At 56.7% G+C, this 114085-nt stretch carries 111 protein-coding genes and 4 tRNA genes (2 of these 115 only partly in view); 71 read left to right on the top strand and 44 right to left on the bottom strand.

Annotated elements, in window-relative coordinates; translation table 11 throughout:
• Window positions 1-984 carry the end of a glycosyltransferase gene (locus Electrica_RS23285; RefSeq protein WP_100686287.1) on the top strand. It extends 1239 nt beyond the left edge of the window, so 984 of the gene's 2223 nt are visible here — the last part of the coding sequence; its start codon lies off the left edge, out of view; its stop codon occupies window positions 982-984.
• Between the two features lie 1257 nt (window positions 985-2241).
• Here Electrica_RS23285 and Electrica_RS23280 read toward each other — a convergent pair.
• From Electrica_RS23280 to aspA, 7 genes are all read right to left on the bottom strand, one after another.
• A tRNA-Phe gene (locus Electrica_RS23280) sits at window positions 2242-2317 on the bottom strand.
• Window positions 2318-2432: 115 nt separating this feature from the next.
• A complete protein-coding gene (locus Electrica_RS23275; protein ID WP_141965534.1) occupies window positions 2433-4520 on the bottom strand; it encodes a DUF1176 domain-containing protein in 2088 nt (695 codons plus the stop codon).
• Between the two features lie 179 nt (window positions 4521-4699).
• The gene (locus Electrica_RS23270) at window positions 4700-5275 is read right to left on the bottom strand and encodes a transcriptional regulator (protein WP_100685799.1); all 576 of its coding nucleotides are present in this window, start codon (window positions 5273-5275) and stop codon (window positions 4700-4702) included.
• Between the two features lie 35 nt (window positions 5276-5310).
• The gene (locus tag Electrica_RS23265; protein WP_141965532.1) at window positions 5311-7125 is read right to left on the bottom strand and encodes a protein-disulfide reductase DsbD; all 1815 of its coding nucleotides are present in this window, start codon (window positions 7123-7125) and stop codon (window positions 5311-5313) included.
• On the bottom strand, window positions 7101-7424 hold the full coding sequence (cutA, locus tag Electrica_RS23260; protein ID WP_141965530.1) for a divalent cation tolerance protein CutA: 324 nt from the start codon (window positions 7422-7424) through the stop codon (window positions 7101-7103). The genes Electrica_RS23265 and cutA overlap by 25 nt, the downstream gene beginning before the upstream one ends.
• Window positions 7425-7517: 93 nt before the next feature.
• Window positions 7518-8819: an anaerobic C4-dicarboxylate transporter gene (locus tag Electrica_RS23255; RefSeq protein ID WP_131049375.1), complete on the bottom strand. Its 1302-nt coding sequence runs from the start codon at window positions 8817-8819 to the stop codon at window positions 7518-7520.
• Window positions 8820-8936: 117 nt separating this feature from the next.
• Window positions 8937-10373, bottom strand: coding sequence for an aspartate ammonia-lyase (gene aspA / locus Electrica_RS23250; RefSeq protein WP_131049376.1), 1437 nt, complete (start codon window positions 10371-10373; stop codon window positions 8937-8939).
• Between the two features lie 339 nt (window positions 10374-10712).
• Here aspA and Electrica_RS23245 point away from each other — a divergent pair, with 339 nt between their 5' ends.
• Complete coding sequence (locus tag Electrica_RS23245) at window positions 10713-11183, top strand: FxsA family protein (RefSeq protein WP_131049377.1); 471 nt, start codon at window positions 10713-10715, stop codon at window positions 11181-11183.
• 80 nt (window positions 11184-11263) lie between these two features.
• On the opposite strand, the gene yjeH is transcribed toward Electrica_RS23245, so the two are convergent.
• On the bottom strand, window positions 11264-12526 hold the full coding sequence (yjeH, locus tag Electrica_RS23240) for an L-methionine/branched-chain amino acid transporter (RefSeq protein ID WP_131049378.1): 1263 nt from the start codon (window positions 12524-12526) through the stop codon (window positions 11264-11266).
• A 230-nt stretch (window positions 12527-12756) separates the two neighbouring features.
• Between yjeH and Electrica_RS23235 the strand changes: the two genes are divergently transcribed.
• The 3 genes from Electrica_RS23235 to Electrica_RS23220 all read left to right on the top strand — a co-directional run bounded on the left by Electrica_RS23235 (window position 12757) and on the right by Electrica_RS23220 (window position 15342).
• Window positions 12757-13050, top strand: coding sequence for a co-chaperone GroES (locus Electrica_RS23235; RefSeq protein WP_003855929.1), 294 nt, complete (start codon window positions 12757-12759; stop codon window positions 13048-13050).
• A 39-nt stretch (window positions 13051-13089) separates the two neighbouring features.
• A complete protein-coding gene (gene groL, locus Electrica_RS23230; RefSeq protein ID WP_100685757.1) occupies window positions 13090-14736 on the top strand; it encodes a chaperonin GroEL in 1647 nt (548 codons plus the stop codon).
• A 252-nt stretch (window positions 14737-14988) separates the two neighbouring features.
• Window positions 14989-15342: a DUF4156 domain-containing protein gene (locus tag Electrica_RS23220; RefSeq protein WP_100685756.1), complete on the top strand. Its 354-nt coding sequence runs from the start codon at window positions 14989-14991 to the stop codon at window positions 15340-15342.
• 107 nt (window positions 15343-15449) lie between these two features.
• On the opposite strand, the gene epmB is transcribed toward Electrica_RS23220, so the two are convergent.
• On the bottom strand, window positions 15450-16481 hold the full coding sequence (epmB, locus tag Electrica_RS23215) for an EF-P beta-lysylation protein EpmB (protein WP_141965528.1): 1032 nt from the start codon (window positions 16479-16481) through the stop codon (window positions 15450-15452).
• Between the two features lie 40 nt (window positions 16482-16521).
• Here epmB and efp point away from each other — a divergent pair, with 40 nt between their 5' ends.
• From efp to sugE, 4 genes are all read left to right on the top strand, one after another.
• On the top strand, window positions 16522-17088 hold the full coding sequence (gene efp, locus Electrica_RS23210) for an elongation factor P (protein WP_100685754.1): 567 nt from the start codon (window positions 16522-16524) through the stop codon (window positions 17086-17088).
• A gap of 75 nt (window positions 17089-17163) precedes the next feature.
• On the top strand, window positions 17164-17295 hold the full coding sequence (locus Electrica_RS23205; RefSeq protein WP_100685753.1) for an entericidin A/B family lipoprotein: 132 nt from the start codon (window positions 17164-17166) through the stop codon (window positions 17293-17295).
• A gap of 174 nt (window positions 17296-17469) precedes the next feature.
• The gene (ecnB, locus tag Electrica_RS23200) at window positions 17470-17616 is read left to right on the top strand and encodes a lipoprotein toxin entericidin B (RefSeq protein WP_004097935.1); all 147 of its coding nucleotides are present in this window, start codon (window positions 17470-17472) and stop codon (window positions 17614-17616) included.
• 140 nt (window positions 17617-17756) lie between these two features.
• A complete protein-coding gene (gene sugE / locus Electrica_RS23195; protein WP_100685752.1) occupies window positions 17757-18074 on the top strand; it encodes a quaternary ammonium compound efflux SMR transporter SugE in 318 nt (105 codons plus the stop codon).
• On the opposite strand, the gene Electrica_RS23190 is transcribed toward sugE, so the two are convergent.
• The 5 genes from Electrica_RS23190 to frdA form a co-directional block, all read right to left on the bottom strand.
• On the bottom strand, window positions 18075-18605 hold the full coding sequence (locus Electrica_RS23190; protein ID WP_141965526.1) for a lipocalin family protein: 531 nt from the start codon (window positions 18603-18605) through the stop codon (window positions 18075-18077). It abuts the gene before it with no gap.
• Window positions 18606-18718: 113 nt separating this feature from the next.
• Window positions 18719-19078, bottom strand: a complete 360-nt coding sequence (gene frdD, locus Electrica_RS23185; RefSeq protein WP_100685750.1) for a fumarate reductase subunit FrdD — start codon at window positions 19076-19078, stop codon at window positions 18719-18721.
• 10 nt (window positions 19079-19088) lie between these two features.
• Window positions 19089-19484: a fumarate reductase subunit FrdC gene (frdC, locus tag Electrica_RS23180; protein WP_100685749.1), complete on the bottom strand. Its 396-nt coding sequence runs from the start codon at window positions 19482-19484 to the stop codon at window positions 19089-19091.
• Window positions 19485-19494: 10 nt separating this feature from the next.
• Window positions 19495-20229, bottom strand: coding sequence for a fumarate reductase iron-sulfur protein (frdB, locus tag Electrica_RS23175; RefSeq protein ID WP_131049381.1), 735 nt, complete (start codon window positions 20227-20229; stop codon window positions 19495-19497).
• On the bottom strand, window positions 20222-22012 hold the full coding sequence (frdA, locus tag Electrica_RS23170; RefSeq protein WP_131049382.1) for a fumarate reductase (quinol) flavoprotein subunit: 1791 nt from the start codon (window positions 22010-22012) through the stop codon (window positions 20222-20224). Before frdA ends, frdB begins: the two co-directional genes overlap by 8 nt.
• 276 nt (window positions 22013-22288) lie before the next feature.
• Between frdA and epmA the strand changes: the two genes are divergently transcribed.
• Window positions 22289-23266 (top strand): elongation factor P--(R)-beta-lysine ligase, encoded by a 978-nt coding sequence (epmA, locus tag Electrica_RS23165; protein ID WP_131049383.1) that lies wholly within the window; start codon window positions 22289-22291, stop codon window positions 23264-23266.
• A gap of 87 nt (window positions 23267-23353) precedes the next feature.
• Here the strand turns inward: epmA and mscM are convergent, their stop codons facing one another.
• The 3 genes from mscM to rsgA form a co-directional block, all read right to left on the bottom strand.
• Window positions 23354-26680, bottom strand: coding sequence for a miniconductance mechanosensitive channel MscM (gene mscM / locus Electrica_RS23160; protein ID WP_131049384.1), 3327 nt, complete (start codon window positions 26678-26680; stop codon window positions 23354-23356).
• A gap of 24 nt (window positions 26681-26704) precedes the next feature.
• A complete protein-coding gene (gene asd, locus Electrica_RS23155) occupies window positions 26705-27631 on the bottom strand; it encodes an archaetidylserine decarboxylase (protein ID WP_131049385.1) in 927 nt (308 codons plus the stop codon).
• A 94-nt stretch (window positions 27632-27725) separates the two neighbouring features.
• The gene (gene rsgA, locus Electrica_RS23150) at window positions 27726-28787 is read right to left on the bottom strand and encodes a small ribosomal subunit biogenesis GTPase RsgA (RefSeq protein WP_141965523.1); all 1062 of its coding nucleotides are present in this window, start codon (window positions 28785-28787) and stop codon (window positions 27726-27728) included.
• Window positions 28788-28947: 160 nt separating this feature from the next.
• Here rsgA and orn point away from each other — a divergent pair, with 160 nt between their 5' ends.
• Complete coding sequence (orn, locus tag Electrica_RS23145) at window positions 28948-29493, top strand: oligoribonuclease (protein WP_100685744.1); 546 nt, start codon at window positions 28948-28950, stop codon at window positions 29491-29493.
• A gap of 38 nt (window positions 29494-29531) precedes the next feature.
• On the opposite strand, the gene Electrica_RS23140 is transcribed toward orn, so the two are convergent.
• A complete protein-coding gene (locus Electrica_RS23140) occupies window positions 29532-30266 on the bottom strand; it encodes a transporter substrate-binding domain-containing protein (protein WP_131049386.1) in 735 nt (244 codons plus the stop codon).
• Between the two features lie 285 nt (window positions 30267-30551).
• Here Electrica_RS23140 and Electrica_RS23135 point away from each other — a divergent pair.
• The 3 genes from Electrica_RS23135 to Electrica_RS23125 all read left to right on the top strand — a co-directional run bounded on the left by Electrica_RS23135 (window position 30552) and on the right by Electrica_RS23125 (window position 30826).
• Window positions 30552-30627, top strand: a tRNA-Gly gene (locus tag Electrica_RS23135).
• 23 nt (window positions 30628-30650) lie between these two features.
• Window positions 30651-30726: transfer RNA gene (locus Electrica_RS23130), tRNA-Gly, on the top strand.
• A 24-nt stretch (window positions 30727-30750) separates the two neighbouring features.
• Window positions 30751-30826 (top strand) — tRNA-Gly (locus Electrica_RS23125).
• Window positions 30827-30955: 129 nt separating this feature from the next.
• Here the strand turns inward: Electrica_RS23125 and Electrica_RS23120 are convergent.
• The 7 genes from Electrica_RS23120 to queG form a co-directional block, all read right to left on the bottom strand.
• Entirely contained in the window at window positions 30956-32089 is a 1134-nt protein-coding gene (locus Electrica_RS23120) for an NAD(P)-dependent alcohol dehydrogenase (protein ID WP_141965521.1), read from the bottom strand.
• Window positions 32090-32110: 21 nt separating this feature from the next.
• The gene (locus Electrica_RS23115) at window positions 32111-33583 is read right to left on the bottom strand and encodes a benzaldehyde dehydrogenase (protein WP_141965519.1); all 1473 of its coding nucleotides are present in this window, start codon (window positions 33581-33583) and stop codon (window positions 32111-32113) included.
• Window positions 33584-33690: 107 nt separating this feature from the next.
• Window positions 33691-34704, bottom strand: a complete 1014-nt coding sequence (locus Electrica_RS23110) for a SphA family protein (RefSeq protein ID WP_131049388.1) — start codon at window positions 34702-34704, stop codon at window positions 33691-33693.
• 43 nt (window positions 34705-34747) lie between these two features.
• Window positions 34748-36232, bottom strand: coding sequence for an AMP-binding protein (locus tag Electrica_RS23105; protein WP_141965517.1), 1485 nt, complete (start codon window positions 36230-36232; stop codon window positions 34748-34750).
• 98 nt (window positions 36233-36330) lie between these two features.
• The gene (locus Electrica_RS23100) at window positions 36331-37161 is read right to left on the bottom strand and encodes a p-hydroxycinnamoyl CoA hydratase/lyase (RefSeq protein ID WP_100685549.1); all 831 of its coding nucleotides are present in this window, start codon (window positions 37159-37161) and stop codon (window positions 36331-36333) included.
• Between the two features lie 14 nt (window positions 37162-37175).
• Complete coding sequence (locus tag Electrica_RS23095; RefSeq protein ID WP_131049390.1) at window positions 37176-37661, bottom strand: MarR family winged helix-turn-helix transcriptional regulator; 486 nt, start codon at window positions 37659-37661, stop codon at window positions 37176-37178.
• 577 nt (window positions 37662-38238) lie between these two features.
• The gene (gene queG, locus Electrica_RS23090) at window positions 38239-39378 is read right to left on the bottom strand and encodes a tRNA epoxyqueuosine(34) reductase QueG (RefSeq protein ID WP_141965515.1); all 1140 of its coding nucleotides are present in this window, start codon (window positions 39376-39378) and stop codon (window positions 38239-38241) included.
• A 13-nt stretch (window positions 39379-39391) separates the two neighbouring features.
• Between queG and nnr the strand changes: the two genes are divergently transcribed.
• The 19 genes from nnr (at window position 39392) to rlmB (ending at window position 60268) form a co-directional block, all read left to right on the top strand.
• A complete protein-coding gene (gene nnr, locus Electrica_RS23085; protein ID WP_167686257.1) occupies window positions 39392-40903 on the top strand; it encodes a bifunctional ADP-dependent NAD(P)H-hydrate dehydratase/NAD(P)H-hydrate epimerase in 1512 nt (503 codons plus the stop codon).
• Entirely contained in the window at window positions 40896-41354 is a 459-nt protein-coding gene (gene tsaE, locus Electrica_RS23080; protein WP_131049392.1) for a tRNA (adenosine(37)-N6)-threonylcarbamoyltransferase complex ATPase subunit type 1 TsaE, read from the top strand. Before nnr ends, tsaE begins: the two co-directional genes overlap by 8 nt.
• 11 nt (window positions 41355-41365) lie before the next feature.
• A complete protein-coding gene (amiB, locus tag Electrica_RS23075; protein ID WP_131049393.1) occupies window positions 41366-42697 on the top strand; it encodes an N-acetylmuramoyl-L-alanine amidase AmiB in 1332 nt (443 codons plus the stop codon).
• Window positions 42698-42707: 10 nt separating this feature from the next.
• Window positions 42708-44573 carry a DNA mismatch repair endonuclease MutL gene (gene mutL, locus Electrica_RS23070; RefSeq protein WP_141965511.1) on the top strand — a complete coding sequence of 622 codons (1866 nt, stop codon included), beginning with the start codon at window positions 42708-42710 and terminating at the stop codon, window positions 44571-44573.
• Window positions 44566-45516 carry a tRNA (adenosine(37)-N6)-dimethylallyltransferase MiaA gene (gene miaA / locus Electrica_RS23065; protein ID WP_141965509.1) on the top strand — a complete coding sequence of 317 codons (951 nt, stop codon included), beginning with the start codon at window positions 44566-44568 and terminating at the stop codon, window positions 45514-45516. The genes mutL and miaA overlap by 8 nt, the downstream gene beginning before the upstream one ends.
• A 92-nt stretch (window positions 45517-45608) precedes the next feature.
• Complete coding sequence (hfq, locus tag Electrica_RS23060) at window positions 45609-45917, top strand: RNA chaperone Hfq (RefSeq protein ID WP_100685556.1); 309 nt, start codon at window positions 45609-45611, stop codon at window positions 45915-45917.
• A 254-nt stretch (window positions 45918-46171) separates the two neighbouring features.
• Window positions 46172-47452 (top strand): ribosome rescue GTPase HflX, encoded by a 1281-nt coding sequence (gene hflX / locus Electrica_RS23055; protein WP_100685557.1) that lies wholly within the window; start codon window positions 46172-46174, stop codon window positions 47450-47452.
• Between the two features lie 65 nt (window positions 47453-47517).
• On the top strand, window positions 47518-48771 hold the full coding sequence (gene hflK / locus Electrica_RS23050) for an FtsH protease activity modulator HflK (RefSeq protein WP_141965508.1): 1254 nt from the start codon (window positions 47518-47520) through the stop codon (window positions 48769-48771).
• Window positions 48772-48773: 2 nt separating this feature from the next.
• The gene (gene hflC / locus Electrica_RS23045) at window positions 48774-49778 is read left to right on the top strand and encodes a protease modulator HflC (protein WP_131049396.1); all 1005 of its coding nucleotides are present in this window, start codon (window positions 48774-48776) and stop codon (window positions 49776-49778) included.
• Window positions 49779-49998: 220 nt separating this feature from the next.
• Entirely contained in the window at window positions 49999-50196 is a 198-nt protein-coding gene (locus Electrica_RS23040; RefSeq protein ID WP_004857046.1) for a DUF2065 domain-containing protein, read from the top strand.
• Window positions 50197-50298: 102 nt separating this feature from the next.
• A complete protein-coding gene (locus Electrica_RS23035) occupies window positions 50299-51597 on the top strand; it encodes an adenylosuccinate synthase (RefSeq protein ID WP_131049398.1) in 1299 nt (432 codons plus the stop codon).
• A 228-nt stretch (window positions 51598-51825) separates the two neighbouring features.
• The gene (gene nsrR / locus Electrica_RS23030) at window positions 51826-52251 is read left to right on the top strand and encodes a nitric oxide-sensing transcriptional repressor NsrR (RefSeq protein WP_141965506.1); all 426 of its coding nucleotides are present in this window, start codon (window positions 51826-51828) and stop codon (window positions 52249-52251) included.
• 38 nt (window positions 52252-52289) lie between these two features.
• Window positions 52290-54746, top strand: a complete 2457-nt coding sequence (gene rnr / locus Electrica_RS23025; protein WP_131049399.1) for a ribonuclease R — start codon at window positions 52290-52292, stop codon at window positions 54744-54746.
• A 316-nt stretch (window positions 54747-55062) separates the two neighbouring features.
• Window positions 55063-56079: a D-cysteate sulfo-lyase gene (gene cuyA / locus Electrica_RS23020; RefSeq protein ID WP_141965505.1), complete on the top strand. Its 1017-nt coding sequence runs from the start codon at window positions 55063-55065 to the stop codon at window positions 56077-56079.
• Window positions 56072-56779, top strand: a complete 708-nt coding sequence (gene cuyB, locus Electrica_RS23015; protein WP_141965503.1) for a cysteate racemase — start codon at window positions 56072-56074, stop codon at window positions 56777-56779. Before cuyA ends, cuyB begins: the two co-directional genes overlap by 8 nt.
• 73 nt (window positions 56780-56852) lie before the next feature.
• Window positions 56853-57860 (top strand): taurine ABC transporter substrate-binding protein, encoded by a 1008-nt coding sequence (locus Electrica_RS23010; RefSeq protein WP_141965501.1) that lies wholly within the window; start codon window positions 56853-56855, stop codon window positions 57858-57860.
• Window positions 57857-58627: an ABC transporter permease gene (locus tag Electrica_RS23005; RefSeq protein ID WP_100685565.1), complete on the top strand. Its 771-nt coding sequence runs from the start codon at window positions 57857-57859 to the stop codon at window positions 58625-58627. Before Electrica_RS23010 ends, Electrica_RS23005 begins: the two co-directional genes overlap by 4 nt.
• Entirely contained in the window at window positions 58627-59403 is a 777-nt protein-coding gene (locus Electrica_RS23000) for an ABC transporter ATP-binding protein (protein WP_141965499.1), read from the top strand. Before Electrica_RS23005 ends, Electrica_RS23000 begins: the two co-directional genes overlap by 1 nt.
• A gap of 133 nt (window positions 59404-59536) precedes the next feature.
• Complete coding sequence (rlmB, locus tag Electrica_RS22995; protein ID WP_100685567.1) at window positions 59537-60268, top strand: 23S rRNA (guanosine(2251)-2'-O)-methyltransferase RlmB; 732 nt, start codon at window positions 59537-59539, stop codon at window positions 60266-60268.
• 81 nt (window positions 60269-60349) lie between these two features.
• Here the strand turns inward: rlmB and Electrica_RS22990 are convergent, their stop codons facing one another.
• Window positions 60350-61648, bottom strand: a complete 1299-nt coding sequence (locus Electrica_RS22990; RefSeq protein WP_141965497.1) for an MFS transporter — start codon at window positions 61646-61648, stop codon at window positions 60350-60352.
• Window positions 61649-61845: 197 nt separating this feature from the next.
• On the opposite strand from Electrica_RS22990, the gene Electrica_RS22985 reads away from it, so the two are divergent.
• Complete coding sequence (locus Electrica_RS22985; RefSeq protein ID WP_141965495.1) at window positions 61846-63483, top strand: isovaleryl-CoA dehydrogenase; 1638 nt, start codon at window positions 61846-61848, stop codon at window positions 63481-63483.
• On the opposite strand, the gene yjfN is transcribed toward Electrica_RS22985, so the two are convergent.
• Window positions 63474-63749, bottom strand: a complete 276-nt coding sequence (gene yjfN / locus Electrica_RS22980) for a DUF1471 family protease activator YjfN (protein ID WP_160702485.1) — start codon at window positions 63747-63749, stop codon at window positions 63474-63476. The genes Electrica_RS22985 and yjfN overlap by 10 nt on opposite strands.
• Before the next feature lie 138 nt (window positions 63750-63887).
• Complete coding sequence (gene bsmA / locus Electrica_RS22975) at window positions 63888-64196, bottom strand: biofilm peroxide resistance protein BsmA (RefSeq protein WP_032689819.1); 309 nt, start codon at window positions 64194-64196, stop codon at window positions 63888-63890.
• Between the two features lie 209 nt (window positions 64197-64405).
• Between bsmA and yjfP the strand changes: the two genes are divergently transcribed.
• On the top strand, window positions 64406-65122 hold the full coding sequence (gene yjfP, locus Electrica_RS22970; RefSeq protein ID WP_141965493.1) for an esterase: 717 nt from the start codon (window positions 64406-64408) through the stop codon (window positions 65120-65122).
• On the opposite strand, the gene ulaR is transcribed toward yjfP, so the two are convergent.
• Entirely contained in the window at window positions 65119-65874 is a 756-nt protein-coding gene (gene ulaR, locus Electrica_RS22965) for an HTH-type transcriptional regulator UlaR (protein ID WP_141965490.1), read from the bottom strand. The two genes, yjfP and ulaR, sit on opposite strands and share 4 nt — an antisense overlap.
• A 118-nt stretch (window positions 65875-65992) precedes the next feature.
• A complete protein-coding gene (ulaG, locus tag Electrica_RS22960) occupies window positions 65993-67057 on the bottom strand; it encodes an L-ascorbate 6-phosphate lactonase (RefSeq protein ID WP_141965488.1) in 1065 nt (354 codons plus the stop codon).
• 367 nt (window positions 67058-67424) lie between these two features.
• Between ulaG and ulaA the strand changes: the two genes are divergently transcribed.
• From ulaA to Electrica_RS22930, 6 genes are read left to right on the top strand one after another with little or no spacing between them, the layout of a single operon-like run.
• On the top strand, window positions 67425-68825 hold the full coding sequence (gene ulaA / locus Electrica_RS22955) for a PTS ascorbate transporter subunit IIC (RefSeq protein ID WP_100685574.1): 1401 nt from the start codon (window positions 67425-67427) through the stop codon (window positions 68823-68825).
• A 12-nt stretch (window positions 68826-68837) separates the two neighbouring features.
• Window positions 68838-69143 (top strand): PTS ascorbate transporter subunit IIB, encoded by a 306-nt coding sequence (gene ulaB / locus Electrica_RS22950; RefSeq protein WP_100685575.1) that lies wholly within the window; start codon window positions 68838-68840, stop codon window positions 69141-69143.
• A 9-nt stretch (window positions 69144-69152) separates the two neighbouring features.
• On the top strand, window positions 69153-69620 hold the full coding sequence (ulaC, locus tag Electrica_RS22945) for a PTS ascorbate transporter subunit IIA (RefSeq protein ID WP_100685576.1): 468 nt from the start codon (window positions 69153-69155) through the stop codon (window positions 69618-69620).
• Window positions 69621-69633: 13 nt separating this feature from the next.
• On the top strand, window positions 69634-70284 hold the full coding sequence (locus Electrica_RS22940) for a 3-keto-L-gulonate-6-phosphate decarboxylase UlaD (protein WP_100685577.1): 651 nt from the start codon (window positions 69634-69636) through the stop codon (window positions 70282-70284).
• Between the two features lie 9 nt (window positions 70285-70293).
• Window positions 70294-71148 carry an L-ribulose-5-phosphate 3-epimerase gene (locus Electrica_RS22935; RefSeq protein WP_141965486.1) on the top strand — a complete coding sequence of 285 codons (855 nt, stop codon included), beginning with the start codon at window positions 70294-70296 and terminating at the stop codon, window positions 71146-71148.
• Window positions 71148-71849 (top strand): L-ribulose-5-phosphate 4-epimerase, encoded by a 702-nt coding sequence (locus Electrica_RS22930; protein WP_141965484.1) that lies wholly within the window; start codon window positions 71148-71150, stop codon window positions 71847-71849. The genes Electrica_RS22935 and Electrica_RS22930 overlap by 1 nt, the downstream gene beginning before the upstream one ends.
• 111 nt (window positions 71850-71960) lie before the next feature.
• Here the strand turns inward: Electrica_RS22930 and Electrica_RS22925 are convergent, their stop codons facing one another.
• Entirely contained in the window at window positions 71961-72236 is a 276-nt protein-coding gene (locus Electrica_RS22925; protein ID WP_131049412.1) for a YdgH/BhsA/McbA family protein, read from the bottom strand.
• 348 nt (window positions 72237-72584) lie between these two features.
• Between Electrica_RS22925 and rpsF the strand changes: the two genes are divergently transcribed.
• Genes rpsF through rplI form a run of 4 tightly spaced genes read left to right on the top strand, consistent with a single transcriptional unit; the run spans window position 72585 to window position 74023 of the window.
• Complete coding sequence (gene rpsF, locus Electrica_RS22920) at window positions 72585-72980, top strand: 30S ribosomal protein S6 (RefSeq protein ID WP_004098001.1); 396 nt, start codon at window positions 72585-72587, stop codon at window positions 72978-72980.
• A gap of 5 nt (window positions 72981-72985) precedes the next feature.
• A complete protein-coding gene (gene priB / locus Electrica_RS22915; protein ID WP_004857121.1) occupies window positions 72986-73300 on the top strand; it encodes a primosomal replication protein N in 315 nt (104 codons plus the stop codon).
• Window positions 73301-73304: 4 nt separating this feature from the next.
• Entirely contained in the window at window positions 73305-73532 is a 228-nt protein-coding gene (gene rpsR / locus Electrica_RS22910) for a 30S ribosomal protein S18 (protein ID WP_000135199.1), read from the top strand.
• A gap of 41 nt (window positions 73533-73573) precedes the next feature.
• Window positions 73574-74023: a 50S ribosomal protein L9 gene (gene rplI / locus Electrica_RS22905; RefSeq protein WP_141965482.1), complete on the top strand. Its 450-nt coding sequence runs from the start codon at window positions 73574-73576 to the stop codon at window positions 74021-74023.
• A gap of 256 nt (window positions 74024-74279) precedes the next feature.
• Here the strand turns inward: rplI and Electrica_RS22900 are convergent, their stop codons facing one another.
• Complete coding sequence (locus Electrica_RS22900) at window positions 74280-74957, bottom strand: LysM-like peptidoglycan-binding domain-containing protein (RefSeq protein ID WP_100685581.1); 678 nt, start codon at window positions 74955-74957, stop codon at window positions 74280-74282.
• Window positions 74958-75309: 352 nt separating this feature from the next.
• Between Electrica_RS22900 and fklB the strand changes: the two genes are divergently transcribed.
• Together fklB and cycA are read left to right on the top strand one after the other, a co-directional pair.
• On the top strand, window positions 75310-75930 hold the full coding sequence (gene fklB / locus Electrica_RS22890) for an FKBP-type peptidyl-prolyl cis-trans isomerase (RefSeq protein ID WP_015585317.1): 621 nt from the start codon (window positions 75310-75312) through the stop codon (window positions 75928-75930).
• A gap of 307 nt (window positions 75931-76237) precedes the next feature.
• On the top strand, window positions 76238-77641 hold the full coding sequence (cycA, locus tag Electrica_RS22885; RefSeq protein WP_141965480.1) for a D-serine/D-alanine/glycine transporter: 1404 nt from the start codon (window positions 76238-76240) through the stop codon (window positions 77639-77641).
• A gap of 111 nt (window positions 77642-77752) precedes the next feature.
• Here the strand turns inward: cycA and ytfE are convergent, their stop codons facing one another.
• The 4 genes from ytfE to Electrica_RS22865 all read right to left on the bottom strand — a co-directional run bounded on the left by ytfE (window position 77753) and on the right by Electrica_RS22865 (window position 81301).
• The gene (gene ytfE / locus Electrica_RS22880) at window positions 77753-78415 is read right to left on the bottom strand and encodes an iron-sulfur cluster repair protein YtfE (RefSeq protein WP_141965478.1); all 663 of its coding nucleotides are present in this window, start codon (window positions 78413-78415) and stop codon (window positions 77753-77755) included.
• 82 nt (window positions 78416-78497) lie between these two features.
• Complete coding sequence (locus Electrica_RS22875; protein ID WP_141965476.1) at window positions 78498-79472, bottom strand: DMT family transporter; 975 nt, start codon at window positions 79470-79472, stop codon at window positions 78498-78500.
• 75 nt (window positions 79473-79547) lie between these two features.
• Window positions 79548-80372, bottom strand: coding sequence for an AraC family transcriptional regulator (locus Electrica_RS22870; protein ID WP_141965474.1), 825 nt, complete (start codon window positions 80370-80372; stop codon window positions 79548-79550).
• 80 nt (window positions 80373-80452) lie between these two features.
• Complete coding sequence (locus Electrica_RS22865; protein WP_141965473.1) at window positions 80453-81301, bottom strand: SDR family oxidoreductase; 849 nt, start codon at window positions 81299-81301, stop codon at window positions 80453-80455.
• 90 nt (window positions 81302-81391) lie between these two features.
• On the opposite strand from Electrica_RS22865, the gene Electrica_RS22860 reads away from it, so the two are divergent.
• The gene (locus Electrica_RS22860) at window positions 81392-81772 is read left to right on the top strand and encodes a winged helix-turn-helix transcriptional regulator (protein ID WP_100685587.1); all 381 of its coding nucleotides are present in this window, start codon (window positions 81392-81394) and stop codon (window positions 81770-81772) included.
• Window positions 81773-81878: 106 nt separating this feature from the next.
• Here the strand turns inward: Electrica_RS22860 and Electrica_RS22855 are convergent, their stop codons facing one another.
• Window positions 81879-83822 carry a bifunctional 2',3'-cyclic-nucleotide 2'-phosphodiesterase/3'-nucleotidase gene (locus Electrica_RS22855; RefSeq protein WP_141965472.1) on the bottom strand — a complete coding sequence of 648 codons (1944 nt, stop codon included), beginning with the start codon at window positions 83820-83822 and terminating at the stop codon, window positions 81879-81881.
• Between the two features lie 188 nt (window positions 83823-84010).
• Here Electrica_RS22855 and cysQ point away from each other — a divergent pair, with 188 nt between their 5' ends.
• Window positions 84011-84754 (top strand): 3'(2'),5'-bisphosphate nucleotidase CysQ, encoded by a 744-nt coding sequence (gene cysQ, locus Electrica_RS22850; RefSeq protein WP_100685589.1) that lies wholly within the window; start codon window positions 84011-84013, stop codon window positions 84752-84754.
• Here the strand turns inward: cysQ and Electrica_RS22845 are convergent.
• Entirely contained in the window at window positions 84744-85301 is a 558-nt protein-coding gene (locus Electrica_RS22845) for a YtfJ family protein (RefSeq protein ID WP_141965471.1), read from the bottom strand. The genes cysQ and Electrica_RS22845 overlap by 11 nt on opposite strands.
• Before the next feature lie 319 nt (window positions 85302-85620).
• Here Electrica_RS22845 and Electrica_RS22840 point away from each other — a divergent pair, with 319 nt between their 5' ends.
• Window positions 85621-85827, top strand: coding sequence for a DUF1107 domain-containing protein (locus tag Electrica_RS22840; protein WP_004857160.1), 207 nt, complete (start codon window positions 85621-85623; stop codon window positions 85825-85827).
• 74 nt (window positions 85828-85901) lie between these two features.
• Here the strand turns inward: Electrica_RS22840 and Electrica_RS22835 are convergent, their stop codons facing one another.
• Window positions 85902-87245, bottom strand: coding sequence for a hemolysin family protein (locus tag Electrica_RS22835; RefSeq protein WP_100685591.1), 1344 nt, complete (start codon window positions 87243-87245; stop codon window positions 85902-85904).
• Window positions 87246-87417: 172 nt separating this feature from the next.
• Window positions 87418-88056, bottom strand: a complete 639-nt coding sequence (gene msrA / locus Electrica_RS22830; protein ID WP_141965470.1) for a peptide-methionine (S)-S-oxide reductase MsrA — start codon at window positions 88054-88056, stop codon at window positions 87418-87420.
• Between the two features lie 209 nt (window positions 88057-88265).
• Here msrA and tamA point away from each other — a divergent pair, with 209 nt between their 5' ends.
• The 5 genes from tamA to Electrica_RS22805 all read left to right on the top strand — a co-directional run bounded on the left by tamA (window position 88266) and on the right by Electrica_RS22805 (window position 95259).
• Window positions 88266-89999: an autotransporter assembly complex protein TamA gene (tamA, locus tag Electrica_RS22825; RefSeq protein WP_100685593.1), complete on the top strand. Its 1734-nt coding sequence runs from the start codon at window positions 88266-88268 to the stop codon at window positions 89997-89999.
• On the top strand, window positions 89996-93772 hold the full coding sequence (gene tamB, locus Electrica_RS22820; RefSeq protein WP_141965469.1) for an autotransporter assembly complex protein TamB: 3777 nt from the start codon (window positions 89996-89998) through the stop codon (window positions 93770-93772). The genes tamA and tamB overlap by 4 nt, the downstream gene beginning before the upstream one ends.
• A 2-nt stretch (window positions 93773-93774) precedes the next feature.
• On the top strand, window positions 93775-94119 hold the full coding sequence (locus Electrica_RS22815; protein ID WP_004857174.1) for a gamma-glutamylcyclotransferase family protein: 345 nt from the start codon (window positions 93775-93777) through the stop codon (window positions 94117-94119).
• A gap of 85 nt (window positions 94120-94204) precedes the next feature.
• Window positions 94205-94510: a hypothetical protein gene (locus Electrica_RS22810; RefSeq protein WP_141965468.1), complete on the top strand. Its 306-nt coding sequence runs from the start codon at window positions 94205-94207 to the stop codon at window positions 94508-94510.
• The gene (locus tag Electrica_RS22805) at window positions 94498-95259 is read left to right on the top strand and encodes a hypothetical protein (protein WP_141965467.1); all 762 of its coding nucleotides are present in this window, start codon (window positions 94498-94500) and stop codon (window positions 95257-95259) included. Before Electrica_RS22810 ends, Electrica_RS22805 begins: the two co-directional genes overlap by 13 nt.
• A 99-nt stretch (window positions 95260-95358) precedes the next feature.
• Here Electrica_RS22805 and ppa read toward each other — a convergent pair whose 3' ends face one another.
• Window positions 95359-95886, bottom strand: a complete 528-nt coding sequence (gene ppa / locus Electrica_RS22800; RefSeq protein ID WP_004857176.1) for an inorganic diphosphatase — start codon at window positions 95884-95886, stop codon at window positions 95359-95361.
• Between the two features lie 404 nt (window positions 95887-96290).
• Here ppa and ytfQ point away from each other — a divergent pair, with 404 nt between their 5' ends.
• The 4 genes from ytfQ (at window position 96291) to yjfF (ending at window position 100867) form a co-directional block, all read left to right on the top strand.
• Window positions 96291-97247 carry a galactofuranose ABC transporter, galactofuranose-binding protein YtfQ gene (ytfQ, locus tag Electrica_RS22795; protein WP_131049422.1) on the top strand — a complete coding sequence of 319 codons (957 nt, stop codon included), beginning with the start codon at window positions 96291-96293 and terminating at the stop codon, window positions 97245-97247.
• A gap of 96 nt (window positions 97248-97343) precedes the next feature.
• Window positions 97344-98846: a galactofuranose ABC transporter, ATP-binding protein YtfR gene (gene ytfR / locus Electrica_RS22790; protein ID WP_100685393.1), complete on the top strand. Its 1503-nt coding sequence runs from the start codon at window positions 97344-97346 to the stop codon at window positions 98844-98846.
• Between the two features lie 10 nt (window positions 98847-98856).
• Window positions 98857-99882: a galactofuranose ABC transporter, ATP-binding protein YtfT gene (gene ytfT, locus Electrica_RS22785; protein WP_100685392.1), complete on the top strand. Its 1026-nt coding sequence runs from the start codon at window positions 98857-98859 to the stop codon at window positions 99880-99882.
• Complete coding sequence (gene yjfF / locus Electrica_RS22780) at window positions 99869-100867, top strand: galactofuranose ABC transporter, permease protein YjfF (protein ID WP_141965466.1); 999 nt, start codon at window positions 99869-99871, stop codon at window positions 100865-100867. The genes ytfT and yjfF overlap by 14 nt, the downstream gene beginning before the upstream one ends.
• 39 nt (window positions 100868-100906) lie before the next feature.
• Here yjfF and fbp read toward each other — a convergent pair whose 3' ends face one another.
• Window positions 100907-101905, bottom strand: a complete 999-nt coding sequence (gene fbp / locus Electrica_RS22775; RefSeq protein WP_131049424.1) for a class 1 fructose-bisphosphatase — start codon at window positions 101903-101905, stop codon at window positions 100907-100909.
• 174 nt (window positions 101906-102079) lie between these two features.
• Between fbp and mpl the strand changes: the two genes are divergently transcribed.
• The gene (mpl, locus tag Electrica_RS22770; RefSeq protein ID WP_100685389.1) at window positions 102080-103453 is read left to right on the top strand and encodes a UDP-N-acetylmuramate:L-alanyl-gamma-D-glutamyl-meso-diaminopimelate ligase; all 1374 of its coding nucleotides are present in this window, start codon (window positions 102080-102082) and stop codon (window positions 103451-103453) included.
• A gap of 108 nt (window positions 103454-103561) precedes the next feature.
• Here mpl and Electrica_RS22765 read toward each other — a convergent pair whose 3' ends face one another.
• Together Electrica_RS22765 and yjgA are read right to left on the bottom strand one after the other, a co-directional pair.
• On the bottom strand, window positions 103562-104770 hold the full coding sequence (locus tag Electrica_RS22765) for an aldose 1-epimerase family protein (protein ID WP_141965465.1): 1209 nt from the start codon (window positions 104768-104770) through the stop codon (window positions 103562-103564).
• 417 nt (window positions 104771-105187) lie between these two features.
• The gene (gene yjgA / locus Electrica_RS22760) at window positions 105188-105739 is read right to left on the bottom strand and encodes a ribosome biogenesis factor YjgA (RefSeq protein ID WP_004857200.1); all 552 of its coding nucleotides are present in this window, start codon (window positions 105737-105739) and stop codon (window positions 105188-105190) included.
• Between the two features lie 95 nt (window positions 105740-105834).
• On the opposite strand from yjgA, the gene pmbA reads away from it, so the two are divergent.
• The 11 genes from pmbA to Electrica_RS22705 all read left to right on the top strand — a co-directional run.
• The gene (gene pmbA, locus Electrica_RS22755) at window positions 105835-107187 is read left to right on the top strand and encodes a metalloprotease PmbA (RefSeq protein WP_100685386.1); all 1353 of its coding nucleotides are present in this window, start codon (window positions 105835-105837) and stop codon (window positions 107185-107187) included.
• Between the two features lie 106 nt (window positions 107188-107293).
• A complete protein-coding gene (gene cybC / locus Electrica_RS22750; RefSeq protein WP_100685385.1) occupies window positions 107294-107683 on the top strand; it encodes a cytochrome b562 in 390 nt (129 codons plus the stop codon).
• Window positions 107684-107994: 311 nt separating this feature from the next.
• The gene (locus tag Electrica_RS22745; protein WP_100685384.1) at window positions 107995-108333 is read left to right on the top strand and encodes a glycine dehydrogenase; all 339 of its coding nucleotides are present in this window, start codon (window positions 107995-107997) and stop codon (window positions 108331-108333) included.
• 11 nt (window positions 108334-108344) lie between these two features.
• Entirely contained in the window at window positions 108345-108707 is a 363-nt protein-coding gene (locus Electrica_RS22740; protein WP_141965464.1) for an SFCGS family glycine-rich protein, read from the top strand.
• A gap of 2 nt (window positions 108708-108709) precedes the next feature.
• Window positions 108710-109009 (top strand): DUF4312 family protein, encoded by a 300-nt coding sequence (locus tag Electrica_RS22735; RefSeq protein ID WP_131049426.1) that lies wholly within the window; start codon window positions 108710-108712, stop codon window positions 109007-109009.
• A gap of 21 nt (window positions 109010-109030) precedes the next feature.
• Window positions 109031-109807: a DUF4311 domain-containing protein gene (locus Electrica_RS22730; RefSeq protein ID WP_100685382.1), complete on the top strand. Its 777-nt coding sequence runs from the start codon at window positions 109031-109033 to the stop codon at window positions 109805-109807.
• Window positions 109808-109820: 13 nt separating this feature from the next.
• Window positions 109821-110462 (top strand): DUF4310 family protein, encoded by a 642-nt coding sequence (locus tag Electrica_RS22725; protein WP_100685381.1) that lies wholly within the window; start codon window positions 109821-109823, stop codon window positions 110460-110462.
• Between the two features lie 42 nt (window positions 110463-110504).
• Window positions 110505-111638 carry an amidohydrolase/deacetylase family metallohydrolase gene (locus tag Electrica_RS22720; RefSeq protein WP_131049427.1) on the top strand — a complete coding sequence of 378 codons (1134 nt, stop codon included), beginning with the start codon at window positions 110505-110507 and terminating at the stop codon, window positions 111636-111638.
• Window positions 111622-112740, top strand: a complete 1119-nt coding sequence (locus Electrica_RS22715) for a DgaE family pyridoxal phosphate-dependent ammonia lyase (protein ID WP_100685379.1) — start codon at window positions 111622-111624, stop codon at window positions 112738-112740. Before Electrica_RS22720 ends, Electrica_RS22715 begins: the two co-directional genes overlap by 17 nt.
• Window positions 112737-113477: a 2-dehydro-3-deoxy-phosphogluconate aldolase gene (dagF, locus tag Electrica_RS22710; RefSeq protein WP_141965463.1), complete on the top strand. Its 741-nt coding sequence runs from the start codon at window positions 112737-112739 to the stop codon at window positions 113475-113477. Before Electrica_RS22715 ends, dagF begins: the two co-directional genes overlap by 4 nt.
• Window positions 113478-113550: 73 nt before the next feature.
• On the top strand, window positions 113551-114085 hold the start of the coding sequence (locus tag Electrica_RS22705) for a lactonase family protein (RefSeq protein WP_141965462.1). Its footprint extends 617 nt past the window's final position; the window shows 535 of its 1152 coding nt (coding positions 1-535); its start codon is at window positions 113551-113553; the stop codon falls past the right edge of the window.

Below are 114085 nucleotides of genomic sequence, written 5' to 3'. Positions count from 1 at the left end.
GTTAGCGTGTGTATCACTCACTTCGAACGTCACCATTTGCTCCAGCAAGCACTCGCCTCAATAAAATCTCAGACGTACCAAAATATTGAGGTTATCCTGGTCGATGATGGAAGTACGACAGAAGAGTCTCATCGTTATTTGAATCTCATCGAGAATGACTTTAACTCACGAGGCTGGAAAATCGTCCGTAGTTCTAATAACTATCTGGGCGCTGCAAGGAATTTGGCTGCGCGACACGCCTCCGGCGAATATCTGATGTTTATGGATGATGATAATGTCGCTAAGCCTTTTGAGGTGGAAACGTTTGTTACGGCAGCATTAAACTCCGGGGCCGATGTGTTAACCACACCAAGCGATCTTATTTTTGGTGAGGAGTTCCCTTCTCCGTTCCGTAAAATGACGCACTGCTGGCTTCCGTTAGGACCTGATTTAAATATCGCCAGCTTTAGTAACTGCTTTGGCGATGCTAATGCGCTGATCAGAAAAGAAGTTTTCGAAAAAGTGGGTGGATTTACTGAGGATTACGGTTTAGGTCATGAAGACTGGGAGTTTTTTGCCAAAGTATCGTTACAGGGATATAAATTGCAAGTCGTCCCGGAGCCTCTATTTTGGTATAGAGTTGCAAACTCCGGCATGTTGTTAAGTGGAAATAAGAGTAAAAACAACTACCGTAGTTTCCGTCCATTTATGGATGAGAATGTTAAATATAACTATGCAATGGGGTTGATGCCTTCCTACCTCGAAAAGATTCATGAGCTTGAGAGCGAAGTGAGTCGGTTGCGCAGCATTAATGGCAGTCATTCAGTCAGTAATGAGTTACAGCTTTTAAATAATAAGGTTGATGGTCTTATTTCTCAGCAGAGAGATGGTTGGGCCCATGACCGCTTTAATGCTCTGTATGAAGCAATTCATGTCCAGGGCGCAAGACGAGGCACCAGTCTGGTTCGCCGGGTGGCCCGGAAAGTGAAGTCAATGTTAAAATAAAATAATTCGCGGGGCCTGAAAGGGCTCCGCGAAAATAATGTTAACTTTCAGCGAATTTTAATTATTCAGGAGCAATAGATTCACCTCCTGATATCAGAATGTTTTTTATCCCGTCATTTATGTTGGATTGCCAACAAGCAGAATATTTATTCTGGCGTTGAAACGCTGCTTTCAGACTGTGCTACCCGTCATCAGTGAGAGTGGGACCTCAGAGAGTAAGGTTTAAACTCTAAAATGAAAGCTATCGCTACGGTGACGAACTCTATCAGGTGTCGCTTATCATATGCCGCAGTCGCGGATTTCTAAGCGGGACCTGCGGCTATAACGGGGGCTAAGCGGGAACTGGCGATAAGAGGGCGCTCTGACGCTACGGGCAGTGTGAAGGGAGGTAGTCTGAGATGGTAACGTGCTGATTGCCGGCAATGGCGAGATAGCGCAACTTTGTACGCCGTGCAAAAAGTGGGAAAAGTCTGTGGAAGAGTTCTGTATCGCGCGCTGGCCCCGAAGGGGTGAGCGGCCTGCCGCGAATAATCGAACGAAGTTCGATGGAGAGTCCGTACTGTAGAAAGCAAAAAACCAGCCCGTAGGCTGGTTTCTTTAAATAGTGGTGCCCGGACTCGGACTAACGCCGCAGGCGTTGAACAGCGCGCTTGTCGCGCTGGCCCCGAAGGGGTGAGCGGCTTGCCGCGAATAATCGAACGAAGTTCGATGGAGAGTCCGTACTGTAGAAAGCAAAAAACCAGCCCGTAGGCTGGTTTCTTTAAATAGTGGTGCCCGGACTCGGACTAACGCCGCAGGCGTTGAACAGCGCGCTTGTCGCGCTGGCCCCGAAGGGGTGAGCGGCTTGCCGCGAATAATCGAACGAAGTTCGATGGAGAGTCCGTATTGTAGAAGGCAAAAAACCAGCCGTTAAGCTGGTTTCTTTAAATAGTGGTGCCCGGACTCGGACTAACGCCGCAGGCGTTGAACAGCGCGCTTGTCGCGCTGGCCCCGAAGGGGTGAGCGGCTTGCCGCGAATAATCGAACGAAGTTCGATGGAGAGTCCGTATTGTAGAAAGCAAAAAACCAGCCCGTAGGCTGGTTTCTTTAAATAGTGGTGCCCGGACTCGGACTAACGCCGCAGGCGTTGAACAGCGCGCTTGTCGCGCTGGCCCCAAAGGGGTGAGCGGCTTGCCGCGAATAATCGAACGAAGTTCGATGGAGAGTCCGTACTGTAGAAAGCAAAAAACCAGCCCGTAGGCTGGTTTCTTTAAATAGTGGTGCCCGGACTCGGAATCGAACCAAGGACACGGGGATTTTCAATCCCCTGCTCTACCGACTGAGCTATCCGGGCAACGGGGCGCATTAAACCGTAATCCATCATGCGCGTCAACCACATTTCTTGATTTCCCTGCTGATTGCTTAACTTTGCGGCAATTTTGCCGCGAAAGGGGCGTTTTGCTGGTTCATCACATCATCCCGTTGTCGCCCTCGCGGGTTCTCCAGCCGCTGACGGCAGAAATTACGTGGCGCAATCCGGATATGGAGTAGCCGCCGATGAGGTCTTCGTCTTCCCGCGGCGAGCTTATCATAATCTCCGCATCGACGCCGTGGCGGTAGGCGCCATGATGGCTGATGACGGTGCCAATAAAGCATTTGCCAGCGAGCCAGACGGGGATATAGGCCACCGTTTCATAGACGTAGTAAGAGGTGACGCCGCTGTAGTAGTTATCTGCTTCATCTGATGACGTACCGGGTGGGATAGGGCAGATGGGCCCCTCTTCCGCGTGACCTTTTTTATCTTTCAGCAGGTTGCTTTGCATCAGTTCCAGCGATTTGAGTAAATCGTCGCGATCCTGTGCGCTGAGCGCCGGTGTCAGCGGCTGACCTTGTTCCGGTGAACTTAGCGTCTCCAGCTTGTAGCGATAGCGAATCGTTACGGCAGGACTCCTGTCCGTCGGGCTGAAGGGGCGCAGCAGATACAGGTTATCTTCGCCGAACTGGCCGTTGTACCACAGCGCATACACCTGGCCGTTGATTCTGACCCACTGGTTCCACTGATTGGCGCCGCGCCCGTTGAGCGAAAACAGCGCTCCGGGGACGCCAGCGTCAAAATCATCGTCGTCATCGGTATCGCTGTGATCGACGGTATCAAAGGTGTTCTCTCCCCGTCTCAGCACGCCGGTGTAGCTAAAGAGCCCGGTCCCGCCGATATAGCTGTCGATGATTAAATCGCGCTTACCGTCATTATCAAGATCGACCAGCGTGAAGCTGACCTTACCGTTTTCTGAGTCAGCGCTGATATCGGAATGAAGAAAAGCCTGCCACTCATCGTCGCTGATATCGAGCGCGGGTTTGTTGGTCGATACCAGAGTGTCATCCGCGTAGGTCAGCGTAAAGTTCGTGACATGCCCGGTGAGCGGGAACTGTTCGGCAACCTTTTTCAACGCCAGTTCCGGGTTGCTCTTTTGCTCTTTCAGCACGGCGTTATACAGCGCCTTGAGCGCCAGATTATCGGCATCCTTCTGCTGTTTTGGCCGCACCTGACTGACGAACGTGGGCAGCATCCAGGTGCCGCCAGGCGTGATTTCACGACACATACCGGTCGTGTATTTCAGACTCTGCACGAAGGTTTTGCCGTCCCAGACCCGCTCCTCGCCGTTGACGCAGTCGGCGATGCCACGCCCCTTATTGAAAAAGGTGATCGTGCCATCGGCATAGCTGGATGCATCGGTGGTAATGAGCTGTGGTTTGGCGAGCGGAGTATTCTCCACTACCCACATGGCGTACCCGTCGTTATAGGCGGCACGCCAGCACAGTGCTTCGATGAGCGAATGGGTTTTATCGAGAGGGGTTGTGGTTATCTGCCGCTCCTGAGACGGAATATCTTTATTTTGCCAGTCATCACAATGGCTGTTCAGCAACGGGATCAGCTCCGGTAGCAGCTTCTGCCGCTGCTTTGCCGTCAGCGGTTCGCTCTGGGCGTTGCGGATCGTCGGGGCGGCGATAATTTCCGGCGCCGCAACGGCGCTGAGCGTGTTGTCATCGTCGGCATTGCCTTTTCGCACCAGCGCATCTGCGGTGCCCAGACGCTGCTGGAACTCATCAATCTTCAGAAACACCGCGCTGCTCCCCGCGCTGGAGAGCGGTTTACGCTGGCCGTTAAGGGCGATCTCGATGTTACTGTCATGCTCCAGCGCCTGAATCAGGGCGGCCGTTTGACTGCTATCGAAGCGGAAATGGCTGTCGTCTTTGGCCTCAAGCGTACCGCGATCCTGATCGTCGATCAGCAGGGTAACCGTGGCGTCCTGGGGAATATCATGATCGGTCTGGGCGAAGGTCATCTGAGCGCTTACGCGCTGCCCGGCGCCCGCGTTACGGGTCAACAGGACGCTGATTTCTCCCGTGTTGACGCCATAACCTGCGGCCCGACAGGTGCCGGTGTTATCGCAGGCGACCTCCCAGTCTTTATGCGCGAAAGAAAAACCTTGAACAGGCGCGGCCTGGAGCGATGCAGAGCATAGCCCCATGATGGCAGCCCATAGGAGAGGACGCATATAAATCCCTGTAGACATATCGGTGTAGGGGGAATTATACCCTTCGCACTTCAAGTTGCATCTCTGTTGACAATCCGTGCGGCTTTCGACGACCTACGGCCCGATTATTCGGGACGCGGCTACTCTGACGCGTCCTCTTCCGGGGAGATGTATGCGGCGTATCGCCGGTCAATGCGCAATCAGGTTAATGCGCCACCCGCGCGACATTGGGCAAAGCGCAGAATATCTTCCGCCAGACGTTGGGCGGTATCGACATCGGTCTGACTGCGTTTTATCAGCAGACGGCTCAGGCAGCCTTCAATGATAAGCTCCATCTGTTTCGCCACCATCGCCGGGTCGTCAATTTCCAGCTGCGTCAGTAACTCGTGGGTGTAGGCCAGAGAAGCCTGCTTTTGTTGCTCCGCCAGCTGATGAACAGGGTGCCGGGGATCCGGATAAAAGGTGCAGGCGGCAATAAACAGGCAGCCGGGATAGCGATGGTTGCTCACGCATTGGGTTAATGCGCCGTAGCGCGCCAGCAGCTTTTGCTCCGGCGTGAGCGTATCGTCGAGCAGCAGCTGACGGCGCCAGACATCAACCTGATGACTGAGGTAACGTAGCGCATCGTACAGCAACGCTTCACGATCGGGCCAGAAGCGTTTGAGGTCAGCGAGCGGGTAAGAGACGCGTTCGGCGACCATTTCCAGCGTGGTGTTGGCAATACCTTCAATTTCGAGAATGCGTATGGCTTCACCCAGGACATCTTCACGTTGCACGGTCTTCTCCTCCATTTTTCCTCCTAAAGTGTCGTTCACGGTTGCCAATCGTGCAAATGGGCGCTGAATGTCGCCGCATCCATAAACCCAGTCACGCGCTGCGCAGGCTGTTCTTCGCCCTGTGTATTAAAGAACAGAATGGTCGGCAAGCCGAGCACCTTCAGGTGTTTCAGCAGGGCCACATCTTCGGCGCTGTTGTTCGTCACATCTGTCTGCAGCAGAACGGTCCCTTTCAGGGCCTGTTGTACTTCGGTGGTGCTAAAGGTGTATTTTTCGAACTCTTTGCAGGCGACGCACCAGTCGGCGTACAGGTCGAGCATCACCGGTTTACCCCTGGCCTGCGCCAGTGCCTGATCGAGCTCCGCGACGTTACTGATGCGCGTAAAAGCCAGCGGTGACTGCTGCCGGGCGACCGGCTCGCCAAAAGCCCAGTCCTGCAGCGGACGCGCGCTGACCAGCGCCGCAGCGAACAGAATGATTTGCACGATGCGCAGCCAGGCACGGGAGGCGCCGAGTGCGGTAATAAAAGCCCAGCTAAAGAAGGCGACGCCCAGCAGCGACCACAGACGCAAACCCCAGAGTTCGCCGACGATACGCTCCAGCAAAAAGACCGGAAGCGCAAGGATCACAAAACCGAACGCGGTCTTCACATGGCTCATCCACGGGCCGCTCTTCGGCAGCAGGCGGTTGCCAAATACGGTGACCAGGATCAGCGGCAGCCCCATGCCCAGCGCATACAAATACAGCGTGCCGCCGCCGAGCCACAGATTGCCGCTCTGGGCAATATACAGCAGGATGGCGCTCAGCGGCGCGGTGGTGCAAGGCGAACAGATCAGACCGGCAATGGCTCCCATCGCAAAAACGCCGCCGGGTGAACCGCCCTGGCGCGTGTTGCTCATCAACGTCAGGCGGGTTTGCAGCGATGAGGGCAGCTGCAGCGTGAACAGACCAAACATCGACAGCGCCAGCAGGATAAAGACCGCTGACAGGCCAATCAGTACATACGGATGCTGCAACGCCGCCTGAAACTGCAAACCGGCGGCGGCGACCACCAGCCCCAGCGCGGTATAGGTAAGCGCCATCCCCTGCACGTAGATAAATGCCAGCAGCAGCGCGCGCCCGGTTGAGAGCCGCTGCTTGCCGCCGAGGACAATCCCCGAGATCAGCGGATACATCGGCAGCACGCACGGGGTAAAGGCGATACCAATACCAATCAGCAGTGCCCATAGCGCGGAGAAGGGCAGGCTGGCAGGCGCATTATCGCCTGCGCCGCGCTTCTCTTGCCGAGGAGACTGCGGGGCTGGCGGCTCGCTTTTTGTTGCCAGCTCAGGACGCTTTTCAACCGGCAGCGGCGGATTAAATTTGGGTTGTCCGGATGAGGGGAACGTCGGATGGGCGGGGACCGATTCGCTGCCGGATACGGCCAGCACCGTGCGAAGCGGCACCACTTTCGTCTCCGGCGGATAACAGAAACCCGCGTCGGCGCAGCCCTGCCAGGTCACGGTGAGCGTGGCGCCTTTTTCCGCCTGGCTCAGTGTGACCGGGACGGTCAGCCGCTGGCGGTAAATCTCACTTTTGCCGTAAAACTCATCCTCATGCCACGTACCGGGCGGCAGCTCCATTGCGGCGAGCGTGGCATTCGCCGGCGTCAGTTTGATCTGCTGGCGATAAAGATAGTAACCCTCTTTGATTTGCCAGGTCAGGTTGACGTCCCGCTGGCTCTGCTGGAAATCAAAGGCAAAAGCCTGCTCTGCGGGAACAAAGTCAGAGCGTCCGGGGGCGTCAAATAAGCCGGCGAAAGCGGATGTGCTGCACAGCAGCAAAATCAGCGTAATGATGCGTTGAGCCATGAGAGATAATCAGTGTCTCCGTGAGTGACGGGTAAAACCAGTAATTCGGGGGGTTGATACGGGTGATGGGACTTCAGGCAATCCAGTAACGCCTGCTGGTGAGCCTGGTCGGTTTTCAGCAGCATTTGCACTTCATACTCCTGCTCCAGCTTGCCTTCCCAGTAGTAGAGAGAGGTCGCTCCAGGCAGGAGGGTGGCACAGGCGGCGAGCTTTTCGGCCAGCACTTTGGCCGCCAGATCCTGGGCGGTGGCTTCATCCGGCGCGGTACAGAGAACAACAACAGCATCAGGCGTAGTCATCGTGAACCTCGTATCAGCGAAAAGAGGCACTATAGCACGCACGGTGAGGGGAATAATGCAACGGGCCAGAAACTGGCCCGAATTTAAGCAGATTTACAGCATGATGCCGCCGATAATAAAGCCCAGGATGACGCACAGGGTAATGGCAATCACCCCGGGGATCAGGAACGCATGGTTAAAGACATACTTGCCGATGCGCGTTGATCCGGTATCGTCCATTTCTACCGCCGCCAGCAGCGTAGGGTAGGTCGGCAGCACGAACAGCGCGGAGACGGCAGCAAACGAGGCGATGGCGGTCAGCGGGGTGACGCCAAGCAGCAGCGCCGCCGGCATCAGCGCTTTGGTGGTTGCGGCCTGGGAATAGAGCAGGGTCGCGGCGAAAAACAGCACCACCGCCAGCAGCCACGGATAGTTGTGCAGCAGATCGCCGGCCACGGTCTGGATGTCGGAGATATGCGCTTTGACGAAGGTATCGCCGAGCCAGGCGACGCCCAGCACGCAGACGCAGGCGCTCATCCCGGATTTAAAGGTGCTGGCGTTGAGCACTTCGCTGGTGTCGATTTTACAGGTGACGCTAATCAGCGTGGCGATGGTCAGCATGAACACCACGATCGCTTCGTTACGCGGCAGCACCGGGTTCTGAATCAGCCCGACGGTATCGCTGATGGCGGTGGCGTAGAACATGACCGCCACGATGCCGATCAGGAACAGCAGGACGGAACGTTTGGCATGCGGCTTCAGCTCAAATACCTGGCTCCCGCGCAGCTTCACTTCACCTTTTGCCAGGCGCTCCTGATAAATCGGGTCGTCTTTCAGTTCGCAGCCGAGGAAGTTACACACTACCGCCGTGATCATCACCGCAATCAGCGTCACCGGAATACAGATGGCCAGCAGCGTCAGATAGCTCACGCCCAGCGGTTCGAGGATCCCGGCAAAAAAGACCACCGCAGCGGAAATCGGCGAGGCGGTAATGGCAATCTGCGAGGCGACGACGGCGATAGAGAGCGGACGAGACGGGCGAATGCCCTGCTCCTTCGCGACCTCGGTAATCACCGGTAGGGTAGAGAACGCGGTATGGCCGGTTCCCGCGAGAACGGTCATAAACCAGGTGACCAGCGGAGCAAGGAAGGTAATGTATTTCGGATGGCGTCTGAGCATACGTTCGGCAAGGCTGACCAGATAATCCATGCCGCCGGCCACCTGCATGGCGGCAATAGCGGCGATCACCGCCATGATGATTTCGATGACGTCGAAGGGGATCGCGCCAGGCTTGATTTGAAAGAGGAGCGTCAGGACGAGAACGCCCAGACCACCGGCAAAGCCGATGCCGATACCGCCGAGCCTGGCCCCAAGGTAAATCGCCAGCAGGACAATCACGAGTTCTGCACCAAACATATACGCCTTCCTTGTTTTTTAACAAGTTGATATTGAATTGTTGTGATTTGGTAAATCTAAAAAAGCAAAAAAGGCATGTCATCGCTGACATGCCTTTGGGTCGTTTAACCTGAAAGATTACTGTTCGCTTTCATCGGTATAACGCTTCGCTTTATAGGCCGGATGCATCAGGTTTTGCGGAGAGAAAATATCGTCCAGCTCCGCTTCGGTCAGCAATCCACGCTCCAGAACCACTTCCCTTACGCTCTTGCCGGTTTCGGCGCAAATTTTGCCGACGATATCGCCATTGTGGTGGCCGATAAACGGGTTGAGGTAGGTGACGATACCGATGGAGTTATACACATAGCCTTCGCACACCGCTTTGTTGGCGGTGATGCCGTTAACGCATTTTTCCAGCAGGTTGTAGCAGGCGTTGGTCAGAATGTGGATGGATTCAAACATCGCCTGGCCGATCACCGGCTCCATCACGTTAAGCTGCAGCTGACCGGCTTCCGACGCCATGGTCACCGTGGTGTCGTTGCCGATAACTTTAAAGCAAACCTGGTTGACCACTTCCGGCACCACCGGGTTCACTTTGGCTGGCATGATGGAGGAACCTGCCTGCAGCTCCGGCAGGTTGATTTCATTCAGACCGGCGCGCGGGCCGGAAGAGAGCAGGCGCAGGTCGTTACAGATTTTGGACAGTTTCACCGCCAGACGTTTCAGCGAGCTATGTACCATCACATAGGCGCCGCAATCGGAGGTGGCTTCAATCAGGTCTTCCGCCGGAATCACCGGCAGGCCGCTGACTTCCGCCAGTTTTTGTACCGCCAGCTGCTGGTAGCCATCCGGCGTATTCAGGCGCGTACCGATGGCGGTGGCGCCGAGGTTAACTTCGAGCAGCAGCTCTCCGGTGCGCAGAATGCTTTTGATTTCTTCATTCAGCAGAACATTAAATGCGTGGAACTCCTGGCCGAGCGTCATCGGCACGGCGTCCTGCAGCTGGGTGCGACCCATTTTCAGGATATCCTGGAATTCGACGGCTTTATTCTGGAAGCCGTCGCCCAGCTGGTTGATGGCGTCGGTTAATTTCAGCAGGGAGGCATAAACCGCAATACGGAAACCGGTCGGGTAGGCATCGTTGGTGGACTGGCATTTGTTAACGTGGTCGTTCGGGTTCAGATACTGGTATTCGCCTTTCTGATGGCCCATCAGCTCAAGGCCAATGTTGGCCAGCACTTCGTTGGTGTTCATGTTGACGGAAGTCCCTGCGCCGCCCTGGAACACATCAACCGGGAACTGGTCCATGCATTTACCGTTATTCAGCACTTCATCACAGGCGGCAATAATGGTCTTCGCGACGCTTTTAGGGATGGTTTGCAGTTCCATGTTGGCCATCGCGGCGGCCTTTTTGACCATCACCATGCCGCGCACGAACTCCGGGATATCGCTGATTTTGCTATTGCTGATGTAGAAGTTTTCAATCGCTCTCAGAGTATGAACACCATAGTAGGCGTCAGCTGGAACTTCCCTGGTACCCAACAGATCTTCTTCGATACGAATGTTGTTTAACATGTGAACCTTCTTTTTCAAGCTGCCAATGAATTCACCAAACACGCAGAATTTATGGGGTTTTGCGCATTTTCTTGCCGAAGATTATTTCCTTAATCGGCCCGGTGCCCACGATCATATGCTGATGATAGCGAATGTCAGCAACCTTGATCACTTATTATGTCGAGAAGAGTATAAGAATTATTAATCTGTGAAATGAGTCACCGCTTTGCCGTTCGTGGAAAAAAATAAGCGTTTCTGCCGATTGAAATGTGCCGTTTTAGCCCAATATTAATGTGATGCGAAAAGCACACCGATGACTGCGGGGGCCGATAGTGAACCCCGCTAATGAAGGAGACGCCAGTGCGTTGGATTCCGTTAATTGCCATTTTTTTATACGTTTACATTGAGATATCGATCTTTATCCAGGTGGCTCACGTGCTCGGCGTTCTGTTGACGCTGATTCTGGTTATCTTCAGCTCGGTGGTCGGTATGTCGCTGGTGCGCAACCAGGGCTTTAAAAACTTTATGCTGATGCAGCAGAAAATGGCGGCGGGTGAAAGCCCGGCGGCAGAAATGATTAAAAGCGTATCGCTGATTATCGCTGGCCTGCTGCTCTTGCTGCCGGGGTTCTTTACCGATTTCCTCGGCCTGCTGCTCCTGCTGCCGCCGGTGCAAAAACACCTGACCCTGAAGCTGATGCCGCACCTGCGCTTTAGCCGGATGCCAGGCGGTGGTTTTAGCGCGGGAACCGGAGGCGGTGAGACCTTTGACGGGGAGTATCAGCGCAAAGATGAAGAGCGCGACCGTCTGGATCACAAAGACGACCGCTAAGCCTGCGGGCCGCGCTGACGCGGCGCTAATAATGATGAGCCGGATTGCGTTGCGCTGTCCGGCTTTTTTTATGGCATGTTTTAGTGGCGATGATGGTGGGAAAGCGCCGTCGTATGGCGCTTTGGCAGCCATAGCCACAGCGCCGCCATAACCAGCAGGGCGTAGAGGCTTTTCCAGCCGACCATCGCCAGCAACAGCAGACAGAGCAGGCTCCCGATGAGCGCCAGCACCCGATAGCGTCCCCGCAGCAACCGGCAGCCCGCCAGCATACACAGCAGATAAATCATAATGAAGATGCCGTTGGCATAGACGATCAGCGCATCAAGGTTGATATCCAGCCAGTAGATGCCGAGCGTGCTGATGACACAGCAGCCCAGCACGACGTTGAGCGCATTGCGTGGGATTTGCTGCGGCGAAAGGCGGGCGAGGTAGCTTTCCGGTTTGTACTGCGCCTGCGACCAGACCAGGCGGGCAAAGCTCTGGATATAGATATTGAGGCTGGCGAAGCAGGCGAGATAGCCAATGACGCAGGCGATCCACAGCGCCTGCACACCAAACAGGCGCACCACGATATTGGGCAGCGATGCGGCGGCGGCCATATTGTCGCCGAAGGCGTGAAAATGCAGGACCAGTACGGTACAGGCCCAGTAAACGGAGCCCGCCAGCAGCAGGCCTATCAACAATGCGCGGGGGAAATCGCGCTCCGGGCGTTTAAATTCCGCTGCCAGATGGGCAAAGGCTTCAAGACCGACAAAACACCAGAACATCACCGACAGGGCGGAGAAAAGCTGTGAACTATCGATGTCTTCCGGCGCCGGAAAAGGGATTTGCGCCGGGCTAATCCCGCCGCGCCACCAGATAGCGACGATCAGCGCGACGATGAGGGCCGCGACCAGCGTTTGTAGATTGGCGCTGGAGCTTGCGCCGCGCGACCCGACCCACCAGACGATGGCCAGCGTACCCAGCTCCGCAAGCAGCAGCTGGCTGTCGTGCCAGCCAAATAGCGCCTGGCCGAAGCCAGTAGCGATGTGCAGGGCGGCGGGTAACCCTACCGGGATAACCGACAAAAATAGCCAGCCGGTAACGCGTTCCATACGTGAACCAAACGCCATATTGACGAAGTGCGCCACGCCGCCCGCGCTGGGGAAATGGCGGCCAAGTACGGCAAAGACGATGGCGATCGGGAAGACCAGCAGAATGAGCGCGGGCCAGGCCCACAGACTGTTATCTCCCGCCACCAGCGCGGCAAGAGCGGGAACGGCGAAGACGCCGGTGCCGAGCAGCGACGTAGAAAGCAGCCCCACTCCCTGAGCCAGACCTAACTCCTGTTTTAAACCACTCATAATGCCATCCTGCCCTGACAAAAAAGCAATGGTATCACAATCGTTTTTGCTTATGACGGTGGGCAGACCCGCAGCTGTTTCTGTGCGTCAGCACACAAGGAAAAATTTTTTTTAACTTTCCCCCTTGAAGCGCGAAAACCCACCCCCATCTCTCAGGCACTAGCCGGAAAACCGTATACGGGCCGGTGTCACCCATAACTGATAATGACTTTCTCAAAGGAGAGCTATCAATGAGTATTCGTCCGTTACATGATCGTGTGATCGTCAAACGTAAAGAAGTTGAAACCAAATCTGCAGGCGGCATCGTTCTGACCGGTTCTGCGGCAGCCAAATCAACTCGTGGCGAAATCATCGCTGTCGGTAAGGGCCGCATCCTGGAAAACGGCACTGTGCAGCCGCTGGACGTTAAAGTTGGCGACATCGTTATTTTCAACGACGGCTACGGTGTGAAATCTGAAAAAATCGACAATGAAGAAGTGCTGATCATGTCTGAAAGCGACATTCTGGCAATTGTTGAAGCGTAATTCGCGCGCGAAACTGAACGAATTTGAGGAATAGAAAAAATGGCAGCTAAAGACGTAAAATTCGGTAATGACGCTCGTGTAAAAATGCTGCGCGGCGTGAACGTACTGGCAGATGCAGTGAAAGTGACCCTGGGCCCGAAAGGCCGTAACGTGGTTCTGGATAAATCTTTCGGTGCACCGACCATCACCAAAGATGGTGTTTCCGTAGCGCGTGAAATCGAGCTGGAAGACAAGTTCGAAAACATGGGTGCGCAGATGGTGAAAGAAGTTGCCTCTAAAGCGAACGACGCTGCAGGCGACGGTACCACCACTGCAACCGTACTGGCTCAGGCTATCATCGCAGAAGGTCTGAAAGCCGTTGCTGCTGGCATGAACCCGATGGATCTGAAACGCGGTATCGACAAAGCTGTCGTGGCTGCCGTTGAAGAACTGAAAACTCTGTCCGTACCGTGCTCCGACTCTAAAGCGATTGCCCAGGTGGGTACCATCTCCGCTAACTCCGATGAAACCGTAGGTAAACTGATCGCGGAAGCGATGGACAAAGTCGGTAAAGAAGGCGTGATCACCGTTGAAGACGGTACCGGTCTGGAAGACGAACTGGACGTGGTTGAAGGTATGCAGTTCGACCGCGGCTACCTGTCCCCGTACTTCATCAACAAGCCGGAAACTGGCGCTGTTGAACTGGAAAGCCCGTTCATCCTGCTGGCTGACAAAAAAGTCTCCAACATCCGCGAAATGCTGCCGGTTCTGGAAGCCGTTGCGAAAGCAGGCAAACCGCTGGTTATCATCGCTGAAGACGTTGAAGGCGAAGCGCTGGCAACTCTGGTGGTCAACACCATGCGCGGTATCGTGAAAGTCGCTGCTGTTAAAGCACCGGGCTTTGGCGACCGTCGTAAAGCGATGCTGCAGGATATCGCGACCCTGACCGGCGGTACCGTTATCTCTGAAGAGATCGGTATGGAGCTGGAAAAAGCGACTCTGGAAGACCTGGGTCAGGCGAAACGCGTTGTCATCAACAAAGACACCACCACCATCATCGATGGCGTGGGTGAAGAAGGCGCAATTCAGGGCCGCGTTGCTCAGATCCGTAAGCAGATCGAAGAAGCGACTTCTGACTACGACCGTGAAAAACTGCAGGAGCGCGTAGCGAAACTGGCTGGCGGTGTTGCGGTAATCAAAGTCGGTGCAGCGACCGAAGTTGAAATGAAAGAGAAAAAAGCGCGCGTTGACGATGCCCTGCACGCAACCCGTGCTGCGGTAGAAGAAGGCGTGGTTGCTGGTGGTGGCGTAGCGCTGGTTCGCGTTGCCGCTAAACTGGCTGGCCTGACCGCTCAGAACGAAGATCAGAACGTCGGTATCAAAGTTGCGCTGCGCGCAATGGAAGCTCCGCTGCGTCAGATCGTGTCCAACGCCGGCGAAGAACCGTCTGTAGTTGCTAACAACGTGAAAGCGGGTGAAGGCAACTACGGTTATAACGCGGCAACTGAAGAATACGGCAACATGATCGACTTCGGTATCCTCGACCCGACTAAAGTGACCCGTTCTGCTCTGCAGTACGCCGCATCCGTTGCTGGTCTGATGATCACCACCGAGTGCATGGTTACTGACCTGCCGAAAAGCGACGCCCCTGACTTAGGCGCTGCTGGCGGTATGGGCGGCATGGGTGGTATGGGCGGCATGATGTAATTTAATCTTCATACTTCAAGCCGCAGGTGCGTTGGCTGCGTTTATTCACCCGGTCACTTACTCATGTAAGCTCCCGGGGAATCATAGACTTGCCGTTTGCCTGCGACCTGAATTATTCGATTAAATCAGCATCTCGCGAAAAATGAGAAACCCCCGGGCAGAAATGCTCGGGGGTTTTTCTTTTTCTCAGCTTTTTAGTATAAGGTGTACATCCGGGCCAGCGCGTCCAGCTCATTGATCATGGGGAATAACATGCAGGTAAGATATTTAGCAGGGATTGTCGGCGCAGCATTATTGTTAGCGGGTTGCAGTTCCAGCAACGAACTGAGCTCAGGCGGACAGAGCGTACGCTTTGTTGAAGATAAGCCGGGTGCGGATTGCCAGCTGTTGGGGACCGCGACGGGCAAGCAGAGCAACTGGCTGTCCGGGCATAACGGTGACGAAGGCGGCTCCATGCGTGGCGCGGCAAACGCGCTGCGCAACCAGGCTGCGGCGATGGGCGGCAACGTGATTTATGGCGTGAGCAGCCCGACGCAGAACCTGCTGTCGAGCTTTGTGCCGACCGACAGCGAAATGAACGGCCAGGTCTATAAGTGCCCGAACTGATTTGATTCCGGGCCTCTCCCGTCGAGGGTAAAAGGGACCCGGGCTATCTCCGCGCGTTCAGTCAGTCTGTGAATCGAAGGTCTGCCAGCTTTCCCCGGCAGACCTTTTCACGCATGTTGCTTTAAGCCCAAATCCAGCGGCGTCTTACTTGGCTCACCGCCAATTTCCCGCGCCAGTCTTGGCACCATATAACCTGAAACCAGAGTCAGCAGTTCGCGCATAATCGCCCGGGCCTCTTCGTCTTCGACCATAAAATGGGCCGCGCCCTGGACTTTATCCAGCACATGCAGGTAATAGGGCATGACGCCCGCATCGAACAGGGCATTGCTCAGCGCGGCCAGCGTGTGTGCATTGTCGTTGACGCCGCGCAGCAGAACGCTTTGATTCAACAGCGTGATGCCGGCCTGGCGCAAACTCGCCATCGCGGCGCGGAAATCAGCGTCGATCTCATTGGCGTGGTTGATATGATTGACCAGCAGCACCTGCAGCGAGGAGCTGGCAAAGCGAGCGGCCAGCGCATCGGTAATCCGCGCCGGGATGACCACAGGCAGGCGACTGTGAATGCGCAGACGCTTAATGTGCGGGATCGCTTCCAGCTGGGTGAGCAGCCAGTCCAGCTCATGATCTTTTGCCATCAGCGGATCGCCGCCGGAAAAAATGATCTCATCGAGCTGCGGATGTTCGGCAATGTACGCCAGCGCCGCCTGCCAGTTACGCTTATTGCCTTGATTTTCGGCATAAGGGAAGTGTCTGCGGAAGCAATAGCGGCAATTTACCGCGCAGCCGCCCTTGACCAGCAGCAGCGCCCGGTTGCGGTATTTATGCAGCAGACCGGGTACGACGCTGTGCTGTTCCTCCAGCGGATCGGTGGAAAACCCCGGCGCTGAAATAAACTCATCTTGCGAGGTAAGTACCTGACGAAGCAGGGGATCGTTGGGGTTTCCCGGCTCCATGCGGGCGATAAATGCCCGCGGCACGCGCAGGGCGAAGAGGCGCTTTGCCTCGCGTCCCGCCAGCAAGTTCGCGTCAGCGTCTACATTTAAAAGATGCAGCAGTTCATCGGGACTGGTCACAACATCTGCAAGTTGCGTTAACCAATCTTCTCTGGATGGGGTATTTAGGGTTACAATATGCGCCATTTTGTGGCTTAGCTACCAATTAACAAATTTAGAGGGCCTTATGGCGACTTACTATAGCAACGATTTTCGTGCCGGTCTTAAAATCATGATGGACGGCGAACCTTATGCCGTTGAAGCCAGTGAATTCGTGAAACCAGGCAAAGGCCAGGCTTTTGCGCGCGTTAAGCTGCGCCGTCTGCTGACCGGAACTCGCGTAGAGAAAACCTTCAAATCTACCGATTCCGCCGAAGGCGCAGACGTTGTGGATATGAACCTGACCTACCTGTACAACGACGGTGAGTTCTATCACTTCATGAATAACTCCACTTTCGAGCAGCTGGCTGCCGATGGGAAAGCCGTAGGCGATAACGCAAAATGGCTGCTGGATCAGGCTGAGTGCATCGTGACCCTGTGGAACGGTCAGCCTATCTCCGTCACCCCGCCGAACTTCGTTGAGCTGGAAATCGTGGAAACCGATCCAGGCCTGAAAGGTGATACCGCAGGTACCGGCGGTAAACCGGCGACGCTGTCTACTGGCGCAGTGGTTAAAGTTCCGCTGTTCGTGCAGATTGGCGAAGTCATCAAAGTGGATACCCGCTCTGGCGAATACGTATCCCGCGTGAAGTAATTCATGCCATACAGGGTTGGCGCAGCACGCTGCTGCGCCTGCTATAAGCCGTTAAGCAAACCGCAGGCAGGGAAGATGAACAACGCGATAAAACTGCTGCTGCTGCTCTCTCTGAGCGCAATGTTGCTCACCGGATGCAATACCGCGCGCGGCGTTGGTGAAGACATCCAGGGGCTGGGACATGCGATTTCGCGTGCGGTCAGCTAAGCGCCTTTTTACCCGTTCTTTTTGCTACATGGCCACCTCACTGTACCGTTTCGCTTACACCTGCCGTGTCATCTTCTCTTTTTCTCTTAAAAAACGCTGAGATTCCGTCATCCTGGGTCAGGTTGTCTATGCTTATAGGGCACGATAACTAAAACTGGTAATAAGGATGACATTATGGTGAAAAAAGCAATTGCAGCGTTCTTTACGGTTTTGGCCCTCTCTTCTGTGCTGACCGCATGTAATACAACACGTGGTGTGGGCCAGGATATTTCAGAAGGCGGCAGTGCCATTTCTGGGGCTGCGACAAAAGCTCAGCAATAGACCCTGACGGTACGGTGACTGGCCGTACCGTTCTTTTCATCGTTCGTTCTGCTGGCTATAATCTCTGTGCTTTCATCCACACCTTACGGGACGACCTGTAAGCGTATCGCATTCGGGGACGGCCCCATCGAGGGAGTCCTGTGTCCTGGTTTATTTTGTTTATCGCCGGTCTGCTGGAAGTGGTCTGGGCGGTTGGTCTGAAATACACCCACGGTTTTAGCCGCCTGCTGCCAGGCGTGATCACCATTGTGGCTATGGTACTTAGCATGGCGCTGCTGTCATGGGCGATGAAAACGCTGCCTGTCGGCACCGCCTATGCGGTGTGGACGGGAATTGGCGCGGTAGGCGCGGCGCTCGCCGGCATTGTCCTGCTGGGCGAATCCGCCAGCGCCATGCGTATTGCCAGCCTGGCGTGCATCGTTGTCGGTATTATCGGGCTGAAAATCAGCGCGCACTGACTAATAGCGCTGGTTAACCCAGATAAGTTTGCTGACGTCGAAGCCCTGTCGGGTGGCAATGTCCAGCATCTGCTGTTTCACTTCCGGTGCTATTTTCGGCGTGCGCGCCAGCAGCCAGAGATAATCGCGGTCTGGCCCGCAGACCAGCGCATAGCGATAATCTTTATCCAGGGCTATCACGTTGTAGCCGCCGTAGAACGGGCCGAAAAAGGAGACTTTCAGCGCTGCGCGGGTCGGCTGGCCGGTGAAGTAGGCCACGCCATCGGTTTTCTGCCACACACCCCGGTCGGGGTTATAGCCTTTATTCACCACGTCCAGTCCGCCATCGCCGCGCAGGCTGTAGGTGGCGGTCACTTTTTCAAGGCCGCTTTCAAAGTGATGGTCGAAGCGGGCTATTTCATACCAGGTGCCAAGATAGCGCTGGGTATCAAATGGACTGACTACCGTCACGCCTGGCGGCGGCGTTGGCGTGCTACAGGCAACAACCAGAAACGAGGCGGCAACAACCGCAATCATGGGCAGCACACGCATAGCATTTTCCTTGCTGGTTTTTTAGCTAAGTGTAGATTCTGTCGGGAGAAAAGCGGGGGATATTTTCTGCAAAAGAGAGCCCGATAACAGAATGCTATCGGGCTTCAGGGAGGTCAAATAAATAACACGCCAATCAGCGTCACCACGGTCAGGATCGCGGCCAGGCCGTAGAAGACCCACTTACCATTCGGAACGTGAATTTTCAGGTCGTGCATGGCGTGATGGATGCGGTGTAGCCCACACCACAGCGGCAGGACGATCATCAGAAAGATAAACGCGCGGCCCACCAGGCTCTGGGCAAAGCCCAGCACGCGCTCGTAGCTGAATGCATCGCCTGGCGCCAGGCCTAGCGGCAGCAGAATGCCGACCAGCAGCACCATGACCGGCGCGACAATCGCGCCCCACATACCGCCTGCGCCAAACAGCCCCCAGAATACCGGTTCATCGGAACGTTTCGGGTTGGGATTGATCATTTCAGCCTCCTTACCACAACAGGGCAACAAACAGGATCACCACGGTCACCAGCGCGGTCACCACCCAAAGCCCTTTAATCACCGGCTCTGGCCCCATTTTTTCACCCTTAATAATGATACTGGCGGCTTTCGGCGCCAGCTCAAACCAGGTTTTCGTGTGCAGCAGCGCGGCGCCAAGAGTGATCAGATTCAGGATCACCACCACCGGGTTTTGCAGGAAACCGACATAGCCAGCCCAGCTTTCTGCGCCATTTTTCAGGGCAAACAGACCGTAAATCAGCACGATACTGAACCATACCGTTGGCACTGCGGTTCCTTCACGCACCATGTAGAAGCGATAAAACGGCAGTTTTTTCCACCAGGTGGACGTCATCGGCCGCACGTAGGGTTTGCGTTTAGTCGTCATCATGCACTCCTTAGCGTGGTTTCAGGGTCGCGATAAGAAAGTCTTTCGAGCTTTCTACCTTGCCCTGCTGAATGGCGGCTGCCGGATCGACATGCTTCGGACAGACTTCCGAGCAATAGCCTACGAAGGTACAGGTCCAGACGCCGTTCTGACCGTTAAGCTGCGCCATACGCTCCTTCTTGCCATGGTCGCGACTGTCTTCGTTGTAGCGATGGGCGAGGGTGATGGCCGCCGGGCCGATAAACTCCGGATTAAGACCAAACTGCGGGCAGGCGGCGTAGCACAGGCCGCAGTTGATACAGCCAGAAAACTGATGGTATTTGGCCATCTGCGCCGGGGTTTGTTTGTTTGGCCCCTGATCCGGTGTGCGCGGGTTGCCAATAATATAGGGCTTAATGGCCTCCAGACTCTCGATAAAGTGGGTCATATCGACCACCAGATCGCGTTCAATCGGGAAGTTGCCCAGCGCCTCAACCTTAATGCCCCTGGTGTATTCGCGCAGGAAGGTTTTACAGGCCAGCTTCGGCACTTTATTGACCATCATCCCACAGGAACCGCAGATAGCCATGCGGCAGGACCAGCGATAGCTGAGGTCCGGCGCGAGGTTATCTTTGATATAACCCAGTGCGTCGAGCAACGAGGTTTGTTCATCATAAGGCACTTCATAGAACGCGCTGTGCGGTGCGGTGTCCACTTCCGGGTTGTAGCGCACCACTTCAATTTTGAGGTTTTTCATCTCAGCCATTTGCCGTCTCCTTCTTCTCGGCTGCTTCCGCTTCTGCGCCATATACGCGTTTCGCCGGCGGCAGAGAGGTGATTTTCACCTCGCCGTATTGCAGGCGCGTAGTGCCATCCGCATCGCGGAAGGCCAGCGTATGTTTGAGGAAATTGACATCATCACGTTCAGTGCAGCCTTCATCCAGACGCTGGTGCGCACCGCGTGACTCTTTACGTGCAATCGCGGAGTGCGCCATACATTCAGCGACGTTCAGGCCATGGCCCAGTTCGATGGTGTAGAGCAGGTCGGTGTTGAAGACGCTGGAGTTGTCGGTAATGCGCACGCGCTTAAAGCGCTCCTGCAGTTCCGCCAGCTTATCGATGGTTTTCTGCATCAGCTCCGGCGTGCGATAGATACCGCAGCCTTCTTCCATCGACAGTCCCATTTCATCGCGAATTTTCGCCCAGTTTTCGTTACCTTCCTGATTGACGAGATGGTTAAGACGTTTTTCTACATCGGCAGCCTGCGCGTCCAGCGCATTGACGTTGGCTTCCCCGGCTTCTGCTGCACGTTTTATGGCTTGTTCACCGGCGAGGCGACCAAAGACCACCAGTTCCGCCAGCGAGTTGGAGCCGAGGCGGTTGGCGCCATGCAGGCCGACGGAAGAACATTCTCCAACCGCGAACAGGCCTTTAATCCGCGTTTCGCACTGCTGGTCGGTTTCAATGCCGCCCATGGTGTAGTGGGCGGTCGGGCGGACCGGAATCGGCTCTTTCACCGGGTCAACGCCGACATAGGCTTTAGCCAGCTCGCAGATAAACGGCAGGCGTTCAAGCAGTTTTTTCTCACCGAGATGACGCAGGTCGAGATAGACCACGTCGCCGCGCGGCGTCGGGATGGTGTTACCTTTACGCCATTCGTGCCAGAAGGCCTGGGAGACTTTGTCGCGCGGACCGAGCTCCATATATTTGTTTTTAGGCTCGCCCAGCGGCGTTTCCGGACCCATGCCGTAATCCTGCAGATAGCGGTAGCCATTTTTGTTGACCAGAATACCGCCTTCACCGCGGCAGCCTTCGGTCATCAGAATGCCGGAACCCGGCAGGCCGGTGGGGTGATACTGGACAAACTCCATATCGCGCAGCGGTACGCCGTGGCTCAGCGCCATCCCCATTCCGTCGCCGGTGACGATGCCGCCGTTGGTGTTGTAGCGATAGACACGTCCCGCGCCGCCGGTCGCCAGCACCACCGCGTTGGCGCGGATTTGGACCAGCGAACCTTCCATCATGTTCATCGCCACCAGGCCACGGGCCTGCCCATCGTCGACCAGAATGTCGAGGACGAAGTGTTCATCGAAGCGTTGAATTTGCGGGAACTGGAGGGAGGTCTGGAACAGGGTATGCAGCATATGGAAGCCGGTCTTATCGGCGGCAAACCACGTGCGTTCGATTTTCATCCCCCCGAAGCGGCGCACGTTGACGCTACCATCCGGACGGCGGCTCCACGGACATCCCCACTGCTCAAGCTGGGTCATTTCCGTGGGGCAGTGGTGAACAAAGTAATCGACGACATCCTGCTCGCAGAGCCAGTCGCCGCCGGCGACGGTATCGTGAAAATGGTACTCAAAGCTGTCATGATCCTGTGCAACGGCAGCAGAACCTCCCTCGGCCGCAACGGTATGGCTGCGCATGGGATAGACTTTTGAAATCAGTGCGATTTTGGCATGTGGATTTGCCTGCGCCGCGGCAATAGCGGCGCGAAGACCCGCTCCGCCAGCGCCAATAACAGCAAGATCGGCTTGAAAAGTTTGCACGACATTCCTCCAGTTTTTGTTTATTTCGCCGCCGGACTGGCGAAAAAGTATCACTGCTCCTTTATAGGTAAAGGAGTATAGCCGTAGGGTTGGTGGGGAAAATTGATGTGTTCGATTTTTTTGTCAATATGTACGCTGGTTTATCAGCTCTGGTGATGAATTCTCTTCGGCAACAGGTTTCCCGTCTGCCGCAGGAGCGCCGGTTCGCACAAAATTTGTTTCACCCGACGGTTACGAGTAGACTTCGTGCCCTTGTATGAAATCGGAGAAAGTAACATGAGCGAGACGGCAACCTGGCAGCCGAGCGCGTCCATTCCCAACCTGTTGAAACGCGCGGCGATAATGGCGGAAATTCGCCGTTTCTTTAGCGATCGCGGCGTACTGGAGGTGGAGACGCCTTGCATGAGTCAGGCTACGGTGACGGATATTCACCTGTTTCCGTTCCAGACCCGTTTCGTCGGCCCTGGCTATTCCCAGGGGATGGATCTCTATCTGATGACCAGCCCGGAATACCATATGAAGCGCCTGCTGGCCGCGGGCTGTGGCCCGGTATTCCAGCTGTGTCGTAGCTTCCGCAATGAAGAGATGGGGCGGCACCACAATCCGGAATTCACGATGCTGGAATGGTATCGTCCGTGCTATGACATGTACCGTCTGATTAACGAAGTCGATGATTTGCTGCAGCAGGTGCTGGAGTGCCAGCCGGCGGAAAGCCTCTCTTATCAGCAGGCGTTTCTGCGTCACCTTGAGCTTGATCCGCTGTCGGCCGATAAGACGCAGCTGCGCGAGGCGGCGGCGAAGCTCGATCTGAGTAATATTGCCGATACGGAAGAAGACCGGGATACCTTGCTGCAGCTGCTGTTTACCATGGGCGTCGAGCCGCATATTGGTAAAGATCGCCCGACCTTTGTCTATCACTTCCCGGCCAGCCAGGCGTCTCTGGCGCAAATCAGCACCGAAGATCACCGCGTGGCGGAGCGTTTTGAGGTCTATTACAAGGGCATTGAGCTGGCGAATGGTTTCCACGAACTGACCGACGCGCGTGAACAGCAGCAGCGTTTCGAGCAGGACAACCGCAAACGTGCCGCTCGCGGTCTGCCGCAGCAGCCTATCGATCGGAATCTGCTGGATGCGCTGGCCGCCGGGCTGCCGGACTGTTCCGGCGTCGCGCTGGGGGTCGATCGCGTGGTGATGCTGGCATTGGGTGCCGAAAGCATCAGCGAAGTGATTGCCTTTACCGTCGATCGCGCCTGATTTGCCTGGCGGCTTCCCTTAGCAAACGGGCTAAGGGAAGCGCGGCGATGGGTTAACGGATAGCGCACTGCACCGGCGCGATTCGTCTTACAGGCTCCCTGCCGTGCGGCTGGATCTCCCTGCCGAGGTCAGCGCGCGGCTGCTTTTTCTGCCATCGATGCTTTCCAGACGCATCTGGAACGGCGGGAACGGCATATCGATACCGTGTTCGCGATAGCCGGCCAGAATCAGCTGGTGTAGCTCGTGGCGCAGCGGCATACGATGCCCCATCTCGGCGGCGTAGATACGCAGCTCGAAAATCTGAATCCCCTGCTGCAGGTCGACGAGGAACGCTTCCGGCGCTGGCGTGTCTATCACCAGCGAACAGCGGTGGGCGGCGGCTATCAGGATCTGCGTGACTTCTTCCGTACTCGCATCTGCCGGTGCCGGGATGGTTAACACCACGCGGGTGACCGAGTCAGAGAGCGACCAGTTGATAAACTGCTCGGTGATAAAGGCCTTGTTAGGCACGATAATTTCTTTACGGTCCCAGTCGCTGATGGTGGTTGCCCGGGTATTGATGCGGGTGACGCTGCCGGTCAGATCGCGGATCGTCACCGTATCGCCAATACGTATCGGCTTTTCAAACAGGATGATCAGGCCGGAGATAAAGTTGGCGAAGATTTCCTGGAGACCAAAGCCCAGCCCCACGCCGAGCGCGGCGACCAGCCACTGCAGCTTCGCCCATTCAATCCCAATCATCGAGAAGCCCATCAGGCCGCCAATCAGCATCAGCAGATATTTGGTAATGGTGGTGATGGCATACCCGGTCCCCGGGGTGAGATCGAGGTGTTGCAGGATAGCCAGCTCCAGCAGCGCCGGGAGGTTTCGCACCAGCTGGGTGGTGATAATCAGCACCAGGATGGCAATCAGCACGGCGCCGAGGGTAATCGGCTCCAGACTTTCAACGCCCTGCACCGTCGAGGTGACGTCCCACAACGAGATATTTTCGAGGAAACCGAAGGCGGAGTGAATTTCTGACCACAGGACGATCACCGAGACCAGCGCGACCAGCATCAGCAGCGAACGGACCAGGCGCAGGGACTGCGTACTGATAGCATCAAGATCGACTTCGCTCACTTCGATTTCCGCAGAACCTTCCGGGCTGCTGGAATGCACCACGTCATCTTCACCGCGAGCGCGCTGGGCAAGGATTTCCGCCCGGCGATGTTTGGCGCGATCGAAGGCCAGCCGGCGGCGCTGAATCAGCATCCAGCGGCGAATGATGTGGTAGACCACCAGCAGCAGGAACCAGATAGCAACGGAGGTTTCCAGCCTGGCCAGCAGCGCCTGAGCGGTGGCCAGATAGCCGATCGCCGCCGCCAGCATGGCGATTAACGGCGCGCCGAGCAGCAGGTTCCACAGCATGCGGTTAACCATATTATCGCCGCTGCCGCTTTTATCGAGATACAGCGGGATGCCGGCATGCTTCAGGCTCAGGGTGACCAGCGCCAGTGCCCCGCAAATCAGCAGGAAGCACAGACGGCCGAGCGAAGCGGAAAACTCGCGGTCGTTGAGATTATCAAACATGATCAGCGCGATAATCAGCGGGACGATCAGGCCGATGCTCATCAGGTAGTAGCGCATGGCTTTGCTGACGCGACTGCGCGGCCAGCCGAAATGCGCGATAAACAGGCCGTTTGGACGCGCGAAGGTGGCGCAAACCATCACCACCCACAGCAGCGGCACCGTGGCGGTGACGCTTTCGCCGATCGCGACCGCCAGCGGGTAGGGCCATGCCGATTGCAGACCGTAGCCCAGCGTCATCCACAGCACGGGGAGGGGAGAGGCCACCAGAATCGACCAGAACACCGTGCGCAGCGTGAGCCAGAAATGATCCTGCGTCACTTTACCGACGCGGGCGCTGGAGCGTTCGAGGAAGCGGGTAAAGTGGCGGCGCGAGCTGATGCTGAAGCCGACCAGGATTAGCGCGCCAAACAGCGGCAGCAGCGTCTCCTTGCTGGTTAACATCATGGCGCTGGCCTTGCCCAGCTGGCTTATCGTATCGAGAGAGACCAGACGGCGCAGATTATGGACGATATCCAGCGGCCATGAAAAATCAATCGGGCTGACATCCGACGTCCAGAACAGATAGCGGTGGGTTGCTTCGTTGATCTCTTTCAGCGCGTCTTCAAGCTGGCCGTTGGAGACTTTCAGCTTGGTCAGTTCCAGGATCAGCGTATCGCCGCCCTGCAGCAGCGAATTAAGCAACTCAGTTTGCGTGCGCAGCTGAGCTTCCAGAATGCGGTTTTGTTCGCTGGTGAGCGGTTCGCCGTCCGCCTGGTGAATCAGGCGTAGCTGCGGCTGGTTGCCAAGCAGATCCTCATAATGCAGACGCTGCACCCGCAGCTGCGCCATCTCGGTATCCAGCTGCTGCGGTTTCGGTATTTCCGGCAGACGGGCCACCTGGGCGCGCAGGGCTTCGCCCAGCAGATTGGAGGAGCCCAGCCACTGCGACTGCTCGCGCAAGGTATTCAGCGCCTGGCGCACCTGCAGCGTCTGGTTGGCCGCCTGACGCTGCTGCGAAGCTACCAGATCCATACGCTGGGCCTGCTGGTTCAGCGCCTGCGAGAGTTCGCGGTTGACTTTAAACTGGGCCACCAGCTCCGGCGGCAGGTTTTCACTGTTCTCCGCCAGCAGCTCGGTGCTTTCCAGCGCTTTTTCCGCTTCACGCTGACGCTGGCTATTAAGCTGATTACGCAGCGCCTGCAGATAGCCGTCGAGCAGCTTGCCCTGCTTCTGCGCCAGATCGCCGCGCATCCGCGACAGCTCCTGACGATTGTTCGCTGACAGCTGGGCCAGATCCAGCTCGTTGACCAGCGCTTTCAGGCGCGCAGATTCCGCCTGCAGACCCAGATTCTGGGCCTGTGCCAGCGGCGTATTGCTGGTTTGCGCGCCGACGCGGCGCTCAACCTCATTGAGCTGGCGACGCGCGTCGCTCTGCTGCTGCGGAAGCTGGTTAAGCGAATCGGCGATATCGCGGGCGCGTTCTTGCTCCTGCTGGGCCTGGCGACTGGCTTCGAGCAGTTGACTGCTGACCTGCAGGATTTCCTGGTTCAGCGCATCCGTGGAGAGGCTGGTTGAGACCTGGCGCGGTTCATCGGCCAGGTTATTGATTTGCGAACGCAGGGTCTGGAACAGTTTGGGGAAGTTATCAATCACCTGCTGATACTGGCGCGCGCGCTCAAGGGAGGCGCTGCGTTCCTCAAGCGCGTTCAGCGCAGATTGTAACGCTTCAACGGTACCAGGCTGAGCGGGTTTTGCCGCCTTCGCCTGTTCCAGTTCCTGAGCGATCTGTTTCGCATCGGGGGCTGTCGCTGCGTACGCCCCCAGACTGAGGCTCCAGGCCAGCAGGAAAATATATATCAGGCGCACGGCGTAACCTTTTTTTGTCAGCAATTAACCTTCGTCTTGCGTCGCGTCGCTCAGTGGGCTGACGTCGTCTGCGCTCGCGGACATGGTCTCTACGGCCGTCGCCAGCGGCTGGCCGAGTCGGGTAGCGGAGAGGCTGTGCAGCTGTTCAACCAGTTGCACTGTGCCCGGGGCAAACAGGTTGATTACCGTCGAACCGAGCTTAAAGCGGCCCATCTCCTGGCCTTTCAGCAGCGCGACGGAACCTTCGCTGTCGCCCGCCGGCCAGGTCCAGCGTTTGATGACGCCTTCACGCGGCGGGGTCACCGTACCGGACCACACGGTTTCAATGCTGCCAACAATTGTCGCCCCCACCAGAATTTGCACCATCGGGCCAAACTCAGTATCAAACAGGCAGATGACGCGCTCGTTACGGGCAAACAGATTCGGAACGTTCTGTGCGGTCAGGTGGTTAACGGAGAACAGATCCCCCGGAACGTAGATCATTTCACGCAGGATACCGTTGCACGGCATGTGCACGCGGTGGTAGTCACGCGGCGACAGGTAGGTGGTGGCGAAGGTGCCGTTGCGGAACAGATCGGCCATCTGGTAGTTCCCCGCCAGCAGCGCTTCCAGCGTGTAGTTGTGGCCTTTGGCCTGCAAAATTTTGTCGTCTTCGATAGCGCCCAACTGGCTGATAACGCCATCGGCAGGCATGACCAGCACGTTAGGGTCCGTGTTCAACGGACGGGCATCTTCGCGCAGCGGGCGCACGAAGAAATCGTTAAAGGTACGGTAGCTGGCGGTATCGGGCTTTTGCGCCTCTTTCATATCGACCTTGTAGCATTTCACGAACAGATCGATGACCAGCTTTGTCAGCCAACCCGCCCGTTTGCTCGCACCCCAGCCTGCGAGGCGGGTGAGCCACAGTTTAGGCAGAATGTATTGCAGTGAAAGTTTAAGATCGTTTAACAAGGTAGCCTCCAGGCCATGATTTGTCGTTCCTGACCCCGTCAACGTGCGGGGCCCTGAAAAAAGGGGACGATTCTAACGATGCTCAGCTTAAATGTCAGTCATCGGATGATGAAAAGCTTTTACGCGTTTTTACCTGCACCTGAGTCATGCTTTCCAGAATACGGTGATAGTTTGCAAAACGGCTCTCGGCGATGTGGCCATTTTCTACCGCTTCACGAATGGCGCAGCCCGGATCGCTATCATGCTTGCAGTCGCGATATTTACAACGGCCTAAATAATCATGGAATTCGACAAAGCCGCGGGTAATTTGTTCCGCTTCCAGGTGCCACAGGCCGAATTCGCGAACGCCAGGGGAGTCAATGACATCGCCGCCGTGCGGGAAGTGATAGAGGCGCGCGGCGGTGGTGGTGTGCTGGCCCAGTCCTGAGTTGTCAGACACGTCATTGGTCAGGATCTGATCTTCATGCAGACCCAGCAGCGCGTTCAGCAGACTGGATTTCCCCACCCCGGACTGCCCGGCAAAGATACTGATACGGTCGGTGAGCGCTTCCTCAAGCGGCTTGAGGCCATCCTGAGTACGGCTGGAAACCATCAGTACGCGATAGCCGATGCCGCGGTAGATATCCATCTGCTCGTTCACGAAGGCCATGCCGTCGGCATCCAGCAGGTCGGTCTTATTGAGCACAATCAGCGGTTCAACGTCCAGCGTCTCGCAGGCGACCAGATAGCGGTCGATAATGTTCAGAGACAGCTCGGGCAGGATCGCGGAAACAATCACTATCTGATCGATATTGGCGGCAATAGGCTTAACGCCATCGTAAAAGTCCGGACGAGTCAGGACGGAAGTCCGCTCGTGTACCGCTTCGACAATCCCTTTCACATTGACGCCGTCGGCGGCATCTTTACCGGGTCTCCAGACGACGCGATCGCCGGTGACCAGCGAACGGATCGTGCGGCGAATGTTGCAGCGGTGAACGCTGCCATCGGCGGATTCGACATCGGCATGCATGCCAAAGCGGCTGATGACGATCCCTTCAGAGGTTTCACCAAACAGGTTGTCATCGTAATCGGCCTTCTCCGAAGTCGTTTTCAGGCGGCGCTGGTGGTTGGCCTTCACGCGGCGCTGTTGGCCTTTGGAGAGTTTATTTTTACTCAATCGAACTGGCTCCTGGTCGCCCTGAGTGGGCAAAACCTCTATGATACACGCTATCTAAGATGAATATCGACCCGTCATCTTGCAAGATGCTGGTACGTTGTTTTGCCTGCATCCTGAAGTTTTACGGGCCAGAATTGTAAAATTATGGGTGGAAAATAGCATGAGTGCAGATGAAAACAACCTGATTTGGATCGATCTCGAAATGACCGGGCTGGATCCTGAGCGCGATCGCATTATTGAAATCGCCACTCTGGTGACCGATGCGCACCTGAATATTCTGGCGGAAGGGCCGACGATTGCGGTTCACCAGTCCGATGCGCAGCTGGCGCTGATGGATGAGTGGAACGTGCGCACGCATACCGGAAGCGGACTGGTTGAACGCGTTAAGGCCAGCACCCAGGGCGATCGCGAAGCGGAACTGGCGACGATTGAATTCCTCAAGCAGTGGGTTCCTGCCGGGAAATCACCGATTTGCGGGAATAGCATTGGTCAGGATCGCCGCTTCCTGTTCAAATATATGCCGGAGCTGGAAGCGTATTTCCACTACCGCTACCTTGACGTCAGCACGCTGAAAGAGCTGGCGCGCCGCTGGAAGCCGGAAATCCTTAGTGGTTTTAAAAAGCAGGGTACCCATCAGGCGATGGATGATATCCGCGAGTCGGTAGCGGAGCTGGCCTACTATCGCGAGAACTTTATCAAGCTGTAATACCGGCGCCGGGGTCCAATGGCCCCGGCGTCGCTAGCTTATTTAAACCACCTCTGTTCCATCACCTGGAAGTCAGGCGATGCCTTAACCACCTCCAGCGCAGCGTTCATGGCATTGAGCAGCTCCGGATCGTCTTTACGTACCGCAATGGCATATTGCTTGCCGTAGTATTTCGGGTCGGTCGCGCGTTCATCCATCATGGCGTAATCCGGATTATCCTGCAGCCACGGGTCGAGGGTCGTCTGGTCGCCCATCACGGCATTCACGCTCCCGTCTTTCAACGCGGCCAATGCGCTGGCGTCATTGTCGTACCCGATGACGTTGACCCTTTTTTGTGTATCGTGCAGATAGTGCTGGTGGACGGTGCCTTTCACGACGCCGAGTTTCTTGCCCTGCAGATCGGCGAAGCGATGGGCCGCCCCTTTTGCCGTCACCACCACGCCGGAGAGCGTCTGACGATAGGGCTGGGTAAAGGCGACCTGCTTTTCGCGCATGGGAATAACTTCAATGCCGGCAATGATGGCATCGAATTTTTTAAAACGCAGCGCGGGAATCAGGGTATTGAAGTCCTGAGGGGTAAATTTGCATTCGGCCTGCATCTGTTTGCACAGCGCTTTGGCCAGATCGATATCAAATCCCGAGGGCTGGTTTTTCGCATTCACGGTTTCAAAGGGCGGATTGGCCGTCGTGGTGCCGAAATGTAGCGTCGTCGCGGATGCTGCCCCTGCAGCAAGCAGCGTGGTCAGCAGCAGGACGGAAAGCGCTCTTGTCATCTGAATTTCCCTGTATGTCATGGTTATTGACCGTTAGCGGGTAGCGGACCCGCAAATCTGAGCGATTTTGCGCCTTTCGCCCGGCTGGAAAAAGTTATTTTGCCTTGTCAGATGCTTATTTGTACAATTTGGCAGTGTGTCTGGCGATAAAATGTCCATTCAGACAAAAAACGCAAAAAAGTGTTCGCTGGGGGGTTGCAGGTAAATCGAATTCTCGTATAATGCGCCTCCCGTGACGAAGCAGAAATGCACATCACGACGCCATAGAAATATGGCAAGAAGTACGCGGGAATAGCTCAGTTGGTAGAGCACGACCTTGCCAAGGTCGGGGTCGCGAGTTCGAGTCTCGTTTCCCGCTCCAAAATTTGAAAGCACCATACCCAAGCGGGAATAGCTCAGTTGGTAGAGCACGACCTTGCCAAGGTCGGGGTCGCGAGTTCGAGTCTCGTTTCCCGCTCCAAAATTTGAAAGTCACCACACCCAAGCGGGAATAGCTCAGTTGGTAGAGCACGACCTTGCCAAGGTCGGGGTCGCGAGTTCGAGTCTCGTTTCCCGCTCCAGATTTACTTCCATAAAATTCCACACAATCCATAAGCCACTGGAAACAGAGCATCACGCCTCTTTTCATCCATGCTGCGTCGACTAAAAACCCCTGTTCCTGTGATATTTACTATCCATTTTTAAGCTCATCAACACCGATGCGTCGGCACCGCCTGCGTGAAACAGGATGGCATGCGAACGATAGCCTTGACCGTTACGCCTCGTTCGGAATCGTGGATGGCCTGATTGATCTGTTCGAACGGGTAGAACGTCACCAGCTTATCGAACGGAAAACGCCCCTGGCGGTAAAGATCGATCAGGCGAGGGATAAGGACGTCCGGGGTACTTTCGCCCTCAACGATGCCCCGCACGCTGCGACCTGCCGACATCAGCCGGGTCAGGTCTAAGGTGACTTCCTGGTTTGATGCGCCGACAATGCCGCAGACTCCACGCGGAGCCAGTGATTCGACGGCCTGGCGTACGACAAGTGCGTTGCCGGTGGTATCCAGCGCATAATCCACACCGTAGCCGGTAATGGCGCGGATCTCTTCATCGGCATCCTTGTCACCGCCGTTGATCGTGTGGGTCGCCCCCAGTTCCCTCGCTAAGGCGAGACGGCTGTCATGCCGGTCTACAGCGATGATTGTGCCTGCGCCAACCAACCGACAGGCCATAATCGCACTTAAACCGACGGAACCGACGCCGAACACCGCAATGCGTTCTCCGGCCTGAGGGCGCAATACATTGAGGATTGAACCGGCACCCGTCTGAATCCCACAGGCCAGGGGACTAAGGAGTTCCAGCGGCACATCGGCGGGGACCTTGACGATATTGCGCTCATCGCAGATGGCGAATGTCGCGAAGGAAGATTGACCAAAGAAATTTCCGTGTATCTTCTCGCCTGCGGCCGACAGAGTCGTGCTGCCATCCGGGCGGACGGCGAAGAAGTTCCGTGGAAAGAACTGGTGACAATAGGCCGCGGCATGATCCAGACAACTCGGGCAGTGGCCGCAGGAAGCAAAGGTCATAACGACCGGATCGCCGGGCGCGACTTTGCTCACCGCGCTGCCGGTCTTCTCGACAATGCCGGCGCCCTCATGACCGAGGACCACCGGGAAGGGGACCGGTAATTGCCGATCGCGAGCAACCAGATCGGTATGGCAAACGCCAGTGGCCACCACTCGTACGAGGATCTCATTGGCGCGAGGCTCGTCGATAGAGAGGGTTTCCAGCGACAGTTCGCCGCCCGGCATGCGGGCGACGGCAGCAAGGATGTCAGGCATAAACATGTCTCCTGGTTCAGGTCAGAACGGATATTGTGGGATCTGGTCCTGGATCGTGACCCATTGCCAGTGGGTATAGAGATCAAGATCCGAGCTCCCGCCGACGCTGGTACCATTACCGGAGGCACCGCTGCCGCCGAAAGGGTTAACCACTTCGTCAACAACGGTCTGGTCGTTGATATGCAGCAAGCCGGTATTCAGACGTTCGCTCAGCGCCAGAGCACGCCCGACCGAGCCGGAAAGAATGCCGACGGACAGACCATATTCAGTGTCATTGGCCAGCGCGATGGCCTCCTCGTCGGTATCAAACGGGATAACGCTGACGACAGGCCCAAACACCTCTTCCTGATAGGCCCGTACGCCGGGAGCCACTCCCGACAATACCGTTGGCAGGTAAAATAAGCCTTCATACGTGCCGCCCGCCTCAACCACCGCCCCCTGTGCGACAGAATCACGAACCACCTCAACCACATGTTCGAGCTGACGTTTATCGATGACTGGGCCGAGCGCAGCCTGGCTTGTCGCAGGATCGCCAACGGATAATCGACAGGCTTTTTCGACCAGGCGGCGGGTGAGTTCAGCAGCCAGCGAGCGCTGCACAAGGACGCGACCGGTAGCCATACAGATCTGCCCTTGATGGAACCATCCGCCAAACGCCACCGCTGATGCCGCGCGATCGATATCCGCATCATCAAGAACAATCAGCGAATTTTTCCCCCCCAGCTCCAGCGAAACCTTCTTCAGGTGGCGACCGGCGAGTTCACCGATCTTGCGTCCTGCCGCCGTTGAGCCGGTAAAGGCAATCATCGGGACCCCAGGGGCCTCCACAAGCGCTTGTCCGGCATCGGCTGCGCCGGGCAGCATATGCAGCAGCCCTTTGGGCAGTCCGGCCTGCTCCAGCGCAGCGGCGATCGCGACGCCGCCGCTGAAGGGGGTGCGGGGGTCCGGTTTGAGAATCACCGCGTTGCCAAGCGCCAGCGCTGGCGCGACGGAGCGTAGACCCAATACCAGCGGGAAGTTGAAAGGTGAGATTACGCCAACCACGCCAAGCGGCAGGCGTCGCGCGAGACTCAGCCGCCCCGATCGGCTCGGTAGGACCTCCCCTGATGGTTGCAGCGGAATGGCGGCCGCTTTCTGGAACTGGACGATGGCTTCGGCAACCTCCAGCTGACCCTTGGCGAAAACCCCGCCAGTCTCCCGCGCAATTAAGGCGGCAATTTCCGCGCGTTCGGCGTCGAGGGCCTGGGCGGCACGCAGCATGACCGCCGCGCGTTCACGCGGCGGTGTGGCCGCCCAGTCTCGTTGCGCCGCGCGAGCCGCGATAACGGCAGTTGCGACCTCTTCGGCCCCGGCGCGTCCGACAACATGCAGAGGCTGTCCGGTAGCGGGCTCTTGCACCTGCAGCGTACCGGACCCTGAGGCAATCCACTCGCCGTTGAAAAGGCATCCGTTCCAGCGGGCAACATTAACGATGGTAAGGGCGTGCTGATTCATGCTGATAGCTCCAGTTTTAAACAGGTGGCCAGTAACCCTTCCAGACGGGAAGCCTCTGTCCACGGATCGTATGATTGACCTGTATGCGCCGATCGCAGCGCCATTTTTTAAAAGGTATGAATGTACTGCACGTTCAGGCTGCTACCCGCGCTGGCGTTTTTGACCTCTATAGGGAAATACAGATTGACGTTAAGGAGATCACCGCTCTTCCACTTCCACGACGCCCCCGGCCCCAGGTAGAACCCGCTCTGGCGCGTTCCCTGCACGCGCTGACCGTTGGTTCGGTCATCGTGTAATTGTCTGAGGTAGTAACCGTTTATCCCCAGGCGTACGTCGGGAATGATCTCGCGGGAGGCGGCGAAGTTGACCCATGCCGCGTCGCCGGCCTGACCGTTGTGAAAGCGAAATCCGTTGAGTTCCGGTACATTCGCGGCCTTGCTGGTACGGAAATTGTAGATGTAGTTGAGACGGGTACTCAGTTCCCACTCCGGTGTGGGCAGTACGGTCATGGCCCACACTGCCGATGCCGACCACTGTCCGGAACTCTGGTTGAGGTTGCGGCTACGATCGAAGCTACCGACCGGCGCAATAGCGCTGAGTTCGAAACGCTGTGAAAACACCGGTCTTCCGTCGCGCATCACCGGTAACATCTGAATGTAAGGGCCGAAAGTGAAGTCTCCGACCCCGAAACCGTTATCGCTGAGCTTCGCCGGACTGTCATGGGCAAATGAACTGTCCAGATTCACCAGGGTGCCGATCATATTCAGACCGAGCACTCCGCCGAAGACTTTGCGATCGCTGGCGTAGATGAACTGGACCTGACCTGCCGTGACGTCGATCCGGGGATCGCGAAACGCGGGAGAGTCTTTGCCATCGCGGTCTTTGATCGCATTCGCATGGGTATGCCGCAGGTAAAGGGCCATTCCCCAGCCAGGCGTTGTGCGGGTGAAGCCATCCAGAAAACTGGTCCCTCCTGTGTTGATACCCGTCGGCATGGAGACGGACTGCGGGACGTCCTGGGCAAGCGCCGGGCAGGACGCCAGCGCCAGCGCTGACGGTAACCAGACATGCGGGTGAGGTATCATGGACCGTATCGAGCGGCGGCAGGCTGCTTGTTGCATGACAGAATCCTCCTGAGGCGTGGTGGCCGATCTGGTGTCGGCGTCAATGTTCCGCGTTGCGGAACAATTCTCTGAGCCGCGCTCTCTGTAGTTTTCCGGTCGCCGTGCGCGGGAGTTCGGCTACGATCTGGATATATCGGGGGATCTTGTAGCGGGCCAGACGTGCGCTCAGAAACGCTCGCACCTCGTCTTCCCGTAATTCGGGCTGTGCGGCAACGACCGCCAGATACCCGGCCTCTCCCCACTGGGGATCGGGTACGCCGACGACCGCGCATTGGGCGATAGCCGGGTATTGTGCCAGTACCCTCTCGATTTCGGCCGGATAGACGTTTTCTCCGCCGGAGATGTACATGTCCTTCTTGCGATCGACAATCCAGAAAAAGCCCTCTTCATCGCACAGAACAACGTCGCCAGTGGCAAACCAGCCATGGGCATCAAACGCCCTGTCGGTGGCTTGCGCATCCCGCCAGTAACCGGAAAAAAGATTAGGACCGCGTAGCCATAATTCGCCGGGCGTTCCGGGCGGGCAGTCATGCCCGTCAATGTCGACAATACGCGTCTGAACAGTCGGTCCTGGCAAGCCGACGGATCCAGGGCGGGTGCGAATGACCTCTTTCTCGACCGACATGCCGAATACCGTTCCGGCTTCACTCATGCCAAAGCCGGGTACCATTGCTACGCCGTCGTCCAGCCAGGCGACGAGGCTGTTGACCGGGTGGGGGGCGCCACCGGTCACCACAGCCGTCAGGCGGCGTAATGGGGCCGGGTCGAACTGGGGCTGGCTGCGGAATGCCTCCATCATTTGTGGGACGCCAACATAATGACTGACAGCAAGCTGCGGGTCCGACAGCCAGTTCAGGGTCCGTTCCGGCTCGAATCCATCTGACACAAGGATGGAACCGCCATGCATAAACGCGGATCGGATATTGATGACCAGGCCAATGACGTGGAACATCGGGGCATCGCATAAAAAGCAGCTATCGGGCCCTACCCGGGTACAGGCGCTGAAATTGATCGCGCTCTGCCGTAGATTGTCTTCGGTCAGCATTACGCCCTTAGGCTGGCCTGATGTCCCGGAAGTAAACAGCAGCACGCTGAGGCGATCGGGCCCGGACGCAAAGCCCTGCGCTAAGGGCGCTCGTAAGCTGGCTTCGCGCACGAAACTGTCCAGCGCAATGGCGGCGGGAAAGCGTGCAGCCATGTCGTCACCCAGCAGCAGCCGGGGTTCAGCAAGCGCTATCAGCGACTGGAGTTCGCTATCGTTGAGTCGCCAGTTCAGCGGGGCATAGATGGCCCCGACACGCGAACAGGCAAAGTGGAGGGCGACCAGTGAAACGGAATTCCGCGCCAGAACCGCCACCCGATCGCCGGGCTGGCAACCCCGTTCACGCAGTTGCGCTGCCAGCAGATCGGTGAGGCCATTGAGGTCAGCATAGGTCCATGTTTGTCCAGTGCTTAGATCGCGCGCTGCCAACCGGGTCGGGGAGAGGCGCGCATGTAGCGAAATTGAATCATCGGGTAGAAACATGGTGCTGAGATCCTCATTATTGAACCACAGACATGGACTGGCAACGTGTCGCCAGGCTTCTGCTCCCGCAGGTTTCTGGACACCTGCGGTAGACGGTATTACCCCGGTTTGTTTCTGCTCACGTCGTAGCCGCCGAGCCCCGGCTTGTAACTCTTCTCATCAATGAACTGGCGAATACCTTCCTTGCGGCCATCAGGGTCGAAGCTGTTGGCCGCTTCCTGCAGGCGAACCAGGTAGTCTTCCGCCTCGTCGTAGGTCATGGCGCCGACGCGGCGTACCGCATCCTTGGCGTACTTGAGTGTGATCGGGTTTTTCTTCAACAGCAGTTCGGCAACCTCGCGGGTACGTTCCTTCAGCTGTTCCAGCGGTACGCTTTCATTGACCAATCGCCATTCGGCCGCCTTCCTGCCGTCGATTCGTTCTCCTGTGAGGGTCAACCACATCGCGTCGCGAAACGGGAGCAGTTCTACCGCGACTTTGGTGACGCCACCGCCGGGCAAAATTCCCCAGTTGATTTCCGATAAGCCGAACTGGGCTTCATCGGCCGCGATGGCAAGGTCGCATGCGAACAGGGGACCAAAGCCGCCGCCGAAGCACCAGCCGTTAACCATCGCGATGGTCGGTTTCTGAAACCAACGCAGACGGCGGAACCAGCCGTAGGACTCACGCTGGGACTGCCGGGTGCCGCGCAGCCCCTGAGCTTCGGTTTCCCTGAAGTACTCCTTCAGATCCATTCCCGCAGACCAGGCCGACCCCTCACCACCGAGTACAAGCACCCCGATCCGATCGTCGAATTCAATTTCATCAAGTACTTCCATCATGCGGCGGTTGAGCGTTGGACTCATGGCATTGCGCTTGTCGGGGCGGGCGAAATCGACCCAGGCGATACGATCTTCGATACGGACCGACACGACATCTTTCTCGTTCATAGCGTTCTCTCCTGTTACGGCAAGCTGGGAAGGGGGGTGGATACATCCTCAGTCTCCGGGGATTGAGCCATCTCCGACGGTCTTGAGGCATTGAGTTTCTGGAGCAGGTGCAGCAGTTGCTCACGCTCCTCTGCGGTCAAACCTTGACAGGTTCGATCGCTGGCTCGCGCAAGCCGGTGGGTGGCATCGGTGAGCACCTGTTTTCCGTGCGGCGTCAGAGTCAGGCCGCGGCTGCGACGATCGCGCCCTTCACTGCGCTCGATCAGACCGGCTTCAGCGAGTGCGTTTGCTATCTTCATCCCTGCCGCGCGATTAACGAGCAGCCGCTGGCCTAGCTCAGTCTGATCGCAGCCTGGTTGTTCGCGAATATGGACCAGGGCGGTGACGCGAGCGGGGGTCAGTTGTAGATCGACCAGTTCCTGCCTTGCCTCGTGATTGGACGTCAACGTCGCGAGCTGTAGCTGGTAACCGATGTCGTTGTTGAGTTGCGGTGACGGCATTGTGCATTCCCTATATTGTATCCAATGGATACAATATAGGGGGGGGAACGAATATTGCAAGTTTATTTTTTGAACAATTAAGCGGGTTTTCTATCGACGACAGGCACTGCATCCGTCGCTTCTGGATTTGCTGCTGCGGTGGGGCCTGTCGTGCGGGGTATCCGCCTGGAGGGAAATTTTTCTGGCGTAAGGCTTGCTATCCGCGTGAAGCTAGTCCATAATCCTTACCTCTCTGCCGTCCGTATTTCAAAAAATATCGTGAAATCAAAAGGTTAGAGGCAAATGGCCCGTTTATTTCCAGCATCCGCATTTCTCCACGAATTGAGTTTATCCACAGTGCAAAGTCGCACAGGGGATGCTTTCCACTGTCGAAAGAAAAATACTGTAAACAGAGTTATCCACAGATTAAACTCTCGCCGTCTGACGTCGAAAAACTTCAGTTTTTGAATGATATAAATATATCTATTTGATATTTAATAATAAAATTTCATTCCAAAGTGTTAATGCGATCACTTGACGAACGTCTGCGTGTTGAAACGCAATGTGTTTTTGTTTTTATTCACAGCCTGTGAATGAATCAGGCATCTCTCGGCAACCCTTTCTCAATCACCCGGACCAGACGCTGTTTCTTCGGCAATTGCACTTCGACGACGTTGGCATTGCGTTTGTCAATTTGTTGCGCCACCGCCCAGTCAATGTGTTCATCGAGTAGTGGGTGCTCACCTCGGCGACTTTCCAGCGCGGTAAGATGTGCCTCATCCCAGGCCGCATTGCCCAATGCGACGGCAATATTGCGTAGCCAGCGCAGATGGCCAATCCGGCGGATGGCAGACCCCTCCGTCACCTTCAGAAAATGCGCCTCGCTCCAGGCAAACAGTTCTATCAGCGGCGGCGCATGCAGCGCCTGGCGTGGGCTGAAATCCGCTTCGTCGGTTAACTGCGAGAAGCGGTTCCACGGGCAAATCAGCTGGCAGTCATCGCAGCCGTAGATGCGGTTACCGATAAGCGGGCGAAGCTCCTCGGGAATGACCCCTTCCAGCTCAATGGTCAGATAAGAGATACAGCGGCGGGCATCAACGGTATAGGGTTCGACAATCGCACCGGTGGGGCAGATAGTCATGCAGGCCACGCAACGGCCGCACTCTTCCGTCACCGGGCTGTCGATGGGCAGCGGAATATCAACGAGCAGTTCGCCGAGAAAAAAGAACGATCCGGCATCGCGGTTAAGGATCAGCGAGTGCTTGCCGGTCCAGCCAAGCCCCGCTTTTTCCGCCAAAGGGCGCTCCAGAATGGGCGCGGAATCGACAAACGGTCTAAAATTGAGCGAAGTACACTGTTCCTGAATCAGCTCTCCAAGTTTTTTCAGGCGGTTACGCAACAGCTTATGATAATCACGCCCGAGGGCATACCGGCTGACGTAACCCAGCGAGGGATCTTTCAGGGTGCGGGCAAAAGCGGCGTTGGCGGGGAGATAGTTCATCCGCACGCTGATCACGCGTAACGTACCGGGCTGGAGCTCATGGGGACGGGCGCGCATCATGCCGTGACGCGCCATCCATTCCATCTCGCCGTGGTATTGTTTATCCAGCCATGCCTGCAGTTTAGGTTCGCTGGCGCTGAGATCGGTATCGGTAATCCCGACCTGCTGGAACCCCAGTTCAGTGCCCCATTGCTTGATTTGCTGCGCTAACTTATTGAGATCGAGGGGCTGAGACATGATGGACCATACAATGACGAAAAACCCTGTAAGTATACCACACTTCATCTGGCCGGCGGATGCGCTGCGGCGCGCGGAAAAAGCGGCGGCGGACAGTCTGGGCCTGACGCTGTTTGAGCTGATGATGCGGGCCGGGGAAGCGGCTTTTCAGCGGGCGCGAGCCGACTATCCTGCCAGCCGGCACTGGCTTATCCTCTGCGGTCATGGCAATAACGGTGGTGACGGCTACGTGGTGGCACGCCTGGCGCAGGCCGACGGCATCGCCGTCACGCTGCTGGCCCTTGAGAGCGAAAAACCGCTGCCGGAAGAAGCCCGCGCCGCGCGTGATGCGTGGCTGAGCGCCGGTGGCACCATTCACGCCGCGGATATTCCCTGGCCACAGGATATCTCTCTGATTATCGACGGGCTGCTTGGCACCGGGCTGCATAGCGCTCCGCGGGAAAATATCGCGACCTTAATCCAGCGTGCGAATGTGCATCCTGCGCCGGTTTTGGCGCTGGATATCCCCTCGGGACTCAATGCGCAAACCGGTAGCACCCCCGGCGCGGCGATAGATGCGGCCTGCACAATCACCTTTATCGGCCTCAAGCCCGGGCTGCTGACGGGTAAAGCCCGGGATGTGGTTGGCCGCTTGTACTACCACGCGCTGGGGCTCGAAAGCTGGCTGGCCGCGCAGACGGTGCCGCTACGGCGTTTCGATGCGTCACAGCTGGCCGACTGGCTCCCTCCCAGGCGTCGGACATCGCATAAGGGCGATCACGGTAAGCTGGTGATTATCGGCGGCGATCGCGGTACCGCCGGCGCTATCCGCATGGCCGGCGAAGCGGCATTACGTGCAGGCGCGGGTTTGGTGCGAGTGCTCACTCACAAAGAAAACATTGCCCCTGTTGTCGCCGCCAGACCTGAATTAATGGTCCACGAGCTGACGACGCAGAGTGTTGATGACAGTCTGCAATGGGCCGATGTGGTGGCGATTGGCCCCGGCCTTGGACAACGCGAATGGGGAGCCCAGGCGCTGCGCCAGGTGTGGGATTGTCGCAAGCCGATGGTATGGGATGCGGATGCGTTGAACCTGCTGGCAATCAATCCCGATAAACGTCACAATCGTGTGCTGACGCCGCACCCCGGTGAAGCCGCCCGTATGTTGAACTGCAACGTAGCAGAAATTGAAAGCGATCGCTTACTTTCTGCGCAACGTCTGGTAAAACGGTACGGAGGTGTGGTCGTGCTGAAAGGTGCGGGCACGGTAGTGGCCAGCGAAGCAGGCGAGATGGGTATTATCGATGCCGGCAATGCCGGGATGGCCAGCGGCGGAATGGGCGATGTGCTGACCGGTATTATCGCCGCACTGTCAGGACAACGGCTGACGCCGTATGATGCTGCCTGCGCCGGTTGTGTGGCGCATGGTGAAGCCGCTGATCGCCTGGCTGCCCGTTATGGCAGCCGCGGGATGCTGGCGACCGATCTCTTTTCCACGCTCAGGCGTGTTGTTAACCCGGATGTGATTGACCTGAACCATGATTAACCGAGTGATTCCTTTAGCCGATGAGCAGGCAACTTTAGACCTTGGTGACCGTATTGCGCATGCCTGTACTGGCGCGACGGTTATCTATCTGTATGGCGATTTAGGGGCGGGTAAAACGACCTTCAGCCGCGGCTTTTTGCACGCGCTCGGCCATCGCGGGAATGTCAAAAGCCCGACCTATACGCTGGTGGAGCCCTACACGCTCGACAATCTGATGGTGTACCACTTTGACCTGTATCGTCTGGCGGACCCTGAAGAGCTCGAATTTATGGGGATCCGTGATTATTTTGCTAACGACGCCATCTGCCTGGTGGAGTGGCCGCAACAAGGTGCGGGTGTCTTGCCTGAGCCGGATGTCGAAATCCATCTTGCGTATCAGGCACAAGGGCGTGAGGCGCGCGTAACGGCGGTCTCTGCATTGGGTGAGTCTTTATTGACGCGTTTAGCCTGAAGGATAACGGGATGATCTATCGCATAACCAGTTGGCTGGCCGCGACGCTGATGCTGTTGAGCATTCAGGCCACAGCGGCAAGTTTATCCGATATCCAGGTTGCCAATGGAGATCAGCAGGCCCGTATTACGATTAGCTTTATCGGCGATCCCGAATACTCGTTCAGTCCGCAGGGCAAGCGTACCGTGGCGCTGGATATTAAGCAGAGCGGTGTGCTGCAGGGGCTGCCGCTGCTGTTTAGCGGCAACAATCTGGTGAAAAGCATTCGCGCGGGAACGCCACAGGATACCCAGACTCTGCGCCTGCTGGTGGATCTGACGGAAGATGGTAAAACGCGCGCGGTGAAACAGCAAAACGGCTCAAACTACACCGTGGTTTTCACGATTAATGCCGATGCGCCGCCGCCACCTCCACCGCCGCCGGTGGTGGCTAAACGGGTTGAAACGCCGGTGCAGCCATTACGTCCGGCTGAACCCGCGCGCAATCCGTTCAAATCGTCCGGTAGCGAACGACAAACGGCGATGACCAGCAGCCAGGGTACGGCGCGCCCGGTGAGCCGCGCGGTGGCGTCGGATGATAAGGTGATTATCGCCATCGATGCCGGTCACGGTGGGCAGGATCCTGGCGCGATTGGACCGAACGGCACCAAAGAGAAGAATGTCACGATTGCCATCGCCCGCAAACTGCGCGCGCTGTTAAATGCCGATCCGCTATTCAGGCCGGTGTTGACCCGCGATGGGGATTACTTTATTTCGGTGATGGGGCGTTCGGACGTGGCGCGTAAGCAAAACGCTAACTTCCTGGTATCTATTCATGCCGATGCGGCACCGAATCGCGATGCCACCGGCGCGTCGGTATGGGTGCTATCCAACCGTCGTGCGAACAGCGAGATGGCCGGCTGGCTCGAACAGCATGAGAAGCAGTCTGAACTGCTCGGCGGGGCGGGCGATGTGCTGGCGAACAGCCAGTCCGATCCCTACCTCAGCCAGGCGGTGCTGGATTTACAGTTCGGGCATTCTCAGCGCGTTGGCTATGATGTGGCAACGGATGTCTTAAGCCAGCTGCAGCGGGTGGGCGATCTGCATAAACGGCGTCCTGAGCATGCCAGCCTTGGCGTATTGCGCTCGCCGGATATCCCGTCGATCCTGGTGGAAACCGGCTTTATCAGCAATACCGGGGAAGAGCGTCTGTTGGGGAGCGACAATTACCAGCAGCAGATTGCCGAAGCCATTTATAACGGTCTGCGTAACTACTTTACGCAACATCCGCTTCAGTCGGCACCGCGCGGAGAGACAGCCCAGACCGCCAGCGCCACTTCGCCTGGCAGGACGTTGATTAATTAAGGAGTCAGTCATGCCGATTCAGGTTCTACCGCCGCAGCTCGCCAACCAGATTGCCGCAGGTGAGGTGGTGGAACGTCCGGCGTCGGTGGTGAAGGAGCTGGTAGAAAACAGTCTCGACGCTGGCGCGACGCGAATTGATATTGATATCGAGCGCGGCGGCGCAAAGCTTATCCGCATTCGCGATAACGGCTGCGGGATCAAAAAGGACGAGCTGGCGCTGGCGCTGGCCCGTCATGCCACCAGTAAAATTGCCACGCTTGACGATCTGGAAGCGATTATCAGCCTCGGTTTTCGCGGCGAAGCGCTGGCCAGTATCAGCTCGGTCGCCCGGCTGACGCTGACCTCCCGTATCGCGGAGCAGCAGGAGGCCTGGCAGGCCTACGCCGAAGGGCGCGATCAGGCGGTGACCGTCAAACCCGCGGCGCATCCGGTGGGAACCACGCTGGAAGTGCTGGATCTGTTTTACAACACGCCGGCGCGGCGCAAGTTCATGCGCACCGAAAAGACCGAGTTTGGCCACATCGATGAAATCGTCAGACGCATTGCGCTGGCGCGTTTCGACGTCACCATTAACCTCAGCCATAACGGCAAAGCGGTGCGCCAGTATCGTGCGGTGCCTGAGGGCGGCCAGCGCGAACGGCGGCTGGGGGCGATCTGCGGTATGCCGTTTCTCGAACATGCCCTGGCGATCGAGTGGCAGCATGGCGATCTGACCCTGCGCGGCTGGGTGGCCGATCCTTTACATACCAACCCGACGCTGGCGGAAATTCAGTATTGCTACGTCAATGGCCGCATGATGCGCGATCGTTTAATCAATCATGCAATTCGTCAGGCCTGCGAAGATAAGCTGGGGGCCGACCAGCAGCCGGCATTTGTGCTTTACCTGGAGATCGACCCGCACCAGGTGGATGTTAACGTCCACCCGGCGAAGCATGAAGTTCGTTTCCACCAGTCGCGTCTGGTGCATGACTTTATCTATCAGGGCGTATTGAGCGTGCTCCAGCAGCAGCTTAACGTCCCGCTGGCGGAAGAACATGAAGCCGAGCCGTTGCGCCCGACGGTCCCGGAAAACCGGGTGGCGGCGGGGGGGAACCACTTTGCCCAGCCGGCGGCGGCTCGCGAGCCCGCGGCGCCGCGCTATGGCAGCGAGACGCCGCGCCCGTCGTCGGGAGCCGCTGCTGCGGGTGCCACCAGTTGGCCGCATGCGCAGCCCGGCTATCAGAAACAGCAGGGGGCGCTCTATCGCCAGCTGCTGGAAACACCAGCGGCGGAACGCAAAAGCAGCGTGCCAGCGCCTGCCGCGGACGGGCTATCCGGCCACAGTCAAAGCTTTGGCCGCGTACTGACTATCGTGGCGGGTGATTGCGCGCTGCTGGAGCGAGACGGCAAGCTGGCGCTGCTGTCGCTGCCGGTCGCCGAACGCTGGCTGCGGCAGGCGCAGCTGACGCCGGAGGTTGAAGCGGTGTGCGCTCAGCCGCTGCTGATCCCACTGCGGCTGAAAGCGTCCGCTGCGGAGAAAGCGGCGCTGGATAAAGCGCAGTCGGCGCTGGCGGCGCTGGGTATCGATCTGCAGTCTGACGCGCAACATTTGACGGTTCGCGCCGTGCCTTTACCCTTAAGACAACAAAATTTACAAATCTTGATTCCTGAACTGATAGGCTACCTGGCGCAGCAAAAGGCATTCGACGTCGGCAACATCGCGCAGTGGATCGCGCGTAATCTGGCGAGCGAACATGCGCAGTGGAATATGGCGCAGGCGATTACCGTGCTGGCCGACGTTGAACGTTTGTGCCCGCAGCTGGTAAAAGCGCCGCCGGGTGGTCTGTTACAACCTGTTGATTTACATTCGGCGATGACTGCCCTGAAAGATGAGTGATACCACCACGGCGAGCCTGCCTAAGGCAATATTTTTAATGGGCCCGACGGCCTCCGGTAAAACCGCCTTAGCGATTGCGTTGCGTAAAATTTTACCGGTAGAGTTGATTAGTGTTGATTCCGCCCTTATCTATCGAGGAATGGATATTGGCACTGCCAAGCCAGATGCCGCGGAGCTGAGCGCTGCGCCGCATCGGCTGCTGGACATTCGCGATCCGGCAGAGGCTTATTCCGCGGCGGATTTTCGCCGCGATGCGCTGGCTGAAATGGCGGAGATCGTCGCAGCCGGGCGCATTCCGCTGCTGGTTGGCGGAACAATGTTGTATTTCAAAGCGTTGCTGGAAGGGTTGTCGCCGTTACCGTCGGCGGATCCGCAGGTCAGGGCTAAAATTGAGCAGCAGGCAGCAGAGCAGGGGGGGCACGCGTTGCACCGGCAGCTACAGGAGATCGATCCCGTTGCCGCCGCGCGTATTCATCCAAATGATCCGCAAAGACTTTCCCGGGCACTGGAAGTTTTTTTCATTTCGGGTAAAACTTTAACGGAACTGACGCAAACGTCAGGAGACGCTCTGCCGTACCAGGTGCATCAGTTCGCCATCGCCCCGGCGAGCCGTGAACTGCTCCATCAACGCATAGAACAGCGTTTTCATCAGATGTTGGCTTCGGGTTTTGAAGCAGAAGTACGGGCGCTTTTTGCCCGCGGAGATTTGCATACGGATATGCCTTCCATTCGTTGTGTCGGATACCGCCAGATGTGGTCATATCTTGATGGCGAGATCCCGTATGATGAAATGGTTTATCGAGGTGTTTGCGCCACGAGACAGTTAGCAAAACGTCAGATGACCTGGTTACGCGGCTGGGAAGATATTCACTGGTTAGAGAGTGAACATCCTGAACAGGCGCTCAACAAAGTATTACAGGTAGTTGGTGCGAGCCAGGACTGAACGTGTACAATCAAACGGTATCGTGCGTAATTTTTTTTAAGAATCGTCAGGTTCTGAGTACAAAACAAGCATACATATAAGGAAAAGAGAGAATGGCTAAGGGGCAATCTTTACAAGATCCGTTCCTGAACGCTTTGCGTCGGGAACGCGTTCCGGTTTCTATTTATTTGGTGAATGGTATTAAGCTGCAAGGGCAAATTGAGTCTTTCGATCAGTTCGTGATCCTGTTGAAAAACACGGTCAGCCAGATGGTCTACAAGCACGCAATTTCTACTGTTGTCCCGTCTCGCCCGGTGTCTCACCACAGCAATAATGCTGGCGGCGGTACAAATAACTATCACCACGGTGGTAGCGCGCAGGGTTCATCTGCGCCGCAGCAAGACAGCGAAGACACCGAATAAGGTTGATGCTGTTTTTCCATGCCGGGGAGCCAGGTTCATTCGATGCGTTTCAGGTTGCAGAAAGGCGGCGCGTAGTGACTCCCCAGCCATTTGCGTAAGTAAATGACTGGGGTGAATAACAAATTTGCCAGGGGCAGATTTGAACGACGCGTGTGGCGGCCCGGCCAGAGTCGGGCAAGAAAGCCAACGTCCATGCGGCCTGAAAGACAACGGGTAACTGTGTTCCCCGCTGGTATTTTATAAGGGGTTTACGCTTGTTTGACCGTTATGATGCCGGTGAGCAGGCGGTGCTGGTACACATCTATTTTTCGCAAGACAAAGATATGGAAGACCTTCAGGAGTTTGAATCCCTGGTCTCCTCTGCCGGTGTCGAAGCAATGCAGGTGATTACCGGTAGCCGTAAAGCACCGCATCCAAAATATTTTGTTGGTGAAGGTAAGGCTGTCGAAATTGCGGAAGCCGTAAAAGCGACCGGCGCGTCAGTCGTGCTGTTCGATCATGCCCTGAGCCCGGCTCAGGAACGAAACCTGGAACGCTTATGCGAATGCCGGGTTATCGATCGCACCGGTCTTATTCTGGATATTTTTGCCCAGCGCGCGCGTACCCATGAAGGGAAATTGCAGGTTGAGCTGGCACAGCTGCGCCATATGGCTACGCGCCTGGTTCGCGGCTGGACCCACCTTGAAAGACAGAAAGGCGGAATTGGTTTGCGCGGCCCGGGTGAAACCCAGCTCGAAACTGACCGTCGACTCCTGCGCAACCGGATCATGCAGATCCTGTCGCGGCTGGAGAAAGTGTCAAAACAGCGTGAGCAAGGACGGCGGTCACGAGCCAAAGCCGATATTCCAACCGTCTCGCTGGTGGGCTACACCAACGCCGGAAAATCAACGCTGTTCAACCAGATAACGGAAGCCGAGGTCTACGCTGCGAACCAGCTGTTCGCGACGCTGGATCCGACGCTGCGCCGCATTGATGTTACCGATGTCGGCGAGACCGTACTTGCGGATACCGTTGGCTTTATTCGCCATCTGCCGCACGACCTGGTCGCGGCGTTTAAGGCCACTTTGCAGGAGACGCGTCAGGCGACGCTGCTGCTGCATGTGATTGATGCCGCCGATGTCCGGGTGCAGGAAAACATTGATGCCGTCAATACGGTACTGGCGGAAATTGAGGCCGATGAGATCCCGACGCTGCTGGTGATGAACAAAATCGACATGCTGGATGATTTTGAACCGCGTATCGACAGAGATGAAGAGAATAAACCGATCCGGGTCTGGCTCTCCGCCCAGACCGGGGTTGGCGTACCGCTGCTTTTTCAGGCTTTGACGGAACGGCTTTCCGGTGAAGTAGCGCAGCACACGCTGCGTCTACCGCCACGGGAAGGGCGGCTGAGAAGTCGGTTCTATCAGCTTCAGGCGATAGAAAAAGAGTGGCTGGAGGATGACGGCAGCGTGGGTCTGCAGGTGCGCATGCCGATCGTTGACTGGCGTCGCCTCTGTAAACAAGAGCCAGCGCTGGTTGATTACGTGATTTGACCTTGCAGCTTGCCTGAAGATATTAACCCCTGTGGGGATATCAAAAACAAATATGGAGCATATACATGGCGTGGAATCAGCCCGGTAATAACGGACAGGACCGCGACCCGTGGGGGAGCAGCAAACCTGGCGGCAACTCTGAGGGAAATGGCAATAAAGGCGGTCGCGAGCAGGGGCCGCCCGATCTGGATGATATCTTCCGCAAGTTAAGTAAAAAACTTGGCGGTCTCGGCGGCGGTAAAGGGGGCCAGGGGAGCGGTAGCGGCTCTCAGGGACCGCGTGGCCCGATGGGCGGACGCATTGTCGGCATCGTGGCGGCTGCCGCGGTTATTATCTGGGCTGCCAGCGGTTTCTATACCATCAAGGAAGCTGAACGTGGTGTGGTCACTCGCTTTGGTAAATTCAGCCATCTGGTTGAGCCAGGCCTTAACTGGAAGCCAACCTTTATCGATAACGTTCAGGCGGTAAACGTTGAGTCGGTACGTGAACTGGCGGCTTCTGGCGTCATGCTGACGTCTGATGAAAACGTCGTGCGCGTTGAGATGAACGTCCAGTATCGGGTGACCGATCCTGAGCGCTACCTGTTTAGCGTGGCCAGCGCGGACGATAGTCTGCGTCAGGCGACCGACAGCGCCCTGCGCGGCGTGATTGGCAAGTACACGATGGACCGCATCCTGACCGAAGGTCGTACCGTTATTCGTAGCGATACCCAGCGTGAGCTGGAAGAGACGATTCGTCCGTACAACATGGGGATCACCTTGCTGGACGTCAACTTCCAGACGGCGCGTCCGCCGGAAGAAGTGAAGGCGGCATTTGATGATGCGATTGCGGCGCGTGAGAACGAGCAGCAATACATCCGTGAAGCCGAAGCTTACACCAACGAAGTTCAGCCGCGAGCCAATGGTCAGGCGCAGCGTATCCTTGAAGAGGCGCGCGCGTACAAAACTCAGACCGTTCTCGAAGCACAGGGTGAAGTTGCGCGCTTTGCGAAGATCCTGCCGGAGTATAAAGCCGCGCCGGAAATCACCCGCGAACGTCTGTATATCGAAAGCATGGAAAAAGTGTTGAGCCATACCCGCAAAGTGCTGGTGAACGATAAAGGTGGCAACCTGATGGTTCTGCCTCTGGACCAGATGCTGAAAGGCGCCGGTGCCCCGGCGGCAAAGAGCGGTAGCAGTAGCGCGAGCGATCTGCTGCGTCTGCCGCCTGCATCCAGCTCAAGCAGTGCCAGCACCACGCCGACCACCACGGACGGCAGTATTATGGACCAACGCCGCGCTAACGCGCAGCGTAACGACTACCAGCGTCAGGGGGAATAACGATGCGTAAATCTGTTATTGCGATAATTGTCATCGTGCTGGTAGTGCTTTACATGTCGATTTTTATCGTCAAAGAAGGCGAGCGTGGGATTACGCTGCGCTTTGGTAAAGTTCTCCGCGATAGTGAAAACAAACCGCTGGTCTATTCGCCGGGTCTGCACTTTAAGATCCCGTTTATTGAATCAGTGAAAATGCTGGATGCGCGTATTCAGACCATGGACAACCAGGCCGATCGCTTTGTCACCAAAGAGAAGAAAGACCTGATCGTTGACTCCTACATCAAATGGCGTATCAGCGACTTCAGCCGCTACTACCTGGCTACCGGCGGCGGCGACGTCTCCCAGGCCGAAGTGCTGCTGAAGCGTAAGTTCTCTGACCGTCTGCGTTCCGAAATTGGTCGCCTGGATGTGAAGGATATCGTGACCGACTCCCGCGGTCGTCTGACGCTGGAAGTACGTGACGCGTTGAACTCCGGTTCAGCGGGTACGGAAGACGAAGTCAGTACGCCGGCGGCCGACGATGCTATCGCCAAAGCGGCAGAGCGCGTATCGGCGGAAACCAATGGTAAGGTGCCGGTCATTAACCCGAACAGTATGGCAGCGCTGGGTATTGAAGTTGTCGACGTACGCATCAAGCAGATCAACCTGCCGGCTGAAGTGTCCGAAGCGATTTACAACCGTATGCGCGCCGAGCGTGAAGCGGTTGCGCGTCGCCATCGTTCACAGGGTCAGGAAGAGGCTGAGAAGCTGCGCGCAACGGCGGACTATGAAGTCACCAGGACGCTGGCTGAAGCGGAACGTCAGGGCCGTATCATGCGCGGTGAAGGTGATGCGGATGCGGCGAAGCTGTTTGCCGATGCGTTTAGCCAGGATCCGGGCTTCTATGCCTTTATCCGTAGCCTGCGCGCCTATGAGAATAGCTTCCAGAGCAATCAGGATGTGATGGTTCTCAGCCCGGACAGCGATTTCTTCCGCTATATGAAATCGCCAGATTCGGCTCGCAAGTAAGTTATCGCGTGAGTAAAAAGGCGCCTTGAGAAAGGCGCCTTTTTTATGGGCGAAGTTTAATAAATAACTTGTAACACAATAAGTTATAGGTTTTTTTTGTGCGACACCCGTTCATAATGAACGTGAAATACCGGACAATGTCGCAGGGGTCTGTTTCCACATTACGCTGCCGCCGATGCCTGTCTGGGGCGGCGGCGCGCTTTCTTTCTAAGGGTCCATAATGAACGCAACAATCTGGCTGGCACTGGCGCTGGTTTTAGTACTCGAAGGGCTCGGGCCGCTGCTTTATCCGCGCGCCTGGCGGCGGATGGTCGCGACCATGAGCCAGCTGCCGGATAATTTATTACGCCGTTTTGGCGGGGGGCTTGTGGTTGCCGGGTTTGTCATCTACTACATGTTGACGAAATCGATGACCTGATCAAAAAGTGGTCAGACTTGCCTGGAATTGAGTGCAAAAAGTGCTGTAACTCTGAAAAAGCGATGGTAGAATCCATTTTTAAGCAAACGGTGATTTTGAAAAATGGGTAACAACGTCGTCGTACTGGGCACCCAATGGGGTGACGAAGGTAAAGGGAAGATCGTCGATCTCCTGACTGAACGGGCTAAATATGTTGTGCGCTACCAGGGTGGCCACAACGCAGGCCATACTCTCGTAATCAACGGTGAAAAAACCGTCCTCCATCTTATTCCATCAGGTATTCTGCGCGAAAATGTCACCAGCATCATCGGTAACGGTGTGGTGCTGTCTCCGGCTGCGCTGATGAAAGAGATGAAAGGTCTGGAAGACCGTGGTATCCCTGTTCGTGAGCGTCTGCTGCTGTCCGAAGCCTGCCCGCTTATCCTCGATTATCATGTCGCGCTGGACGTTGCGCGTGAAAAAGCACGCGGTGCGAAAGCTATCGGTACCACCGGTCGCGGCATCGGCCCTGCTTACGAAGATAAAGTCGCACGCCGCGGTCTGCGCGTTGGTGACCTGTTTGATAAAGCAACCTTCGCCGTCAAACTGAAAGAAGTGATGGAATATCACAACTTCCAGCTGGTGAATTTCTACAAAGCAGAAGCGGTTGACTATCAGAAAGTGCTGGATGATGTCATGGCGATTGCCGACATTCTGACGGCGATGGTGGTGGATGTTTCCGATCTGCTGGACCAGGCGCGTAAGCGCGGCGACTTCGTGATGTTCGAAGGCGCGCAGGGGACTCTGCTGGATATCGACCACGGTACCTATCCGTACGTGACCTCGTCTAACACCACCGCGGGTGGCGTGGCGACCGGTTCCGGCCTGGGTCCGCGCTATGTGGACTACGTGCTGGGCATCATCAAAGCCTACTCGACTCGCGTCGGCGCAGGCCCGTTCCCGACTGAGCTGTTCGATGATATCGGCGAGTTCCTGTGCAAGCAGGGTAACGAGTTCGGTGCCACTACCGGCCGTCGTCGTCGTACCGGCTGGCTGGATATCGTGGCGATCCGTCGCGCGGTGCAGATCAACTCCCTGTCCGGCTTCTGCCTGACCAAGCTGGATGTTCTGGACGGCCTGAAAGAAGTGAAACTCTGCGTTGCCTACCGTCTGCCGGACGGCCGCGAAGTGACGACCACGCCGCTGGCTGCTGACAACTGGGAAGGCATTGAGCCGATTTATGAAACCATGCCGGGCTGGTCTGAAAGCACCTTCGGCGTGAAAACGCGCAGCGGTCTGCCGCAGACTGCGCTGAACTATATTGCGCGCATTGAAGAGCTGACCGGCGTACCGGTTGATATCATCTCTACCGGTCCCGACCGTTCTGAGACGATGATTCTGCGCGATCCGTTTGACGCATAATCATCCCCTGGGGCGCCGCTAAGGCGCCCCTTGTTTTTGCTGTTCACCCGCCCCATTTCAAATAAATTAGCGGCCTGAGCGCTGGCTGGTTTATCATCAATACAGTATCAATACGGTCATTACCCGAGGATCAATATACGCAAGCTTTCAGGATGTGTCCGATCGCACCACGCGGCAATGGCCTGAATGATGAGTGTATGCCGCTTTCCCCCTTACCCTGAGGTTGATGTGCAGTTAACGAGTTTCACAGATTACGGATTACGAGCGCTGATTTATATGGCCTCGTTGCCGGATGGAAGAATGACGAGTATCTCCGAAGTGACGGAGGTTTACGGCGTTTCCCGTAATCATATGGTAAAAATAATCAATCAGTTAAGTCGTGCTGGCTACGTGATGGCCGTGCGGGGTAAAAACGGGGGGATTCGCCTGGGTAAGCCGGCGAATACCATTCGGGTTGGCGATGTCGTCCGCGATCTGGAACCGCTGTCGCTGGTCAATTGCAGCAGCGAATTTTGCCACATTACACCCGCTTGCCGCCTGAAAAAGGCGCTGGCTGAAGCAGCGCAAAGTTTTCTCAAGGAACTAGACGACTACACGCTGGCTGATTTGGTTGAAGAAAATCAACCGCTTTATAAATTATTACTGGTGGAGTGACATAAACTTTCATCAGAGATGACAACGGAGGAACCGACATGTCACAAGATCCTTTCCAGGAACGCGAAGCTGAAAAGTATGCGAATCCCATCCCAAGCCGGGAATTTATCCTCGATCATTTAGCAAAACGTGAAAAACCGGCCAGTCGCGACGAGCTGGCGATAGAACTGAATATCGAAGGAGAAGAACAACTCGAGGGGCTGCGCCGTCGCCTGCGCGCCATGGAACGTGACGGGCAGCTGGTCTTTACCCGCCGCCAGTGTTACGCATTGCCGGAGCGTCTCGACCTGCTTAAAGGCACGGTTATCGGCCATCGCGACGGCTATGGTTTCCTGCGCGTCGAAGGGCGTAAAGACGACCTTTATCTCTCTTCCGAGCAGATGAAAATGTGTATCCATGGCGATCAGATCCTCGCGCAGCCGCTGGGCGCCGATCGTAAAGGCCGCCGCGAAGCTCGCGTGGTGCGCATTCTGGTGCCCAAAACCAGCCAGATTGTCGGTCGCTATTTCACCGATGCTGGCGTGGGTTTTGTCGTACCGGACGACAGCCGCCTGAGCTTTGATATCCTGATCCCGCCGGAAGAGGTGATGGGCGCGCGAATGGGCTTTGTGGTGGTTGTGGAGCTGAGCCAGCGCCCGACCCGTCGTACTAAAGCGATCGGTAAAATCGTCGAAGTGCTGGGTGACAATATGGGCACCGGCATGGCGGTGGATATGGCGCTGCGTACCCATGAAATCCCTTACACCTGGCCGCCGGCGGTAGAGAAACAGGTTTCGGTGCTGAAAGAGCAGGTGCCGGAAGAGGCGAAAGCGGGCCGCGTGGATTTACGCGACCTGCCGCTGGTGACTATCGATGGTGAAGATGCCCGCGACTTTGATGACGCCGTGTACTGCGAGAAAAAACGCGGCGGCGGCTGGCGCCTGTGGGTGGCGATTGCCGACGTCAGCTACTATGTGCGTCCTGGTACGCCGCTGGACGCTGAAGCACGCAGCCGCGGCACCTCGGTCTACTTCCCGTCTCAGGTCGTGCCGATGCTGCCGGAAGTGCTCTCCAACGGCTTATGTTCCCTGAACCCGCAGGTCGACAGGCTATGTATGGTCTGCGAGATGACCATTTCGTCTAAGGGACGTCTGACCGGCTACAAGTTCTATGAAGCGGTGATGAGCTCACACGCGCGTCTGACCTACACCAAGGTGTGGCATATGCTGCAGGGCGACCAGGAGCTGCGTGAGCACTATGCGCCGCTGGTGAAGCATATCGAAGAGCTGCATGCGCTTTATAAAGTGCTGGATAGCGCGCGCGAAGAACGCGGTGGGATCTCCTTTGAGAGCGAAGAAGCGAAGTTTATCTTTAACGCCGAGCGCCGCATTGAGCGTATTGAGCAGACGCAGCGTAACGATGCGCATAAGCTTATCGAAGAGTGCATGATCCTCGCGAACATCTCCGCCGCCCGCTTTGTTGAAAAGGCGCTGGAGCCGGCGCTGTTCCGTATCCACGATAAACCGAGCACCGAAGCGATTACCGCTTTCCGTTCCGTACTGGCGGAGCTGGGGCTGGAACTGCCTGGCGGTAATAAGCCCGAGCCGCGTGATTACGCTGAGCTGCTGACCTCGATTGCCGATCGCCCGGATCATGAAATGCTGCAAACCATGCTGCTGCGTTCGATGAAACAGGCGATATACGACCCGGAAAACCGCGGTCACTTTGGCCTGGCGCTGCAATCATACGCGCACTTCACTTCGCCCATTCGTCGTTACCCTGACCTGTCGCTACACCGTGCGATTAAGTACCTGCTGGCGAAAGAACAGGGCCATAAAGGCAACAGCACCGAAACCGGCGGCTGGCATTACAGCATGGATGAAATGCTGCAGCTGGGCGCGCACTGTTCGATGACCGAACGTCGCGCTGATGAAGCCACCCGCGAAGTCTCCGACTGGCTGAAGTGCGACTTTATGCTGGATCAGGTGGGGAACGTCTTTAAAGGTGTGATTGCCAGCGTGACCGGCTTTGGTTTCTTCGTGCGTCTGGATGAGCTGTTTATCGATGGCCTGGTGCACGTCTCCTCGCTGGATAACGATTACTATCGTTTCGACCAGGTCGGACAACGTCTGATCGGCGAATCCGGCGGCCAGACTTACCGTCTGGGCGATCGCGTGGAAGTCCGCGTGGAAGCGGTCAACATGGACGAACGTAAAATCGACTTCTCACTGATCTCCAGCGAACGCGGTCCGCGCAACGTCGGCAAGACCGCCCGGGAGAAGACGAAGAAGGCCAACGGTGCCAGCAATAATGCAGGCAAACCGTCCGGTCGTCGCCGTCAGACGGGCAAGAAGGTGAACTTCGAGCCAGACAGCGCTTTCCGTGGTGATAAGGGCCAATCGAAACCGGCGAAAGCGAAGAAAGAGAAAGGCGCGAAAAAGCCGTCGGCCAGGACGCAGAAAATAGCGGCGGCGACCAAGGCGAAGCGCGCGGCGAAGAAAAAAGCTGCTGAGTAAGCGCCCCTCAATCATGCGGGTTGCAGGAAATCCCCCGGTACATCAATAACGATGTTCCCGGGGACATGCGGATCGCCAACGTACAGGCAACCTGAAGTATGACGGGCATATCACCCCCTCCAGCCGGAGGGGGTTATTCTTTTTTGCCGTAAGTCATTCCACAACAGAATAGATATTTCTCCCTTCCCCGCGTATTTCCTGCTTAGTCTTTTTTCAGCAATCGTTATTTATTCTTTTTGATTAGCCCTGTTTTTTCACTGTGTATAGTGGATTTTACTTTTGCTTCCCCCCCCCCTTTTATGTGCAAGGAGCATATATGCATCTGGCTCGTTTTCCTCGTGTGTCTCTTGGTCATTTCCCGACTCCGCTTGAGCCGCTGGATAATTTGTCGACATTATTAGGCGGGCCCAAAATATGGATAAAACGCGATGATGCGACCGGTCTGGCGAGCGGGGGGAATAAAACCCGTAAGCTGGAATTTTTGCTGGCGGATGCGCTGGCGAAAAACGCGGACGTGGTGATCACTCAGGGGGCCACGCAGTCTAACCATGTCCGTCAGACCATTGCCGGCGCGGCGCGACTTGGCCTGCAGGCTAAAGCGCTGCTGGAACGGCGGGTGACGGATTTTGGCGAGGATTATCAACGCTCCGGCAACGTACTGCTCGATGAGCTGCTGGGCGGGGAGATCGTTGCCCATCTGCCGGGCGGCAGCGATATGCAGCAGGCAATGGAGGAGTATGCCGCCACGCTGCGTGAACAAGGACGCAATCCGTACATCATCCCCGGCGGCGGTTCTAACCCCATCGGCGCGCTGGGTTATGTCGCCTGTGCCGAAGAGCTGCTGTATCAGTCATCTCAGCTACGCCTGCGCATCGACCACGTGGTTCACGCTACGGGCAGCACCGGTACCCAGGCGGGGCTGGTGGCGGGCTTTACGGCGACCAACAGCCACGTTCCGGTGCTGGGCATCAGCGTGCGTGCGCCGAAGGCGAAGCAGGAAGAGAACGTCTGGAATCTGGCGGCGAGAACGCTCAGCCTGCTGGGCGTGGCGGGCGAGCTGCCGCGTAGCGCCGTGGTGGCCAATAGCGATTACGTCGGCGAGGGCTACGGCCTGCCCACCGCTGGAACGCTGGAAGCGCTGACGCTGCTGGCCCGCCACGAGGGGATTCTGCTGGATCCGGTCTACTCCGCGAAAGGGATGGCGGGGCTTATCGATCTGATTCGTCAGGGCCACTTCCGTCAGGATGAGAATATCGTCTTTATCCATACCGGCGGTTCTGCTGGACTGTTCGGCTACCGCCAGTTGTTAGAGGCGCAGACCCGCCATGACTAAACCGTTTCTGCTCGGCGTGCTGGGCGGGATGGGGCCGCTCGCCACGCTGGACTTTCAGCGACGCCTGCTTGACGCCACGCCGGCGCAGAACGATCAGCAACAGCTCCCTTCGGTGGTGTGGAACGTCCCGCAGATCGCGGACCGACAAAAGGCGCTGGCGGGAAGCGGGCCGTCGCCGCTGCCGCAGCTTATCCACGGTATTGAAAAGCTTAATCAGGCGGGGGCCAGTCATATCGCTATCCCTTGTAATACGGCGCATCACTGGTATGACGCCCTCAGCCAGGTGAGCGATGCCCCGATTTTGCACATCGTTGATGCGACGCTAGCCGCGCTGGCGCAGCAGGCGGACAAACCGCAGCGGGTAGGGATTATCGCCACGCAAGGCACGCTGGAGGCGGGCTGGTATCAGCGCAAACTGGCGGTGCAGGGTGTGGAGGTGGTTGAACCGACGCAGGAGGAGCTGGCCCGCTGGTTTGTCCCCGGCTGTTACGCGGTCAAACGCGGCGCGCTGGAAGAGGGGGGCGAGTTGCTGGCGCATCAGGCCAACGCGCTGTTTGCACGCGGCGCGCAAAAGCTGATTCTGGCCTGTACCGAGGTCCCCGTTGCGCTTGCGGCGGTGAAAGCGCCGTTTTATGACTTAACGTTCGATCCGGCCCAGGCGCTGGCCGAGCGATGTTCGCAATTATGGCAGGCCCGTTAAAACAACACTGAATACGATTGAGTCCGGTTATTTTCCGGGCGTGAAATTTCTGAACTTTCGAAGGGTAAATATAATGAAAAAAATTCTCTGCTTATTCCTTGCAGCGGGTAGCTTATGGGCCAATGTCAGCTTTGCAGATACCCCGGCCGAAGTCCGGGTGGCGTATAGCGGCGGCTCTCAGGTATTAATGCTGGCGAAAGCCGACGGCTCTCTGGATAAAGCGTTAAACAGTAAAGTGAAGTGGGTGCAGTTTGCCTCCGGCGCCGATGCGTTAAATTATTTCGCCAGTAATGCTATCGATATTGCTAACTTCGGCTCCAGCCCGGCAGCGGCAGGGATTGTCAGAAAACTGCCGGTAGAGATTATTGGCGTTTCCGGCGTCATCGCCAGCTATGAGCGGCTGATTGGCAAGGAGGGCATCAGCAGCATTAAAGATATCGAAGGCAAGCGCGTGGCCTACCCGCCGAATTCGACGGCGCAGTACGCCCTGGAAGCCGCCATCGACGTCAACAAACTGGATCGCAGCAAGATAACCCTGCTGCCGCTGCGCCCGGCCGAGATGGTCGCCGCCTGGAAGCGCGGCGATATCGATGCCGGCTACGTCTGGGCGCCGTTTGCCCAGGAGCTGGAGTCCTCCGGCGGACACCAGGTCTTCGCCACCAAAGATCTGCAAAAAGAGGGCTACCTGATTTACAACAACTACGTGGTGCGCAAAGCCTTTGCCGAGCAATATCCCCAGGTGGTGACCGCCTTCCTGCGCGTGCACCAGCAAAAGGTTGACGAATTTAAGCAAGACCCGGAGCGTGCGGCGGCGATCGTGGCGCAAGAAGTTGGTGCCCCGGTGACCACCGCGGCGAATACGCTCGGCGGCCTGGAATACCCCACGCTGAGCCAGCAGGGGACCGCGGCATGGCTGGGTAACGGGACGCAAACCTCCGACAGCGGCATCGGCAAAGCGTTGAGCAAAACCTCCGGCTTCCTCGCGGCGATTGGCGAGATTCGCAAACGCGATATTCCGGCGAACTGGGATACCGCGATTAATTCACGCTATATCCGCGAAGCGGCGGTAGCCGCGCAATGAGATTGAGCCAGCATATCGCTATCAGCACTGTCTCGGTGGCGGTTTTCTTTATCGTCTGGCAGGTGGCGGCGACGCGGCAGTGGGTCGACCCGCTGCTGCTGCCCTCCCTGACGGATATCGGCCTGACAACCGAAGAGCTGCTGGCGGAGGGCTATCGTCAGGTACCGCTGTGGGAGCATATTGCGGTGAGCCTCGCGCGTGCCCTCAGCGCCTTTGCGGTAGCGATTATCATCGGCATTCCGCTGGGGCTGCTGATGGGGCTGTCGGATGGCCTTGCCGCCGTGTTAAATCCGTTCGTGCAGTTCCTGCGTCCGCTGCCCAAAATCGCCCTGATCCCGCTGGCCGTGGTCTGGCTGGGGATCGGCGAAGCCTCCAAATTCTTCCTGATATTTATCGCCACCTTTTTAAGCGTGGTGGTCGGGGCCTCCGCCGCCGTCGAGCGGATTGGCCGCTCGCGCATTCGCGTGGCGCAAACCCTCGGCGCCTCGCGTAAGCAAATTTTCCTGCGGGTGGTGTTGCCGGACGCGCTACCCGATCTCTTCACTACCGTCAGGCTGTCGATCGGTATCGGCTGGACCTCGCTGATTGCGGCGGAGATGGTGGCGGCCAGCTCGGGCCTGGGCTGGATGGTGATTAACGCCAGTTCCTATCTGCGTACCGATATCGTCATGCTCGGCATTCTGCTGCTGGGCGGCATTGGCTATCTGCTGGATTTATTGCTGCTGGGGCTGCAACGCCTGTTTGTGCCCTGGGCGGGGAAAGAATAATGAGTGCCATCACGCTGGAAAATGTCTCGCTCTCCTTTGCGGCCAGGCCGCAGCCGTTCACGGTGCTTGAGGATATTAGCCTGTCACTGCATAAAGGGGAGTTTGTCGTTCTGCTCGGTCCTTCGGGCTGCGGAAAATCGACCATTCTCAACCTGGTGGCCGGGTTTACCCAACCGGACCGGGGACGCGTCGCGGCGGGCGGCAAACCGGTACGTGCGCCGGGGCCGGATCGCGGCATGATTTTCCAGCAGCCGAATCTGTTCCCGTGGCTGTCGGTGCTGGAAAATGTCACTTTCGGCCCACGGCTGGGTAAATACCGCAAACAAGAGGTCAATGCGCGAGCGCTGGACTGGCTGGGGCGCGTGGGCCTGAAAGGGTTTGAGCATCATGCCCCCTGGCAGCTCTCCGGCGGCATGAAACAGCGCGTGGCGCTGGCGCGCGCCTGGCTGCCCGGCCCGGAGGTGCTGCTGCTGGATGAACCTTTCGGCGCGCTGGATGCGCAAACCCGGCTGATGATGCAGGAGCTGCTGCGCGAGGCCTGGCTTACGACTGGCACCACGCTGCTGTTTGTGACCCACGATGTCGAAGAGGCACTGTTCCTCGCCGACCGCATTCTGATTATGTCAGCGAAGCCGGGAAAAATCGTCGAAGAGCTAGCCCTGCCCTTCGGCCGCGAACGGGATATCGAAACCCTGGCCGAACATCCGCGCTACAGCGAGATTAAGCATCACGTTTTGCACCGGGTGCGCCAGGAGGCAAAACGGCATTTAGGTTAAACGCGACGCCCGGCGGCGGGCAGTTTAATCGGACAAGAGTCGATTTGAACGCCATGTCGGTTATAATAGGCGCAAGTGAAGTGGTTCACGGCCCTATTAACCCGGCGCATACCGCCCCAGATGAGTACCTTTAATGAGTGAAATGATTTACGGCATCCACGCGGTGCAGGCCCTGCTTGAGCGCGCTCCAGAGCGTTTTCAGGAAGTTTTTATTCTGAAAGGCCGCGAGGATAAACGCCTGCTGCCGCTGATCCATGCGCTGGAAGCGCAGGGCGTGGTGATTCAGGTGGCTAACCGTCAGTTTCTTGACGAGAAAAGCGAAGGTGCCGTGCATCAGGGGATTATTGCCCGGGTGAAGCCGGGGCGTCAGTATCAGGAGAACGATCTCCCGGACCTGCTTGCCTCGCTCGAGCAGCCGTTCCTGCTGATCCTCGACGGCGTCACCGATCCGCACAACCTCGGCGCCTGTCTGCGTAGCGCCGATGCGGCCGGCGTACACGCGGTGATTGTACCGCGCGACCGTTCCGCCCAGTTGAACGCGACCGCGAAAAAAGTGGCCTGCGGCGCGGCGGAAAGTGTCCCGCTGATCCGCGTCACCAACCTCGCGCGCACCATGCGCCTGCTGCAGGAAGAGAATGTCTGGATCGTCGGCACCGCGGGTGAAGCGGACCACACGCTGTTCCAGAGTAAAATGACCGGTCCGATGGCGCTGGTTATGGGGGCGGAAGGGGAAGGGATGCGTCGTCTGACCCGCGAGCACTGCGATGAGTTAATCAGTATCCCGATGGCCGGCAGCGTCTCTTCACTGAACGTCTCTGTCGCGACCGGGATTTGCCTGTTTGAAGCGGTGCGTCAGCGTAGCTGATATGTTTGCCGGGTGGCGGCTGCGCCTTACCCGGCCTACAGAAGCGTAGGCCCGGCAAGCTCGCGCCGCCGGGCAATGTTGTCACTCATCCAGCGACCGCAGATGGTCGTTTTTCTTCAGCGTCATCAGCGCGAAAATACTCACCACCGCCGTCGCCATCACGTAATAAGCCGGAATATCGAGGTTCCCCGTCTGCTTAATCAGACCGGTGATAATCAGCCCTGCACATCCCGAGAAAATCGCGTTCGACAGTGAATACGCCAGCCCAAGCCCGGTGTAACGTACTTTGGTCGGGAACATCTCTGACAGCATCGCGGGTCCTGGGCCCGCCAGCATGCCGACTAATCCCCCGGCCACCAACACGACCAGCGCTTTTACCAGCAGTGTACTGGATTCCGCCTGCAGAATTTTCAGCAGCGGGAGCGCCAGGATAAGCAGCAACACGGCGGCCATCACCATCACGTTGCGGCGTCCCCATTTATCGCTGAGCATTCCGGCGGGCAGAATCGTTATGGCGAAACCAATATTAGAGATAACCGCAATCAGCAATGCCTGATTAAAACCGGTATGCAGCGAGGATTGCAGATAGGCGGGCATAATCACCAGATAGGTGTACCCCGCAGCGGACCAGACCATCAGGCGGCCAATGCCGGTCAGAATAGCCTTCAGCGTCTGGCCGACGTTCGCCGTGGGCTGCGGATACTGTTGCTGCTGCTTCTGCTGGCGGAGAAAGCCCGGCGTCTCCTCCATCTTCACCCGTAGCCAGAGCGCCACGCCCCCCATCGGGATGGCGAGGAAGAAGGGCAGGCGCCAGCCCCAGGCGTACAGCTCCTCCGGGCTCAGAATGGCGGAAATCAACGCCACGACGCCCGCCCCCGCCAGCAGCCCTAATGCCACGGTAAAGGATTGCCAGGCACCATACAGCCCGCGCTTGCCGCGTGGGGCGAACTCGGTCATCAGCGACACCGCGCCGCCATATTCACCGCCGGCAAACAGGCCCTGAAGAATACGCAGTCCCGTCAGAATCAGCGGCGCGGCAATCCCGATGCTGGCATAAACCGGCACCAGGCCAATGGCTGTGGTCGCCAGGGTCATCATTACCAGCACGATAATCAGCGTGGGTTTACGGCCAATACGATCGCCGAACCGGCCAAAAATAATGGCGCCCAAAGGGCGGAAGAAGAAAGCGATCGCGAACGACGCATAGGTCAGGATCAGGCCCGTCAGCGGCGCTTCCCCGGCAAGCTGAAAGAAGTTGCGGGCGATAACCGTCGCCAGAAAGCCATATACCGCGAACTCGTACCACTCAATAAAGTTGCCGATAGAGCCGGCGATCAGCGCGCGTTTATGCGCGCCCATTGTCGTTGTTACGGTCTGCATAAATCATCCCGGCATGAGCAAAAAAGTCACAATTGAATAAACTATTCCATACATTTTCCATTATGAAATTTAAAATTCTTGTGGCTGTGATGGGCTTCACGAAGGGGGGAGATGGTTTTTTTGTGACCGGACTCGCGGGCGATGTCCGGCGAGGGTAGCCATACTGAATAATCATGCCGATGACGCAAGGAGACAGTATGGTCTGGCAAACGCATACCGTGTTCAATCAGCCTGCGCCGCTGATGAACAGCAATTTATTTCTCTCGGATAGCGCGCTGCGTGAGGCCGTAACGCGCGAAGGGGCCGGATGGGACAGTGATTTTCTGGCCAGTATCGGCCAGCAGCTGGGGGCGGCGGAGTCGCTGGAGCTGGGGAGACTGGCGAACAGTAATCCGCCGGAGCTGCTGCGCTACGATGCGACCGGTAGCCGGCTTGATGATGTCCGGTTTCATCCTGCCTGGCACCTGTTGATGCAGGGGCTGTGCGCCAACCGGGTGCATAATCTGGCCTGGCAGGAGGATGCCCGCTCAGGCGCCTTTGTCGCGCGCGCCGCCCGCTTTATGCTGCATGCGCAGGTAGAAGCGGGGACGCTGTGTCCGATAACCATGACCTTTGCGGCGACGCCGCTGCTACAGCAGGCGCTACCGAAACCTTTTAGCGACTGGCTGTCCCCTTTGCTGAGCGACCGCTACGATCCACATCTGGCGCCGGGCGCTCAGAAACGTGGGCTGTTAATTGGCATGGGGATGACGGAAAAGCAGGGGGGATCTGACGTCCTGATCAATACCACCCGGGCGGAAAAAACCGCCGAAGGTTTTTATCATCTGGTCGGTCATAAATGGTTTTTCTCGGCCCCGCAAAGCGATGCGCACCTGGTCCTGGCTCAGGCGGCGGAAGGTCTCTCCTGCTTTTTCGTGCCCCGTCTGCTTCCCGACGGGCAGCGCAATGCCCTGCATCTGGAGCGGCTGAAAGATAAGCTCGGCAACCGTTCGAACGCCAGCAGCGAAGTCGAGTTTTTTGCAGCCCGCGGCTGGCTGGTGGGCGAAGAGGGCGATGGCGTTCGGCAAATCCTCAAAATGGGCGGGCTCACCCGTTTTGACTGCGCGCTTGGCAGCCACGCATTAATGCGTCGGGCCTATTCGGTAGCGCTCTATCATGCGCTGCAGCGCCAGGCATTCGGTAAGAATCTGGTCGATCAGCCGCTCATGCGTCAGGTGCTGGGCCAGATGGCGCTGCGCCTTGAAGGGCAGACCGCTTTTCTGTTCCGGCTGGCGCGGGCGTGGGAGAGTCGTGATGACGCCAGAGAGGTCCTCTGGGCCCGCCTGTTTACGCCGGCGGTGAAGTTTGCCATCTGCAAATCCGGGATCCCGTTTGTCGCTGAGGCGATGGAGGTGCTGGGCGGGATTGGCTACTGTGAAGAGAGTGAGTTGCCGCGCCTGTATCGTGAGATGCCGGTCAATAGTATCTGGGAAGGCTCGGGCAATATCATGTGTCTGGACGTGATGCGGGTGCTGGGTAAACATCCGGCGGCGCTGGAGCTGCTGGCGGCGGAGTGCGCGGAGGTGAAAGGGCAAAACCGCCATTTCGACCGGACATGGCGGCAGTTGCAACAGCTGCTGCGGCGGCCCGTAGAAGAGCAGGGCAGAGAGATAGCCCGCCGGGTTTATATGCTCGGCGTCGGCGCGCAGATGCTGCGTTACGCCTCGCCGCCGCTGGCGGAGGCCTGGTGTCGTATGATGCTCGACACGCGCGGCGGTATGCGGCTGGATGAGCCGACGCTGGAGGATTTGCTGCTACGTGCGATGGGGCGTGGACGTCAGGCGCCTCAGGCGTAAAGAATGGCCTGGACTCGCCAGTTATCCGGCTGCTGATCCTCGTACATCTGTACGATGCGATACCACGACGCGCCTTGTTCATCGGCCTTTACGGCGATGGCGCGTTCAACGTCCTGCTGGCTGCCGGCAATATTATTGACGGAGATCAGGCCAATTTCATTCAGACCGGTAACGCAGTCCGCGCTGGCGAATTCCGCCGACTGCGCGGAGGTGTTTGCTGTCGCTGTGGTCAGCAGCAGAGCGGGTAGGGTAAAAGATCGTTTCATCGTCAGCTCCATTTCACGTAGTCCCGAGGGCAGTCCGTTGCTAACGTCCTGCCAGGTTGGCTGGCCGAACGTTATTATGCACAGGAGAACGTGAATGGACGCAAAGCAGTGTAAAGCTGGCTAAAAGATGGTGTACCGCTATTTACGGTACAGAATCGCTTGCGAATACCACTGGCCGGGAACCATGGTGTCATCAATCATGATGATGACGTAGTAATCCGCTTTAGCCGTTTCTGCCTTCGTTTTCAACGCCGCTTCGACATCCATCGGCGAACCGTACATCAACACGCTCACCGTCCCCATTTTCTGTAGCCCTGTCGTCTGGTTACGGTGAATCTCTTGCGGATGGTCGGTTGCGGGTGGCGGTGCTTCTGGCGTCCCCTGCAGGGCACTACAACCGCTCAGTGCGATAGCCAGAAACCACGGTGTTAACCTGCGCATAACCATATCTCGTTTCCTGATAGTCATAGTGTAGTGGTAGCCTGAATGTCATTTCCGGGGAATGTTCCCGAAGTGTTATCTCTGACGCGATTTTCGGATGAAAATATCGTGAAAGCGTAACCAAGTTCTCAACATTATGAATCATGGTGAACCTGGTTTCTTGCTGAATATATCAGCCCATGACACACCGCGACCTCAGTAAAAGGAGAGGGTCAATGATTACTCTTGAAATACGTCGTCTGGCGGGCGGCGAAGTCCTGCATGCCTGCCCGCAATATGCGCTGGATAAGCCGTTGCCCAGTATCATCTTTTATCACGGTTTTACCTCCTCGAAGCTGGTATATAGCTACTTCGCCGTGGCGCTGGCAGAAGCCGGGTTTCGCGTCATTATGCCCGATGCGCCGGAACATGGCGCACGTTACGATGGCGATGAACGTGGGCGGATGCAGCGCTTCTGGCCGATTTTACTGCAAAATTTTGCCGAGTTTCCGGCCTTGCGCGCGGCGGTTATCGACCAGGGGTGGGTTGAGGGGGGCAGGCTGGCGGTCGCCGGCGCATCAATGGGCGGCATGACGGCGCTGGGGATGATGACCCATCATCCGGAGATAAAAAGCGTGGCCTGCCTGATGGGCTCCGGCTATTTTACCCAGCTGTCACAGAGCCTGTTTCCTTCGCCCGGCGCCAGTGCCGAACAGCTGGCAGAATGGGATATCACCGGGCAACTCGACACCCTGGCGAATCGACCGCTTTTGCTCTGGCACGGCGATGAAGACGATGTGGTTCCGCCAGATGGCACGTTCCGGCTCCAGCAGGCGCTGCGGCAAAACGATCGGGATACTCACCTGACCTGCGTCTGGCAAAAAGGGGTTCGCCACCGGATAACGCCGGAGGCGTTAGCAGCGACGGTGGCGTTTTTTCAACGCCACCTTTAAACGCGAATCACCTTAACACCCTGATCCTCAAGCTGCCTGAGGATCGCTTCATCCGCCTGTTTTCCGGTAATCACCAGGTCGATTTGCCCGGCCTGGCTGAACAGCATTCCGGCACGTTCGCCCACTTTGCTGCTATCGACCAGTACCGCGAGTTTACCGACGACATTAAGCATTTTTTGCTCCGCCATCGCCGTCAGCATATCGGTTTTATACAGCCCTTCGGCGGTCAGCCCTTTGCCGCTGGTAAACATCCAGTGCCCGGCGTACAGGCTGTTTTCGCTGCCCTGCGGGCTCAAGGTGATGGAGTGGCTACGGTTATACTGCCCGCCCATAATAATGACGCTGTCGTGTTCCTGATCGATCAGATAATTGGCCAGCGGCAGGTAGTTAGTAATGATCTGTACCGGTTTACCGCACAGTTCCTGCCCAAGCAGGAAGGCGGTAGAGCCACAGTTGATGACAATGCTTTCGCCGGGATTCACCAGTTGCGAAGCCGCACGCGCAATCCGTACCTTCTCATCATGGTTTTGCGCCTGATGGATGTTCATCGGCGACCAGCGTGGGCGCTGTTCACTGATGGCTTCTGCGCCGTTGCGGACTTTTTTCAGCCTGCCGCTTTCGTCGAGTTTATTGATATCGCGTCGTGCCGTCGCTGGAGAAATTCCCAGCCGGGAAATCACCTGCTCCACGGTGACAAATCCCGTTTGTGCCAACAAATCCAGTAAAATTTGATGTCTTTGCGCTTCCGTCATGAGCAAATCCGATTAAAAGTGATAAGCAAAGATGATATTTGAAATCAGGTGAAAATACTAATGCTGGCGGGGATAATTTCCGGCGAACGGTCAACGATGACCGCTTGCCGGAGAAGCCTTACAGGAAGGACTTAAAGGGCAGGTCCGGTTCCATAGTGAAGCAGTCGTCGAATCCGCGTGGATAGTGGTATTCGAAGTTGTCTTTATCCAGCGGCCAGGTGAATTTACCGCCGACCTGCCAGATGAAAGGCTTAAAGCCATACTTCAGGCGGTCTTTTTTCATCTCCCACAGAACGCGGATTTCCTGCGGGTCAGCCTGGAAGTTTGACCAGATATCATGATGGAACGGGATAACCACTTTGGTATTCAGCGACTCGGCCATGCGCAGAATATCGGCGCTGGTCATTTTGTCGGTAATGCCGCGCGGGTTCTCGCCATAGGAGCCCAGCGCCACGTCGATCTGATGCTCGTTGCCGTGTTTCGCATAGTAGTTAGAGTAGTGAGAGTCGCCGCTGTGGTACAGGTTGCCGCCCGGCGTTTTGAACAAGTAGTTTACCGCGCGCTGATCCATCCCGTCCGGCAGTACGCCCGCGGCTTTTTGATCCGCGGGTAAGGTGATGAGGGCGGTACGGTCAAAGGCGTCGAGCGCGTGGATTTCAATATCTTTGATTTTTACCACGTCACCCGGTTTCATCACGATGCAGCGCTCTTTCGGTACGCCCCAACCCATCCACAGGTCGACACAGGTTTGCGGACCGATAAACGGTACGTCCTCGGCGCAGTTCTGCATGACCGCGGCAGCCACGTTCACATCAATGTGATCGTTATGATCGTGGGTCGACAGCACGGCATCGATCTGGCGAATAGCGAACGGATCGAGAACAAACGGCGTAGTACGCAGATTTGGCTGGAGCTTTTTCACGCCCGCCATGCGCTGCATCTGATGGCCCATTTTCATCAGAGGGTTGCCGTGGCTTTGTTTGCCAGTACCGCACCAGAAATCAACGCAGATATTGGCTCCGCCTTCGGATTTCAGCCAGATGCCCGTACAACCTAACCACCACATGGCAAAGGTGCCTGGTGCAACCTGCTCTTGTTCAATTTCTTCATTCAGCCAGCTACCCCACTCCGGAAAAGTGTTGAGGATCCATGATTCGCGGGTGATGGTTTGTACTTTACTCATTGATTTTCCCCTTATGTGAAATCAGAAGTAATCATATTGTGATTTGTTTTGATTGATACTGGCACCGTTTGTTCAGGATTGCAATCCTGAATTTTGCCATTCATAAAAGGGGGGCGGAGGGTTAAAGCGAGACAGATGTGTAACTTATTAAACTTGAATATTTTTATATTATTGATTTGTATTCATTATTTTTACTTCATGGAAAATGAGAATTAATACGGCAACGGACTGAAGGATTATTTGCGGCGTGCGTCACATTTAATCAAATATAATCTTGTTGTGATTATTTTTGATTATTAGAGTTGATCCCAACAACAAGCCCTGAGCGTAGTGTGCGTTCTGGAGCGTCCACCTTCTGGAGTGTGTTATGGCGATTCTCTACCACATCTTTACCGTGTTCTTTAACCAGGTAATGACCAACGCCCCGCTGCTGCTGGGTATTGTGACCTGTCTGGGCTATATCCTGCTGCGTAAAAGCGCCAGCGTTATTGTTAAGGGGACGATTAAAACCATTATCGGTTTCATGCTGTTGCAGGCCGGCTCCGGCATTCTGACCAGCACGTTTAAACCGGTGGTAGCGAAAATGTCGGAGGTTTACGGCATCAACGGCGCTATCTCCGACACCTACGCTTCAATGATGGCAACTATTGAGCGCATGGGGGATGCCTACAGCTGGGTGGGGTATACCGTGCTGTTAGCCCTGGCGCTGAATATTTGTTATGTCCTGCTGCGGCGCATTACCGGGATTCGTACCATCATGCTGACCGGGCACATCATGTTCCAGCAGGCGGGGCTGATTGCCGTCTCTTTCTATATCTTCGGTTACCCGATGTGGACGACTATTATCTGCACGGCGGTGCTGGTGTCGCTCTATTGGGGCATTACCTCCAACATGATGTACAAGCCGACCCAGGAAGTGACCGACGGCTGCGGCTTCTCCATCGGACACCAGCAGCAGTTTGCCTCCTGGATTGCTTATAAGGTCGCCCCGTATTTGGGTAAAAAAGAGGAGAGCGTTGAGGATCTTAAGCTGCCGGGCTGGCTGAACATCTTTCACGACAACATCGTCTCCACGGCCATCGTGATGACCATTTTCTTCGGCGCGATTTTGCTCTCCTTCGGCATCGACACCGTACAAGCGATGGCGGGCAACACCCACTGGACGGTCTATATCCTGCAAACGGGCTTCTCGTTCGCCGTCGCTATTTTCATTATCACCCAGGGCGTGCGCATGTTCGTCGCCGAGCTCTCTGAAGCGTTCAACGGTATCTCCCAACGCCTGATTCCCGGTGCCGTACTGGCGATTGACTGTGCCGCGATTTATAGCTTTGCGCCCAACGCCGTCGTCTGGGGCTTTATGTGGGGCACCATCGGCCAGCTGATCGCCGTCGGTATTCTGGTGGGCGTCGGCTCTTCCATTCTGATTATTCCGGGCTTTATCCCAATGTTCTTCTCGAACGCCACCATCGGCGTCTTTGCTAACCACTTTGGCGGCTGGCGCGCGGCGCTGAAGATTTGTCTGGTGATGGGGATGATTGAAATCTTTGGCTGCGTCTGGGCGGTGAAACTGACCGGTATGAGCGCCTGGATGGGCATGGCGGACTGGTCGATTCTGGCGCCGCCGATGATGCAGGGCCTCGCCTCTATCGGTATCGCGTTTATGGCCGTCATCATCATTATTGCACTGGTTTATATGTTCTTCGCAGGGCGCACGCTGCGTGCTGAAGAGGATGCGGAAAAACAACTGACAGATGCTTCTGCTCAATAAGGAGTTTTGACTATGACCGTACGTATTCTGGCTGTATGTGGTAACGGGCAAGGAAGTTCCATGATCATGAAAATGAAGGTGGACCAGTTTTTGACCCAGTCAAATATCGATCACACGGTGAACAGCTGCGCGGTGGGGGAATACAAAAGTGAACTAAACGGCGCGGACATCATCATCGCCTCCACCCATATCGCCGGTGAGATTAGCGTCTCCGGCAATAAATACGTGGTTGGCGTACGCAACATGCTATCGCCCGCGGACTTTGGCCCAAAACTGCTGGAAGTGATCAACGCGCACTTCCCGCAGGATGTGAAGTAAGGAGGTCAGATGAAATTACGTGATTCGCTGGTGGAGAATCACTCCATCCTTCTACAGGCCGACGCCAGCACCTGGCAGGAAGCTGTCAAGCTGAGCGTTGATTTACTGGTGAAGGCGGATGTCGTAGAGCCGCGCTACTACCAGGCCATTCTGGATGGCGTTGCTCAGCACGGCCCCTATTTCGTGATTGCTCCCGGTCTGGCGATGCCGCACGGTCGCCCGGAAGAGGGGGTGAAGAAAACCGGCTTTGCGCTGGTCACGCTGAAAACGCCGCTGGTTTTCAATCATGAGGATAACGACCCGGTCGATATCTTGATCACGATGGCTGCCGTGGATGCCAATACTCATCAGGAGGTCGGCATCATGCAGATCGTCAATCTGTTTGAAGATGAAGCCAATTTTGACCGTTTACGCGCCTGCCGCACCGCGCAGGAAGTGCTGGATTTAATTGATAACGCCACTGCGGCGACCGTTTAAAAGGAATAGCAAAATGTCATTACCTATGTTGCAGGTTGCGCTGGATAACCAATCGATGTCTTCCGCGTATGAAACGACGCGTCTGATAGCCGATGAAGTGGATATTATTGAAGTCGGCACCATTCTCTGCGTGGCCGAAGGCGTACGCGCCGTTCGCGACCTGAAGGCGCTCTATCCCAATAAAATCGTGCTGGCGGACGCCAAGATCGCCGATGCCGGTAAAATTCTCTCCCGTATGTGCTTTGAAGCCAATGCCGACTGGGTGACCGTGATCTGCTGTGCGGATATCAACACCACCAAAGGCGCGCTGGACGTGGCGAAAGAGTTCAACGGCGATGTGCAGATCGAACTGACCGGCTACTGGTCCTGGGAGCAGGCGCAGGAGTGGCGTGAAGCGGGCATCCAGCAGGTAGTTTATCACCGTAGCCGCGATGCGCAGGCGGCCGGCGTGGCATGGAGCGAGGCGGATATTAACGCTATCAAACGCCTGTCCGATATGGGCTTTAAAGTCACCGTCACCGGCGGTCTGGCGCTGGAAGATTTGCCGCTGTTCCAGGGGATTCCGATCCACGTCTTTATCGCCGGGCGCAGCATTCGCGACGCCGCTTCTCCGGTGGAAGCCGCACGGCAGTTCAAACGTTCTATCGCCCAGCTGTGGGGCTAAGGAGCGACTATGCTGTCGAAACACATTCCGCTCGGTATCTATGAAAAAGCGCTCCCCGCCGGGGAGTGCTGGCTGGAACGCCTGCAGCTGGCTAAAGCGCTCGGTTTTGATTTCGTCGAAATGTCGGTAGATGAAACCGAGGCGCGCCTGGCGCGGCTTGACTGGCGTCGGGAGCAGCGCCTCGCGCTGATCGAGGCGATTGCTGAAACCGGAGTGCGCGTACCCTCTATGTGCCTGAGCGCCCATCGGCGCTTCCCGCTCGGTAGCGAAGACGACGCGGTACGCGCGCAGGGTCTGGTGATTATGCGCAAAGCCATTCAGCTGGCGCAGGATGTCGGGATTCGCGTTATCCAGCTGGCGGGTTACGACGTTTACTACCAGGAAGCCAACAACGAGACGCGCCGTCGTTTCCGCGACGGGTTAAAAGAGAGCGTCGAAATGGCGAGCCGCGCGCAGGTGACGCTGGCGATGGAGATCATGGATTATCCGCTGATGAATTCGATCAGCAAGGCGCTGGGCTATGCCCACTACCTGAATAATCCGTGGTTCCAGCTCTATCCGGATATTGGCAACCTGTCTGCATGGGATAACGATGTGCAGATGGAGCTACAGGCCGGGATAGGGCATATCGTGGCGGTACATGTCAAAGACACGAAACCCGGCGTATTTAAAAACGTGCCGTTCGGCGAAGGGGTGGTTGATTTTGAGCGCTGCTTCGAAACCCTCAAACAGACGGGCTACTGTGGCCCGTATCTGATTGAGATGTGGAGCGAAACGACGGACGATCCGGCCGCTGAAGTAGCGAAAGCGCGCGATTGGGTGAAGGCGCGGATGGCCAGCGCAGGCCTGGTGGAGGCGGCATAATGCAAAAGCTCAAACAGCAGGTATTTGAAGCCAATATGGATTTGCCGCGCTACGGCCTGGTCACTTTTACCTGGGGTAACGTCAGCGCTATCGACCGTGAACGCGGGCTGGTGGCAATTAAGCCCAGCGGTGTCGCCTACGAGGCCATGAAAGCGGATGAGATGGTCGTCGTGGATCTTGAGGGTAACGTGGTGGCGGGGCGGTATCGTCCCTCTTCCGATACCGCCACGCATCTGGCGCTGTATCGCCGCTACCCGAACCTGGGAGGCGTGGTGCATACCCACTCGACGCACGCGACGGCCTGGGCGCAGGCAGGTCTGGCCATTCCCGCGCTGGGGACGACCCATGCGGATGACTTCTTTGGCGATATCCCCTGCACCCGGGCGTTAAGCGCACAGGAAGTGGAAGAGGCTTATGAACTGAATACCGGCCGCGTGATTATCGAAACGCTGGGTGACGTTGAGCCGCTGCATATGCCGGGAATAGTGGTCTATCAGCACGGGCCTTTTGCCTGGGGCAAAGATGCGCACGATGCGGTGCACAACGCGGTGGTGATGGAAGAGGTGGCGCGGATGGCGTGGATAGCACGCGCCATCAACCCGCAGCTGAAGCCCATCGATAGCTGGCTGATGGACAAACATTTTATGCGTAAGCACGGGCCAGATGCCTACTACGGACAAAACGTGGAACCATGCAGTTAAAAGAGAGATGACATCAGGTTGCGCTGAAGCGGATCCTTTACAAGGAAAAGTAATACTCAATTGCATTAAAACTTCGCCCTGATTATCGGGCGAAGTCAAAGAGAGAGGGGATTAGCGATAAATGGCTGCACTGGCATGAATCACGCCGTTGCTTTCCGGTTCGTGAATCAGGATCGGCTGAAAATATTTTGCGCCTTGCGCATCGCTCAGCTGATTAAGTGCCTTGTCGGCCTCTTGCTCAGTCGCCATATTATGGTTGATATAGATAACGCCCAGGCTCTGCACATCGTCCATGTTGCGTGCCTGGCGCCCATCGATCTTGATGGCTGCGAGCGCGTTGGCGCTTAGTAAAAGCGCAGCCGTAGCGGCAATGATGATGTATTTCATACTCTACGCTCCTGACGTTCTGTCGACCATGCTGGCGTTAAATACGGGATCCTCCGGGGTTATCGATAGCTCTGATTTAAGTGTAATCTCTGGCGACGGTGGGTATCGTGACCATTTCTGATGAAGTTGTTCAAAAAAGTGTCGCTGGTGTCGTTGATTAATTTTAAATCACTGACTTAGCGCGGCTTTACCGTTAGTGCGAATTATTTGCGCAATTCGCTTGTCTTCCCAGAGCGACGAAAGTAGAATGACGCGTCAATTTTTCGGCCGCCCTTTAACACGTTCCTTGCCTCCATGGGCCGCGGCTGACCCAGACAGGAGGCTGAATAATCCGTAAGGAGCAATTCGATGCGTCATTACGAAATCGTTTTTATGGTCCATCCTGACCAGAGCGAACAGGTTCCGGGTATGATCGAACGTTACACTGGTGCAATCACTGCAGCAGAAGGTACGATCCACCGTCTGGAAGACTGGGGCCGCCGTCAGCTGGCTTACCCGATCAACAAACTGCACAAAGCTCACTACGTTCTGCTGAACGTTGAAGCTCCGCAGGAAGCGATCGATGAGCTGGAAACTAACTTCCGCTTCAACGACGCCGTTATCCGCAGCATGGTAATGCGTACTAAGCACGCTGTTACCGAAGCATCTCCGATGGTTAAAGCGAAAGACGAGCGCCGTGAGCGTCGCGAAGATTTCGCAAACGAAACCGCAGATGATTCTGAAGCTGGGGATTCTGAAGAGTAATCCTGATGACCAATCGTCTGGAGCTGTCCGGCATTGTTTGCAGGACGCCACTGCGTAAGGTCAGCCCGTCAGGAATTCCACACTGCCAGTTCGTGCTTGAGCATCGTTCAGTGCAGGAGGAAGCCGGTTTTCACCGGCAGGCATGGTGTCAAATGCCCGTAATTATTAGCGGACACGAGAACCAGGCCATTACTCACAGTATAACGGTCGGTAGCGCAGTGACCGTTCAGGGGTTCATCTCTTGCCACAAGGCAAAGAACGGCCTGAGCAAAATGGTTCTGCATGCCGAGCAGATTGAATTGATAGATTCTGGAGACTAGCCAAATGGCACGTTATTTCCGTCGTCGCAAGTTCTGCCGTTTCACCGCGGAAGGCGTTCAAGAGATCGACTATAAAGATATCGCAACGCTGAAAAACTACATCACCGAAAGCGGTAAGATTGTCCCAAGCCGTATCACCGGTACCCGTGCAAAATATCAGCGTCAGCTGGCTCGCGCTATCAAACGCGCACGCTACCTGTCCCTGCTGCCGTACACTGATCGTCATCAGTAATCGGTCACGGTCCATTAATACGACTTTGAGAGGATAAGGTAATGCAAGTTATTCTGCTTGATAAAGTAGCAAACCTCGGTAGCCTGGGTGATCAGGTTAACGTTAAAGCGGGCTATGCTCGTAACTTCCTGGTACCGCAGGGCAAAGCTGTTCCTGCTACCAAGAAAAACGTTGAATTCTTCGAAGCGCGCCGCGCTGAACTGGAAGCCAAACTGGCTGACGTTCTGGCCGCTGCTAACGCACGTGCTGAAGCAATCAACGCACTGGGCACCGTTATCATCGCGTCTAAATCTGGCGACGAAGGTAAACTGTTCGGTTCCATCGGTACCCGCGACATCGCTGACGCTGTATCTGCAGCTGGCGTTGCTGTTGCTAAGAGCGAAGTTCGTCTGCCGAACGGCGTTCTGCGCACCACCGGTGAGCACGAAGTGGACTTCCAGGTTCACAGCGAAGTCTTCGCGAAACTGGTTGTTAACGTTGTAGCTGAGTAATTTTTTACTCAGTTTGCGTCGAGACGCCGGCCTTGTGCCGGCGTTTTGCTTTTCTGCCTTCCCCTTCTGTTGTTCTCTCCTGACAAAATGTCCATATCAGGCCGTCAATGACCCATCCTTTGAGTGGGAGGCATTGGTATAAGCGGACGCGACGCGATACATAATGAAGCAGGATCAAGGATGCGGGAGCGGGAGAGGGCGTCTCTGCACGGGCCGGGCATGATACCCGGCATGACCAGTGGATTTTTTCCGACGATTAGCGCGCGCGAATAAAACTGCCGTTCGCCTGACGGGTGAACAGCACCTGCTGTCCGCTATCGGTATCAATTGTCAGGCCGGTCACGACGCCATTGGCATTCTGCCGAATTTGCACCGTCTGCCCGGTTTGCAGCGAACTGAGCGGTTTGCCCGGACCTTCTACCTGGGCCATCGCATAGACGTCGGTGGGCGGCAGATTATGGTCGCGGAACAGCTGGGCCAGGGTTTTACCCGCTTCTATGCGGTAGGTGCGCCACTGCTGCTCAATCCCCGCAGCCGAATGTTGCTGTTGTTGTCGCGGTTGCGGCTGAGAGGGCTGAGAGTAGGCCTGGCTCTGTCCCTGATCCACCGGCTCGTCCTGAACCGGCTCCGGCGCTACCGGCGCCATCTGATCGGCGTCATTGACCGTCGGCGTGGTGGTAATCGGCGGCAGCGGCATGGCCTGTTGGGAAGATGGCGGCTGGGACTGCGATTGCAGGTCGATACTGGCTTCGCGGCCACTTTGTCGCGGGCTACCGCTGTCCTCTGACGGGAGCAGTATGCCGATAATCACCAGCAACGCACCGGCAATGATGCCCCGGCGATGCATGGGCGGCAGCGGGTCCATAATGCGAATATGATCCGGGGCGTGCCAGATCTTCGCCAGGGTAGTTGTGATGTCAAAGCGCCCGGGCATGGCTTTCCTCCTGCTCCGCATATTTTTATCCTGCTCCGTAGAGTATAGATGGCTAACTTCCTGATGGCCGAGACAAAGATATGTTTCGTGAGGTTAACCTGATATCCCTATTGTTTCTGTTTCCCTCAGATTTGTCATCATCTCCGCGACAAAGTTTTACCCATCGGACGATGGCTGATATGCTGCCCACCACTTTATACTCGTCGTCTTTCGAGTCGCTGATGCGCTGGCTGCGCCTGCCTGCACTGGTCACACTGTGGCCTGTCCTGGCGGTGAATCATCTGCATGCCGCCTTCTTGCTGTCTGGAATCCGTCGAGTGTGAAATTTCCCCCCGAAAAATAAGGAAAGAAGATGGCAACCCCGACTTTTGACACTATTGAAGCACAGGCAAGTTACGGTATCGGCTTGCAGGTTGGACAACAGCTGAGCGAATCCGGCCTGCAGGGGCTGCTGCCTGAAGCACTGGTTGCCGGCATTGCCGATGCGCTGGAAGGCAATCAGCCGCAGGTGCCGGTGGAAGCCGTTCACCGCGCGCTGCGTGAAATCCACGAGCGTGCTGACGCGGTACGTCGCGAGCGTTTCCAGGAGATGGCGGCCGATGGTCAGAAATACCTCGATGAAAACCGCGAGCGTGAAGGCGTGAACAGCACCGAATCTGGTCTGCAGTTCCGCGTTCTGACCCAGGGCGAAGGCGCGATCCCGGCGCGTACCGACCGCGTCCGTGTGCATTACACCGGTAAACTGATCGACGGTACCGTATTTGACAGCTCTGTAGCCCGCGGCGAACCGGCTGAGTTCCCGGTGACCGGCGTGATCGGCGGCTGGATTGAAGCGCTGACCCTGATGCCGGTGGGTTCCAAATGGGAACTGACCATTCCGCACAACCTGGCCTATGGCGAGCGCGGTGCAGGAGCTTCTATTCCTCCGTTCAGCACCCTGATTTTTGAAGTTGAACTGCTGGATATTATCTAATCAGCAGGTGCTTCCTCTCCCTTAAGGGGGAGGGAGCGACTAAAAATAGCGCAAAATACTTAAGTTGGAAATTTGCTGGAATTTTATGTTGCACTCAGGCTTTTTAGGTGTATTTTTGTGAGCTGTTTCGCGCAGCGGGAGTGATATAACACTCACTTTAAACATAAAATTAACATTATATCTAAATCATAGTATTCATCCCTCCGATTCTTACCTAATATCGATAAACCCTTTTTTCAGGGTAATGACGAATGACGGGCCATCAGAGCCTGAACAACACAGACAGGTACAACAGGAAGAAAATCACATGGTAGATCAGGTTAAAGTCGCTGCCGAAGAGCAGGCTCCGACTGAACAATCGCTACGGCGAAATCTCACGAATCGACATATTCAGCTTATTGCTATCGGCGGCGCCATCGGGACCGGACTGTTTATGGGCTCCGGCAAAACCATCAGCCTCGCCGGGCCATCCATTATTTTTGTTTATATGATTATCGGCTTTATGCTGTTTTTCGTGATGCGCGCGATGGGCGAATTACTGCTGTCGAATCTGCAATATAAGTCGTTCAGTGATTTTGCCGCTGACCTTCTGGGACCGTGGGCGGGCTATTTTACCGGCTGGACCTACTGGTTTTGTTGGGTGGTGACCGGGATGGCCGACGTGGTGGCGATTACCGCCTACGCCCAGTTCTGGTTCCCTGGACTTTCTGACTGGGTCGCTTCGCTGGCGGTTATCCTGCTGCTGCTGAGCCTTAACCTTGCCACCGTGAAAATGTTCGGTGAGATGGAGTTCTGGTTCGCAATGATCAAAATCGTCGCCATTGTGGCGCTGATTGTGGTCGGCCTGGTGATGGTGATGATGCATTTCAAATCGCCGACCGGCGTGGAGGCGTCTTTTGCCCATCTGTGGAGTGACGGCGGCTGGTTCCCGAAAGGGATCAGCGGATTCTTTGCCGGCTTCCAGATAGCGGTCTTCGCATTCGTCGGTATTGAGCTGGTAGGGACCACCGCTGCAGAAACCAAAGATCCGGAAAAATCCCTGCCGCGCGCGATTAACTCGATCCCGCTGCGTATTATTATGTTCTACGTCTTCGCGCTGATCGTGATTATGTCGGTGACGCCGTGGAGTTCCGTGGTGCCGACTAAGAGCCCGTTCGTTGAACTGTTTGTGCTGGTGGGGCTGCCGGCTGCGGCCAGCCTGATTAACTTTGTGGTGCTGACTTCGGCTGCCTCTTCGGCTAACAGCGGCGTGTTCTCAACCAGCCGTATGTTGTTCGGTCTGGCGCAGGATGGCCAGGCGCCGTCGATGTTCGCCAAACTGTCGAAACGGGCGGTACCGGCGAAAGGGCTGACCTTCTCCTGTATGTGCCTGCTGGGCGGCGTGGTGATGCTGATGGTCAATCCGAGCGTGATTGCTGCCTTCACCATGATTACCACGGTATCGGCGATCCTGTTTATGTTCGTCTGGACTATTATCCTGTGCTCGTACCTGGTCTACCGCAAAAAGCGTCCGCATCTGCATGAGCAGTCAAAATATAAGATGCCGCTGGGTAAGCTGATGTGCTGGGTCTGTATGGCGTTCTTCGTCTTTGTGCTGGTGCTGCTGACCCTGGAAACCGACACGCGCGAAGCGCTGATCGTCACCCCGCTGTGGTTCGTTCTGCTGGCGGCAGGTTGGTTCTTTGCCGGTAAGAAGCGTCTGGCGAAATAAAAAATCTTCGGCAGAGATTTTTAACGTTGCCTGCAACGGCCCGTCATAAAAAAAGGCCACCGGAGTGGCCAATCAGACTGACAATGTCGAGGGCGCCTGCGGGCGCCTTTTTTATTTTCCGGCGAGGGCACGCGGAAACAGAACGTTATTCTCCAGGCTGATGTGTTCCATCAGGTCGTCAATCAATTCGTTAATGCCGTTGTACATCGCTTTCCACGTGGTGCAGGCTTCCGGCGGCGGGGTGACATTGTTGGTGACATGCTTAATCACTTCCAGCAGCTCGCCCGCGTCGTCGTGTTCGCTTTCCATCACGCTGATGGGACCGGCGGCCTGAGTCCCCATGCCCTGTTTGATCATCGGGAACAGGATCTGCTCCTCTTTCATCATATGGCTGGAGAGCTCCTGGTGCAGCATGGTCAGGTATTTGGTTAAGCCGTTCGGCACATTGGGCTTATCGGCATGCACGCGCTCCACTTTGCTGGCCTGCAGGATAAGCTCCGGCAGCTGCTCGCGATGCCTGTCGTGATAGCGAACGATGATATGGTCGATGATCTCCGCATACGGCGCGACGCGCCACTCTTTCTCTATCGGCTCTTCCGCCAGTCTGGCCAGCTCGGCTTCAATCACCGTGACGTCCAGTTCCTTACGCGATGCGGCGCGTTCCAGCGTCTGTTTGCCGCCGCAGCAGTAGTCCATATCGTATTGACGAAAGAGTGCGGAGGCGCGCGGAATCGTCAACGCCAGCTCGCCTAAAGGTTGGTCACGAAAAGCCATAGCGGATACCTCGTCTTTAAAAATATAAGATGTATATTAAATATATCTTATAGATAAGGAAATACCCCTTTCGGATAGCAGGCTATTTTTTAGTCTCATAGGCCCGCGCCACAACCATCGGTTTTTGTGGCCGGGAACAGACCGCGTAGACCACGCCAACAACCAGCAGCAGGATGCCGCTGAGCGTCAGCAGCGGCGGCATGCTTTGCCGCAACAGGAAGGTATACAGCAGGCCAGCCAGCGTTTCGAAGACGATGAGCGGCCCGAGAATCACCGTCGGCAGCTTCTGGCTGGCGATATTCCAGCACAATGCGCCGACCCAGGAGCAGAGGACGGCAATGGTCAGCATCAGCGTCACAAAGAGCAGGGGACGTGGGCCAAAGGGCAGCGGGAAGCCGACCTGCTGAATATGCAGCCATCCGCAGGCAATCAGATAGCCGGCCAGCGAGACCGGTAGCGTCACCAGCGCCTGCGCCGTCGCCCACATCATCGGATGCTTATCCGGATTTTCCCGCAGCCAGCGGGCATTGCGCAACGCGTACCAGGCCCAGCAGGCCACCGATACCAGCGCCAGACCCATACCGCCGCCGTAGCGCCAGATACTGAAATTGGGCAACCCCTGGCGCAGTTCGGCAATATTGACGCACACCAGGCCGACGGCGATACAGGAGAGCGCCGGAAAGAGGCGTCGCCACGGCAGCTTACCGTCACGCTGGCTGTAGAGCAGGTTAGCCATCACCGGCAGCACGACCGGAAGCGTGCCAATAATCATGGTGGAAACCGGGGCGCCGGTACGCTGGATAGCGCTGGCAAGACATACGTAATAGATCAGATTGCCCGTCATGGTCAGCACCAGCGCCGTCCACCAGTCTCGCCCGGAAAGCTGCCGCAGTCGCGCGCGACCGAGCCAGGCCAGCGGCAGGGCAATCAGCCCCAGGGCCAGATAGCGCCCCATGGATTGCAGGACCGCCGGGTATTCCGGCACCAGCACCGGGCCGACGAATATGAGCCCCCACATCATCCCTGCCAGCAGGGCATACAACACACCACTAATCATTACGCCATCCGCGCCGCTTTTCGTTGGCTAAAGTGTAGAAGAGGCCGCGTCGGGAATATTGTATGAGATTGCGCTTTAGCGCCGGGCGACCTGCTTTTGATAGCGCACCGGGGTGATGCCGTAGCGGCGGGTAAAGGCGCGGGTCAGGTGCGACTGGTCGGTAAGGCCGGTGGCGGCAGCCACTTCGGCGGCGGGCATTCCGTGGGTGAGGAAGGCTTTGGCGCGCCACAGGCGAATGGCCATCAGCATCTGATGGGGCGTGACGTGGAAATGAGCCTTAAACTGGCGCTGAAAGTGATACGGGCTCAGGGTGGCAACCTGCGCCAGCTGATCAAGGGAGACGGCATGCATATAGTTGTCATGCAGGTAGTCGCGCACGCGCTCGAAACGGTGGGCGGCTTCCGCGATAACCGGGGCGTGATGGGCCAGCGGGCGAAAGGTATCGATCACGTCGAGCAACAGACCTTGCTGCGCCAGCGGATCGTCGGTATGCCATAAGCCATAAATAAGCTGACAGAGCCGCTGCGAGCGCTGCGGATCCTGGCGTACCACCTCAGTGAACCACCAGTGGCGCACGCCGGTGACCTCTTCCAGCATCTGCGGTTCCAGATAGACCATACGGTAGCGCCAGCCGTCGGCGGTGGCCGCTTCTCCGGTGTGCAGTTCGTCAGGGTTCATAGTAACGACGGAGTTAACCGGAGCGACATACTGGCTGCCGCGATAGCGAAAACGCTCGGCGCCGAGTTCTATCGCACCGATGCCGAAGGCTTCATGGGTATGGGGTTCGAAGGCGTAGCGGGAGATATGGGCATGGTACAGCTCAACGCCGGGCAGCTGCGCCGGATGGCGAAAGCGTGCGCTGTCTCTCTCATCGCTGAACTGTTCCGGTACGCCCTGCATTGCGTTTCTCCCGACGGATATCCTGTTATTATTGGGGATGGTCCGTCGGGAAGCTACAAAAATTAACCTTTTTGTAACCGTTACAGAATGCCTTTGATGCTCTCAGCCAGCGGTGTCGTCGGGCGGCCAATCAACGCGCTCAGGGTGCGGCTGTCGTCAAACAGACCGCCTTTGGCGGCGCCGACATCGGAGTCGGCGAGCATGTCCGCCAGCCCTGCCGGCAGGCCTACGCTCTTCAGCGTAGCGGCGAAGTCGGCTTCGCTCAGGTTCTGATACACCACATTTTTACCGCTCTGCTTGCTCAGTTCAGCGGCAAGTTCGCTCAGGGTCCAGGCTTCATCGCCGGCCAGTTCATACACCTTCCCGGCATGGCCCTCTTCAGCGATAACGCGGGCGGCGGCGGCGGCATAGTCGGCGCGGGTCGCCGAGGCGATTTTGCCCTCACCGGCAGCACCGATAAACACGCCATGCTCAAGCGCCGGTGGCGCGCTGGCGAGATAGTTCTCGGTGTACCAGCCGTTGCGCAGCAGAGCATAGGGGATAGCGGAATCGGCGAGCATTTTCTCGGTTTCAACATGCTCAACGTGCAGGCCAAGCGGGGATTTATCGGCATGCAGCAGGCTGGTGTAGGCGATAAATTTAACCCCGGCGGCTTTGGCGGCGTTGATAACATTACGATGCTGCGACGCACGCTGACCGACTTCGCTGGAAGAGATCAGCAGCAGTTTTTCGACCCCTTGCAGGGCCGCAGTGAATGCCGCTTCATCAGTATAATCAGCCTGACGCACGACAATGCCCTGTTGGCTTAGGGGTCCGGCTTTTGCCGGGTTACGCACAATGGCCACAGTCTGGCTGGCGGCGGTGGTTTTTAACAGATTTTGTAGGACGAGGTGGCCAAGCTGGCCGGTCGCACCGGTAATTGCGATCATCAGTCTTCTCCTTCGTGTTGCGTGACAGTTGTGGTAAGCTAACACCTTAACTAACTTTTAGTAAGTACGTACAAAAAGGTAAGTGTGAAAATGGCGAAGTTGACGCTGAGCGAAAAAATGCGCGACGGTAATTTGTTTGCCGAGCAGTGCCCGTCACGCGATGTGCTGAAGCACGTGACCAGTCGCTGGGGGGTATTAATCCTGGTGGCGCTGCGCGGGGGAACCCATCGCTTTAGTGAGCTACGCCGTAAAATGGGCGGCGTCAGCGAAAAGATGCTGGCTCAGTCGCTGCAGGCGCTGGAGCAGGATGGCTTTATCAATCGGGTCTCGCGACCGGTCGTCCCGCCGCATGTAGAGTATAGTCTGACGCCGCTTGGCGAGCAGGTTAGCGCGAAAGTGGCGGCGCTGGCGGACTGGATTGAGCTGAATCTGCCCGCGGTTCTGGCGAACCACGAGCAGGCCGTCGCCTGACGGGAGAAGCCGGATCGCGGCGGCAGTATCTGATCCGGCCTGTCGCCGCGCGTGGGACGCCTGCTTTGCGCCCCGCTAAGCGTCGCGCGAGCGGGGAAGGCAATCGTTATTGACTCAAATCCAACTGGTAAATCGCGAAGCCGATATCATCGGTGGCCACCTGATGCATCGGATACTGTGCTTTCTCTTTAATAAATGCCGCCGCTTTTTCACCCGGAGAGGTCTCAAAGCGGATATCCAGCGGCACCTTGCTATGGACAGGGGCCAGACGCCAGTTGTTGTCGGCGGCCGGGTGGATAGCGCCCGCTTTTTTCGACTCCGCGCCGATCCATGCCGCCAGCACCGCACGGTTCTCGTCGGGGGAGGCAAAAGCAATGTGGCTATCGCCGGTTCCGGCAAATTTACCGCCGTAGGCGCGGTAGTTATTAGTGGCGACGAGGAAGGTGGCTTTGGGGTCAACAGGTTTGCCGTTAAAGGTCAGATCCTTAATCCGTTCTGCCTGCGGGTGAATCATCTGACACTCGCCGTCGTAACGCGCTGGCTGGGTGACGTCAATCTGGTAGTTTACGCCGTCAATCACATCAAAGTTGTAGGTGCGAAAACCGTCCCAGTTAATTAACGACTGCGGTTTGCTGCTGGCGGGGTCAATCTGGTTAAACTGCCCGGCGGAACACTCCAGCCACTCTTTCACCTCTTTACCACTGACCTTCATCACCACCAGGGTGTTCGGGTAGAGATAGAGGTCGGCGGCATTGCGGAAGGTGAGCTGGCCTTTCTCCACCTCGACGAAGCTGGCCGGGTCGTTTTTGCGGCCGCCGACTTTAAACGGCGCGGCGGCAGAGAGCACCGGCAGTTTAGCCAGGTCAGGATCGCCCTGAATGTAGTGCTCAACGTAGGCCTTCTGCGCCATATTCACCACCTGCACGGTCGGGTCATCCTGTACCAGCGCCAGGTAGCTGTACATGTTGTCTGAGGATTTACCTATCGGCTTGCTGACGAATTCACGGGTGGCATCATGATCGGTTTTCAGCACCGCCACCATCTTCGCATCTTCCGCCGCCAGCGATTTCTTAGCGACCGCGTCATAGATCGGGCGAGCTTCCGCTTTTGCCTGGCTGACCTGCCATTTGCCGGTATCGTTATTCAGCACCAGATCGACGACGCCGAGATGATCGCCCCACATGCCGGGCATCACCGCCGGAATGCCGTTAAGGGTGCCTTTCGCAATATCAGCGCCTTTAATACTGGCAAAATCTTTCCCCGGAAATACCGCATGCGCGTGGCCGAACATGATGGCATCCACGCCGGGAACCTGGCTTAAGTAGTACACCGAGTTTTCCGCCATCGCCTGGTATGGATCGGCGGAGAGACCGGAGTGGGCAATGACCACCACCACATCGGCGCCTTTTTCACGCATTTCAGGAACGTATTTGCGCGCGGTTTCGGTGATGTCGTTGACGGTGACTTTGCCGCTGAGGTTTGCTTTATCCCAGGTCATAATTTGCGGCGGCACAAAACCGATATAGCCGATACGCAGGGTCTGCGTTTTGCCGTCGTTATCCTGCACCGTGGTCTCTTTAATCAGGTACGGCGTAAACATCGGTTGACCGGTTTTGGTATCGATAATATTGGCGTTGACGTAAGGGAATTTCGCCCCGGCGAGCGCCTTGTGCAGGAAATCAAGACCGTAGTTGAACTCGTGATTGCCGAGGTTACCTACCGCGTAATTCAGCGTATTCATCGCCTTGTAGACCGGGTGGACATCGCCGCTGTTGAGCCCTTTGGCGGCGATATAGTCACCCAGCGGACTTCCCTGAATAACATCGCCGTTATCGACCAGCACGCTGTTTTTGACTTGCAGGCGGGCTTTTTCAATCAGCGTAGCGGTACGCACGAGGCCAAATTTTTCCGTTGCGGCGTCTTTGTAATAGTCGAAATCCATCATATTGCTGTGCAAATCGGTGGTTTCCATAATCCGCAAATCGACCGTCGCGGCGTTCACGCTGGTGGCAACCAGCGTGGCCAGTAACGTTGCGCTAAACTTAATCATCAGAGGCGTCCTTTTATGAGCAATGACACAGAAGAAAATGTATGTACATCCTGTTTCTTACAGAAATGTGAATCATGCCGAAAAATGGTTTATGAAACCGCCATCGTTATCACAGATAGCGGAACTCGCACCGATGCGATATAACTAAAACAACGAGTTAACGCCACTGTAATCAGATGAGGTGGAGAATGTTAGAACAAGTATGTCAACTTGCCCGGATTGCAGGTGATGCCATTATGGAAGTCTATGATGGAAAGCAGCCGATGGACGTGGCCAGCAAGAAGGATGATTCTCCGGTCACTGCGGCGGATCTCGCCGCGCACAAGGTGATTATAAGCGGCCTGCTGGCGCTGACGCCCGATATCCCGGTGCTCTCTGAAGAAGATCCCCCCGGATGGGAGGTGCGCCAGCACTGGCAGCGCTACTGGCTGGTGGATCCGCTGGACGGCACCAAAGAATTTATTAAACGTAACGGTGAATTTACCGTCAATATCGCCTTGATTGAAAAAGGAAAACCGGTACTTGGTGTGGTTTACGCGCCGGTCTTAAAGGTGCTGTACAGCGCGGAAGGTGGAAAAGCGTGGAAAGACGAATGCGGTATGCGTAAGCAGATTCAGGTACGGGATGCCCGGCCACCGCTGGTGGTCATCAGTCGCTCCCACGGCAACGATCCGGAACTGCAGGAGTATCTGGAACATATTGGCGAACATCAGACCACGTCGATCGGTTCGTCGCTGAAATTCTGCCTGGTGGCGGAAGGTCAGGCCCAGCTTTATCCGCGCTTCGGGCCGACCAGCACCTGGGATACCGCCGCCGGTCATGCTGTCGCGGTGGCTGCCGGGGCGCACGTTCACGACTGGCAGGGGCGCACTCTGGACTATACCCCGCGTGAATCGTTCCTCAACCCCGGCTTCCGGGTTTCTATTTACTAAGCAGCTTGTGCAGCAGGGCGACCACCTGCTGCACTTCATCCTGGGTGAGCGCGCCGTCTTTGGCCCACTGAACGCGACCGTCTTTATCCAGCACCACAATCGCCGAGCCCTCCTCTTGCAGCTGCCAGGCTTTACGGGCCAGGCCGTTGCTGTCGACAATAAACTGCGACCACGGGTAGAGCTGTTTGTTGCTCTCAATGCTGCTGCGCACGAACATACCGGACCCCGGAATGGCGTCGTCGGTATTAACGATGGTGGTGGTCTGGTAACGGTCATGCGGGAATTTGGCTGCCTTAATCGCCTCGATCAGGGCGGCATTTTTCTCTTTTGCCGACGTGCGTCCGGCGATGTGTTGTACCACGCGAACTTTTCCTGCCAGCTGCGAGCTATTCCAGTTTTTATAGCTAAACTTATCATTATCCAGAATTAATTCTCCCCGGTCGGCAATGCCAACCGGCGCGACGCGCTGACCATCGACAAAATTATGCGCTGAGGCCATCAGCGGGAACAGGAGGCAGGAAACCGCCAGTAGCTTACGTAGGGTCATGATGAGTCCTTATTTTTATGCAGGTGATCCGACCACTTGGTCTCGTTTAAGCATAAATGCGATTTCCCGGCATTACACGCAATCAGGGTGCCAGTTTGCGTGATAACGCACATATTCGAAGGAAATCGGCGACTTATACTAGTTTCTACGTATGTTTGAAAAGAAAGTTCTTAATTATTGTCATCAAAAGGTAAATAAACTTATGCATGCTGGGTATTACAGAAGTTCTGGACTATAGTTTCAGGGCATTAAAATTTGCGCTCCCGAATCGTGGGCCAAGTGTGGCACCACAAGAGCGTAACCCTGGCAGGAGACAACAATGAAAATTTTCCAACGCTACAATCCGCTGCAAGTAGCGAAGTACGTGAAGATCCTGTTCCGTGGACGGTTATACATCAAGGATGTTGGCGCTTTTGAATTTGATAAGGGCAAAATCCTTATCCCGAAGGTTAAAGACAAGCAGCATTTGTCTGTGATGTCTGAAGTCAATCGTCAGGTTCTGCGTCTGCAAACAGAGATGGCTTAACCTGAATAACGATATAGCTATGCGGTAAAAAAACGGCTCCTGATGGGAGCCGTTAGTGTTTCAGACCTCAAGCGCTACGCTACGCCTTGCTCATCTTCAGCAGCGTCCGTCTGCTTGGGCACCAGCACGGTCGGTTTATTGTCGATGCGGGTAACCAGCAGCTGGTCGATTCGGTAGTTGTCGATATCCACCACCTCAAATTTGTAGCCGGAGAATTTCACCGCATCGGTGCGTTTCGGGATCTTACGCAGCATAAACATCATAAAACCGCCGATGGTCTCGTAGTTGCCGGACTGCGGGAATTCGTCGATATCCAGCACGCGCATGACGTCGTCAATCGGTGTGCCGCCATCAATCAGCCATGAGTTCTCATCGCGAGCGACAATCTGCTCCTCCAGCCCCTGACCAACCAGATCGCCCATCAGAGTGGTCATCACGTCGTTGAGGGTGATAATCCCCACCACCAGCGCATATTCGTTCATGATCACCGCGAAGTCTTCCCCGGCGGTTTTAAAGCTTTCCAGCGCCTCCGACAGCGTCAGCGTATCCGGAACAATCAGCGTATTGCGAATCTGTACGCCGCCGGTCAGCACCAGGCTTTGGTTCGCCAGCACGCGATTAAGCAGATCTTTAGAGTCAACGTAGCCGATGATGTGGTCGATATCTTCGTTGCAGACCAGGAATTTGGAGTGCGGATGTTCCGCCACCTTGTTCTTCAGGCTCTGCTCGTCTTCGTGCAGATCGAACCAGATGATATTTTCACGCGAGGTCATGGACGACGGAACGGTACGTGACTCCAGCTCGAAGACGTTCTCAATCAGCTCATGTTCCTGCTTACGCAGCACCCCGGCCAGCGCGCCGGCTTCTACCACGGCGTAAATGTCGTCGGAAGTAATATCGTCCTTACGCACCATCGGTATTTTGAACAGGCGGAAGATGTTGTTGGCCATGCCGTTGAACAACCACACCAGCGGGCGGAAGACAAACAGGCAGAAGCGCATCGGGTTGATGATACGCAAAGCAACGGCTTCTGGCGCAATCATACCGATGCGTTTCGGGGTCAGGTCAGCGAACAGAATGAACAGGCTGGTGACCAGGGTAAAGGAGATGATAAAGCTCAATTGCTCGGAAAGCTCAACAGACATGTACTGGCTCAGCAGGCTGTGAAACGCCGGCGAGAATGCTGCGTCACCGACGATACCACCAAGAATGGCGACGGCGTTGAGGCCTATCTGCACGACGGTAAAGAAAGTGCCTGGGTTTTCCTGCATTTTGAGAACACGCTGGGCGTTCACGTTGCCGTCATCGGCCAGCAGTTTGAGTTTGATCTTACGTGAAGCGGCCAGCGAGATCTCCGATATCGAAAAAAACGCGCTGACAGCAATCAGACAAAGTATAACTAAAATACTGTTTAACATAGTTTATCCAGCCGTTGAGGCCAGATCCTCGGAAGGGAAGTTGATAACGCTATAGTGGAATACATAAAAAACCGGTCCGAAGGCTCTGGACCGGCTATAACACCAGCTAGTATAGCGTAAGCGACTGTAAAGCCGCCAGAGCGTTAATTATTCACCTTAGTGCTAAACGGTATTATGCCTGCGGCGGCAAGCAGACGCCAATGCCTCCGATACCGCAGTAGCCGTACGGGTTTTTGTGCAGGTACTGCTGATGATCGTCCTCAGCGTAGTAAAACGGCTTCGCCGAGGCAATTTCCGTGGTGATGACGCGCGTGTCGTTGGCATCGCGCATAGCGGCCTGGAAACGCGCCAGACTGGCCTTCGCCGCTTGATCCTGCTCTGGAGTCAACGGATAGAGGGCGGAGCGATACTGGGTGCCATGATCATTGCCCTGCTGCATGCCCTGGGCCGGATCGTGATTTTCCCAGAACACCTGCAACAGCTGCGCGTAGCTGATGATCTGCGGATCGTACACGACGCGTACGGCTTCAGCATGGCCGGTATTGCCGGTACAGACTTCACGGTAGGTCGGGTTCGGCGTATAGCCGCCGGTATAGCCCGCGGCGGTGCTGTAGACGCCAGGCAACTGCCAGAACAGACGCTCAACGCCCCAGAAACAGCCCATCGCGAACAGGGCAACCGCCATCCCGTCCGGGACGTTGGTCATGGAGTGGCCATTGACAGCGTGGAGTGTTGCCACTGGCATAGGGGTGTTGCGTCCTGGCAGCGCATCCGCCTGGGCGACAAGATGCGTTTTATCAAATAGACTCACGGTTGGCCTCTCAAAACATAAGTCGTGGTTAAGGTTGTAACGAAGCGTGTCTTTTTACACAATAAACATGCCCGATACGTCTAGATTTAAACATAAGAATTATTTGGTTTAGCGTTTCTTTTTCAACCCTAAGTCGTTGGGGGTTTATTAAGCCGTGGAACGGCGCTTTCGTTTCCTTCGGGGGGAAACAAGGATATTCAGGAGAAAACGTGCTACAAATCCGCCAGTTATGTATCACCAGCCTCTTGCTGGTCAGCGGGATCGCTAGCGCCGCGAGCGTGCGTTTGCAGGTTGAGGGGTTATCCGGGGAGCTGGAAAAAAACGTCCGGGCTCAACTTTCTACGATCCAGAGCGACGAAGTCACGCCGGATCGCCGCTTTCGTGCGCGCGTTGATGATGCGATTCGCGAAGGGTTGAAGGCCCTGGGGTACTACGAACCGACAATCGTTTTCGACCTCCGTCCGCCGCCGAAAAAAGGCCGACAGGTGCTGATTGCCAAAGTCACGCCAGGTGAACCGGTACGTATTGGCGGCACGGAAGTCATTCTGCGGGGCGGTGCGCGCACCGACCGCGACTACCTGGATTTGTTAAAAAACCGCCCGGCTATCGGCACCGTCCTCGATCATGGCGATTATGACAGCTTCAAGAGCTCGCTCACGCGGGTTGCGCTGCGTAAGGGCTACTTTGACAGCGAATTCATTAAAAGCCAACTTGGCGTTTCTCTCGACCGCCATCAGGCCTTCTGGGATATCGACTACAACAGCGGCGAACGCTATCGCTTTGGTCCGGTCACTTTTGAAGGCTCGCAAATTCGTGACGAATATCTGCAAAATCTGGTGCCGTTCAAACAGGGCGACTACTACACCTCGCAGGATCTGGCGGAACTCAACCGCCGGCTGGCGGCAACCGGCTGGTTCAGCTCCGTGGTTGTGGCGCCGCAGTTTGAAAAGTCCCGACAGACTAAAGTTCTGCCTTTGCAGGGCGTAGTCTCCCCGCGTAAAGAGAATACCGTTGAAACCGGGGTCGGCTACTCAACCGACGTCGGGCCGCGCATCAAAGGGACGTGGAGAAAGCCGTGGATGAACTCCTACGGGCATAGCCTGACTTCCAGTCTCAGCCTTTCCGCTCCTGAACAGCAGCTTGATTTCAGCTATAAAGTGCCGCTGTTAAAAAGTCCGCTGGAGCAATACTACCTGATGCAGGGCGGCTTTAAACGTACGGATCTTAACGATACGAAAGCCGACTCCACGACCCTCGGGGTATCGCGTTTTTGGGAGATGTCGAGCGGCTGGCAGCGCGCGCTGAACCTGCGCTGGAGCCTCGACCACTTTACTCAGGCTAACGTCACCAACACCACAATGCTTATCTATCCCGGGGTGTCGGTCAACCGTACCCGCTCCCGCGGTGGCCTGATGCCGACCTGGGGCGACTCCCAGCGCTATTCGGTGGACTACTCCAACACCATGTGGGGCTCGGATATTAACTTCATCGTCGCCCAGGCGCAGGATGTGTGGATCCGCACGCTCTACGATCGCCACCGTTTTGTGGTGCGCGGCAACCTCGGCTGGATTGAAGCCGATAATTTCAACAAGGTCCCGCCGGATCTGCGTTTCTTTGCCGGTGGCGACCGCAGTATTCGCGGCTATAAATACAAATCGATCTCGCCGAGGGATGACGATGGCAAACTGATGGGGGCCTCGAAGCTGGCGACCGGTTCGCTGGAGTATCAGTACAACGTCAGCGGAAAATGGTGGGGCGCAGTCTTCGTTGACAGCGGCGAAGCGGTGAGCGATATCCGTAAAAGCAATTTTAAAACCGGCACCGGCGTCGGCGTGCGCTGGCAGTCACCGGTTGGCCCGATCAAGCTGGATATTGCCGCGCCGGTCGGCGACAAAGATGAGCACGGTTTACAGTTTTACATCGGTCTGGGGCCTGAATTATGAGTTTATGGAAGAAGATAAGCCTCGGGGTACTGATCTTTTTGGTCCTGCTGCTGGGGACGGTCGCATTCCTCGTCGGCACGACCAGCGGCCTGCATCTGGTGCTGAAGGCGGCGGACCGCTGGGTTCCCGGACTGGAAATCGGCAAGGTGACCGGCGGCTGGCGTGATCTGACGCTGCAAAACGTACGCTTTGAACAGCCGGGCGTCGCGGTCACCGCTGGTCAGTTCCACCTCGGCGTCAGGCTGCGCTGCCTGTGGGACAGCAGCCTGTGCGTCAACGATATTTCGCTGCGCGATATCTACGTGGCGATCGACACCAGCAAGATGCCGCCGGCGGCGCCGGTTAAAGAAGAAGATAGCGGCCCGCTGAATCTCTCCACGCCTTATCCCATCACTCTGAGCCGGGTGGCGCTGCATAACGTCAACGTCAAAATTGACGATACCGCCGTTTCGCTGCGCGACTTCGCCACCGGTCTGAACTGGCAGGAGAAGAATCTGACCCTGACGCCAACCTCGCTGCAGGGGCTGCTTATCGCATTGCCGAAAGTAGCAAAAGTGGCGCAAGAGCAGGTCGTTGAACCGAAGATCGACAATCCGAAACCGGAAGAAAAACCGCTCGGCGAGACGATGAAAGCGCTGTTCTCCCGGCCGGTGCTGCCGGAGATGGCCGACGTGCATCTGCCGCTGAACCTGAATATCCAGTCGTTCCGCGGAGAGCAGCTGCGCGTCACCGGCGATACCGATATGACCGTCTACAACATGCTGCTGAAAGTCAGCAGTATCGACGGGAAAATGCGGCTGGATACCCTGGATATCGACTCCGATCAGGGCAAGGTCACTGCATCGGGCACCGCGCAGCTGCAGGACAACTGGCCGGTGGACATCACCCTCAACAGTACGCTGAACATCGATCCGCTGAAAGGCGAGAAGGTGAAGCTGACCGTCGGCGGCGAAGTGCGTAAAAAACTGGAGATCGGCGTGGATTTAGCCGGTTCCGTGGCGATGACATTACGTGCTGACGCGCAGCTGGCGGAAGCCGGACTGCCGTTGAATATGGAACTGAAGAGTAAACAGCTGTACTGGCCGTTCAGCGGCGAAAAACAGTTCCAGGCCGACGATGTGCTGCTGAAGTTTAACGGCAAGATGACCGACTACACCATGGCGTTCAGTACCGCGGTGAAGGGGCCATCGCTGCCGCCGGCGAAAATCACCCTCAACGCCAAAGGGAACGAACAGCAGGTTAACCTCGATAAGCTGACCGTTGCGGCGCTGGAGGGGAAAACTGAACTGAAAGCGCTGCTGGACTGGCAGCAGGCCATCAGCTGGCGCGGCGAGCTGACGCTCGACGGCATCAACACCGCCAAAGAGGTCCCGGACTGGCCGTCGAAGCTGAACGGGATGATTAAAACTCAGGGCAGCCTGTACGGTGGAAGCTGGCAGATGTCGGTACCGGAGCTGAAAATCACCGGTAACGTTAAGCAGAATAAGGTCGATGTCAGCGGTTCATTGCAGGGTAACAGCTACATGCAGTGGAAAATCCCCGGGCTGCACCTGGCGCTGGGTAAGAACAGCGCCGAGGTGAAAGGCGAGCTGGGGGTTAAAGATCTGAATCTTGATGCCACCATCGATGCGCCTAATCTGGACAATGCTCTGCCAGGCCTTGGCGGCACGGCGAAGGGGCTGCTGAAGGTGCGCGGCACCGTTGATGCACCGCAGCTGCTGGCGGATATCACCGCCCGCGCCCTGCGCTGGCAGGAGCTGGCCATCGCTCAGGTCAACGTCAAGGGTGATGTGAAGTCCAGCGACCAGATCGGCGGCAATCTTGATGTGCGCGTTGAGCGGATCAGCCAGCCGGGCGTCAATATCAGTCTGGTGCAGCTCAATGCCAAAGGGAACGAGAAGCAACACGACCTGCAGCTGAAAGTGCAGGGCGATCCGGTTTCCGGGCAGCTGTCGCTCGCGGGGAGCTTCGATCGTAAAGAGGAACGCTGGAAAGGGACGCTGAGCAATACCCGCTTCCAGACGCCGGTTGGTCCGGTCTCCCTGACGCGTGCCATCGCGCTGGATTACCGTAATCGCGAGCAGAAAATCAGTATCGGGCCGCACTGCTGGACTAACCCGAATGCTGAGCTATGCGTGCCGCAGGCCATCGATGCTGGCGCCAGCGGACGGGCGCTCGTCAATCTTAACCGCTTTGATCTGGCGATGCTGAAGCCGTTTATGCCGGAGGCGACCCAGGCCAGCGGCGTATTCAGCGGCAATGCGGATGTCAGTTGGGACACCACCAAAGAGGGGCTGCCGCAGGGTAAAGTGACGCTGAACGGTCGCAATGTCAAAGTCACCCAGACGGTCAACGATGCGCCGCTGCCGGTGGCCTTCGACACGCTGAACCTGACGGCCGATCTGCATAACAACCGTGCGCAGCTCGGCTGGCTGATTCGCCTGACCAACAACGGTCAGCTGGATGGGCAGGTTCAGGTTACCGACCCGCAGGGGCGCCGCAACCTCGGCGGTAATGTGAATATCAATAACTTCTCGCTGGCGATGATTAACCCGATCTTCGCCCGGGGAGAGAAGGCGCAAGGGAAGCTCAATGCCAACCTGCGCCTCGGCGGCGATGTACAGAGCCCGCAGCTGTACGGTCAAATGCAGCTGAACGGTGTGGAGGTTGACGGCAACTTTATGCCGTTTGATATGCAGCCGAGCCAGCTGGCGATGAATTTCAACGGCACCCGCTCAACGCTGCAGGGCACCGTGAATACCAAACAGGGCCAAATCAGCCTGAGCGGCAACGCCGACTGGACTCAGATCGACAACTGGCGGGCGCAGGTAGCCGCCAAAGGTAGCCGGGTGCGGATTACCGTGCCGCCGATGGTGCGTCTGGACGTGTCACCGGACGTCGTCTTTACCGCTACGCCGAGTTTATTTAGCCTGGATGGTCGCGTTGATGTCCCCTGGGCACGTATCGTGGTTAATGAAGTGCCGGAGAGCGCCGTTGGGGTCTCTTCTGATGAAGTGATGCTGGATAAAAATCTGCAGCCTATCAAGCAGCAGAGCGCCGGTATCCCTATCAACAGTAACCTGACGATTCACGTTGGCAACAACGTTCGTCTCGACGCCTTTGGTCTGAAAGCGCGTCTGACCGGCGATTTAAAAGTGGCTCAGGATAAACAGGGGCTGGGCCTGAACGGGCAGATTAACATCCCGGAAGGTCGCTTCCATGCCTACGGTCAGGACCTGATTGTGCGTAAAGGCGAGCTGCTGTTCTCCGGTCCGCCGGATCAACCGCTGTTGAATATCGAAGCCATTCGCAACCCGGATGCGACAGAAAACGACGTGATCGCTGGCGTTCGCGTGACCGGCTCGGCCGATCAGCCGAAAGCAGAGATTTTCTCTGACCCGGTTATGTCGCAGCAAGAAGCGCTTTCTTACCTGCTGCGAGGGCAGGGTTTAAGCAGCGGACAGAGCGATAGCGCCGCAATGACCTCAATGCTTATTGGTATGGGGGTTGCACAAAGTGGTCAGGTTGTGGGTAAAATCGGCGAGACTTTTGGCGTAAGCAATCTGGCGCTGGATACCGAGGGAGTGGGCGACTCCTCCCAGGTGGTGGTCAGCGGCTATGTGCTGCCGGGTCTGCAGGTAAAATATGGGGTAGGGATCTTTGATTCCCTGGCGACGTTGACGTTACGCTATCGCCTGATGCCTAAGCTATATCTGGAAGCGGTGTCTGGCGTAGGCCAGGCTCTCGATTTGCTCTATCAGTTTGAGTTTTAGCAATGCGAATATTTGTTTACGGCAGTTTACGACGCAAACAAGGCAACAGCCACTGGATGACCAACGCTCAGTGGCTGGGCGATCATAGTGTCAACGATTATCAGCTGTACAGCCTGGGCCACTATCCAGGCGCGGTGCCGGGCGAAGGCACAGTACATGGTGAAGTGTATCGTATTGACGCATCAACGCTGGCCGAACTGGACGCGCTGCGCACCAAGGGTGGTGAGTACGCACGTCACCTGATCCAGACGCCTTATGGCAGCGCATGGATGTATGTCTATCAGCGCCCCGTTGAGGGCTTTACGCTGATAGAAAACGGCAACTGGTTAGACAGAGACCAGTATTAACCACGGCAACGCCACCTTCGGGTGGCGTTGTTTTTATGTCTGTCATTCACCCGGTACAGGTCAATGGCAGACATAAAAAAGCTTATTGACCGGGCTGGTAGGGCGGGCCTGTGGCACTGGCGTCGTTTGCTCCCCGGTGGCGCTGCGCTTACCGGGGCTACGTGGGTGCGGTGCCTGGCTTGAGCGCCTGGCGTATTGCCTGCGGGCGGGCCTGTGGTGCTGGCGCCGTTTGCTCCCCGGTGGCGCTGCGCTTACCGGGGCTACGGGTGGGTGCGGTGTCTGGCTTGAGCGCCTGGCGCATTGCCCGCGGGGGGCCTGTGGCACTGGCGCCGTTTACTCCCCGGTGGCGCTGTGCTTACCGGGGCTACGGGTGGTGCGGTGTCTGGCTTGATCGCCTGGCGTATTGCCCGCGGGGGGCCTGTGGCACTGGCGCCGTTTACTCCCCGGTGGCGCTGTGCTTACCGGGGCTACGGGTGGTGCGGTGTCTGGCTTGATCGCCTGGCGTATTGCCTGCGGGGGGCCTGTGGCACTGGCGCCGTTTGCTCCCCGGTGGCGCTGTGCTTACCGGGGCTACGTGGGTGCGGTGCCTGGCTTGATCGCCTGGCGTATTGCCTGCGGGCGGGCCTGTGGCACTGGCGTCGTTTGCTCCCCGGAGGCGCTGTGCTTACCGGGGCTACGGGTGGGTGCGGTGCCTGGCTTTATCGCCTGGCGTATTGCCCGCGGGGGGCCTGTGGCACTGGCGCCGTTTGCTCCCCGGTGGCGCTGCGCTTACCGGGGCTACGGGTGGGTGCGGTGTTGGGGATTTTCACCTGGCGTATTGCCTGCGGGCGGGCCTGTGGCACTGGCGCCGTTTGCTCCCCGATGGCGCTGTGCTTACCGGGGCTACGGGTGGGTGCGGTATCTGGCTTGATCGCCTGGCGTATTGCCTGCGGGCGGGCCTGTGGCACTGGCGCCGTTTGCTCCCCGGTGGCGCTGTGCTTACCGGGGCTACGGGCATGGTGCGGTGTCTGGCTTGATCGCCTGGCGCATTGCCTGCGGGCGGGCCTGTGGCACTGGCGCCGTTTGCTCCCCGGTGGCGCTGTGCTTACCGGGGCTACGCGGGTGCGGTGCCTGGCTTTATCGCCTGTGGGGGAGTTGTAGCCCGGGTAAGGCGTTAGCCGCCACCCGGGAGATGGCTCCGGGCCATAAGCAAAAACACCGCCCTGAGGCGGTGTTTTCGATAATCTGAGTGCGGCAGAATTACTTCTTAGCGCGCTCGAAGGAAGCAATGATTTCAGCTTTAGCCGCTTCAGCATTGTCCCAACCGTCAACTTTCACCCATTTGCCTTTTTCCAGGTCTTTGTAGTGCTCGAAGAAGTGGGTGATCTGTGCTTTCAGCAGTTCCGGCAGGTCGTTCACATCTTTGATGTGATCGTACTCTTTGCTCAGCTTGGTGTGCGGTACGGCAACCAGTTTCGCATCTTCACCGGATTCGTCGGTCATCTTCAGTACGCCAACCGGACGGCAGCGGATCACAGAGCCTGGCTCCAGCGGGTACGGCGTCGGGACCAGTACGTCAACCGGGTCGCCGTCCAGAGACAGGGTGTGGTTGATATAGCCGTAGTTGCACGGATAGAACATCGCAGTGGACATGAAGCGATCAACGAACAGCGCGCCGCTCTCTTTGTCGACTTCGTATTTGATTGGGTCTGCGTTAGCCGGGATCTCGATCACGACGTAGATATCTTCCGGCAGATCTTTACCCGCAGGTACGTTGAGTAAGCTCATGTCTGTTTCCTTTAAAATGTATGGCAAACAAGTGCCTGGTATTATAGCCAACTCGCATCGAATGTCTTCGCTTCTTTTCATTTTGCCCGCCGCTAATCACTCAGAATTTACCCTCGAAAAACAACCTGAAAATCCATAAACATAGCCACATCCTGAATAAAACAATGTAACCGTTTACATTGCATCTGTTTGATTTCTCAACATGCGAAAAATTTCACCTCATGCGTCGGCAGACGTGAGCTACGGGAAGCCTTATCTGCTCTCAGCTGGATTAAATCGCGGCAATTAACATTTAATTTACTTTTTCGAAGTGTGATGTAACGCATTCAGTTACATCACGAGTTGTCTATAGTTTGTTCGCAGATGACGATTTAACCCAAAGCAACCCGACGAGGACCTTTTTTATGTGGAAGCGCTTACTTCTTGTCACAGCAGTTTCCGCAGCTATGTCGTCTATGGCAATGGCTGCCCCTCTGACCGTAGGATTTTCGCAGGTCGGATCTGAATCCGGCTGGCGTGCTGCCGAAACCAACGTTGCGAAGGAGGAGGCCGCGAAACGCGGAATCACTCTGAAGATTGCCGACGGCCAGCAAAAACAGGAAAACCAGATTAAAGCCGTCCGCTCCTTTATCGCCCAGGGCGTCGACGCCATCTTTATCGCCCCGGTTGTCGCGACCGGCTGGGAACCGGTGTTGAAAGAGGCCAAAGAGGCCAAAATTCCGGTATTTCTGCTCGACCGCTCGATTGATGTGAAAGACAAAGATCTCTACATGACCACCGTCACCGCCAACAACGTGCTGGAAGGTCAGCTGATTGGTGACTGGCTGGTGAAAACCGTCGACGGCAAGCCGTGTAACGTGGTTGAGCTGCAGGGCACCGTTGGGGCGAGCGTGGCGATTGACCGGAAGAAAGGCTTCGCTGACGCCATTGCCAAATCCCCAAATATCAAAATTATCCGCTCTCAGTCTGGCGACTTTACCCGCAGTAAAGGCAAAGAGGTGATGGAGAGCTTTATCAAAGCTGAAAACAACGGCAAGAACATCTGTATGGTCTACGCCCATAACGATGACATGGTGATTGGCGCCATTCAGGCGATTAAAGAAGCCGGGCTGAAGCCTGGCAAAGATATCCTGACCGGTTCGATTGATGGCGTACCGGATATCTATAAAGCCATGATCGCCGGAGAAGCGAATGCCAGCGTTGAATTGACGCCGAACATGGCGGGTCCGGCGTTTGATGCGCTGGAAAAATATAAGAAAGACGGCACGTTGCCTGAAAAACTGACCATTACCAAATCGACGCTTTATTTACCGGATACGGCGAAAGAAGAGCTCGAGAAGAAGAAAAACATGGGCTACTGAGTGAATTAACCCTCTCTCCGGAGGGGGAGGGTTATCAGACCGCAAGGTTGCATTCCCTCTCCCCCTGTGGGGAGAGGATTAGGGGAGGGGGACATCATGAACGGCGAAGCACACCAGGAGATCCTGCGTACCGAGGGACTGAGCAAATTTTTCCCCGGTGTGAAGGCGCTGGATAACGTCAATTTCAGCCTGCGGCGCGGTGAAATCATGGCGTTGTTGGGCGAAAACGGAGCGGGTAAATCCACACTGATTAAAGCCCTTACCGGCGTTTATCACGCCGATCGTGGAGCTATCTGGCTGGAGGGGCAGGAAATATCGCCGAAGAATACCGCTCATGCCCAGCAGCTGGGCATCGGGACGGTTTATCAGGAGGTTAACCTGCTGCCGAACATGTCGGTGGCGGACAATCTGTTTATCGGCCGCGAACCCCGCCGTTTTGGCCTGCTGCGGCGTAAAGAGATGGAAAAGCGCGCCACCGCGCTGATGGAGTCCTACGGTTTTTCCCTCGACGTCCGCGAACCGCTGAACCGCTTTTCGGTGGCGATGCAGCAGATCGTCGCTATTTGTCGGGCCATCGACCTGTCCGCAAAAGTGTTAATTCTTGATGAGCCTACCGCCAGCCTGGATACCCAGGAAGTGGAGATGCTCTTCACCCTGATGCGTCGGCTGCGCGATGAAGGCGTCAGTCTGATTTTCGTCACCCACTTCCTCGATCAGGTGTATGCCGTCAGCGACCGGATTACCGTTCTGCGCAACGGTGGTTTTGTCGGTTGTCGGGAAACCCGCGAACTGCCGCAGATCGAACTGGTGAAGATGATGCTTGGCCGTGAGCTGGAGCACGATGCCCTGCATCGCGCGGGCCGGACTTTACTGAGCGACAAACCGGTCGCCGCCTTTGAGGGTTTTGGCAAGAAAGGCGTTATCGCGCCGTTTAACCTCCAGGTGCGCCCCGGCGAGATAGTCGGTCTGGCGGGGCTGCTCGGCTCCGGACGCACGGAAACCGCCGAGGTCATTTTCGGCATCAAACCGGCAGACAGCGGCACCGCGTGGATCAAAGGTAAAGCGCAGGGGCTGCGTTCTCCGCACCAGGCTTCATGCCTGGGCATTGGCTTTTGCCCTGAGGATCGTAAAACCGACGGGATTATCGCCGCGGCATCGGTGCGGGAAAATATCGTCCTCGCACTGCAGGCCCAGCGCGGCTGGCTGCGGCCGATTCCGCGACGCGAGCAAAATGATATTGCCGATCGCTTTATCCGCCAGCTCGGTATTCGCACTCCCAGCGCCGAACAGCCGATCGAATTTCTCTCCGGCGGCAACCAGCAGAAGGTGCTGCTCTCCCGCTGGCTGCTGACCAAACCGCAGTTCCTGATCCTCGATGAACCGACGCGCGGGATTGACGTTGGCGCGCATGCGGAGATTATCCGCCTGATTGAAACCCTGTGCGCTGATGGTCTGGCGCTGCTGGTTATCTCCTCGGAACTGGAGGAGCTGGTGGGCTATGCCGACCGGGTAATTATCATGCGCGATCGTAAGCAGGTAGCGGAGATCCCGCTAGCCGAGCTTTCTGTCCCGGCAATCATGAACGCTATTGCGGCATAAGGAGTAACCCATGATGCCCCGATCAGTTCCACAAACCGGCCAGCCAAAGCGGCGCTTCAACTGGCCGAAAGGTATGCCGCAAATTATCGCCCTGATCCTCGTGCTGGTAGTGGATAGCTTTGTGGCGCCGCACTTCTTTCAGATTGTGTTACAGGACGGGCGCCTGTTCGGCAGCCCGATTGATATTCTCAACCGCGCGGCGCCGGTGGCGCTGCTGGCGATAGGCATGACGCTGGTCATTGCCACTGGCGGAATCGACCTGTCGGTTGGTGCGGTGATGGCGATTGCCGGCGCGACGGCGGCCTCGATGACCGTTGCCGGACACAGTCTGCCGGTGGTGCTGCTGGCCTCGCTGGCGGCGGGGGCGCTGGCGGGCTTATGGAACGGGATTCTGGTGGCTATCCTGAAGATCCAGCCTTTTGTGGCCACGCTGATTCTGATGGTCGCCGGACGCGGCGTCGCGCAGCTGATCACCTCCGGGCAGATCGTGACCTTCGATTCGCCGCACCTGGCCTGGCTCGGCAGCGGTTCGCTGCTGCTGTTTCCAACGCCGGTGCTGATTGCCGCTGCGACGCTCCTGCTGTTCTGGCTTTTTACCCGCAAGACGGCGCTGGGGATGTTTATCGAAGCGGTGGGGATCAACATCCGCGCGGCGAAAAACGCCGGGGTGAATACCCGGATTGTGGTGATGCTGGCCTATGTGCTGAGCGGTATCTGCGCGGCCATTGCCGGGATTATCGTGGCGGCGGATATTCGCGGCGCCGATGCCAATAACGCCGGGCTGTGGCTGGAGCTGGATGCCATCCTGGCGGTGGTGATCGGCGGCGGATCGCTGATGGGCGGGCGCTTTAACCTGCTACTTTCGGTGGTCGGGGCCCTGATCATTCAGGGGATGAATACCGGGATCCTGCTGTCGGGCTTCCCGCCGGAGATGAATCAGGTGGTGAAGGCGGTGGTAGTGCTGTGCGTACTGATCGTCCAGTCGCCGCGCTTTATTGGCTTACTGAAAGGAGTACGCGGCCATGATAAAACGTAATTTACCGTTGATGATAACCCTGGCCGTCTTTGTGTTGGGCTATCTGTACTGCCTGACCCAGTTTCCCGGCTTTGCTTCGACGCGGGTGATTTGCAACATTCTGACCGACAACGCCTTTCTGGGCATCATTGCCGTCGGGATGACCTTTGTGATCCTCTCCGGCGGGATCGATCTTTCGGTCGGGTCGGTGATAGCCTTTACCGGCGTGTTCCTGGCGAAGGCCATTGGCGCCTGGGGCATCGATCCGCTGCTGGCGTTCCCGCTGGTGCTGGCGATGGGCTGCGCGTTTGGCGCGCTGATGGGCTGGTTTATCGATGCGCTGAAAATCCCGGCGTTTATTATTACTCTCGCCGGGATGTTCTTTCTGCGCGGCGTCAGCTATCTGGTGTCCGAAGAGTCGATTCCTATCGATCACCCGGTGTACGACACCCTCTCCGGGCTGGCGTGGACGATTCCCGGCGGCGGGCGTCTGAGCGCGATGGGGCTGCTGATGCTGCTGGTGGTGGTGGCGGGTATCTTTATGGCCCATCGCACCCGCTTCGGCAACCAGGTGTACGCCATCGGCGGCAGCGCCGTTTCGGCTAACCTGATGGGGATTTCAACGCGCGGGACCACCATTCGTATTTATATGCTGTCTACCGGGCTGGCGACGCTGGCGGGGATTGTGTTTTCTGTCTATACCCAGGCCGGGTATGCCCTTGCCGGCGTTGGCGTTGAGCTGGATGCGATTGCATCGGTGGTCATTGGCGGCACGCTGTTGAGCGGCGGCGTCGGGACGGTGCTCGGCACCTTGTTCGGGGTAGCGATTCAGGGGCTGATTCAGACCTACATTAACTTCGACGGGACCCTGAGTTCGTGGTGGACAAAAATTGCCATCGGGATTTTGCTGTTTGTTTTTATCGCGTTGCAGCGGGGTCTGACGGTGCTGTGGGAAAACCGACAGAACTCACCGGTTACCCGGGTCAGCGGAACGGCGCATCGTTAGCGGAAAATTCCCCTCCCGGGCGGGAGGGGAAGGGAGGCGTTACGCGTCCGGGAACTCTTTAATGAAGTTCTCGACGTCTTCAACCATATGGTTGTTGCCGACGAAGAAAGAACGACGCTGGTGCAGGCTGGTCGGGATGATATCGAGAATACGCTCTTTACCGTCGCTGGCTTTACCGCCCGCCTGTTCGGCGAGGAACGCCATCGGGTTGCATTCGTACAGCAGGCGCAGCTTACCGTCCGGATGGCTGGCGGTGCTCGGATACAGATAGATGCCGCCTTTCAGCAGGTTGCGGTGAAAGTCCGCCACCAGGGAACCGATATAGCGCGAGGTGTAGGGGCGCTGGGTTCCGGTATCTTCTTCCTGACAGTACTTGATGTACTTCTTCACCCCCAGCGGGAACTTGATGTAGTTACCTTCGTTAATGGAGTAGGTGTTGCCTTTCTCCGGGAAGCGCATGCGCTCCTGAGAGAGGCAGAAAACGCCAAGAGAAGGATCGTAGGTGAAGGCGTGCACGCCGCAGCCGGTGGTATAGACCAGCATGGTGGAAGAGCCATAAACGACATAGCCTGCCGCGACCTGCTGACTGCCCGGTTGCAGGAAATCTTCAACGGTGACCGGTGTTCCAACCGGAGTTATGCGACGGTAGATGGAGAAGATAGTCCCGACGGAGACGTTAACGTCGATGTTAGAGGAGCCATCCAGAGGGTCCATGAGCACTACATATTTCGCGTGTTCACAGCCTTCAAAGACAACGATCTCATCTTCTTCTTCAGAGGCGATCCCAGCCACGATATCGCGCGCTCGCAGTGCAGCTTTCAATTTTTCATTGGCGAACAGGTCGAGTTTTTGCTGTACCTCACCCTGGACGTTTTCAGCACCGCTGGCACCCAGGATATCGACCAGACCGGCCTTATTGATATCGCGGTGGATGATCTTGGCGCCTAACTTTATCGCCGACAACAAAGCAGTAAGTTCGCCGGTTGCGTGGGAAAACTCGTGTTGCTTTTCGACAATAAATTCACCTAACGTTTTCATAACCCGTTCCCTGCATGTTTATGTGAAGTAAAACGAACGCAACAATCTTAACAAAGAATAAAAAAAAATCGCACAGGTGAATCGCACCAGCAAAAAACGGATTAACCTGAAATACATTTCTCTGATGCATACATACGGGTAAAATGTATCGCAGATTAAAGAGGGAAGGGACGAATGCGCATTCATATTTTAGGTATCTGTGGCACGTTTATGGGGGGGCTGGCGATGCTGGCGCGTTCCCTCGGTCATGAGGTAACGGGGTCGGATGCTAACGTCTATCCGCCAATGAGTACCCTGCTGGAAAACCAGGGGATCGATTTAATTCAGGGCTATGATGCCAGCCAGCTGGAACCGCGGCCAGATCTGGTGATCATCGGTAATGCGATGACTCGCGGCAATCCGTGCGTCGAAGCGGTGCTGGAAAACAATATTCCGTATATGTCCGGCCCGCAGTGGCTGCATGATTTTGTCCTGCGCGACCGCTGGGTACTGGCCGTGGCGGGGACCCATGGTAAGACGACGACCGCCGGAATGGCCACCTGGATCCTCGAAGCCTGCGGCTATCAGCCCGGTTTTGTGATCGGTGGCGTCCCGGGCAATTTTGATGTCTCCGCGCGTCTGGGCGGCAGCCCGTTCTTTGTTATCGAAGCCGATGAGTATGACTGCGCCTTCTTCGATAAGCGTTCCAAATTTGTCCACTACTGCCCGCGTACGCTGATCCTCAATAACCTTGAGTTCGATCACGCGGATATCTTTGACGACCTGAAAGCCATTCAGAAACAGTTCCATCATCTGGTACGTATTGTGCCGGGCAAAGGCAAAATTATCCTGCCGGAAAACGATATCAACCTGAAACAGACGATGGCGATGGGCTGCTGGAGCGAACAGGAACTGGTGGGCGAGCAGGGCCACTGGCAGGCGAAAAAGCTGAACACCGATGCCTCGCAGTGGGAAGTCTGGCTGGACGGCGAGAAGGTCGGGGAAGTGAAGTGGGAGCTGGTCGGCGAACACAACATGCATAACGGCCTGATGGCGATTGCCGCGGCGCGTCATGTTGGCGTGCTGCCGGCCGATGCCGCTAATGCGCTGGGCGGCTTTATCAACGCCCGCCGCCGCCTTGAGCTGCGCGGCGAAGCCAACGGCGTCACCGTGTATGACGATTTCGCCCACCATCCGACGGCGATCCTCGCGACCCTGCAGGCGCTACGCGGTAAAGTCGGTGGTACTGCCCGCATTCTTGCGGTGCTTGAGCCGCGCTCGAACACCATGAAAATGGGCGTCTGCAAAGACGATCTGGCGCCGTCCCTGGGCCGCGCCGACGAAGTGTTCCTGCTCCAGCCGCAGCACATTCCGTGGCAGGTGGCGGAAGTGGCGGACGCCTGCGTGCAGCCGGCGTACTGGAGCGCCGATGTTGATACGCTGGCCGATATGGTGGTGAAAACCGCGCACCCGGGCGATCATATCCTGGTGATGAGCAACGGCGGTTTTGGCGGCATTCACCAGAAGCTGCTGGATAAGCTGGCGAAAAAGGCAGAGGCGTCCAGATAACTCTTCGCCCTGGGGGCTACGCTGGCCGGGCTATGGGTCAGCGCGGCCTGGTTTTGTCGCCCGGGTCGGGCGCTGACGCCGCAACCCGGGTAGGCTTAGCGCGTTAAATTACTCCTTCGCGATCGGCGTTTCGTTTTCCGCCACTTTCGTATCGCCCTGAATTGCCGCAATTTTCTTCTCAACGTCGGCAACCTGTTCGCTGCTGTGCAGCAGCGTATAGGTCAGGTCAAACTGCGTGCTGGCCCCTGGCTGAAGCTGCTTCACGCGTTTTTGTTCGCGCTCAATGGTGACCGGATAGGCATAGCTGGTGCCCGGCTCAATACCGGTGACATAGCCCTGTTTTTCGGTATCGGTATTTTTCCACAGCGTCAGTACCGGCAGCTGGCGGGTATCGAACTGGATAGATGCCCCTTTATCTCCCGCCTTGTTGACCACGGCGGCCAGCGTCTGGTGGTTGCTATCTGCCAGCGGCTGAATATTGAATACCATCTCGTCGAAACCTTTGGTCGGACCGGCGTAGGTTTGCCAGGTTTTCAAACCCGCTTTAGCGTAGTCGTTGAACGGACTGATGCTGGACATGGGGGCCAGAAAACGTGCCCCCTCTTCCAGAATCGGTTTCCCGAAATTGCTGTGATAAATGATCTGGTAGTCATGCGGGTAATCCGCGTGGTTGGTTAAGACATCATGCAGGCTGAAGCTGTTGCTGCCGGGGACATAGCGCAACTCGGTCATGGTCTGCAAATCAGCTTTCTTAAAGGTACTCTCCTTCACCAGCCCACGGATACGAATTTCATATGGCGCGGTATCGGCAACCTCGACTTCCACTTGCGATGCTGGCGTGTTGCCGGCTTTGCCATGCAGAGTATAAATCTGTCCATCGGCGGTCACCGGGTGGCCGGTCCATTCGTAGCCGCAGCGCACCATCATTTCATTGAAACCTTCCAGCCAGCCCAGGCCGTTCCGGCTTTCGAGGTTGATAAAGGCCGGGTTGACCACCTCTTTCACCGGTGAATCCCAGCCCATTCGCGTGCCGAAGCCTTCAATTTTCAGCAGATTCATACCACGGGTCGGGCTGAGGGTAATAGTCAGGCCATCTTTACTGCGGATGACGAGAATTTTACTGCCTTCCTGTTTGCCGCCGTGGAGGACTTTTTGTTCGATGCTGAAGTTATGATCTTTTATCTTCAGCTGATCGCTGTCTATTTGCCAGTTTCCTTTATCTGTGCCGTTTTCAGCGCTTGTCAGCAACCAGGTTTTTGCTGCAACAGGCCCTGAAATCATCATCGCGATTGCCGTTAAAGCGAATACTTTTTTCATTTTTCATCCCTTTTTGCTGAATCGATTGTGTTGCTAATGAAGGGAATCTAATTGTAAGCGGTTGATGAAAATGTGAAGTGCCTCACCTGGTGAGTAAATGCGCATTTTTAAACTTTTAAATGCGATAAAGATCGCTTTTTATAAGCAAAATGCAATTAATCCTACTTTAAAAATGTGAATTTAAACGTTATTAGCTTTAACGATTCAGCTTTTTGTCGACTCATAAAGAGCGGGCACACGGCAGGGCGCGAATCAGGAAACAGGAATGAGGAATCAGGAATGAAGGTGGGGGAGCGCGTAGAGAGCGGATATTCCCGGCGAGGCTATCGCTTGCCGGGCTACAGGTACAGCGTTATCCGGTAGCCCGGACAGGCGCACAGCGCCGCCTGCGGGAAAATCTGGCGGGCAAACGCGGAGTTAGCTTTCGCCTTCAGCCAGTTCACGCAGATACTGGAAGATAAGACGCGCGGATTTCGGCGGCTTGTTGCCTTCTTTCTCTTTTTTGGCGTTACGGATAAGCGAACGCAGCTGCTGACGATCGGCGTCGGGCCACAGGTTTAACACTTCCGGTACCGCATCATCGCCTTCTTCAATCAGGCGGTCGCGAATCATTTCCAGCTTATGGAACAGCGCAACCTGCTGGTTGTGGCGGTTCTTCAGCTTGTCCAGCGCCTGGCGAATCGGATCGACATCGCGGCTGCGCAGCATTTTACCAATCAGCTGCATCTGGCGGCGGCGACCCTCTTTCTTGATACGCTGGGCCAGTTCAATGGCGTCGCGCAGGTCGCTATCGAGCGGGATTTTATCCAGCGCGTTTTTTCCCAGCTCAACCATTTCAGCGCCAAGACGCTTCAGTTCTTCCGCGTCACGTTTAATTTCACTTTTACTGACCCAGATAATTTCATCGTCTTCATCTTCAACGTCATCACCGGGCACGTCGTCGAGCCAGTCATCGGGCTGCTTAGTCATCTCAGGCTCCTTAAAAAAAGAGGCTAATGTTACCAGTTAAGGCGCGCACTGAAAAACGGTTCTCTGTTAGACTTCACTTAACACCTTCCTACATTATGGCATTAGCGATGAAAGTCATCTCTCAAGTTGCACAACAGCGCAAGACGCTGGAAGAGGCCGTGACCACGGCGCTGGAACTGGCGGCAGGCAAATCAGACGGTGCGGAAGTTTCCGTCAGCAAAACCACCGGCATCAGCGTCAGCACCCGCTACGGCGAGGTGGAGAACGTAGAATTTAATAGCGATGGTGCGTTAGGCATCACCGTTTATCATCAGAACCGCAAGGGAAGCGCCTCCTCAACCGATCTGAGCCCGCAGGCAATTGCCCGCACGGTGCAGGCGGCGCTGGATATTGCCCGCTATACCTCCCCGGACCCGTTTGCCGGCGTGGCGGATAAAGAGCTGCTGGCCTTTGACGCCCCGGATCTTGACCTGTTCCATCCGGCGGAAGTGACCCCGGATCAGGCGATCGAGCTGGCCGCTCGCGCGGAACAGGTCGCCCTGCAGGCGGATAAACGCATTACGAATACCGAAGGCGGCAGCTTCAATAGCCACTACGGCATTAAAGTGTTCGGCAACAGCCACGGCATGTTGCAAAGCTACTGCTCAACCCGCCATTCGCTCTCCAGCTGCGTTATCGCGGAAGAGAACGGCGATATGGAGCGCGATTACGCTTACACCATTGGCCGCGCGCTCGAGGATTTGCATACCCCGGAGTGGGTCGGCGACGAATGTGCCCGCCGCACCCTGTCTCGCCTGGCGCCGCGTAAACTTGCGACAATGAAAGCACCGGTTATCTTTGCCAACGAAGTGGCCACCGGGCTGTTTGGGCACCTGGTCGGCGCTATCGCCGGCGGCGCGGTCTATCGCAAATCGACGTTCCTGCTCGACTCCCTCGGCCAGCAGATTCTGCCGGAGTGGCTGACGATTGAAGAGCATCCGCATCTGCTGAAAGGGCTGGCCTCGACACCGTTCGACAGCGAAGGCGTGCGCACGCAACGTCGCGACATTATTAAAGACGGCGTGCTGACGCAGTGGCTGCTGACCAACTACTCGGCGCGCAAGCTGGGGATGAAGAGCACCGGGCATGCGGGCGGCATTCATAACTGGCGGATTAACGGCCGCGGCCTGAGTTTTGAAAAGTTGCTTAAAGAGATGGGCACCGGACTTGTCGTCACCGAATTGATGGGCCAGGGTGTCAGTGGCGTGACCGGCGATTATTCGCGCGGCGCTTCTGGCTTCTGGGTTGAGAATGGCGAGATTCAGTATCCGGTAAGCGAAATCACCATCGCAGGAAATCTGAAAGATATGTGGCGTAATATTGTCACTGTGGGTGACGATATCGAGCTGCGCAGCAACATTCAGTGCGGTTCCGTACTGCTGCCTGAGATGAAAATCGCCGGACAGTAATTGCGGATTATCCCCACTATTCAAGATGCAGTTTGCAGAATAACCTGTACAGAAGGGCGCTCCTTGCAGCGCCCGTTTGCTTAAATAATAAAAAAGGATGTGAGCAATGCGTAAAAAACTGTTAGCAATGCTGGCTGTCTCCGCCCTGACTATGGGGTCTGTTTCGGCGTTCGCCGCTGAGCTGGGCGAAGATATGGATACCATCGCGAAAAACCTGCAGGTGGTGCAGAAAACCTCCGATGCCGGCGAACTGAAAGCGGCATTGACGAAGATGCGCGGTGCCGCCGTGGATGCGCAGAAAGCGACCCCGGAGAAGCTGGAAGGCAAAGCGGCGGACAGTGCGGAAATGAAAGACTATCGTCACGGTCTGGATATTCTGATTGGTCAGATTGACGGTGCGCTGAAGCTGGCGGAAGAAGGTAAAGTGAAAGAGGCGCAGGCTGCCGCTGAAGGGTTCAAAGCGACCCGTAACACCTACCATCAGAAATACCGCTAATGCCTGTTGCAGGAGGCTGCTGTCGAGGCCTCCTGCACATCCCCCCACGATAAAACCCTGCTGGCATCACACTTTTTCCTTTTTCTTTTCCGCTTCTTCAGGCAACGGCAACCGCCAGCGCCATGATTTCTTGTGATGCTCATCACGCGATTTCGCCCAAAACATCCTCTTCTCGTCAGTTTCACGCCGATTATGTGCAATGGATCACGCAAGCCGTCCGCCTTTCCACTTCGAAGTGGAAAACAACTCGCTACAAACTCCTCCGTCCCGGCGCTAGTTTTATCCTCAGAGACATCAACGGGGTAACACTAGTGAATAACGGAGCGGTAATAAACGACGTAGGGGAACAGGCAAAGCAAACCGAGCTGCTGGCTGAGAAGATGCTGCCGCGGGTTTATGCGCTGTTAAGCCGTCGCAATATCATCCCCAACGCCGTCCAGCAGCAGATGCTGACCTCCCACGTGCGGGCGATGGCCCACCGGTCGATTAGCGGCGAGCCGCTGCCGGAAGTGGATGCCAGCCTGTTTGAAGAAATTTCAGAAGATTCAATGATGCTTGCCCGCGAAGTGGTCGCGGAATTCGGCAACCTGCCAGAAGAAGAGTCCTGGCTGCTGTCGGTCCACTTCGAAGTAGCAAAAGACAACCTGTAAGGAGCAATAAAATGGAACAGATTACTGTGGTTATTGGCGACCGCCTGGGTAAAGGGCAAAAAGTGGCCGCTGGCGCGGAAAAAGCCGGTGCTCGTGCGGTTGTTGTACCGGGGGTTGCCGCCGATATGAAGCTGGGCGACATGATGAAAGCAGAAAACGCCACCTTCGGCATCTCCTTCTGCGGCAGCGGCGGCGCAGGCGCCATCACCGCGCAGAACAAGCACGGCTACAAGGCAAAATATGGCATGCGCTCCGTTGATGAAGGCGTGACCGCTATCAACGAAGGCTACAACGTTCTGGGTTTCGGCTTTATGGATAAAGAAGATCTGGGCGAGCGCCTGGTGGAAGCCTGGAAAAAGAAATACGGCGCGTAAGCATGAAAGAACAATTCACCACCACGGTGAGCGTGAAGGGGAAAGGCGAAAGCAAAGCACGGGCCTTCGCCGACGCCCTGAACCATGTACAGGCAGCGGTGATGAAAACCTCATCGCATATCTTACTGCGTATTGAGCCACAGGATGTGAAGGTTGTTCGTGCGCATGAAGCGACGCGTAAAGAAGCGTTTCTGTTCTTCTTTTTACGTCGTGAACGACGGACCTACAGCGTGGAGCTGGATGTCACCGTCAACGTGACGGCCATTGATGTCGAGAAAGTGGATTTCGTCACGCAAACCTGAATTTCATCATAGGGTTAAACTATGTTCCTGATAATTTTAATAAAATCGCTCATTATCGGCGGCCTGGTCGGCGTCGGAGTGGGCGCCGGAGCGGCACGCATGTTTCATGCGCCTACCACTCAGGGGATGGGGGCGTTTCGTACCCTGGGCGAGCTGAATTCCTGCGAAGGCGATCCGGCTTCCCACTTCTCCTTTGGTCTGGGATTCTTCTTTAACGCCTGGGCCTCTTCCGTTGCAGCGGGCTCATTCACTCAGGACGTCGATCACCGCATTATCCCGAACTGGGGCGCCGCGGCATTGATGTTGAAAAACCGTAACGTCGGCGAAACGCTGCACGATCCGAAGAAAATGGCGATTGCCTGCGGCATCATCGGCATGCTGGTGGTCGCCTTCTTAAACCTGACCGCCTCTTCCGTACCGGAAGCGCTGCAGGTCACCGCGGTTAAGGTGCTGGTCCCGGCGGCTAACCTGCTGGTTAACACCGTGATGCCGGTAATCTTCTGGCTGGCGGCCATCGATGCCGGTAAAAAATCGGGCTTCTGGGCCACCATTTTCGGCGGCGCAGCGCAGCTTATCATGGGCAACGCCGTACCGGGCCTGGTGCTGGGGATCTTGATCGGTAAAGGCGTAGAAGAGAGCGGCTGGAACCGCGTCACCAAAGTGATGATGTCGGCCATTGTCGCGCTGTTTGTCCTGAGCGCCTTCTTCCGCGGCTTCGACATTAAGACACTGCAATCCTTCCATCTGACTGTGCCGAACTGGTTGGATCTGATCCACAACTCGCTCAGCGGCAAATAACAGGAGCCTCGACATGGAACAGAATAAAGGTTTTTGGTATGCCGACTGGTCGTTTCCGATCTTTGTTGGTCTGCTCTCCTCCGGCGTTTTCGCCGGGACCCACATGTATTACCTCTACGGTATCGGCGCGTTTAACGAAGTGGCTTTCGTGGCCATGCTGAAAGCGGGCATTGATACCGGCGCTTATGGCGCGGTGGCCGCGTTTGGCGCCAGCTTCCTCTTCGCCCGTATTATCGAAGGCTCGCTGGTCGGGATCCTCGATATCGGCGGCGCCATTCAGACCGGCGTGGGTCTTGGCGTTCCGGCGCTGCTGCTCGGGGCTGGCGTTGTCTTTCCGGTGGCGAACTTTGCCGCCTCGCTGGCGACCGGTCTCGCGCTGGGCCTGGCGATTGGCTACATCATCATTCTGGCGCGTAAGTTCACCATCAATCAGAGCGACTCCACCTACGGCGCCGATGTGATGATGGGGGCCGGTAACGCCTCAGGCCGCTTCCTCGGGCCGTTGATTATCCTCAGCGCCATGACCGCCTCGATTCCTATCGGTATCGGTTCTTTGGTCGGCGCGCTGCTGTTTTACATCTGGCAGAAGCCTATCACTGGCGGTGCCATCCTCGGCGCCATGATTTTAGGTTCACTATTCCCGGTAGCGCTGTGACACCAACGGGCGCGTATGCGCCCGCCTTAACAGGAGATACCTATGTTTGATCTACTCCTGCGCCGTGCGCGCCTCGTCGACGATACCCTGACCGATATCGCCATCCACGACGGAAAAATTGCCGCGCTGGGCGAGATTAGCGCGTCAGCGCGTAAAACCGTTGATCTGCACGGCAATTATTATGTCAGCGCCGGCTGGATTGATTCCCACGTTCACTGCTACCCGAAGTCGCCAATTTATCATGACCAGCCGGACAGCGTCGGTATCGCCACCGGTGTCACCACCGTTATCGATGCCGGGAGCACCGGCGCGGACGATGTCGATGACTTTTATCAGCTGACCCGCCAGGCCACCACCGAAGTGTATGCGCTGCTCAATATCTCCCGCGTCGGGCTGATTGCCCAGAACGAGCTGGCCAATATGGCCCATATTGACGCGGATGCGGTGAAGCAGGCGGTCACACGCCTCCCGGACTTTATCGTCGGCCTGAAGGCGCGCATGAGCAGCAGCGTTGTCGGCGAGAACGGGATTACGCCGCTGGATCGAGCGAAAGCCATCCAGCGGGAAAACGGCTTTCTGCCGCTGATGGTGCATATCGGCAACAACCCGCCGAATCTCGACGACATCGCCGGGCGGCTCAGCGCAGGCGACATCATTACCCACTGCTATAACGGCAAACCGAACCGCATCCTGACGCCGGAAGGCGAGCTGCGCAGCGCGATTACCCGCGCCCTGCAGCGCGGCGTGCGGCTTGATGTCGGCCACGGTACCGCCAGCTTCAGCTTTGACGTGGCCCGACGGGCCATTGCGATGGGCATTCTGCCGCACAGCATCAGTTCCGATATTTACTGCCGCAACCGCATTGACGGCCCGGTTCGCTCGCTGGCGCTGGTGATGTCGAAGTTTCTCGCCATCGGCATGACGCTGCCGCAGGTCATTGACTGTGTCACCGTGAACGCCGCCGGTGGGCTGCGCCTGAAGAGCAAAGGGCAGCTGGCCGTGGGCTATGATGCCGATTTAACGCTGTTTAGCGTGCAGCATGCGCCGACGGTGCTGGTCGACGCGGAAAAAGAGAGCCTGCAGGCTGACAAAATTCTGGTGCCGCTTGCCGCGATTCGCGCAGGCAAGGGCTATCTGACCGAACAAGGGAGCGCGGAAAATGCCTTCGATTTTTGAAAAATACCATCTCAAGCAAGTCATCAATACCTCCGGTCGCATGACGGCGTTAGGCGTCTCCACCCCGCGCCCGGAAGTGGTGGAGGCGGTGATGAGCGGCATGAATCACTACTTCGAAATGAAAGACCTGGTGAACAAAACCGGGGAATACATTGCCCGGCTGCTGGATGTGGAAGGGGCGACCGTCGTCTCCTGCGCCTCGGCGGGGATTGCGCAGTCGGTGGCGGCGGTGCTGGTGAAAGACAGCAACTGGCTGCTGGAAAACCTACATGTCACGCCGGTTGAGAACAACGAAATCGTGCTGCCGAAAGGCCACAACGTCAATTTCGGCGCGCCGGTGGGTACGATGGTCGCGCTGGGCGGCGGCAAGCTGGTGGAGGCGGGCTACGCCAACGAATGTTCCGCTGACCAGCTGGCGGCAGCGATTACCCCGCGTACGGCGGCGATTCTGTATATCAAATCTCACCACTGCGTGCAGAAAAGCATGCTCAGCGTAGAGCAAGCGGTGGTTGTGGCGCGTAAACATAATCTGCCGCTGATCGTCGATGCGGCGGCAGAAGAAGACCTGCAATGCTACTACCGCGCCGGTGCTGATCTGGTGATTTACAGCGGCGCGAAAGCGATTGAAGGGCCGACCAGCGGTCTGGTGGTGGGCAAAACTCAGTACGTTGAGTGGGTGAAACGCCAGTCGGCAGGCATTGGCCGGGCGATGAAGGTGGGTAAAGAGGGGATCCTCGGCCTGACCTGCGCGATTGAACATTATTTGCTGGCGCGCAAAGAGAGCGGCGATGAGATGGTCGCCAAAATGACGCCGTTCCTTAACCAGCTGAATACGCTTAATGGCGTCACTGCCCGCGTGGTCTGGGATAGCGCCGGCCGTGATATCGCCCGTAGCGAAATCAAATTTGATGAAGCCGTGACCGGTATCGCCACCGGCGAACTGGTGGACGCGCTGAAACAGGGCGAATACGCCATCTACTTCCGCGGCTATAAGGCCAACGAAGGGATTATTGAAGCCGATGTCCGCAGCGTGAACGCGCAGCAGCTGGAGATTGTCTCTCGTCGCATCGCCGAGGTTCTGAACAAGGAGAAAAACGCATGAAACTGACCCCCAACTTTTATCGCGACCGGGTATGCCTGAACGTCCTGGCGGGCAGCAAAGACAACGCCCGTGAGATCTACGAGGCGGCGGAAGGTCACGTCCTGGTCGGCGTGCTCTCCAAAAACTATCCGGACGTGGCGAGCGCGGTGGCGGATATGCGTGAATACGCGCAGCTGATTGATAACGCACTCTCGGTAGGACTGGGAGCGGGCGATCCGAACCAGTCGGCCATGGTCAGCGAAATCTCGCGTCAGGTACAGCCGCAGCACGTTAATCAGGTGTTCACCGGCGTCGGCGCCAGCCGCGCGCTGCTCGGGCAGAACCAGACCGTGGTCAACGGCCTGGTGTCGCCGACCGGCACGCCGGGTAGGGTTAAGATCTCAACCGGCCCACTGAGCAGCGGCGCGCCGGACGGGATTGTACCGCTGGAAACCGCCATCGCCCTGCTGAAGGACATGGGCGGCAGCTCCATCAAATACTTCCCGATGGGCGGCCTGAAACACCGCGATGAGTTCGTCGCCGTGGCGCAGGCCTGCGCCCGCCATGATTTCTGGCTGGAGCCGACCGGCGGCATCGATCTGGAAAACTACAGCGAAATTTTGCAGATCGCGCTCGACGCGGGGGTCAGCAAAATTATTCCGCACATCTATAGCTCGATCATTGATAAAGCCAGCGGCAATACCCGCCCGGCGGACGTTCGCCAGCTGCTGGAGATGACTAAAGCGCTCGTCAAATAGGTTGCTTGTCCCCGCCGCGCGCGTTGCTCTGCAAGACGCGTGCGGACCCCCATTGAACCATCAAGGAGTCACTATGCCCACCGCTCGTCACCTGCTTGTTGCTTCACTTTCTCTGCTGGCCGCCGCCGCCAGCGCGCAAACGCATTATGCCTGGGTCGGCACCTATAACCCGAATGGCGAAGGGCTTTACCGCTTTACCGTCGACGGTAAAACCGGCGCGCTGCGCGATAAGGCGCTGGTCAGCTCGCTGCCGAACGTTGCCCAGCTCACCGTCGCGCATGACGGGAAAACCCTGTATGCCGCCAGCGAAGTGGAAAAAGGGGTGGTGCAGGCGTGGCGGATTGAAGCCAACGGCGAGCTGACCGATCTTAACCAGGTCTCCTCTGCGGGGGCCGGGCCGGTCTATCTGTCGCTGACGCCGGATGGTCGCCATCTGCTGGTGGCGAACTATGTCAGCGGAACGGTGGCGGTGCTGCCGATCAAAGACGACGGCAGTCTCGGTGAGGCGGTTGATAGCCATCAGGATCAGGGCCCTGCCGGCGCAGAACGGCCGGCGGCAGCCGCTGAGGGGAGCTTTGCCATCAGCGATCATAACGGTCCGCATGCCC

It is taken from the genome of Klebsiella electrica, from assembly GCF_006711645.1.
Lineage (GTDB): Bacteria > Pseudomonadota > Gammaproteobacteria > Enterobacterales > Enterobacteriaceae > Klebsiella > Klebsiella electrica.
The sequence above is the reverse complement of the archived record's forward strand: the minus strand, read 5'-3'. Positions and strand labels throughout refer to the sequence as shown.

Bases quoted from the DNA above. Each gene is read 5' to 3' on its own strand.
- Electrica_RS23275 (WP_141965534.1), bottom strand. From the start codon at position 4,520: ATGCGTCCTCTCCTATGGGCTGCCATCATGGGGCTATGCTCTGCATCG.
- Electrica_RS23265 (WP_141965532.1), bottom strand. From the start codon at position 7,125: ATGGCTCAACGCATCATTACGCTGATTTTGCTGCTGTGCAGCACATCC.
- cutA (WP_141965530.1), bottom strand. From the start codon at position 7,424: ATGACTACGCCTGATGCTGTTGTTGTTCTCTGTACCGCGCCGGATGAA.
- Electrica_RS23255 (WP_131049375.1), bottom strand. From the start codon at position 8,819: ATGTTTGGTGCAGAACTCGTGATTGTCCTGCTGGCGATTTACCTTGGG.
- aspA (WP_131049376.1), bottom strand. From the start codon at position 10,373: ATGTTAAACAACATTCGTATCGAAGAAGATCTGTTGGGTACCAGGGAA.
- yjeH (WP_131049378.1), bottom strand. From the start codon at position 12,526: ATGAGTGGTTTAAAACAGGAGTTAGGTCTGGCTCAGGGAGTGGGGCTG.
- Electrica_RS23235 (WP_003855929.1), top strand. From the start codon at position 12,757: ATGAGTATTCGTCCGTTACATGATCGTGTGATCGTCAAACGTAAAGAA.
- groL (WP_100685757.1), top strand. From the start codon at position 13,090: ATGGCAGCTAAAGACGTAAAATTCGGTAATGACGCTCGTGTAAAAATG.
- Electrica_RS23220 (WP_100685756.1), top strand. From the start codon at position 14,989: ATGCAGGTAAGATATTTAGCAGGGATTGTCGGCGCAGCATTATTGTTA.
- epmB (WP_141965528.1), bottom strand. From the start codon at position 16,481: ATGGCGCATATTGTAACCCTAAATACCCCATCCAGAGAAGATTGGTTA.
- efp (WP_100685754.1), top strand. From the start codon at position 16,522: ATGGCGACTTACTATAGCAACGATTTTCGTGCCGGTCTTAAAATCATG.
- Electrica_RS23205 (WP_100685753.1), top strand. From the start codon at position 17,164: ATGAACAACGCGATAAAACTGCTGCTGCTGCTCTCTCTGAGCGCAATG.
- ecnB (WP_004097935.1), top strand. From the start codon at position 17,470: ATGGTGAAAAAAGCAATTGCAGCGTTCTTTACGGTTTTGGCCCTCTCT.
- Electrica_RS23190 (WP_141965526.1), bottom strand. From the start codon at position 18,605: ATGCGTGTGCTGCCCATGATTGCGGTTGTTGCCGCCTCGTTTCTGGTT.
- frdD (WP_100685750.1), bottom strand. From the start codon at position 19,078: ATGATCAATCCCAACCCGAAACGTTCCGATGAACCGGTATTCTGGGGG.
- frdC (WP_100685749.1), bottom strand. From the start codon at position 19,484: ATGACGACTAAACGCAAACCCTACGTGCGGCCGATGACGTCCACCTGG.
- frdB (WP_131049381.1), bottom strand. From the start codon at position 20,229: ATGGCTGAGATGAAAAACCTCAAAATTGAAGTGGTGCGCTACAACCCG.
- epmA (WP_131049383.1), top strand. From the start codon at position 22,289: ATGAGCGAGACGGCAACCTGGCAGCCGAGCGCGTCCATTCCCAACCTG.
- orn (WP_100685744.1), top strand. From the start codon at position 28,948: ATGAGTGCAGATGAAAACAACCTGATTTGGATCGATCTCGAAATGACC.
- Electrica_RS23140 (WP_131049386.1), bottom strand. From the start codon at position 30,266: ATGACAAGAGCGCTTTCCGTCCTGCTGCTGACCACGCTGCTTGCTGCA.
- Electrica_RS23120 (WP_141965521.1), bottom strand. From the start codon at position 32,089: ATGCCTGACATCCTTGCTGCCGTCGCCCGCATGCCGGGCGGCGAACTG.
- Electrica_RS23115 (WP_141965519.1), bottom strand. From the start codon at position 33,583: ATGAATCAGCACGCCCTTACCATCGTTAATGTTGCCCGCTGGAACGGA.
- Electrica_RS23110 (WP_131049388.1), bottom strand. From the start codon at position 34,704: ATGCAACAAGCAGCCTGCCGCCGCTCGATACGGTCCATGATACCTCAC.
- Electrica_RS23105 (WP_141965517.1), bottom strand. From the start codon at position 36,232: ATGTTTCTACCCGATGATTCAATTTCGCTACATGCGCGCCTCTCCCCG.
- Electrica_RS23100 (WP_100685549.1), bottom strand. From the start codon at position 37,161: ATGAACGAGAAAGATGTCGTGTCGGTCCGTATCGAAGATCGTATCGCC.
- Electrica_RS23095 (WP_131049390.1), bottom strand. From the start codon at position 37,661: ATGCCGTCACCGCAACTCAACAACGACATCGGTTACCAGCTACAGCTC.
- queG (WP_141965515.1), bottom strand. From the start codon at position 39,378: ATGTCTCAGCCCCTCGATCTCAATAAGTTAGCGCAGCAAATCAAGCAA.
- nnr (WP_167686257.1), top strand. From the start codon at position 39,392: ATGACGAAAAACCCTGTAAGTATACCACACTTCATCTGGCCGGCGGAT.
- tsaE (WP_131049392.1), top strand. From the start codon at position 40,896: ATGATTAACCGAGTGATTCCTTTAGCCGATGAGCAGGCAACTTTAGAC.
- amiB (WP_131049393.1), top strand. From the start codon at position 41,366: ATGATCTATCGCATAACCAGTTGGCTGGCCGCGACGCTGATGCTGTTG.
- mutL (WP_141965511.1), top strand. From the start codon at position 42,708: ATGCCGATTCAGGTTCTACCGCCGCAGCTCGCCAACCAGATTGCCGCA.
- miaA (WP_141965509.1), top strand. From the start codon at position 44,566: ATGAGTGATACCACCACGGCGAGCCTGCCTAAGGCAATATTTTTAATG.
- hfq (WP_100685556.1), top strand. From the start codon at position 45,609: ATGGCTAAGGGGCAATCTTTACAAGATCCGTTCCTGAACGCTTTGCGT.
- hflK (WP_141965508.1), top strand. From the start codon at position 47,518: ATGGCGTGGAATCAGCCCGGTAATAACGGACAGGACCGCGACCCGTGG.
- hflC (WP_131049396.1), top strand. From the start codon at position 48,774: ATGCGTAAATCTGTTATTGCGATAATTGTCATCGTGCTGGTAGTGCTT.
- Electrica_RS23040 (WP_004857046.1), top strand. From the start codon at position 49,999: ATGAACGCAACAATCTGGCTGGCACTGGCGCTGGTTTTAGTACTCGAA.
- Electrica_RS23035 (WP_131049398.1), top strand. From the start codon at position 50,299: ATGGGTAACAACGTCGTCGTACTGGGCACCCAATGGGGTGACGAAGGT.
- rnr (WP_131049399.1), top strand. From the start codon at position 52,290: ATGTCACAAGATCCTTTCCAGGAACGCGAAGCTGAAAAGTATGCGAAT.
- cuyA (WP_141965505.1), top strand. From the start codon at position 55,063: ATGCATCTGGCTCGTTTTCCTCGTGTGTCTCTTGGTCATTTCCCGACT.
- cuyB (WP_141965503.1), top strand. From the start codon at position 56,072: ATGACTAAACCGTTTCTGCTCGGCGTGCTGGGCGGGATGGGGCCGCTC.
- Electrica_RS23010 (WP_141965501.1), top strand. From the start codon at position 56,853: ATGAAAAAAATTCTCTGCTTATTCCTTGCAGCGGGTAGCTTATGGGCC.
- Electrica_RS23005 (WP_100685565.1), top strand. From the start codon at position 57,857: ATGAGATTGAGCCAGCATATCGCTATCAGCACTGTCTCGGTGGCGGTT.
- Electrica_RS23000 (WP_141965499.1), top strand. From the start codon at position 58,627: ATGAGTGCCATCACGCTGGAAAATGTCTCGCTCTCCTTTGCGGCCAGG.
- rlmB (WP_100685567.1), top strand. From the start codon at position 59,537: ATGAGTGAAATGATTTACGGCATCCACGCGGTGCAGGCCCTGCTTGAG.
- Electrica_RS22990 (WP_141965497.1), bottom strand. From the start codon at position 61,648: ATGCAGACCGTAACAACGACAATGGGCGCGCATAAACGCGCGCTGATC.
- Electrica_RS22985 (WP_141965495.1), top strand. From the start codon at position 61,846: ATGGTCTGGCAAACGCATACCGTGTTCAATCAGCCTGCGCCGCTGATG.
- yjfN (WP_160702485.1), bottom strand. From the start codon at position 63,749: ATGAAACGATCTTTTACCCTACCCGCTCTGCTGCTGACCACAGCGACA.
- bsmA (WP_032689819.1), bottom strand. From the start codon at position 64,196: ATGGTTATGCGCAGGTTAACACCGTGGTTTCTGGCTATCGCACTGAGC.
- yjfP (WP_141965493.1), top strand. From the start codon at position 64,406: ATGATTACTCTTGAAATACGTCGTCTGGCGGGCGGCGAAGTCCTGCAT.
- ulaR (WP_141965490.1), bottom strand. From the start codon at position 65,874: ATGACGGAAGCGCAAAGACATCAAATTTTACTGGATTTGTTGGCACAA.
- ulaG (WP_141965488.1), bottom strand. From the start codon at position 67,057: ATGAGTAAAGTACAAACCATCACCCGCGAATCATGGATCCTCAACACT.
- ulaA (WP_100685574.1), top strand. From the start codon at position 67,425: ATGGCGATTCTCTACCACATCTTTACCGTGTTCTTTAACCAGGTAATG.
- ulaB (WP_100685575.1), top strand. From the start codon at position 68,838: ATGACCGTACGTATTCTGGCTGTATGTGGTAACGGGCAAGGAAGTTCC.
- ulaC (WP_100685576.1), top strand. From the start codon at position 69,153: ATGAAATTACGTGATTCGCTGGTGGAGAATCACTCCATCCTTCTACAG.
- Electrica_RS22940 (WP_100685577.1), top strand. From the start codon at position 69,634: ATGTCATTACCTATGTTGCAGGTTGCGCTGGATAACCAATCGATGTCT.
- Electrica_RS22935 (WP_141965486.1), top strand. From the start codon at position 70,294: ATGCTGTCGAAACACATTCCGCTCGGTATCTATGAAAAAGCGCTCCCC.
- Electrica_RS22930 (WP_141965484.1), top strand. From the start codon at position 71,148: ATGCAAAAGCTCAAACAGCAGGTATTTGAAGCCAATATGGATTTGCCG.
- Electrica_RS22925 (WP_131049412.1), bottom strand. From the start codon at position 72,236: ATGAAATACATCATCATTGCCGCTACGGCTGCGCTTTTACTAAGCGCC.
- rpsF (WP_004098001.1), top strand. From the start codon at position 72,585: ATGCGTCATTACGAAATCGTTTTTATGGTCCATCCTGACCAGAGCGAA.
- priB (WP_004857121.1), top strand. From the start codon at position 72,986: ATGACCAATCGTCTGGAGCTGTCCGGCATTGTTTGCAGGACGCCACTG.
- rpsR (WP_000135199.1), top strand. From the start codon at position 73,305: ATGGCACGTTATTTCCGTCGTCGCAAGTTCTGCCGTTTCACCGCGGAA.
- rplI (WP_141965482.1), top strand. From the start codon at position 73,574: ATGCAAGTTATTCTGCTTGATAAAGTAGCAAACCTCGGTAGCCTGGGT.
- Electrica_RS22900 (WP_100685581.1), bottom strand. From the start codon at position 74,957: ATGCCCGGGCGCTTTGACATCACAACTACCCTGGCGAAGATCTGGCAC.
- fklB (WP_015585317.1), top strand. From the start codon at position 75,310: ATGGCAACCCCGACTTTTGACACTATTGAAGCACAGGCAAGTTACGGT.
- cycA (WP_141965480.1), top strand. From the start codon at position 76,238: ATGGTAGATCAGGTTAAAGTCGCTGCCGAAGAGCAGGCTCCGACTGAA.
- ytfE (WP_141965478.1), bottom strand. From the start codon at position 78,415: ATGGCTTTTCGTGACCAACCTTTAGGCGAGCTGGCGTTGACGATTCCG.
- Electrica_RS22875 (WP_141965476.1), bottom strand. From the start codon at position 79,472: ATGATTAGTGGTGTGTTGTATGCCCTGCTGGCAGGGATGATGTGGGGG.
- Electrica_RS22870 (WP_141965474.1), bottom strand. From the start codon at position 80,372: ATGCAGGGCGTACCGGAACAGTTCAGCGATGAGAGAGACAGCGCACGC.
- Electrica_RS22865 (WP_141965473.1), bottom strand. From the start codon at position 81,301: ATGATCGCAATTACCGGTGCGACCGGCCAGCTTGGCCACCTCGTCCTA.
- Electrica_RS22860 (WP_100685587.1), top strand. From the start codon at position 81,392: ATGGCGAAGTTGACGCTGAGCGAAAAAATGCGCGACGGTAATTTGTTT.
- Electrica_RS22855 (WP_141965472.1), bottom strand. From the start codon at position 83,822: ATGATTAAGTTTAGCGCAACGTTACTGGCCACGCTGGTTGCCACCAGC.
- cysQ (WP_100685589.1), top strand. From the start codon at position 84,011: ATGTTAGAACAAGTATGTCAACTTGCCCGGATTGCAGGTGATGCCATT.
- Electrica_RS22845 (WP_141965471.1), bottom strand. From the start codon at position 85,301: ATGACCCTACGTAAGCTACTGGCGGTTTCCTGCCTCCTGTTCCCGCTG.
- Electrica_RS22840 (WP_004857160.1), top strand. From the start codon at position 85,621: ATGAAAATTTTCCAACGCTACAATCCGCTGCAAGTAGCGAAGTACGTG.
- Electrica_RS22835 (WP_100685591.1), bottom strand. From the start codon at position 87,245: ATGTTAAACAGTATTTTAGTTATACTTTGTCTGATTGCTGTCAGCGCG.
- tamB (WP_141965469.1), top strand. From the start codon at position 89,996: ATGAGTTTATGGAAGAAGATAAGCCTCGGGGTACTGATCTTTTTGGTC.
- Electrica_RS22815 (WP_004857174.1), top strand. From the start codon at position 93,775: ATGCGAATATTTGTTTACGGCAGTTTACGACGCAAACAAGGCAACAGC.
- ppa (WP_004857176.1), bottom strand. From the start codon at position 95,886: ATGAGCTTACTCAACGTACCTGCGGGTAAAGATCTGCCGGAAGATATC.
- ytfQ (WP_131049422.1), top strand. From the start codon at position 96,291: ATGTGGAAGCGCTTACTTCTTGTCACAGCAGTTTCCGCAGCTATGTCG.
- ytfR (WP_100685393.1), top strand. From the start codon at position 97,344: ATGAACGGCGAAGCACACCAGGAGATCCTGCGTACCGAGGGACTGAGC.
- ytfT (WP_100685392.1), top strand. From the start codon at position 98,857: ATGATGCCCCGATCAGTTCCACAAACCGGCCAGCCAAAGCGGCGCTTC.
- yjfF (WP_141965466.1), top strand. From the start codon at position 99,869: ATGATAAAACGTAATTTACCGTTGATGATAACCCTGGCCGTCTTTGTG.
- fbp (WP_131049424.1), bottom strand. From the start codon at position 101,905: ATGAAAACGTTAGGTGAATTTATTGTCGAAAAGCAACACGAGTTTTCC.
- mpl (WP_100685389.1), top strand. From the start codon at position 102,080: ATGCGCATTCATATTTTAGGTATCTGTGGCACGTTTATGGGGGGGCTG.
- Electrica_RS22765 (WP_141965465.1), bottom strand. From the start codon at position 104,770: ATGAAAAAAGTATTCGCTTTAACGGCAATCGCGATGATGATTTCAGGG.
- yjgA (WP_004857200.1), bottom strand. From the start codon at position 105,739: ATGACTAAGCAGCCCGATGACTGGCTCGACGACGTGCCCGGTGATGAC.
- pmbA (WP_100685386.1), top strand. From the start codon at position 105,835: ATGGCATTAGCGATGAAAGTCATCTCTCAAGTTGCACAACAGCGCAAG.
- cybC (WP_100685385.1), top strand. From the start codon at position 107,294: ATGCGTAAAAAACTGTTAGCAATGCTGGCTGTCTCCGCCCTGACTATG.
- Electrica_RS22740 (WP_141965464.1), top strand. From the start codon at position 108,345: ATGGAACAGATTACTGTGGTTATTGGCGACCGCCTGGGTAAAGGGCAA.
- Electrica_RS22735 (WP_131049426.1), top strand. From the start codon at position 108,710: ATGAAAGAACAATTCACCACCACGGTGAGCGTGAAGGGGAAAGGCGAA.
- Electrica_RS22730 (WP_100685382.1), top strand. From the start codon at position 109,031: ATGTTCCTGATAATTTTAATAAAATCGCTCATTATCGGCGGCCTGGTC.
- Electrica_RS22725 (WP_100685381.1), top strand. From the start codon at position 109,821: ATGGAACAGAATAAAGGTTTTTGGTATGCCGACTGGTCGTTTCCGATC.
- Electrica_RS22720 (WP_131049427.1), top strand. From the start codon at position 110,505: ATGTTTGATCTACTCCTGCGCCGTGCGCGCCTCGTCGACGATACCCTG.
- Electrica_RS22715 (WP_100685379.1), top strand. From the start codon at position 111,622: ATGCCTTCGATTTTTGAAAAATACCATCTCAAGCAAGTCATCAATACC.
- dagF (WP_141965463.1), top strand. From the start codon at position 112,737: ATGAAACTGACCCCCAACTTTTATCGCGACCGGGTATGCCTGAACGTC.